Annotated in this window: 80 protein-coding genes and 1 riboswitch; of the genes, 32 read left to right on the top strand and 48 right to left on the bottom strand. The window is 58.5% G+C overall.

Features of this window, described 5'->3' with window-relative positions:
- Nucleotides 1-73: 73 nt before the first annotated feature.
- The 4 genes from FC75_RS08905 to mutY all read right to left on the bottom strand — a co-directional run bounded on the left by FC75_RS08905 (nucleotide 74) and on the right by mutY (nucleotide 2635).
- Nucleotides 74-607, bottom strand: a complete 534-nt coding sequence (locus tag FC75_RS08905) for a DUF308 domain-containing protein (protein WP_054662337.1) — start codon at nucleotides 605-607, stop codon at nucleotides 74-76.
- A 68-nt stretch (nucleotides 608-675) separates the two neighbouring features.
- Nucleotides 676-855, bottom strand: coding sequence for a hypothetical protein (locus FC75_RS08900; protein WP_054662335.1), 180 nt, complete (start codon nucleotides 853-855; stop codon nucleotides 676-678).
- Entirely contained in the window at nucleotides 855-1535 is a 681-nt protein-coding gene (locus tag FC75_RS08895; RefSeq protein WP_054662332.1) for an NAD(P)H-dependent oxidoreductase, read from the bottom strand. Before FC75_RS08895 ends, FC75_RS08900 begins: the two co-directional genes overlap by 1 nt.
- A complete protein-coding gene (mutY, locus tag FC75_RS08890) occupies nucleotides 1532-2635 on the bottom strand; it encodes an A/G-specific adenine glycosylase (protein ID WP_054662329.1) in 1104 nt (367 codons plus the stop codon). The genes FC75_RS08895 and mutY overlap by 4 nt, the downstream gene beginning before the upstream one ends.
- A gap of 94 nt (nucleotides 2636-2729) precedes the next feature.
- On the opposite strand from mutY, the gene FC75_RS08885 reads away from it, so the two are divergent.
- Complete coding sequence (locus tag FC75_RS08885) at nucleotides 2730-3542, top strand: Cof-type HAD-IIB family hydrolase (RefSeq protein ID WP_054662326.1); 813 nt, start codon at nucleotides 2730-2732, stop codon at nucleotides 3540-3542.
- A gap of 28 nt (nucleotides 3543-3570) precedes the next feature.
- Here FC75_RS08885 and FC75_RS08880 read toward each other — a convergent pair whose 3' ends face one another.
- The 5 genes from FC75_RS08880 to FC75_RS08865 form a co-directional block, all read right to left on the bottom strand.
- A complete protein-coding gene (locus FC75_RS08880; protein ID WP_056989687.1) occupies nucleotides 3571-4218 on the bottom strand; it encodes a TetR/AcrR family transcriptional regulator in 648 nt (215 codons plus the stop codon).
- 152 nt (nucleotides 4219-4370) lie between these two features.
- Nucleotides 4371-5027: a DUF4767 domain-containing protein gene (locus FC75_RS08875; RefSeq protein ID WP_056989686.1), complete on the bottom strand. Its 657-nt coding sequence runs from the start codon at nucleotides 5025-5027 to the stop codon at nucleotides 4371-4373.
- A gap of 170 nt (nucleotides 5028-5197) precedes the next feature.
- A complete protein-coding gene (locus FC75_RS12890) occupies nucleotides 5198-5341 on the bottom strand; it encodes a hypothetical protein (protein ID WP_169790464.1) in 144 nt (47 codons plus the stop codon).
- Nucleotides 5342-5447: 106 nt separating this feature from the next.
- Nucleotides 5448-8540, bottom strand: coding sequence for an AAA family ATPase (locus tag FC75_RS08870; protein ID WP_056989685.1), 3093 nt, complete (start codon nucleotides 8538-8540; stop codon nucleotides 5448-5450).
- Complete coding sequence (locus FC75_RS08865) at nucleotides 8540-9652, bottom strand: exonuclease SbcCD subunit D (protein ID WP_056989684.1); 1113 nt, start codon at nucleotides 9650-9652, stop codon at nucleotides 8540-8542. Before FC75_RS08865 ends, FC75_RS08870 begins: the two co-directional genes overlap by 1 nt.
- Before the next feature lie 112 nt (nucleotides 9653-9764).
- Here FC75_RS08865 and FC75_RS08860 point away from each other — a divergent pair, with 112 nt between their 5' ends.
- The gene (locus tag FC75_RS08860) at nucleotides 9765-10391 is read left to right on the top strand and encodes an HAD family hydrolase (RefSeq protein ID WP_054662302.1); all 627 of its coding nucleotides are present in this window, start codon (nucleotides 9765-9767) and stop codon (nucleotides 10389-10391) included.
- 58 nt (nucleotides 10392-10449) lie between these two features.
- Here FC75_RS08860 and FC75_RS08855 read toward each other — a convergent pair whose 3' ends face one another.
- Entirely contained in the window at nucleotides 10450-12072 is a 1623-nt protein-coding gene (locus FC75_RS08855; protein WP_054662299.1) for an ABC-F family ATP-binding cassette domain-containing protein, read from the bottom strand.
- A gap of 492 nt (nucleotides 12073-12564) precedes the next feature.
- Between FC75_RS08855 and FC75_RS08850 the strand changes: the two genes are divergently transcribed.
- The 7 genes from FC75_RS08850 (at nucleotide 12565) to FC75_RS08820 (ending at nucleotide 21504) form a co-directional block, all read left to right on the top strand.
- Nucleotides 12565-13140: an ECF-type riboflavin transporter substrate-binding protein gene (locus FC75_RS08850; protein WP_056989683.1), complete on the top strand. Its 576-nt coding sequence runs from the start codon at nucleotides 12565-12567 to the stop codon at nucleotides 13138-13140.
- Between the two features lie 119 nt (nucleotides 13141-13259).
- Nucleotides 13260-14966 (top strand): ABC transporter ATP-binding protein, encoded by a 1707-nt coding sequence (locus tag FC75_RS08845; RefSeq protein WP_054662296.1) that lies wholly within the window; start codon nucleotides 13260-13262, stop codon nucleotides 14964-14966.
- Nucleotides 14959-15783, top strand: a complete 825-nt coding sequence (locus tag FC75_RS08840; RefSeq protein ID WP_054662293.1) for an energy-coupling factor transporter transmembrane component T family protein — start codon at nucleotides 14959-14961, stop codon at nucleotides 15781-15783. Before FC75_RS08845 ends, FC75_RS08840 begins: the two co-directional genes overlap by 8 nt.
- A 138-nt stretch (nucleotides 15784-15921) precedes the next feature.
- Complete coding sequence (locus FC75_RS08835) at nucleotides 15922-16872, top strand: Dyp-type peroxidase (protein ID WP_054662290.1); 951 nt, start codon at nucleotides 15922-15924, stop codon at nucleotides 16870-16872.
- Between the two features lie 363 nt (nucleotides 16873-17235).
- Entirely contained in the window at nucleotides 17236-18072 is an 837-nt protein-coding gene (gene licT, locus FC75_RS08830) for a BglG family transcription antiterminator LicT (RefSeq protein WP_056989682.1), read from the top strand.
- 86 nt (nucleotides 18073-18158) lie between these two features.
- Nucleotides 18159-20048 (top strand): beta-glucoside-specific PTS transporter subunit IIABC, encoded by a 1890-nt coding sequence (locus tag FC75_RS08825; RefSeq protein WP_056989681.1) that lies wholly within the window; start codon nucleotides 18159-18161, stop codon nucleotides 20046-20048.
- Nucleotides 20032-21504 carry a glycoside hydrolase family 1 protein gene (locus FC75_RS08820; RefSeq protein WP_056989680.1) on the top strand — a complete coding sequence of 491 codons (1473 nt, stop codon included), beginning with the start codon at nucleotides 20032-20034 and terminating at the stop codon, nucleotides 21502-21504. The genes FC75_RS08825 and FC75_RS08820 overlap by 17 nt, the downstream gene beginning before the upstream one ends.
- A gap of 78 nt (nucleotides 21505-21582) precedes the next feature.
- Here FC75_RS08820 and FC75_RS08815 read toward each other — a convergent pair whose 3' ends face one another.
- Nucleotides 21583-22101, bottom strand: a complete 519-nt coding sequence (locus FC75_RS08815; protein WP_235808726.1) for a nitroreductase family protein — start codon at nucleotides 22099-22101, stop codon at nucleotides 21583-21585.
- Between the two features lie 72 nt (nucleotides 22102-22173).
- Nucleotides 22174-22716 carry a GNAT family N-acetyltransferase gene (locus tag FC75_RS08810; RefSeq protein ID WP_054662285.1) on the bottom strand — a complete coding sequence of 181 codons (543 nt, stop codon included), beginning with the start codon at nucleotides 22714-22716 and terminating at the stop codon, nucleotides 22174-22176.
- A 135-nt stretch (nucleotides 22717-22851) separates the two neighbouring features.
- On the opposite strand from FC75_RS08810, the gene FC75_RS08805 reads away from it, so the two are divergent.
- From FC75_RS08805 to FC75_RS08795, 3 genes are read left to right on the top strand one after another with little or no spacing between them, the layout of a single operon-like run.
- Nucleotides 22852-23181, top strand: a complete 330-nt coding sequence (locus FC75_RS08805) for a PadR family transcriptional regulator (RefSeq protein ID WP_056989678.1) — start codon at nucleotides 22852-22854, stop codon at nucleotides 23179-23181.
- Between the two features lie 3 nt (nucleotides 23182-23184).
- On the top strand, nucleotides 23185-23928 hold the full coding sequence (locus tag FC75_RS08800) for a permease prefix domain 1-containing protein (RefSeq protein ID WP_056989677.1): 744 nt from the start codon (nucleotides 23185-23187) through the stop codon (nucleotides 23926-23928).
- A 53-nt stretch (nucleotides 23929-23981) separates the two neighbouring features.
- Nucleotides 23982-24734 carry a hypothetical protein gene (locus FC75_RS08795; RefSeq protein ID WP_054662279.1) on the top strand — a complete coding sequence of 251 codons (753 nt, stop codon included), beginning with the start codon at nucleotides 23982-23984 and terminating at the stop codon, nucleotides 24732-24734.
- A gap of 51 nt (nucleotides 24735-24785) precedes the next feature.
- Here FC75_RS08795 and FC75_RS08790 read toward each other — a convergent pair whose 3' ends face one another.
- Both FC75_RS08790 and FC75_RS08785 read right to left on the bottom strand, forming a co-directional pair.
- Nucleotides 24786-25670 carry an NAD(P)H-dependent flavin oxidoreductase gene (locus tag FC75_RS08790; protein WP_054662275.1) on the bottom strand — a complete coding sequence of 295 codons (885 nt, stop codon included), beginning with the start codon at nucleotides 25668-25670 and terminating at the stop codon, nucleotides 24786-24788.
- A gap of 137 nt (nucleotides 25671-25807) precedes the next feature.
- On the bottom strand, nucleotides 25808-26515 hold the full coding sequence (locus FC75_RS08785) for a TIGR00266 family protein (protein WP_056989676.1): 708 nt from the start codon (nucleotides 26513-26515) through the stop codon (nucleotides 25808-25810).
- A gap of 106 nt (nucleotides 26516-26621) precedes the next feature.
- On the opposite strand from FC75_RS08785, the gene FC75_RS08780 reads away from it, so the two are divergent.
- From FC75_RS08780 to FC75_RS08760, 5 genes are all read left to right on the top strand, one after another.
- Complete coding sequence (locus FC75_RS08780) at nucleotides 26622-27464, top strand: aldo/keto reductase (RefSeq protein WP_056989675.1); 843 nt, start codon at nucleotides 26622-26624, stop codon at nucleotides 27462-27464.
- A 23-nt stretch (nucleotides 27465-27487) separates the two neighbouring features.
- Nucleotides 27488-28111, top strand: coding sequence for an SDR family oxidoreductase (locus FC75_RS08775; RefSeq protein WP_054662272.1), 624 nt, complete (start codon nucleotides 27488-27490; stop codon nucleotides 28109-28111).
- 265 nt (nucleotides 28112-28376) lie between these two features.
- Complete coding sequence (gene abc-f / locus FC75_RS08770) at nucleotides 28377-29876, top strand: ribosomal protection-like ABC-F family protein (protein WP_054662266.1); 1500 nt, start codon at nucleotides 28377-28379, stop codon at nucleotides 29874-29876.
- A gap of 141 nt (nucleotides 29877-30017) precedes the next feature.
- Nucleotides 30018-30494, top strand: a complete 477-nt coding sequence (locus FC75_RS08765) for a DUF2975 domain-containing protein (protein WP_056989674.1) — start codon at nucleotides 30018-30020, stop codon at nucleotides 30492-30494.
- An 11-nt stretch (nucleotides 30495-30505) separates the two neighbouring features.
- The gene (locus tag FC75_RS08760) at nucleotides 30506-30715 is read left to right on the top strand and encodes a helix-turn-helix domain-containing protein (protein WP_056989673.1); all 210 of its coding nucleotides are present in this window, start codon (nucleotides 30506-30508) and stop codon (nucleotides 30713-30715) included.
- Between the two features lie 47 nt (nucleotides 30716-30762).
- On the opposite strand, the gene FC75_RS08755 is transcribed toward FC75_RS08760, so the two are convergent.
- The 4 genes from FC75_RS08755 to FC75_RS08740 form a co-directional block, all read right to left on the bottom strand.
- Nucleotides 30763-31938 (bottom strand): GNAT family N-acetyltransferase, encoded by a 1176-nt coding sequence (locus tag FC75_RS08755; protein WP_056989672.1) that lies wholly within the window; start codon nucleotides 31936-31938, stop codon nucleotides 30763-30765.
- An 86-nt stretch (nucleotides 31939-32024) separates the two neighbouring features.
- The gene (locus tag FC75_RS08750; RefSeq protein ID WP_056989671.1) at nucleotides 32025-33281 is read right to left on the bottom strand and encodes a PTS sugar transporter subunit IIC; all 1257 of its coding nucleotides are present in this window, start codon (nucleotides 33279-33281) and stop codon (nucleotides 32025-32027) included.
- A gap of 341 nt (nucleotides 33282-33622) precedes the next feature.
- Nucleotides 33623-36235 carry an ABC transporter permease gene (locus FC75_RS08745; RefSeq protein WP_056989670.1) on the bottom strand — a complete coding sequence of 871 codons (2613 nt, stop codon included), beginning with the start codon at nucleotides 36233-36235 and terminating at the stop codon, nucleotides 33623-33625.
- An 11-nt stretch (nucleotides 36236-36246) separates the two neighbouring features.
- The gene (locus FC75_RS08740) at nucleotides 36247-36948 is read right to left on the bottom strand and encodes an ABC transporter ATP-binding protein (protein WP_054662254.1); all 702 of its coding nucleotides are present in this window, start codon (nucleotides 36946-36948) and stop codon (nucleotides 36247-36249) included.
- Between the two features lie 122 nt (nucleotides 36949-37070).
- Here FC75_RS08740 and FC75_RS08735 point away from each other — a divergent pair, with 122 nt between their 5' ends.
- Nucleotides 37071-37646: a TetR/AcrR family transcriptional regulator gene (locus tag FC75_RS08735; protein ID WP_162261106.1), complete on the top strand. Its 576-nt coding sequence runs from the start codon at nucleotides 37071-37073 to the stop codon at nucleotides 37644-37646.
- Nucleotides 37647-37822: 176 nt separating this feature from the next.
- Here FC75_RS08735 and FC75_RS08730 read toward each other — a convergent pair whose 3' ends face one another.
- The gene (locus FC75_RS08730) at nucleotides 37823-38023 is read right to left on the bottom strand and encodes a cold-shock protein (RefSeq protein ID WP_054662248.1); all 201 of its coding nucleotides are present in this window, start codon (nucleotides 38021-38023) and stop codon (nucleotides 37823-37825) included.
- A gap of 218 nt (nucleotides 38024-38241) precedes the next feature.
- Here FC75_RS08730 and FC75_RS08725 point away from each other — a divergent pair, with 218 nt between their 5' ends.
- Nucleotides 38242-38772 (top strand): hypothetical protein, encoded by a 531-nt coding sequence (locus FC75_RS08725; RefSeq protein ID WP_054662244.1) that lies wholly within the window; start codon nucleotides 38242-38244, stop codon nucleotides 38770-38772.
- 98 nt (nucleotides 38773-38870) lie between these two features.
- Here FC75_RS08725 and gdhA read toward each other — a convergent pair whose 3' ends face one another.
- Nucleotides 38871-40217, bottom strand: coding sequence for an NADP-specific glutamate dehydrogenase (gene gdhA / locus FC75_RS08720; protein WP_056989668.1), 1347 nt, complete (start codon nucleotides 40215-40217; stop codon nucleotides 38871-38873).
- 142 nt (nucleotides 40218-40359) lie between these two features.
- Nucleotides 40360-41655 carry a serine/threonine transporter SstT gene (gene sstT, locus FC75_RS08715; protein ID WP_054662241.1) on the bottom strand — a complete coding sequence of 432 codons (1296 nt, stop codon included), beginning with the start codon at nucleotides 41653-41655 and terminating at the stop codon, nucleotides 40360-40362.
- Between the two features lie 204 nt (nucleotides 41656-41859).
- Here sstT and FC75_RS08710 point away from each other — a divergent pair, with 204 nt between their 5' ends.
- On the top strand, nucleotides 41860-42723 hold the full coding sequence (locus FC75_RS08710) for an ROK family protein (RefSeq protein ID WP_056989667.1): 864 nt from the start codon (nucleotides 41860-41862) through the stop codon (nucleotides 42721-42723).
- Nucleotides 42724-42769: 46 nt separating this feature from the next.
- Here FC75_RS08710 and FC75_RS08705 read toward each other — a convergent pair whose 3' ends face one another.
- The 9 genes from FC75_RS08705 to dapD form a co-directional block, all read right to left on the bottom strand.
- Nucleotides 42770-43390, bottom strand: coding sequence for a helix-turn-helix transcriptional regulator (locus tag FC75_RS08705; protein WP_056989666.1), 621 nt, complete (start codon nucleotides 43388-43390; stop codon nucleotides 42770-42772).
- Nucleotides 43391-43531: 141 nt separating this feature from the next.
- Nucleotides 43532-45313 (bottom strand): ABC transporter ATP-binding protein, encoded by a 1782-nt coding sequence (locus tag FC75_RS08700; RefSeq protein ID WP_056989665.1) that lies wholly within the window; start codon nucleotides 45311-45313, stop codon nucleotides 43532-43534.
- Nucleotides 45313-47037 carry an ABC transporter ATP-binding protein gene (locus FC75_RS08695; protein ID WP_056989664.1) on the bottom strand — a complete coding sequence of 575 codons (1725 nt, stop codon included), beginning with the start codon at nucleotides 47035-47037 and terminating at the stop codon, nucleotides 45313-45315. The genes FC75_RS08700 and FC75_RS08695 overlap by 1 nt, the downstream gene beginning before the upstream one ends.
- Before the next feature lie 105 nt (nucleotides 47038-47142).
- Nucleotides 47143-48231 carry an aspartate-semialdehyde dehydrogenase gene (locus FC75_RS08690; RefSeq protein WP_056989663.1) on the bottom strand — a complete coding sequence of 363 codons (1089 nt, stop codon included), beginning with the start codon at nucleotides 48229-48231 and terminating at the stop codon, nucleotides 47143-47145.
- Between the two features lie 4 nt (nucleotides 48232-48235).
- A complete protein-coding gene (locus tag FC75_RS08685; protein WP_056989662.1) occupies nucleotides 48236-49417 on the bottom strand; it encodes an aminotransferase class I/II-fold pyridoxal phosphate-dependent enzyme in 1182 nt (393 codons plus the stop codon).
- 27 nt (nucleotides 49418-49444) lie between these two features.
- Nucleotides 49445-50191, bottom strand: a complete 747-nt coding sequence (gene dapB / locus FC75_RS08680) for a 4-hydroxy-tetrahydrodipicolinate reductase (protein WP_054662235.1) — start codon at nucleotides 50189-50191, stop codon at nucleotides 49445-49447.
- Nucleotides 50188-51072: a 4-hydroxy-tetrahydrodipicolinate synthase gene (dapA, locus tag FC75_RS08675; RefSeq protein WP_054662232.1), complete on the bottom strand. Its 885-nt coding sequence runs from the start codon at nucleotides 51070-51072 to the stop codon at nucleotides 50188-50190. Before dapA ends, dapB begins: the two co-directional genes overlap by 4 nt.
- 1 nt (nucleotide 51073) lies before the next feature.
- On the bottom strand, nucleotides 51074-52231 hold the full coding sequence (locus FC75_RS08670; RefSeq protein ID WP_056989661.1) for an N-acetyldiaminopimelate deacetylase: 1158 nt from the start codon (nucleotides 52229-52231) through the stop codon (nucleotides 51074-51076).
- Nucleotides 52232-52243: 12 nt separating this feature from the next.
- Nucleotides 52244-52957 carry a 2,3,4,5-tetrahydropyridine-2,6-dicarboxylate N-acetyltransferase gene (gene dapD / locus FC75_RS08665; protein ID WP_056989660.1) on the bottom strand — a complete coding sequence of 238 codons (714 nt, stop codon included), beginning with the start codon at nucleotides 52955-52957 and terminating at the stop codon, nucleotides 52244-52246.
- A 72-nt stretch (nucleotides 52958-53029) separates the two neighbouring features.
- Nucleotides 53030-53204, bottom strand: a riboswitch (Lysine riboswitch).
- A 111-nt stretch (nucleotides 53205-53315) separates the two neighbouring features.
- Here dapD and FC75_RS08660 point away from each other — a divergent pair.
- Entirely contained in the window at nucleotides 53316-54695 is a 1380-nt protein-coding gene (locus FC75_RS08660; protein WP_056989659.1) for an aspartate kinase, read from the top strand.
- A 172-nt stretch (nucleotides 54696-54867) separates the two neighbouring features.
- Here FC75_RS08660 and FC75_RS08655 read toward each other — a convergent pair whose 3' ends face one another.
- Together FC75_RS08655 and FC75_RS08650 are read right to left on the bottom strand one after the other, a co-directional pair.
- Entirely contained in the window at nucleotides 54868-55782 is a 915-nt protein-coding gene (locus FC75_RS08655; RefSeq protein WP_156314383.1) for a PTS sugar transporter subunit IIB, read from the bottom strand.
- A 97-nt stretch (nucleotides 55783-55879) separates the two neighbouring features.
- A complete protein-coding gene (locus tag FC75_RS08650; protein ID WP_056989658.1) occupies nucleotides 55880-56707 on the bottom strand; it encodes a MetQ/NlpA family ABC transporter substrate-binding protein in 828 nt (275 codons plus the stop codon).
- Nucleotides 56708-57286: 579 nt separating this feature from the next.
- Between FC75_RS08650 and FC75_RS08645 the strand changes: the two genes are divergently transcribed.
- Nucleotides 57287-58423 carry an ArgE/DapE family deacylase gene (locus FC75_RS08645; RefSeq protein ID WP_054664432.1) on the top strand — a complete coding sequence of 379 codons (1137 nt, stop codon included), beginning with the start codon at nucleotides 57287-57289 and terminating at the stop codon, nucleotides 58421-58423.
- Nucleotides 58424-58502: 79 nt separating this feature from the next.
- Here the strand turns inward: FC75_RS08645 and rpiA are convergent, their stop codons facing one another.
- A complete protein-coding gene (rpiA, locus tag FC75_RS08640) occupies nucleotides 58503-59192 on the bottom strand; it encodes a ribose-5-phosphate isomerase RpiA (RefSeq protein ID WP_054664436.1) in 690 nt (229 codons plus the stop codon).
- A gap of 143 nt (nucleotides 59193-59335) precedes the next feature.
- On the opposite strand from rpiA, the gene anmK reads away from it, so the two are divergent.
- Nucleotides 59336-60463 (top strand): anhydro-N-acetylmuramic acid kinase AnmK, encoded by a 1128-nt coding sequence (gene anmK / locus FC75_RS08635; RefSeq protein WP_056989657.1) that lies wholly within the window; start codon nucleotides 59336-59338, stop codon nucleotides 60461-60463.
- 99 nt (nucleotides 60464-60562) lie between these two features.
- Here anmK and FC75_RS08630 read toward each other — a convergent pair whose 3' ends face one another.
- The 5 genes from FC75_RS08630 to FC75_RS08610 all read right to left on the bottom strand — a co-directional run bounded on the left by FC75_RS08630 (nucleotide 60563) and on the right by FC75_RS08610 (nucleotide 64921).
- A complete protein-coding gene (locus FC75_RS08630; protein ID WP_054664439.1) occupies nucleotides 60563-60829 on the bottom strand; it encodes a hypothetical protein in 267 nt (88 codons plus the stop codon).
- A gap of 19 nt (nucleotides 60830-60848) precedes the next feature.
- Nucleotides 60849-62180, bottom strand: coding sequence for a PTS sugar transporter subunit IIC (locus FC75_RS08625; protein ID WP_054664442.1), 1332 nt, complete (start codon nucleotides 62178-62180; stop codon nucleotides 60849-60851).
- A gap of 160 nt (nucleotides 62181-62340) precedes the next feature.
- Complete coding sequence (locus tag FC75_RS08620; protein ID WP_054664446.1) at nucleotides 62341-63198, bottom strand: MurR/RpiR family transcriptional regulator; 858 nt, start codon at nucleotides 63196-63198, stop codon at nucleotides 62341-62343.
- 87 nt (nucleotides 63199-63285) lie between these two features.
- The gene (murQ, locus tag FC75_RS08615; RefSeq protein WP_056989656.1) at nucleotides 63286-64182 is read right to left on the bottom strand and encodes an N-acetylmuramic acid 6-phosphate etherase; all 897 of its coding nucleotides are present in this window, start codon (nucleotides 64180-64182) and stop codon (nucleotides 63286-63288) included.
- Nucleotides 64166-64921 carry an alpha/beta hydrolase gene (locus FC75_RS08610; protein ID WP_054664449.1) on the bottom strand — a complete coding sequence of 252 codons (756 nt, stop codon included), beginning with the start codon at nucleotides 64919-64921 and terminating at the stop codon, nucleotides 64166-64168. The genes murQ and FC75_RS08610 overlap by 17 nt, the downstream gene beginning before the upstream one ends.
- Before the next feature lie 142 nt (nucleotides 64922-65063).
- Between FC75_RS08610 and FC75_RS08605 the strand changes: the two genes are divergently transcribed.
- From FC75_RS08605 to FC75_RS08585, 5 genes are all read left to right on the top strand, one after another.
- Nucleotides 65064-65960, top strand: a complete 897-nt coding sequence (locus FC75_RS08605; protein WP_056989655.1) for an N-acetylglucosamine kinase — start codon at nucleotides 65064-65066, stop codon at nucleotides 65958-65960.
- 86 nt (nucleotides 65961-66046) lie between these two features.
- Complete coding sequence (locus tag FC75_RS08600) at nucleotides 66047-67135, top strand: DUF871 domain-containing protein (RefSeq protein WP_054664457.1); 1089 nt, start codon at nucleotides 66047-66049, stop codon at nucleotides 67133-67135.
- A 373-nt stretch (nucleotides 67136-67508) separates the two neighbouring features.
- Complete coding sequence (brnQ, locus tag FC75_RS08590; RefSeq protein WP_056989654.1) at nucleotides 67509-68888, top strand: branched-chain amino acid transport system II carrier protein; 1380 nt, start codon at nucleotides 67509-67511, stop codon at nucleotides 68886-68888.
- A gap of 157 nt (nucleotides 68889-69045) precedes the next feature.
- Nucleotides 69046-69216 (top strand): YvrJ family protein, encoded by a 171-nt coding sequence (locus FC75_RS13010; protein WP_225350801.1) that lies wholly within the window; start codon nucleotides 69046-69048, stop codon nucleotides 69214-69216.
- Complete coding sequence (locus tag FC75_RS08585; protein WP_056989653.1) at nucleotides 69209-69790, top strand: GH25 family lysozyme; 582 nt, start codon at nucleotides 69209-69211, stop codon at nucleotides 69788-69790. The genes FC75_RS13010 and FC75_RS08585 overlap by 8 nt, the downstream gene beginning before the upstream one ends.
- A gap of 47 nt (nucleotides 69791-69837) precedes the next feature.
- On the opposite strand, the gene FC75_RS08580 is transcribed toward FC75_RS08585, so the two are convergent.
- Nucleotides 69838-70674, bottom strand: a complete 837-nt coding sequence (locus FC75_RS08580; protein ID WP_056989652.1) for a metallophosphoesterase family protein — start codon at nucleotides 70672-70674, stop codon at nucleotides 69838-69840.
- 132 nt (nucleotides 70675-70806) lie between these two features.
- On the opposite strand from FC75_RS08580, the gene FC75_RS08575 reads away from it, so the two are divergent.
- Nucleotides 70807-71580: an alpha/beta hydrolase fold domain-containing protein gene (locus FC75_RS08575; RefSeq protein WP_056989651.1), complete on the top strand. Its 774-nt coding sequence runs from the start codon at nucleotides 70807-70809 to the stop codon at nucleotides 71578-71580.
- Between the two features lie 164 nt (nucleotides 71581-71744).
- The gene (locus FC75_RS08570) at nucleotides 71745-72860 is read left to right on the top strand and encodes a hypothetical protein (RefSeq protein ID WP_056989650.1); all 1116 of its coding nucleotides are present in this window, start codon (nucleotides 71745-71747) and stop codon (nucleotides 72858-72860) included.
- A gap of 65 nt (nucleotides 72861-72925) precedes the next feature.
- Here FC75_RS08570 and FC75_RS08565 read toward each other — a convergent pair whose 3' ends face one another.
- The 6 genes from FC75_RS08565 to FC75_RS08540 form a co-directional block, all read right to left on the bottom strand.
- Nucleotides 72926-74476 (bottom strand): PH domain-containing protein, encoded by a 1551-nt coding sequence (locus FC75_RS08565; protein WP_056989649.1) that lies wholly within the window; start codon nucleotides 74474-74476, stop codon nucleotides 72926-72928.
- Nucleotides 74466-74939, bottom strand: a complete 474-nt coding sequence (locus FC75_RS08560; RefSeq protein ID WP_054665814.1) for a PH domain-containing protein — start codon at nucleotides 74937-74939, stop codon at nucleotides 74466-74468. Before FC75_RS08560 ends, FC75_RS08565 begins: the two co-directional genes overlap by 11 nt.
- Nucleotides 74940-75053: 114 nt before the next feature.
- Nucleotides 75054-75971, bottom strand: coding sequence for a cysteine synthase A (gene cysK, locus FC75_RS08555; RefSeq protein ID WP_056989648.1), 918 nt, complete (start codon nucleotides 75969-75971; stop codon nucleotides 75054-75056).
- Nucleotides 75968-76783, bottom strand: a complete 816-nt coding sequence (locus tag FC75_RS08550; protein ID WP_056989647.1) for a homoserine O-acetyltransferase/O-succinyltransferase family protein — start codon at nucleotides 76781-76783, stop codon at nucleotides 75968-75970. Before FC75_RS08550 ends, cysK begins: the two co-directional genes overlap by 4 nt.
- A gap of 149 nt (nucleotides 76784-76932) precedes the next feature.
- A complete protein-coding gene (locus FC75_RS08545; protein WP_082623132.1) occupies nucleotides 76933-79104 on the bottom strand; it encodes a heavy metal translocating P-type ATPase in 2172 nt (723 codons plus the stop codon).
- Nucleotides 79105-79205: 101 nt separating this feature from the next.
- Nucleotides 79206-79664, bottom strand: coding sequence for a CopY/TcrY family copper transport repressor (locus FC75_RS08540; protein ID WP_056989646.1), 459 nt, complete (start codon nucleotides 79662-79664; stop codon nucleotides 79206-79208).
- A gap of 317 nt (nucleotides 79665-79981) precedes the next feature.
- On the opposite strand from FC75_RS08540, the gene fba reads away from it, so the two are divergent.
- Nucleotides 79982-80866 (top strand): class II fructose-1,6-bisphosphate aldolase, encoded by an 885-nt coding sequence (fba, locus tag FC75_RS08535; RefSeq protein ID WP_054665807.1) that lies wholly within the window; start codon nucleotides 79982-79984, stop codon nucleotides 80864-80866.
- A 175-nt stretch (nucleotides 80867-81041) separates the two neighbouring features.
- Here the strand turns inward: fba and FC75_RS08530 are convergent, their stop codons facing one another.
- From FC75_RS08530 to FC75_RS08520, 3 genes are all read right to left on the bottom strand, one after another.
- A complete protein-coding gene (locus tag FC75_RS08530) occupies nucleotides 81042-81272 on the bottom strand; it encodes a hypothetical protein (protein WP_056989645.1) in 231 nt (76 codons plus the stop codon).
- A 33-nt stretch (nucleotides 81273-81305) separates the two neighbouring features.
- Nucleotides 81306-81521 (bottom strand): DUF1659 domain-containing protein, encoded by a 216-nt coding sequence (locus FC75_RS08525; protein WP_054665804.1) that lies wholly within the window; start codon nucleotides 81519-81521, stop codon nucleotides 81306-81308.
- A 103-nt stretch (nucleotides 81522-81624) separates the two neighbouring features.
- The gene (locus tag FC75_RS08520; protein WP_054665801.1) at nucleotides 81625-82185 is read right to left on the bottom strand and encodes a sigma-70 RNA polymerase sigma factor region 4 domain-containing protein; all 561 of its coding nucleotides are present in this window, start codon (nucleotides 82183-82185) and stop codon (nucleotides 81625-81627) included.
- A gap of 389 nt (nucleotides 82186-82574) precedes the next feature.
- Between FC75_RS08520 and FC75_RS08515 the strand changes: the two genes are divergently transcribed.
- Nucleotides 82575-83378, top strand: a complete 804-nt coding sequence (locus FC75_RS08515; RefSeq protein ID WP_056989644.1) for a competence protein ComK — start codon at nucleotides 82575-82577, stop codon at nucleotides 83376-83378.
- Nucleotides 83379-83609 lie beyond the last annotated feature (231 nt).

Below are 83609 nucleotides of genomic sequence, written 5' to 3'. Positions count from 1 at the left end.
AGAAACAGACAAAACTTTATATTATTTCATTTGTCAACTTGACAGGGCCGAGTGCAGAACCAGGCGAACTTTTTTACTTGCGCCGGCCGCGCAGTGCATCAACTAGTTCCAGGATGCCCATCACGATCAGCATCACGCCGACAACTTGGAGCAGCGCCATGATCGACCGGAACGGATTGAATAACAGCACGAACCCGCAAATGGCCACCACCAAGCCGTAAAGAATCGTTGGAAACGGCGAGACGTTAACGTAAACCTGCCGGTCGCGCGCCGTGATGATTCGAGAAATCCCGTAAACCACCAGCATCAGACCGATCACGACAGGCAGCAGCGCCAGTGCCGGCCGCAGCATCACGGAGACCACCAGGGCCCCGACCAACAGGCCGCCACCGCGCCAAAGCGCACTTTGACTTTCTAGCGTACCGCGCTGTGCCCGCATCGCATCAATGAAGGCGGCCAGTGCGAGCAGGAGCAACCCACCCAGCAGCACATACTTCACCACGTGGTAAACCGACATTGGTGCCAGCAGGAACCACACGCCGACTAGCGCCAACACCAGTGCGTGCAACCAAGCATAACGTGTTAATTTTTCAACCGTATTTCGCATGGCAATCAACCTTCTTTACCTTAAGCCTAACACGTCAAAGCCCCTGACCCATCAGCCCAAGGTTGGATTTACCAGCGGCGGTGGTCCCAGCTTCGCCCGTCCACCTCGCCTTGCGCCTGCTCGAGCCGCGTCGCCTGAGTTTGGATAAACTGTCGCAGCGCCAAGAAAAAGGCGCGGTCTTCGTAAGCCGTCGCCTGCGCCGCCTGGACCTCGGCCTGGTCAAGCAGCCATTTCGTGGTTTCGTCCATCAGTCGTCCTCCCCTTCTCGCAGTTCGGCAATGGTGTGGCGCAGCCCGGCCAGCTGCTCCTGCCGAGCCGCCAGCGTCGTTGCCATCAGCGCCACGTGCTCGTCCTGTGTCCCTTTTTGGTCAAGCTGAGCTAAAAACCACGCCGCCTGGTCCGCAAAGCGGGTGGGCCGTTCGAGCGTCAGGTACTGCTGATACCGCGTCATCAGCTCTGCCCGCTGCTGCTCTGTGAGGTAGCTGAACTGGGCAATTTCCAGCGGGGCCAGCAGCTGCAGGCCGGTTTTATGCGCCAACGCCTGGTATGGACTCAGCAGCGTGGACATCGCGACCCCTTCACTGCCGCCGATTTGGTACGCCTGCTGCGGCTGACTGTATGACACGACCAGCCCTAACGTTTTGCCGGTGAGCTTGCCGCCGGCTTCGGCGTATGCAAACCCACGGGTCCACACAGCTGCCAGCCACTCGTGCAGGCTGGCCGGGGCCTGGTACCAGTACAGCGGAAACTCAAAAATCAGCCGGTCGGCGGCCTGGATCAGCGCCTGCTCAGCTGGAACATCAAGCGTTTTGATTGCGTCCAGGTAGTGCCAAGTGGCGCCTTTGACGCCGGCCGCGCTGGCCTTTAGGAACTGCTGCGTCGGCGAAGCGGCAAGCTGCGGATGACTGACAATGATCAGTGTCTTCATTTGGTTCCTCCCAGGCCTAATGCCTTCAGCAATTTCTTTTGCACCGTCGGCAGCGCGAGGCGCCCAAAATCCGCCGCCTTGACCCACTTGGCCGGCAGCACCGCCAAATCGAAGGCGGGACTGTCAGCCTGGACCAGCGTCAACTGCCACTGCTGATGGGTAAACGTGTGGCGGACCAGTTTGGCGCCAGTGACTTCAAACGTCAGGTGAACGTCGGCGAGCGCCTCAAAGCGGTCCGCGGCTTCCACCAACTGGTCCACCTCCAGCGCCGCGTCCAGCTCACTGCGGTCGACCAAGGGAAACATCCACAGATCCGCCAGCATCCCGGTGCGCGGCCGCCTGACCAGCAGGTACCCCTGGGGCGAGTGAATGACCAGCGCAAAGTAAGGCACCACCTTCTTCGGCTTCTTTTTGCTTTTCACTGGGTAATCCATCACTGTGTCACTCAGGTAGCTTTGATCGAAGGCGGCCAGTGGGGAGTGTGCGGGGTCCGGATCCTTGGCCCGCATGTAGCTGCTGCCCAGGTCCATGATGGCCTGGTTAAAATCACCGGGCCGCTTGGGGTCGATCAACTGCCGAATCAGCTGATCAAACAACTGCCGGGTCTGGGGCTTTGCGATGTCTGCATCGATTTTGAACAGCCGGGAAAACACGCGAAACGCATTCCCGTCAATCGCCGGCTCTGGCTGATTAAAGGCAATGCTGGCGATCGCCCCAGCCGTGTAGGGCCCGATCCCCGAAAGCTGCCGCAGCTCCGCGGCAGTGCGTGGGAACTGACCGCCGTAATCCTGAACGACCTGCTTGGCCGCCTGCTGCAGGTGCCGTGCCCGCGAGTAGTACCCAAGGCCTTCCCAGGCCTTCATCACCTGGTCCTCTGGGGCCTGCGCCAGCGCCTGCACAGTGGGAAAAAGCTGCAGGAAGTGCTCATAGTACGGAATCACCGTTGCCACTTGCGTCTGCTGCAGCATCGTTTCCGAAAGCAGGATGTGATACGGGTCGTGATCCCGCCGCCAGGGCAGGTCCCGTTTTTCCTGATCGTACCAGCCCAACAGCGCCCGGCGAAACGCCGTGACTTTTGCTTTTGACCAATTCGGTGCCATAAGTTCACCCCCAACAAGTTGCTCGTGCAGCCGGTCCTGCAAGCGCTCCCATGCTTTGCTATAATCAAGTTATTCACGAAACGGAGGAACGCTTATGAAGATTCGCATGATCGCGCTCGACATTGACGACACCTTACTGACTTCGACCCGCAAAATCCTGCCCAGCACGAAATCGGCCGTTCAGGACGCAGTGGCCCGGGGCATTAAGGTCGTCCTCTGCACCGGGCGCCCACTGGCCGGGGTGACCCCTTATCTCACCCAGTTGGCGCTGACCGGGGACGACCAGTACGTCATCACTTACAACGGGGCTGTGACCGAATCACTCGCCGGCCGCGTGGTGGCCAAGCATCTGCTTGATAACGCCGCCTACCGCGAAATCACGGCGCTGGGCCAGCGGTTAAACCTGCCAACCAACGTGCTGGACGAGCATTCCAACATTTTCACCGCCGATCGCGATGTCGACTGGTGGATCGTCGAACAGGCCGCCGAAAACCAGGCCGGGCTGTTCATTCGGGACCCGGATGAGCTGCCAGGTGATTTTGCCATTGCCAAAGGGGCGTATGTCGGCAAGGAAAGCTTACTCGACCAGGCGGAACAGGCTGTTCGCCAAGCCCTTGAAGACCGGTTTTACGTCGTGCGCGCTGGCCGCAATTTTATCGAAATCATGGATCCTCACGTGAACAAGGGCCAGGCGCTTCGTGACCTGGCGCGGGTCCTCGACCTGACCCCGGATGAAATCATGGCTGTGGGCGACGAGGGCAACGACATCGCGATGTTCGACGTTGCCGGGCTGCCTGTGGCGATGGGCAACGGCACCGCCGAAGCCAAGGCCCACGCCAAGGTCATCGCCGGCACCAATGATGAAGGCGGCCTCGGAGAAGTCATTCGTCAATACGCGTTACAGTAAGCTAAAAGTCAGCCCCGGCTGACTTTTTTTATTGCTGATAAAGCGCGGTCAGCTGCCCTGCCAGTGCGGTGACCGCGCGCTGCGTGGCCTCCTGGGTCAACAGCTGCTTAGTCGCCGCTTCGTCCAACAGCACCAGTGTCAGGATGCGCAGCAAATGCTTCAGGACCGGCTTGGCTTCTTGTTCAGCCAGGCGCCCCGGCCGGTTCAGCCCGTCCGCGGTGGTGCGGATCATCATTAGAAATAACGAAATGTCGATCGGGTGGAAAATCCCACGCGCCATCCCTTCGTTCAGGTAGGCAGCAAAGCGCTCTTCCCACTGGTGCAAAGCGGTTTCGATCCGGCGCCGCTGGGCTGGGTACGCGTGCCCAAGGTCATCCAAAAATGCCGGACTGTTCGAACCCAGAAGCATCAACTCTGTCAGCAGCCAGTGCGGCAGTGCTTGGACTGTCCAGTCTTGACTCGGCGTGCGGCCTTGCGCACTCGCCAAGGCCACGTACTGATCCACGACGGCCACCACCACTTCATCCCGACTGGAGAAGTAAAGGTAAAGCTTTCCGCGGCTGACGCCCACCGCCTTGGCCAGCGCAGCCATCGACTGGCCGGAAAGCCCGTTGCGCAGAAATATTCGGTTGATTCGCGCCACTAACTCCTGGTGGCGACTTCGCTCATCTGTCATTACGGCCTCCGCTTACTGCATCGATTATACCCCCGAGGCTGAATCTCAACAAATTAGACAGAAGCAATTCAATGTGTTCAGCGCGGGTGCTCAAAGCGTGCAGAAAAGGCCAGCATCAGATGCTGGCTCGGATGATACCCGATGATTCGGAGTTATTGCGCAGGCTTGCCCTCGGCAATGCGCTGAAAGTTGCTGCGCAGGGAAGCATTCTGGGTCTCGCCGGCAGTCGGGGCGCCGTCGCGACTTTGATCCACCAAGACGAACGGCTGCCCCTCATGAAACGTGAAGAAATAGGTGATGCGGCTCGGCAACGGTGGCTCAGTGCCATCATAGTTATAAATGGCCACCACGTTATAACTACTGCTACCTGTGCCATCAGGATGCCACGCAAGCAGATTCGGCGTGTTGTTGACCAGCTCCTGTGAAAAATCCGTGGGATAGGTCGTGCCCACCGAGGTTTTCAGTGGGTGGACGCCGTCATACTTCGCGTATGACTGCCCCATGGTCTTTGCCCAAGCATTGACGAAACTGGTCAAGGCCGCATCCTTACTACTGTCCCATGGTGTGGCCGGCTGTGAGCTCGCTGCTGAAGCCGCGGTGCTAGAGCTGCTGCTTGCCTTGCTAGAACTGCTGGTCGGGCGACTGGACTTAACCTTGACATGTTCCTTGGTGCTGGATTTGACCTTGGCACTTTTGCTCGGTGCCGCAGAATCTGACTTTGCGGCGCGCTGACCGCATCCCGTAAAGATCAGCGCACTCAGTAGTACGGCGGCAAAAATCCCCCAATGCCGCGGTGTTGATCGATTCATCTGTACTCCTCCATTCTCTTGACCTCAGCCATTGCCAAACATTCACCCACTTATACCCGGTCTTTTGCTTCATGTCAAACCTTTTGACCTGTTCGCCTTAGTCAAGGCATTGCCCTTCGCCATAGATAAAAAATAGCCGCCATCACTGGCGACTACAACGTGTTTTAAAATTACTTTTCATCCTCGAGCTTCTCGGCTTCTTTGTCGATTGTGGCAAACCCTGACTCAGTCTTCTTTACTGGATGCTCGGCACGCTTCTTTTCAACTTCTTCGATCATTGCCTTGCGTTCCTGTTTACTAAGCTTTCCTGCCATTATTCTCGCCTCTTTTACAGTGGCATAGAGATGAGAGATTGACCTCTCAACACATCCAGTGTACCACTTTTGGCAAAAATTAGCACACGAACATGGCAGCTGCTAATCACCGGTCGGCATGTGCTTCCCTTAGCGTGCTTTCACCAGTGCCGCTTGCGGTCACCTGCAGCTGATCCGGCACGCTGGCGCGCAGCTCGGCAACGTGGCTGATGATCCCAATCATCCGGGCCTGGCCCTCGATGGTTTCCAAGGCCTCCATAGCGGTGTGCAGGCTGGTGCTGTCAAGCGAGCCAAACCCTTCGTCCACGAACAGGGCATCGATCGATACCCCGCCGGCTTCGCGTTGGATCACCTCGCCTAACGCCAGCGCCAAACTCAGCGCCGCGATGAAACTCTCACCACCCGACAAAGTGTGCACGGACCGAGTCGCCCCGACCTCATCATCGTACACATCGATTTCTAGACCTGAATCGTTGCGGTGGCTGCCAGGCTCCTGGTGCAACTGGAACTGATACCGGCCGGCAGTCAGGTTGCCAAGCCGAGTGTTGGCCACGGTCAGCACTTCTTGCAGGTAGGCGCGCAGAACAAAGCGCTCCAGCGATAGCTTGCGCTCGTTGTTCCCATTCATGACGCTGGCAAGGGCAGACAACGACTCGGCGCGCGTTTGGGCGTCCTGATTTTGCGTGTACGCGGCGTCGATTTGACTCAGCAGGTGCTGGTCCTGTTGCAAGGCACTTTGGGCCGTTGCCATGTCCGCCTGGGCCTGACTCTGTGCTGTGCTGGCCGCCTCGCGCTGGCGGGCCAAAATGGTGAGGTCAGGCGCTTCGGCATCCCCGATTTGGGCCTTTGCCTGCTTCAACAGGGCGGTTTGCGTCGTCGCTGCGGTCTTTGCCGATTCTAGGTCAGCCCTGATCGCCGTGATTTGATCGACCTGATGCCGCAGTTCGGCAAAGTCGGCCACCGTCGCGCCGTCGAGGTTGTCCGCTACCGCCTGTTCAAACGCCGTCTTGGCAGCTGTCAAGGCGGTTTGTGTCTGCGTGTGCTGGCTGTCCTGCGCGGTCTGCGTCGCCTTAGCGCTCGCCACCGCCTGCTTGGCGGTGCTCAGCGCGGTTTCGCTCTTGGCCTGGTCATCCGCAAACGCCTTCAGCTTGGTTTGCAGTCTGGTCAGCTCTGCGTTAAGCGTCGAAAGCGACGGCGCATCCTTTGGCAGTGCCTGCTGTGCGGTCTTCAACGCTGACTCGGCGCCGGTCAGAGCCGCATCCGCACGGTGAAAGGCGTCATCAGCGTGCTTAAGGGTCGCTTCTGCGTCTTCCTGATTCGTCTGCAACTTGGCGGCCTGCTGCTTCAGCTTGGTCAGCTGCCTTTTTTGACTGTCGGCTTCTTGCTGGAGCTTGTCCACATCAGCCGTAAGCTGCTGGAAAGCCTGCTCGGGATCGCCGGTAGCCGCCAATTCAGTTGCAAGCGCCTGCTCCTGGTCTGTGAGCTTGGCCACAGTGGTTTGCGCTTGCGCCAAGTCCGCCTTGCCGCTGGCCAAATCTGCCTGCGCCTTTTGCCGGGCATAATCCGCTTCTTCAACCTGTTCATCGGTCACCACTGCAGTTTCAGTCGCAACCGCCGGATGGGGGTGCTCGGTACTGCCGCAAACCGGGCACGCTGCACCTGGGGTCAGCTGGGCCGCCAGACTCGCGATGCGCGCACGCAGCTGATCATCGTGCAACTGGGTATAGGCTGCCTGGGCCGCTTCTGCCGCAGCGTTTGCGGTTTTGACCCAAGCTTGCGCAGTCGCGACCTGGCCTTGTGCGGCCTTGAGCTCACTTGCGACGTGACGCCACTGGTCATGCACCGGCTTCAGCGAAGCCAGTTGCTGCGCCTTGGTCTGTAGCACTGCCGTCTGATCAGCCTTAGTCAGCGTTTCAAGCGCGTCGGCGTTAGCCTGAAGTGCCGCCTTCGCCTGATCGACCGCGTGTTGGGCAGTCTGTTGCTGTTCTAACGTTTCTTCTTGCTGGTTCTGCGCCTCACCTAGCGCCTGCGCCAGCCTCGCCACGCGTTCCAGCTGTGGTCGAATGCTACTCAGCTGCGTTTCCCGCTTGCTGGCCGCCGTCATCTCATCGGTTTGCGCGGCGAGCGCCTGCTTGGTTTGCTGGGCTTCCGTCAGTGACTGCTCAGCCTGCTTCAGAGCCGCTCTGGTATTGGTCAGAGCCGCCTCAAGCTGCGTTAACTCCGCCTCTTGGCTGATCAGGCGATCCGCATCACCGCTGTGGGTGTCGACCCACTCGAGCTTGGCCAGAAGCGCCGTCTTTTCGGCGCGGGCTGGGCCGTCAGCCGCCAGCCTAGCCAGCGCGGCCTGGGCCGCCTGCTGAGCATCAAATGCCTGTTGCAGCTGCTGCCCGCTTTGGTATGCCGTATTGGCCTGCTCATACTTGGCCGTTGCCTGCTTCAAAGCAGCCTGCTGTGCACTTTGCTGAGCGGTCAACGCCGCCACGGTGGCCTTCATGGCAGCGATTTGGTCGCTGAGCGTCGCGCCATCGGCAGGCCTTCTGTCCGCATCGTAGGCAAACTGACCGGCCAAGGTGACCAAGCGGTCTGTGGCCTGCTTGACCTTGGCCACTGCCTCCTTGGCTTGCTGATTCATCGCGTCCTGCCAGCGGGCGTACAGACCGGTGCCAAACAAGCGCTGAAGAAGCTTCCCCTTATCGTCAGAATTGGCGTCAAGGAACTGACGGAACTGGCCCTGCGGCAGCAAGATGATCTGCCGAAATTGGTCGGCGTCCAAGTGCAGCAGCTGGTTGATTCTCGGGGCAATATCCCGTTTCTTGGTCCACTGACCGCTTTCCTTGCCGTCCGTGTAAACGGTCAGACACGCGTTCATCGGCTTGCTCGTGACCCCGCCCTGCTTTTTGGCCAGCAGTTGGGCCGGCTCGCGCCAGATCTCGTAGTCGTGGCCGTTGTGGTGGAACCGCAGCGTGACGCGGGTCTTTTCCTTGGGGGTCGCAAAGTTCGCACGCAGCTCCTCGCCGGTGCGCTGGTCGCCTGACGTGTCCCCGTACAGGGCAAAAACCAACCCATCAAAAATGGTGGTCTTCCCGCTGCCGGTATTGCCGCTGATCAAAAACAGCGGGGTCTTCGCAAAGCGCTCAAAATTGACCGTCGCGTTGCGGTATGGCCCAAAAAATTCCATTTGCAAAGTCTGCAGCTGCATTAGTCTTCCCCCTTTGCCTTGGTCAACGCGGCTTTAGCCCACGTCAGTTGTTGCTCACTTAACTCCGCACCGGTCACTTGCGAAAAGAACTCGCCTAGCAGCTGCGTCGGCGCCAGCTTGACGTTCGTCTGGACGACCTTCCCGAGGTCCACGTGGCGCTTGCGATCCAGCCCAATCAACCGGGGAAAGACTTGGCGCAGCTTGGCCATCACGTTGGGGATCACCTCGACATCAGTCAACGTCAGCGCCGTGTACGCTTCTTTCTCCGCCTCACTGAAGTTGGTCGGATCCGCAAAATCGGCAAAACTGCCAGTCAGGTGTTGCAGGTCATGCAACGGGGCCAAACTGACAAACCGGCGCTGCATGGTGGCGGTATCGATGATGTAGACGCCTTTTTCCTGCGCCGCCTCGGACACCGAAAACTTCAGCAGCGACCCGGCATACTGCACCTTCGCATCATCGAGCGCGTGGCGGTTGTGCAAATGACCCAGCGCGACGTAATCGAATGGCTGCAGGTCGGACACCGCCACGGCATCCAACCCGCCGACGTTGACCAGGGTCTCAGAATCCGAGTGGGCACTGCCGGCCGCAAAAAAGTGGCCGACCAATATGTGCTTCTTGGTCGGATCGAACTGCTGCACCATTTCCTTGCTGATGCGCTGCATGGCCTTGTTAACGTTTGTCAGGCTGGGGTCGCCCAGCACCTCTCGCGCCTCATAAGGCTCGAAGTACGGCAGCAAGAAGAACTGCGTATCATCGATCACGATTGGTGAAAAGGCGTCCTTCAGTGTCGTGCGCATGTACAGTTGCGTGGCCGCATACCACTCCTGCCCGGTGCCCAGCCGCACGCCGGAATCGTGGTTACCTGACACCACTAAGAGCGGGAACCCTTCCTGCCGGTTGAGGCGAAACAACATCTGATTGACGCGTTTAACGGATTCCTCACTCGGGTTGGCGCGGTCGTAAAGGTCGCCGGCGATAATGATCGCATCGACGTGTTCTTTTTTGGCAGTTGCGACCAGTTCCTCAAACACCGCGTCCTGATCCTCGGCCAGATCAAAGCCTGCCAAATTCCTCCCGATATGCCAATCGGCAGTGTGCATAATACGCATGTGATGACCCCCATTTCTATGCTCAATTCAAACAGTTGTTCGCCCCACTGTCAACGGATTTTTTCCAAACTTGACAGCGCTTTTTCGGTATACTGGTCGCGGGAGGTGCACCATGAAAACTTTCATCTTCGACATTGACGGCACCCTGATCAACTCACCAGCCATGTACCTGCACGGGCTGCAGCAAACCATGCGCCGCCACGGCAAAGATTACGCGCTGGCGGACCTGACTTTCTCAAACGGGGTCTCGTCTGTTGAGACAATGACGCGTTTGGGCTTCACTGATCCTCGCGAAAATGCCGCAGCCATTGAAGAGTGGATCAGCGACTCCATGGCGTTTGCCGATCGGTCGGGCTGGATCCCGGGGTTTCCCGAGGTCTTGACCCAGCTGCGCCAGGCCGGCGCCACGCTGGGCATTGTGACAGCCAAAAGTGCGCACGAATTTGCGCTTGATGATGCGCGCTACCACTATAGTCGCTACATCGACACCTGGGTCACCGCGGGTCAAGCCAAGCGCGACAAACCTGCAGGGGATCCGATTCTCCTGGCAGCCCAGCGACTAAATGCTGACTTAGACGACCTGCTTTACGTCGGCGATACCCTCACCGACGCCCAGGCGGCACACGACGCCCATGTGGCGTTCGGCCTGGCCGCCTGGACGACCCCGAAACCCACGCCGGCGTTTGCGCCCATCGCCCAGCGCTTGACCCAACCTCGCGACTTACTTGCGCTGGTCTAAAAAAAGCGTCTCAGGCGCCCCCGCCAACGGCACTGGGGGCAAACTTGAGACGCTTCTTTTAATAGATGCTGGCGACCTGCGCCTGTGCGACTTCATGCGCCATGAAGTCGTCGTAGGTCGTGTCCGCACGGTCAACAATTCCCTTGGGCCCGACCTCGATGATATGATTGGCGATGGTCTGAATGAACTGATGGTCGTGGCTGGTGAAAATCAGTGAGCCGGAAAAATCGATCAGCGCATCGTTCAGCGCGGTGATGCTTTCCAGGTCCAAGTGGTTGGTGGGATCATCAAACAGCAGGACGTTCGCCTTGCTCAACATCATTTTGGCCAGGTAGGCCCGCACTTTTTCGCCCCCGGACATCACCGGCGTCTGCTTGAGGACATCATCACCGCGGAACAGCATCTGACCGAGAAACCCGCGCAGGAACGTGTTGTCGGACTCCTCCTTGCTGGCGAACTGCCGCAGCCAGTCAAGGATGTTGAGGCGCTCGTCGCTGAATTCGGGATTCAGGTCACGCGGCATCGAGGCGCGGCTGGTGGTCACGCCCCAGGTCACACTGCCCGTGTCTGGCTGCATCGTCCCAGCCAAAATCTGCATCAGCACACTGGCCGTCACGTCGGAGCGGGAGATCAGCGCAGCTTTATCGCCCGGCCGCAGGATGAACGAGACGTTGCTGAGGATCTGCTCACCATCGATGGTCTTGGACACATTGGCCACGCGCACCAGGTCCTTGCCCAAATCGCGCTCTGGAGTGAACTTGATGAACGGGTACTTGCGACTTGAGGGCTTGATGTCATCCAGCGTGATCTTGTCCAACTGCTTCTTCCGTGAGGTGGCCTGCTTGGACTTTGATGCGTTGGCGGAAAACCGTGCAATAAAATCTTGAAGCTGCTTAATCTGCTCTTCCTTTTTGGCATTCTGCTGGGACCGCAGCTGCTGGGCCAACTTGGAACTTTCCAGCCAGAAGTCGTAGTTCCCCACGAACAGCTCAATCTTGCCGAAGTCGACATCGCACATTTCGGTGCAAACCGCGTTCAGAAAGTGCCGGTCATGGCTGACGACCAAGACGGTGTTTTGATAATCGGCCAAGAAGTCCTCCAGCCAAGCAATCGTCTGCGGGTCCAGCCCGTTGGTCGGCTCGTCCAGCAGCAGCACATCCGGCTTGCCGAACAGTGCCTGGGCCAGCAGGACTTTGACCTTCTCGCCTTCGGGCAGTTCGGCCATCAGCATCTGGTGCTGCGCTTCCGCGATCCCCAGGCTTTGCAGCAGCTGACTGGCATCGGATTCTGCATTCCAGCCGTCCATTTCCGCGAACTCGCCTTCCAGCGCCGCGGCCCGGTTCCCATCGGCTTCGGTGAAGTCGGCCTTTTGGTACAAGGCATCTTTTTCCGTCATCACGTCGTAGAGCCGCGTGTAACCCTGCAGCACCGTGTTCATCACGGTTTGGTCGTCAAAGGCAAAGTGATCCTGCTTAAGTGAGCTCATGCGCTCGTTGGGATCGAGCGTGACGCTGCCGGTGGTTGGCGTCAACTGGCCTTCCAGGATCCGCAGGAACGTCGACTTGCCTGCGCCATTAGCGCCAATAATGCCGTAGCAGTTGCCTGGCGTGAACTTCAGATTAACGTCAGAATACAGGGTCCGATCGGAAAAAGTCATCGAAACGTTGGAAACAGTTAGCACTTCGCTACCTCGCTTTTCTTCTATAAATGCACTACGTTCGCACAATCATACCAAATGGCCGGCGGTTTATCAACGCGGCCCGTCAAAATGCGCAAATTGGCCATTTTACTTTTAGGATGCCGAATTAACTGGATGTTAGCGCTCTTATCGTTCGTTTATGGCTTTGACTTTTTAGGGCCGGACTGCTAAGCTATTGACATCGTCAGTCGGTACTGAGAGATAGTACGGCAGTCTCCTTTTCGCTCAGAGAGTGATCCACATGGTGTAAGGATCATCGAAAAGTCTGCAAGAATGGCTCTCAGCAGGGTGGTGCCGCGCGCCTTAAGCGCTTCGAGTGGTCGCTGTGGCGGCAACTTAGGTGGTACCGCGCAACGTCGTCCTAAGCAATTGCTTGGGGCGACGTTTTTTTGATTGAGGATGGAGTTGGCCGTTCACCCGCTCGTCCAGTTTGGGCCGGCGTACATTATTTATTTTTCTAGGGGGAAATGCCTTATGGCAAAAAACAAGCAATCATCTAGTGAGTTGTTCAGTGTGAGGACCGTTGTCGCCATTGGGATCGGTACCGCGCTCATCTTTATCCTGAAGCGTTGGGTGTCCATTCCAACCGGCTTTCCCAACACGAACATCGATACCTCTTACGGCTTTTTGGGCTTCATGAGTGTGCTGTTTGGCCCGGTGGCCGGCTTCATCATGGGCTTTCTCGGCCACGCGCTGAACGATTTCACGCAGTACGGCACGCCGTGGTGGACCTGGGTGGTCACAACCGGTCTCGTCGGCGGGGTCATCGGCCTGTTCTGGAAGCGGCTGGACGTGTCGAAAGGCGACTTTGGCAAGAAGAAACTGATCGGCTATAATGTCGTGTCCGGCCTGACCAACCTCGTCGCGTGGGCGGCCATCGCGCCAACGCTCGATGTGCTGGTGTACTCGGAGCCGGCGAACAAAGTGTACATCCAGGGCCTGATCTCTGCGGTGTCCAACGTCATCTCCGGCGCGGTGATCGGCTCCATTCTCTTGGCCGCCTATGCCGCATCACGCACCCGGTCCGGAAGTCTGAAAAAAGAAGACTAGCACTGCTGACAGGAGGCCGACACCAGGCTCTTCGTCAAAATGCTTCAAGCACGCCAATTACCCACTGCGGCGCCAGGCGATCCCGCTTGGCGCCGCACTTATTGTGAGAAAGGATCATCATGAGTAAACCTGCGATCATTTTCGATCACGTCAACTACCAGTACGACAGCCAGGCCGAGCCGACGCTGCACGACATTAATTTGACCATCAATCAAGGCGAAAAAGTCCTAATTATCGGCCCCAGCGGCTCTGGCAAGTCGACGCTGGGCAGCCTGATCAACGGCCTGATCCCACACGCCATTCCCGGCAAAATCACCGGCAAAGTGACGGTCATGGGCCAAGACGTGGAGAGCGCCAGTCTATTCGATCTGTCACTGCACGTCGGCACTGTGCTTCAGGACCCTGACAGTCAGTTTGTCGGCTTGACGACCGCCGAAGATATCGCTTTTGCGATGGAAAATGACGCAACACCGCAGGCCAAGATGAAGACGCGCGTCCAACAGTGGGCCACGACCCTGGGCATCCAAAACCAGCTCGGCCAATCCCCGCAGGCCTTGTCAGGCGGGCAAAAGCAGCGAACCGCCATGGCCGGCGTGCTCGTCGACGAAGGCGACATCCTGCTGTTCGACGAGCCGCTTGCCGCCCTGGACCCCGCTGCAGGCAAGCAGTCGATCGCGCTGATCGACGACCTGCACCGCCGCCTGGGCGTCACGGTGGTGATTATCGAACACCGCCTGGAAGAAGTGCTGGCCCAGCCGGTCGACCGGGTGATCGTGATGCAGGAAGGCCGGATCATCGCCAACGAGACGCCAGAGGCCTTGCTCAAGACCCCGCTGCTGCGCCAAATCGGTTTGCGGGAGCCGCTGTACCTGGAGGCACTCGACCTGGCAGGCATCGACTTCAACGACACGACTGGCATCACCTCGGTCAACACCATTGAAGCGCCTCACCTAAAACAGCGGCTGGGCGATTGGCTGACAGGCGAACCCGAGCACAAAAAACCGGCGGGCCTCAAACCCCTGTTACAAATCACTGATCTCACGTTTGGTTACCCCAAGGGCCCCAAACTGTTCAATCATTTTGACCTGACAATCAATCGCGGTGACATGCTGGCCTTGGTCGGCGAAAACGGCGTCGGCAAAACGACCCTCAGCCAGCTGATCACCGGTTTCGTCAAACCGGACGCTGGGAAAATGACGTTCGGCGATGTCGATCTGGCCACGCAATCCGTCAAGGAGCGCGCCGACAAAATCGGCTACATCATGCAGGACCCCAACCAGATGATCTCGAAGATCAAAATTTTCGACGAGGTCGCCCTCGGCCTAACGCTGCGCGGCGTGGATGAAGCGACCATCAAAGCCAAGGTCGAAGACGCGCTTAAGATCTGCGGTTTGTACCCGTTCCGCAACTGGCCGATCTCTGCGCTCAGTTTTGGACAAAAAAAGCGCGTGACGATCGCCTCGATTCTGACCCTGTCGCCGCAGCTGCTGATCCTCGACGAGCCGACCGCCGGCCAGGACTGGCGGCATTACACCTCGATGATGCGGTTCTTGGAAAAGCTGAACCGCGACTCTGGCATCACGATGCTGCTGATCACCCACGACATGCACCTGATGCTCGAATACGCCACGCGCACCGTGGTGCTGGGCCACACCGGCATTCTCCTTGACGCCGAACCCGCCAAGGTCCTGACCGAGCCAACCATCATCAAACAAGCGCATTTGGCAGAAACGTCACTATACACTTTGGCCGAGCGCATGGGCCTTGATCCGTTCGAGTTCACCGCGGCTGTGATCGCACACGAAAGGCAGGAACGTCATGTCTAACTTATTCGGTTTCGATGGTGGCGACACCTGGCTGCACCACCTCAGCGGTGCCACCAAAATGCTGGCGTTTGTCGGCATCTCGATCATCGCGATGGCCAGCTATGATATCCGCTTCACTGCAGCAATCATGGTGCTGTCCCTGATCCTCTTTTATCAGGCCAAAATAAAGTGGTCGCAGGTCAGCCTGGTCGTGAAGATCATCACCGCCTTTTCGCTGCTGAACCTGATCACGGTTTACCTGTTTTCCCCTGAGTACGGCGTTCAACTTTACGGCACGCGGCACCTGATTTTCGGCAGCGGCTATTTGACGGTGACGCAGGAGCAGCTGTTTTACGAGCTCAATCTGCTCAGCAAGTACGTCGTCACCGTTCCACTCGCGCTAATTTTTCTGATCACGACTAACCCGTCGGAGTTTGCCGCCAGCCTGAACAAAATTCATTTGTCCTATAAAGTCTCTTACTCAGTTGCGCTCGCGCTGCGCTACATCCCCGACGTCCAAGGCGCCTACCATCAGATTTCTCTGTCCCAGCAGGCCCGCGGCTATGAGTTGTCCAAGAAGGCCAAGTTCTCGCAGCGCCTGAAAGGGTCGGCGCAGATTCTCATGCCGCTGATCTTCTCCTCGCTGGACCGCATCGATACGGTCAGCCAGGCGATGGAGCTGCGCCGCTTCGGCCGCAAGAAGCACCGCACCTGGTACATGGACCATCCCTTTGCGTGGCAAGACTGGCTAACACTTTCCGGTACCGCCGCCATCATTTTGATTGGGGCCTGGCTGTTCAAGGTCAACGGTGGCCGCTTCTACAATCCCTTTCACTAACCGCTAAACCAGCCGCAGCCGGCTGGTTTATTTTTGTCAGTTAAGTTGTGCAAAATTTATGATGTCAAATTGGTGCCGCTTACACCCGTGTCATGCTATTCTGAGGGTTGGTAGAAGACTAATTTGGAGGGGATCACAATGCCTATCGATTTGACGAGAGTCCAAGATGTTTACAAAGATGCTGGCGACAGCATTATCTTCGCTACCCTAAATCTGAACCGGCGGGACCAGGCCAGCGACCTGGCCGCAGTGGAGGACTTGGCCGAGCACCTGCCGGCGTTTATCAACAGCATGAATATCCGCTACCCCGAATCTGGGTTAGCCGTGGCGTTCGGCTTTTCCCGCAACGCGTGGGACTACCTCTTCCCAACTGCCAAGCGGCCGGCGGAACTGGAGGAATTCCAGGCGATTCACGGCCCCAAGTACACCGCAGTTGCCACGCCGACGGACCTGTTTTTCCACCTCCGGGCCCGCAACTCAGCTGTGCCTTACGAGTTGCTGTCCGAGATCATGACGCGCATCAACGCCAATACGACGACGGTGGACGAGACCCACGGCTTCCGCTACTTTGAGGGCCGGGCCATCATCGGCTTTGTCGACGGCACCGAAAACCCCAACGCCTTGCAGACACCGGAATACGCCGTGATTGGCGACGAAGACCCGGACTTCATCAACGGGTCTTACGCGTTTGCGCAGAAGTACCGCCACGACATGGCCGCCTGGGAGCAGCTGAAGGTCGAGCAGCAGGAACAGGCCATTGGCCGCAAGAAGTTCAACGACATCGAGCTGGCTGATCACGAAAAGCTGCCGAATGCGCACAACATCGCTTCGCAGGATAACGAAGGCGGCGTCGAGCACAAAATCGTGCGCATGAACGTCCCGTTTGCCACCGCGGCCAAGGACGTCAAAGGCACTTACTTCATCGGTTACGCCCGCCACTGGACGGTCACCAAACGCATGCTGCAAAACATGTTTGAAAAGTCCGACCGGCTGCTGGACTTTTCCACGCCGGAAACCGGTGAGGTCTTCTTCATTCCGTCCCAGGACACGCTGAATCAAATCGCCGACAGCGAGTTGCCGCAAAAGTGACTTGCGCCCGGCACCCCGCGCCTTGGTCATGGACTCACCAGGCTTTGCCGTGCAGGTGTTGCCTGGCAACGGGTTCCTGTCGAGCAAGGCGCACAATCAAGTTTTTGGCCGTACGCCTCGCACACTACCTCACCCTTTTAAATCACTAACCAAAAAGTGATGATCAGACCTGGTCATCACTTTTTTGCTGCACCCGGCTAACTAACTATCACACGTCAGTTATTGTTTAAATTAATTTTTTCAACCATTTTTCTTGCTTCCTGCGGCGTCAGTTTGCTACGCTTAAGATATTCCATGGGATAACTATTCCGGCTGGCCTTGGCGCGCAAGGCCGACCGACTGCCATCAAGGGGGGCGCCTGCCGTGAAGATTCAAAAGGTACTGAACAACAACGTGGCGATCGTGCTGAATGGCCTAGGCCGTGAACAAATTGTCACCGGCCGCGGGCTTGCGTTCGGCAAGCGCCCCGGCGATGAGATCACCGAAGCTGCTGTCTCGCAAACTTTCACCCTGCAACCCAGCACCACCGCCGAGTTCACCCAGCTGCTGGCCGAGATTCCCTACTCCTGTCTGCAAGTGACAGGCCAAATCATCGAGCGAGCCAAGCACGTTGGCCTCAGCCTGAACCCCACGATTTTGGTGACCCTTGCCGACCATCTCCACACCGCTGTTCAGCGCACCCAAGCCGGCGAAACGGTCACGAACATCATGTTGTGGGACACGCAACGCTTTTACCCACGCGAATTTGCCGTGGGTGAAGCCGCGCTGGCGCTGGTCAAAGCCAAGTACGATGTGGCACTGCCCCCCGACGAGGCCGGGTTCATCGCCTTTCACCTCGTCAACGCGGAAACCACCAACGCCGGCACAGACGCCGCGAAAATCACGCAGCTGATGCAGGAAATGCTCAGCATCGTGCGCTACTATTTTCACTTCGAACCCGACAGCACCACCTCAGACTATAGTCGCTTTATCACCCACCTCAAGTTCTTCGCCCAGCGGCTGCTACGGAATGAGCCGATGGCGACCGTGGATGAGGAGCTACTTCAGCTGATTCTCGCGCGTTACCAGGCCCCTGCGGCCTGCGCCAAGCGGATCAGCGATTTTCTAAAAAGCCGCCATGGCTATGCGGTCACGGCGGCGGAATGCGCCTACCTCACCCTGCACATCGAACGCTTGGTGTACCGGGCTCAGGCGCAGTAGTCACTCTCACATTTTGTCAGATCGTTGGATGGTGACATTAAGTTGGCCAAACCTTCGGAAAGAAAAATCTTTCAGGAGGAAACATCATGACTAAATATGAACAACTCGCAACTGATATCATTGCCAAAGTCGGTGGTCGCGACAATATCATCGGCCTCACCCACTGCGTGACCCGGCTGCGCTTCAAACTCAAGGACGAAGGCATCGCCGACACCGCTGGCCTGAAAAGTATGGACGGCGTGGTCACCGTGATGCAGTCGGCCGGTCAATACCAAGTCGTCATCGGTAACCACGTGCCGGACGTGTTCGCGGAAGTGATGCGCGTCGGTAAACTGGACAGCAGCACGAACGCTGAGCCCGCGAAGAAAATGACCTTTGGCGAGCGCGTGATCGACCTGATCTCCGGGATCATGATGCCGGCGCTGTCCGTGATGTGCGCAGGCGGGATCATCAAGGGGCTCGCCGTGATCCTGATGGTCACCGGCCTGTTGACCGACAAGTCAGGCGCCTACATCCTGCTGGACGCGATTGGGGACGCCTGCTTCTACTTCTTCCCGATCGTGATTGGCTTCAACGCCGCCAAGAAGTTTAACATGACGCCATTTCTGGGCCTCATCATCGGCGCGGCGCTGGTCCACCCGAACATCAACGGCGTCGACCTGAATTTCTGGGGCATGAACTTCAATGCCTCATACAGTTCGACGATCCTGCCGGTCATTGTGATGGTGGCTTTGGCGGCGCCGCTAGAACGCTGGCTCAAAACGGTCATCCCGGATGTGGTCAAGACCTTCCTGGTGCCAATGCTGACGCTGGTGATCATTGTGCCGATTGGCTTTATGCTGATTGGCCCTGCGGCAAACCTGATTTCGCTGGTCCTGACTCAGGGGATCGAGGCGCTGATGGGCTTCAGCCCGATCCTAGCCGGCATTATCCTAGGTGCCACCTGGCAGCTGCTGGTGATGTTCGGCGTGCACATGATGCTCGTGATGATGGCAATGATTCCTTTGGCAGCCGGCAACCCAACGGCAATGCTGACCCCAATCGTCTGGGTGTCCTTTGCCCAAACTGCCGTGGTGGTTGCAATTTGGCTGAAGTCCAAGGATAAAAAACTTAAAGGCATTGCCCTGCCAGCATGGATCTCCGGAATTTTCGGGGTCACCGAACCAGCGATTTATGGTGTTACCCTGCCACGCATGAAGATGTTTGTCATTTCCTGCATCGGCGGCGGTTTAGCAGGTGGCGTCTGTGGCTTGCTCGGCATGCAGACTTACCGCATGGGCGGCATGGGCCTGTTCGCAATTCCTGGCATGCTCAGCACCGATAATGCCGGACGCGACCTGCTGTACGCCGGGATCTGCCTGGCGGTCGCGATCATTCCGAGCTTCATTGCCGCCTACGTCATGTACCAAGATGACCCAATTGTTGACGGCATCGAAGACGCAGCCATTCCCAGTGCCCCACGCCTGGAACGCGACACCGTGCTGATCAGTCCGATGTCCGGCCAGCTTGTGCCGCTGCGCGATGTCGAAGACGGCGCATTTGCCGAAGGCGCGCTTGGTCAAGGGATCGCGCTCGACCCATCAGACGGGCGCGTGGTCGCTCCGGCCGACGCGACGATCATGACCGTGTTCCCGACGAAGCACGCCATCGGCCTCATCACCGACAGCGGCGCCGAGGTCCTGATTCACCTGGGCATGGACACTGTCCAACTGAACGGCGAGCATTTTGACATCAACGTCAAAGCCGAGCAGCACGTCAAGGCCGGCGACCTACTTGCAACAATCGATATTGAGGCGATCCGCAAAGCTGGCTATTCGATGGTGACGCCAATTGTGGTCACCAATACCGCCGACTACCTCGATGTCATCGCCGAGCTGACCGGCGATGCCCAGATCAAAGCAGGCGAGCCACTGCTCACGCTGATCGCAGAAAACCAAGAAGCCACGGAGGTCAATGCCCATGCCGTTTCCGAATAATTTTCTCTGGGGAGCAGCACTTGCTGCCAATCAATGTGAAGGCGCCTGGAACGAGGGCGGTAAGGGCGAAAGCATCGCCGACCACCTGACTTCAGGCAGTCGAACGAAGCCGCGCCGCTTCGTCCAGGACCTGAATCTCGGCGATTACTTTCCTTCGCACACTGGGGTGGACTTCTACCACCGGTTCGAAGAAGACATTGCGCTGTTTGGCCAAATCGGCCTTAAGAGTCTGCGCCTGTCCATCGCCTGGAGCCGGATTTTTCCAAACGGCGATGACGCACAGCCAAACGAGGAAGGCCTGCGCTTTTACGAGCGCGTGTTCACAACCTGCCAGGAAAATAACATCACCCCGATTGTGACGCTCAGCCACTTCGAGATGCCGTACCACCTAATCACCGAATACAACGGCTTTGCAAATAAAAAAGTGATCGACATGTTCGTCCGTTACGCCGAGACCTGCTTCACGCGCTACAAGGGGCTGGTCAAGTACTGGCTGACGTTTAACGAGATCAACTTCGGCACCCTCAGTGCAGGCCGCCTGTTCTGCCTGGGTCTGCGCGATGCCGCGCAGGAGAACTACTTCTTTACTTCCGGCGACGAAACTGAGCAGTACCAGGCGCTACACAACGTCTTTCTGGCCTCGGCCAAGGCCGTAATCAGCGGCCACCAGATCGATCCGCAGAATCAAATTGGCTGCATGATTGCCAACGGCCTGGCCTACCCGCTGACCCCCAAGCCTGAGGACGTGCTGGCCACCCAGCAGCGCGCCGACTGGTTCAACAACTTCTGCGGCGACGTCCAAGTCCGCGGCAGCTACCCGAGCTTTGCCAAACGGCGGTTTGAAAGGCGTGGCATCAAGCTTAACGTGACCGCGGCGGAGGAAGCTGATCTACTGAACGGCAAGGTCGACTTCTACTCCTTCTCTTACTACTCCAGCTCCTGCGTCGCCAAAACCAGTGGTAACGAAGGTCAGGGCAACCTGATCGCCGGCCAGAACAATCCTTACCTGGAGACTTCCGATTGGGGCTGGCAAACTGATCCAAGCGGCCTGCGCCTGACCCTGAACCGGCTGTACCAGCGCTATCAAGTGCCGCTGATGGTCGTCGAAAACGGTCTCGGCGCGATCGATACGCTGGAAAACGGCGCAGTGAACGACCCGTACCGCATCGATTACCTGCGCGCGCACGTCGAGGCGATGCACCAGGCCATCGATGAAGACGGGGTCGACCTGATCGGCTACACCATGTGGACCGCCATGGACGTGATTTCCGCAGGCACCGGTGAAATGGCCAAGCGCTACGGTCTGATCTACGTCGACCGTGATGATCAGGGCGAAGGCTCTCTGACCCGCATTCCGAAAGCATCATCGATTTGGTACCACGACGTCATCGCCAGCAACGGCGACTCCGCACTGAAAGAAAGTGCCGAGCAGACAACTACCCCTGTGCCTGAATAACTTGGGATCAGTAGATAAAATCAAAGCAGGCCTGCCAGGCATCACTTCAGATGTTGGCAGGTCTGCTTTTTGGTGCGATTAATCTAGGATTTCTGTGGCAATGCGGTTGTCTGGGATGTCTCGCTTCGTGTAGGCGTCGGCGCTATCGCCGACGACGAGGCCGCCCACCGGCGTGAAACCTTCAGGGATCTTCAGCGCTTGCTTCAGCGCGTCATCCTCGGCCAACGCCGCGATCGCACCCCAGATGTGGCAGGCGCCAAGGCCAAGCTCGACCGCCGCCAAGTTGAGATTTTCGATCACTGTCGCGGCATTGGAATAGCCTGAATTATCGCTGGCGTCCCCCTTGAGCTTGGTCGCCAAAACGATCAACATCGGCGCACCGTACAGCATTTTTTCGCGGCCAAACTGTTTGGCCGCGGCCGCATCGATTTGGGCGAGCAGCTCAGGCTTTTCCACCACGGTCATCACGATGGAATCGTACTGACCCATTGCGACCGGCGAGGCGTAGGCCGCCTTCAACAGCTGTGCTCGCTGGTCGTCCGTCACCGGCACCCCAGTGTAGGTCCGCACCGACTTGCGCCGCAGCAATGCTTTCATCGTATTCAATGCTATCAGCTCCTTTTCGAGATTATTGTAGCACTGATCGGGAAAACGCCTCCAAGGAGAAGTTCAGCCGACCCACTCGCTTTTGAGCTTTGACCAAACATTTTCATCATGAAAGCCGTCAAGTAGCCGTTCGTCCTGGCGCAGCGTCCCATCAAGGTGAAACGTCGCCTCCTTAGCAACGGCATTACTGGCTTGATTCTCAACGGCGGCGCGGATCACGATCTTGTTTAGCCCGTACTCGCTGAACCCTAGCGCACACATCCCCATAACGGCGCGGTGCATCACACCGCGGCCCCGGAACGGCTGACCCAACCAGTAACCGATATCGGCACTGCGATTGGGGTAAAAGCCGTTGAAGCTGATCATCCCGGCCGGCTGACCCGCAACGACCAACACCAAATTGGCCGAAGTCCCGGCCCCAAAATGCTGGTTGAATAAGGTCAGCGCGGCCTGTTCATCGGCTGGCGTTTGAGTGTCTTTGACCCATGGCAAGTAGCGTTCAAAGGTCGTCCGATCGGCTGCAATCAAGGTGTAAAGCGGACCAGCGTCCAGCGCCGGGCGCGGGATTGTCAGCTGAAGGTCGTCATCCACAACATAACTAAACATACATTTTTCCTCCGTATTGATCATGATTATCACCCTTTCGACCCTGTTTCACAATATCAGCCCTAGGCCCGAGACGGCCACCAGAACAGCTGTGGTAAGATTACTGCATCAGATAAAGTAGTCGGAGGCGAGTGAATGATTTCAAGCGACAGCATGCGCGGCTACAACGACGCCTTAATCCTGGCGGTGCTGGCGGCCGGCGACTCGTACGGCTACCAGCTTGAAAAGGCCATTCGCGATCGAACCGGCGGCGCGTACGTCATTCGTGAAACAACGCTGTATTCGACCCTGACGCGCCTGGTCAAGGCCGGCAGCATTGAGGCTTACGCCGGCGAGATTTCTTACGGCCGCCCGCGCACGTACTACCGGCTGACGGCGGCAGGAAAAAGGGTTCTAGCCGCCAAACGCAAGGAATGGGCCCAGACCCAAGCAGTCGTGTCAAAATTTTTATCCGCGGAGGAATAGCTAATGGAAACCTTGAACACCTATCTGGCCGGACTGTTTGCCGGCGTTCCAGACACAGCGGCGACGCGCAAGGCCAAGGCCGACCTGCTCGATCTCATGACCGATCACTATCACGAGGAGCTGGCTCTGGGCAAAAGCGAGGCCGAAGCGGTCGGTGCGGCCATCACGGCAGTGGGCCCAATTGATGAGGTGCTCGCCGCACTGGACGTCGATCCGGTCGAAACGCAAAAGTCTCGCCAACGTACCGCTGACGACGCCATTGATGAGAAAAGCGCCGAACGCTACTGGCACGCTAATATTCGGTACGCACTATTACTCGGTGCTGGGGTGGCCTTTTGCATCTTGAGTATTGCCCTGGCCGCCGCGTTTGGCCTCCAGGACTCAACCATTGCAGCGGTCATGTTTTTCCTCGCGCTTGGATTTGGGGTGGCTGCCATTATCACCAGCGCAATGGGGATCAAACCTGAACGCCAGCGCATTGCCCACCGGCCCCTATCGCCAGCAACAAAAAAATTGGCAAACGAGAAGCTGGAAAACTATCATCAGGCGTACTCCGTTGGCCTTATGGTGGGCATTCTGTGCTGTCTGTTCTCAGTGATTCCGCCCATCGTGATGAACGCAATCGCAAATGAAGATTTAGGCGCACCGCTAATGATCGGCATGATCGCCCTTGGGGTGTTTTATCTCGTGTATGTCCAGACCATCAGTAACGGCTACAAGCGTCTAGCCAACCGCCCCGTCGCCTAGCAGTTGAAATGTGCTAAGATAACAGCGACATTGTTACGCCGTTGGAGGTACGCATGGACACACTCAAAACTTATTTGGCCGACCTGTATCAGGATCTGCCGGACACACCGGCCAACCGCAAGGCCAAGGCCGAGCTCCTCGACGCCATGACCACGTTCTACAATCGCCAGCTCAAGCAGGGAAAAAGCGAGGACGCGGCGCTTGGTGCCACTATCAAGGCCACTGCCGGCATGAAGACCCGACTGGCTGAAGTCCACGCTGAAACAATCGCCAAACCCTTCGCGCGAGCCGAAGCAGTCACCCACCAGCACAAGTCGGCGCCTGCCGTAACTTTAAAGCAAGCCGAAACGTTCTGGCAGGCTGCTGGCACCCATGCCCTTTATTTGGCCGGTGGCGTCTTTCTCCTCATTGTCGGCAGCGGCTTCACCATCGTGGCTGACACTGAGAACGACTTCTCGATGATGGCTTTCTTCATTCCGGCCCTGCTGGGCATCGCCGCTCTCGTTACGGGCAGCAAAGCCTTCAAGGCTGTGCGCCGGCCGCTGCGGCATTTGCCCGTCACGGCGGCGGTCAATGAGCAGGCCAGCGCTCGGCGGGCCGCCTACCATCGCCGCTACGTCATCGGGCAATGGGTCGGCATCGTGAGCTTAGTCGCCGCCTTTTTCATCGTGTCGATCAATGACAGCGACAATGAAAGCACGTTTTTGATGGCGACGCTGATCGGTTTGGGCGTCTTCTGCTTAGTTTACGTCCACAGTATCGACCATCAGTATCGGCGGTTGGCCAAGCGCCGCGTGGTCGATTAAGCCAAGAAATAGCGGCATCCACTTTCGAGATGTGGGTGCCGCTTTTTTGTGCTACGGAAAAAGCCGATCAACGATTGTTTGCGCCGGGGCGGTGCCGTTGACCATGCCGGCAATTTGCCCTGCCATCAGCGTGCCGTGCGCCACGTCGCCGGCGATGGCCTTGGCCAGGCTACCATCAAGCAGCGCATGCAGCTCGATGTTTGAAGCGCCCAGCGACTCGGCGACAAAGTACTGATCCGTGAGCGGATTTTTCAAGCAGCGCACCGCATCCCCCAGGGCCCGGCCAGTCACGACCGTTGAGGTGTCAGTAGCAGCCACCACCGCGGCCTTGTACGCCGCGCTGATCGGCGTCTCGTGCGCCGCCAGAAAGGCGGTACCGACCTGCACCCCGACTGCGCCCAGCGCCTGGGCCGCTTTGACCCCGGCCGCGTCGATGATGCCACCGGCGGCAAACACTGGCAGGTCGACGGCCGCCGTGACCTGCCGCACTAGGCTCATGGTCGTCTGGGTGCCGATGTGACCGCCAGACTCCATGCCTTCAGCGACCAACGCGTCTACCCCCAGCGCCGCCATTTTTTTCGCCACCTTCACCGATGGAATGACCGCGATGACCTTGGTGCCGACCGCGCGCAGCTCCTTCACGAAGCGCTTGGGCGTGCCAGCACTGGTGGTGACGACCGGTACCGGGTGATCGATCAGGTACGGCACGAGTTCGGCGATGTTGTCCTGCTGCAGCATCAGATTGACGGCAAACGGCTCATCGGTGTAGGTGTGCACACCGTCGATGGCCTTGGCCAGGCTGCTCACGTTCTTGTCGCTGGTCGTGAGCACGCCCAGTCCACCGGCATTGGCGACCGCCCCGACCAAGCATGCCTGGGAGATTCCCGCCAGTGCCCCTTGAATCAGTGGGAGCCGCGTTCCTAAAATCGTCGTCATCAAACCGCCTCCTGCAAGCTGCAACTAGCCGGCCCTAGTGGTAGCGACCGGCCGTTGCTTCTACTTTAGTCGATTTTAAATGAAAGCGCCACCATTTTTAGTAAAAGAAAACCGGACGCACGGCCCGGTTTAATTCTTTAATTCGAGGACTTGTCAGGCAGGTACGGCTTGACCAAATTGGCCAGCGCCTCGACGTTGCGCGTCTGCAGGTACACACGCCCGCGGCCGGTAAAGTGGTTGACCAGCCCTTCGCCGGTCGTGAAGCCAAAAGTGCCGCTGGCAATTTCGATGCTGTAATCGAGGCTGGATTCCCAGGCGACGACATGATTGTTGTCGATCACGTAATCGTGACTCCCGTCCAGATCCACCGGGAGCAGGTCACCGTATGCCGACACCAGCATGGTGCCAGTGCCGGTGGTTTCCATGATGAAGAACCCGCCGGTGCCGCCCAGCAGCGCCCGGCCGGCTTTTTGCCGAATCATCGAATACCCGGCCGTCGTGTCCATCGCCAGAAATGCGCCGGTATTCAGGCGCCACTGGTGCGTGCCATCCAGCGTCAGTTCTTGAATCACCCCTGGGTTGCCCGGGGCGATTGCCAGTTCTGCACCGCTAGCCTGCGCGGTCGCCGTTGTAATAAAAAACGACTCGCCGGATGTCATGCTGCGGCCCAGCGCCGAGAGCATCCCGCCCAGCCCGCTTTTGCCGTTGCTGTTCATATGGCCTTCCAGTGTCACCCCGTCGTTATGGTAAATCATTGACCCAGCCTCGATCTGCGCGCTATCCCCGCGGTCAAGGTGCAGCAGGGCAATGGGAAAAGGCACATTGCCTTTCAGTTCATAATTCATTTTTCTTCACCTCCGTTGAATTGTATTTTACGCCATTGGGCAAGCGCTTTCGACCCAGACGCAGGCGCGTGTTATGATAATCATGCAATCAGTGAGGAGGCGCTGCATGAAGACGACGAAACTCAACGGGAGCACGACCTTGGCCTTGGGCATCGGGACCTGGGAGCTTGGCGAAGGCGACGCTTCGCGAAGTGCGCGCGAGGTGGCCGCGATTCGCGCGGGCCTGGACGCCGGGCTCACGCTGATCGACACGGCCGAAATGTACGGCGAAGGCGCGGCGGAGACCCTGGTGGGCCAGGCCATTGCCCCGTACGACCGCAGCGCGCTGTACTTGGTGTCCAAGTTTTATCCCTGGCACGCGACCGCCGTGCAAATGCGCCAGTCGCTTGAGGCCAGCCTGCAGCGCCTGGGTACCGATTACCTGGATCTGTACCTGCTGCACTGGCCGGGCCAAACCCCGCTGGCCGAAACGCTGGCCGGCCTGGCCGACCTGAAAAAGGCTGGGCTGATCCGTGCATACGGCCTGTCCAATTTTGACCAGCCGGCGCTGAAGGAAGCGCGCGCCCTGCCAGGCGGTCAGGCCATCGCCGCCAACGAGGTCTTGTATAACGTCGAGGCCCGCGGCATCGAGTTTGACCTGATTCCGTACCAGGCGAAAATCGGTATGCCGCTGCTGGGTTACTCGCCGTTCGGGTCCGGCAACGGGCAGCAGATTTCGATCTCCGCCTCAATCAAGCAGCTGGCGCACAGCATGCACCTATCCGTGCACCAAGTGCTGCTGGCCTGGGCGGGGCGCGGGAGCGTGATCCCGCTGGTCAAAACCGGCAGCGCTGCACACATGCAGGCCAACTTGGGCGCGCTGGACGTAACCCTCACTGAAGAGCAGCTGGCAATCATCGACGCGAATTTCCCGGCGCCGACGCGCAAAGTCCCCTTACAATCCATTTAACATTTAAAAAAGGAGTGATCAATATGACCAAAGTATTTGTTGCGGGTGCCAACGGCCAAGTGGGCCGCTTGGTAATTGAAACGCTGCTGACCAATGACTGCGAGGCCGTGGGCGGCTACCGCGACCCGGTTTCGCAGGCACGCGGCGACACAACGCAGTTTCACGCCGTGCATTTTGACTTGACCGACCCGGTCAGCACCCTGGCGCAGGCGATGGCGGGCTGCGACGCGATCATTTTTGCCGCCGGCTCCGGTGGCAAGAACCTGCTGGAAGTCGACTTGGACGGCGCGGCCAAAACCATGATGGCCGCACAGCAGGCCGGCATCACTCGCTTCATTCACCTCAGCGCGCTGAACGTGCAGGACCGCATCTTCTGGCCGAAGTCTGGCATCAACGATTACTACATCGCCAAATATTACGCCGACGAGTGGCTCAAGACCCGCACCAGTTTGGACTGGGTGATCGTCGAGCCGACCGCGCTGACCAATGACGACGGCACCGGCAAAATCACCCTGAAACCGCAGGGCCAGTCGCAGATCTCCCGGCAGGATGTTGCCACCGTCCTGGTCGAGGCCGTTAATTCCGACCTGCACCGGCAGGAACTGGAAATTGCCAGCGGCGATGTACCAATCGCCCAGGCGTTTTAAAAAATAGTTGCGTTCGGCTAATCACCCGCGGTATAGTGAAGCCAACAAATTTACGAAGAAGGTGTCGCCATTGAAGTAAGCCATTGATGAAACGTCGAAGCCCTGAAGCACGGGCGCAGTCTCGACTTTTCGCAATGGCAAACTTCTGGTGACACCAAGTGAGGCGACTCGCTTGGCCAGCCCATTTGGACTGGCTTTTTGCTTGCCCAAAAGGCCATTTACTGCGCGAACTTCAGGCCCGTCCTTTAGAAAGGATGAGCGCCTCATGGCAACTATTACCCTGTCCCATCTCTCGTTTGGCTACGACGGCCAAACCGAATTATTTCACGATGTCTCGTTCGACCTGGATCTGTCCTGGCACCTCGGGCTGGTCGGGCGCAACGGCCGCGGCAAAACGACCCTGCTGGAGCTGATGCAAGGCCAACACGAGCACAAAGGCAAAATCAGCGTGCCCACTTCGCTGCGGTATTTTCCCCAGACCATCAAAGACGAGACTCAACTGACCCTCTACGCGATGCAGGAAGCAAGCGACGCCGAGCAGTGGCAGCTCGAGCGCGAACTGAACCTGATGCACGCCGACCCGGACATTCTCTGGCGGCCGTTCAACCTGCTGTCCGGCGGCGAGCAGACCAAGGTGCGCCTGGCCCTGCTGTTCGCCGAGGACAGCGGCTTCGCCTTGATCGACGAACCCACCAATCATCTCGATGCCGCCAGCCGTACCCTGATTGCCGACTACCTGCGGCACAAGCCTGGCTTCATCGTCATCAGCCATGACCGTACCTTTTTGGATGCGATCACCGACCACACCCTGGCCATCGACAAGCAGGCCATCACTTTGTACGCCGGCAACTACAGCGTGTACGCGGCCGAGCGCGAGCGCCAGAACGCGTTTGAGCGAACTGAAAACGCCAAGCTCAAGCGCGACATCGGCCGCCTCAAGCAGTCCTCGCGCGACAAGCACGACTGGTCGCTCAGCCGCGAAGGCGACATTCACGGCGACCCGCACGTCAAGGGCAGCGGCGGCACCGGCCATGCCGGTTTCGTCACCGCCCGCGCCGCCCGTCTGATGAAAAAGTCCAAGGTGCTCGAACACCGCATGGATAAGGAAATCGAAGGCAAGTCCCAGCTGCTCAAAAACGTCGAGGACGTGCCCGAGCTGACCATCAACACCATCCCCGATCATCATGAGATTTACGTGCACGTGGCGGACTTCACCTTAAGCTATGATGGTCAGCCGCTGTTTGCCCCGCTCACGTTCGACGTGCGCCGCGGCGAGCGCGTGGCGCTGGCCGGCCCCAACGGCATCGGCAAATCCTCGCTGCTTCATGCGCTGCTAGGCACATTTACTGGCACGACGACCGGCACGCTGGCCTACCCGCCCAGCCTGACCTTCAGCCTCAGCCGCCAGCTGTATGCAGATAACACAGGCACTATCGCCGACTTTGCAGCCGCCCACCACCTGAACTACCAGGATCTGCTCAACAATTTGAAAAAACTGGGCCTGGAGCGCTTGGCCTTCACCACGCCGATTGAACGTCTCAGCGCCGGTCAGCAAAAGAAAGTCGAACTCGCCAAGTCGCTGGTCACCCCGGCCAACCTGCTGGTGTGGGACGAACCGCTCAACTATCTGGACCTGTACAATCAGGACCAGCTGGCCACGAGCATTCTCAAGTCGCAGCCCACCATGCTGTTTGTCGAGCACGACCGGGCGTTCATTAACCGGATTGCCACTAAAGTAATCACCCTCACGCCGAGTCAGGCCTAGTCGCCCGCTCGGCATTTTTGCCGGCCAAAAGGTTAAGAATTTATCGATTATCAATAAATGATTATCGATAATCGACAAAGTCATGCTACGCTGAAGCCATCAACTTGACGGGCAAGCCCGTCGCTTTTTGGAGGAAACATGATGAAAATTCGGATTTGGCTTCTTAAGCTCCTACTGATTGCAAGCGTCATCGCAATCGGGGCCTTCGGAATCGGGCTGATTCCGAGCTTTCCGGGCGTAATGGTTCGCGACTACCAGTGGCCGGTGGCGGCCTGGGCCTTCACGCTGGGCGCGGCGGTCGCGGTGGTCAGCTACTGGCTCGCCGCCTTCATCGCTTGGCACCTTTTGGACTGCATCACCGCCAATGCCGCGTTCACCCAGCGCGCCGTGACCCTGATCATCCGCCTGAAGTGGGCCGTTGGGGCAATGGCGCTGGGCCTTTTGGTCTGCCTGCCGCAGTGGTACCGCATGGCCGACCACGATGATGCCCCTGGGGTAATGGTGATTGGGCTCGGCTTTTTTGCCATTCCGGCCATTGTCTGGCTGTTCCTGGCGATCCTGCAGCAGCTGTGGACCACGGCGCTGGCCTACAAAACCGAAAACGACATGACGGTGTGAGGAGGCCAGCGATGATCGAAATCAATTTGGACCTGATGCTCAAAAAACGCGACCTGACCCTGACTGAGCTGGCCGAGCAGGTCGGCATCACCTTAGCTAACCTGTCGATCCTGAAAACCGGCAAGGCCAAGGCAGTCCGTTTTTCGACGCTAGCCAAGCTGTGCGAGGTGCTCGACTGCCAGCCCGGCGACCTGCTGGCTTACCAACCGAATCACCAGTGACAGCAAAAGGGTTCGCGAAAAAATTCGCGAACCCTTTTTTGAACTGATCAGAAATAGTCGTTGAATTCTGGCGTGGCCTGCTGAAGTGCTTGGTCTAAGCGCACGGCAGCGGCCAAACCGCCAGTGCCCTGGCCGCTCATCAGGAGCGCATGCAGTGAGGTGGCGCCCATGAGCGCCTTGGTCAGCTGCTGGATGGTAAAGGTCAGCTCTGGTGCAGCGTTGGCGTCTTTTTCCGCAGTGGTCTGACCCGCCGTGCGGCTCAGCTGCCAGACCCCGGCGTTGACCGGCAGGACCGGATCTTCGACTGCAATGGTCACCGGCGCAAAATCCTGCGTGAACGGATAACGGTTCAGAAAGTCCTGCAGGTCCACGATGCGCGCCATCATGTAAGGGGTGACGACCGCTGACACGGCGTACGGCTCCTGGATCCAATCACCGGCGTACTGGCTATGCGGGGATTCGTAACGCAACTTCTGAAACGTGTTCCCATGCTTGAGCAAAAACGCCATCAGCTGCTCAAAAGCGGCCGGCGTGTTCGCCAGCAGCTTGTGCACGGTCATCTCCGCGCCGCTGCGTTCGTACACCGCGTAGCCCTGCGCCTGGCCATCTTCGCCGAAGTACACGCCGGCATCCCAGCGGTTCTTCAGCGTCAGGTAATCCCACCACCAGTCCTCGCGCATCATGCCGCCGGGCAGGTTCTGGGCCTTTTTGGCATAAAGCGGCTTGATGCTCAGCAGCGCCGCGGCGAACGACATGCGCTCGACGCGGCCGCCTTGGTGCTGCGGGTGGTACGCCGGCACGTGATCATGCGCAATCGTGTACGTGATGTGGTTGAAGACTTGCTCATAGCCGAAGCGACGGTAGTACCGGTAGGAAAACGGCGCCAGGTACGACAGGGTCACGTTGCGGTCGTACATCTCCTGCAGCGCCGCCTTCAGCAGCGTCCCAGCGCCACCGTGGCCAGAGTCCTCCGGCGCAGACATTACGTCGCCGATGCCGTTCATTTTGTAAGCCACCCCGTGAAAATTAACGGTAAATGGCAGACTGTAAAGCCCCGAGGTCAGCTGCTGGCCATTTTTTAGGCCGTAGATCCAGCCGTGGGCGTACCGCGCGTTGAAGAAACGCCGCCGCGCCTCACTGTCCTGGCCGTTGAACGCGTATAGGTAAAGCTGGTAGAACCGCTCGCGGTCCGCCGGGTCGGTCAATCGATACTCAGATGCCATGATGGTCCCTCTTTCAGTTTATGTTTAACTCTATTGTAACCAAGAACGCCCGGTTCGCGAGTATACGCGAGCCGGACGTGTCTGTGTTAAGCCTCAGCTTTCGCCTCATCAGCAGGCTTGTTTTCGGCTGCAATCATCTGTTTCTCCGCAGTCTTGAAGAACGGGTAGTAGCAGGCAGTCGCGATGACCAGCTCGACGGCTGACCACACCGCGGCCCGCCAGTCCCAGTTGGTGGCCATCAGCGGCCCGATGATTGGCGGCATCGTCCATGGCACCATCGCAGACGGTGCAGAGACCCAGCCGATGCTCATCAAAATGAACGTCCCGGTCGCCAGAATTAATGGTACCCCGATGAACGGGATCATCGTGATCGGGTTCATGACCAGCGGGAACCCGAAGATGACAGGTTCGTTGATTTCAAACAGCGCACTTGGAAACGCGACGCGCCCCAGTTCCTTGTACGTCTTGGATTTGGAAAACAGCATCAGGATGACCAGCGTGATCGTGGCGCCGGTGCCGCCGACGTTGACGAACAGGCTGGAAAAGCCCATTGCGGTGTTGAACGGCAGCGGTTGGTGATGCGCCAGCGCTGTGGCGTTAGCGGTCAGGAACTGCAGGAAGATCGGGTCGGAAATGCCCTGCAGGGTCATGTCGCCGTGGATCCCGCAGACCCACAGCAGCGAAACCAGCAGCGTGTAGACCAGGATCCCAGGCAGTGTGTTCATCGCAAACAGCAACGGGTGGAAGATGGCCTGGACGACCTTGTTGATGTCGATCCCAAGCGGCATGCGCACTGTCCAGAACAGCAGCAGGATCACAAACCCAGGCAGCAGTGCGACGAATGAATTGGAAACCGCAGCCGGCACACCGGCGGGCAGCTTGATGACAATGTTGCGACTTTCAAAAAAGTGAAAAATCAAAACAGAGACAAACGCGGTAATAATGGCAGTAAACAAACCGGATGACGAGAAGTTGGCGGTATCAAGCGTGTACTTGTCGTTAAACGACAGCACGATGAACGCCATGGTGCCCAACCCGGCCGCAGAAATGGCGTCAACGTCCAGCGCCTTGGCCAGTTGAAAGCTGATACCGATCACGGCAAGCAGCGAAATGATCCCAAATGACGCGTTTGTTGCCACGCCCATCATGTTGACATAGGGCTTGATGAAACGAGTCCAGGCCGGGATCGGAATGTTGGCCAGGATCATGAAGACAGAACCGGAAATGATCGCCGGCAGGGTCAGCACCAGGCCGTTACGAATCGAGACTAGGTACTTGTTGTTCCCAACCTTGGCCATCGGTGGCATGATCGTGTTTTGCAGCCAGTCCATAAACTTCTGCATAGAAATCTCCTCCTTTTGTGCGCTTTGCGGAGTGGTCTAGGCTGTTAGAAAATTCTCTCCCGGAGGATTTCGTAAAACGCTTTCTCAATACGTTAAATATCATAGCGGTATAGTCCGCATTAGTCAACACTTGTGCCTACCCATTTTTATCGTACCAATCCATTCGATTGTGGCCTATACCTTTCACAAGTTGCAAACTGTCCGGTAAACCAATTACTTCAAAAAGTTTTTAACCGCCCGTCCCCACCAGCGATTATGTCACCTTGACCCCTACCGTGTCATGGATTGGTACCCGAACAAGGGGGACAAAAAAACGAGGCCCTCGCCTCGCTTCTTAACGCTTATTCACTTGACTTCAGTGCCCCTACCATGTCGATGCGCTGCAGTCGCTTGTGGGTGACCAGCATCACGATGCCGGTGAACGCCGCCATCAGCAGCGTCGACCAAACATAGCTCAGCGGGTTGATCACCACTGGGAAGATGACCTGCGTGGTCTCGGCCTGATGCAGGACGTAGGCCAGTAAGCCGTAGCCAACACCGTAGCCGAAGAGAATGCCGACAATGGTCATGACGATGTTTTCCCGCACGATGTACATCGTGACTTCGCGGTCGTAGAAGCCCAGGACCTTGATGGTCGACAGCTCGCGGATCCGCTCAGACACGTTGATGTTCGTCAGGTTGTACAGGACCACGAACGACAGCACCCCGGACAGCAGAATGAAAATCAGGACCACGGGATTCAGCGTTGCACCCATGTTACCGATCGACTTAGTCTCGTCGGCCTTGAAGCTCGTGCCCAGCGCCGCGCCGCGTTTAAGCAGCTGGTGCGCCAGGTCATTGCGCTGGCTGCCGGACATCGGTTTCAGCTTCAGGAGCAGTGCGTTTTTCGCTGGCTTCCGGCCGAAGGTCCTGGCGTACGCCCCCGGGCTCATGTACGCAAACACGCCGATGTAGTTGGTGGTGATACCGCTGACCTTGACCTTCTTGGCCGGCTTGCCGGTGCGAGTGAAGGTGATGGTGTCACCCTTTTTCACGTTCAGCTGGTTGGCGATCTTCTGCGCGATCACGATGCCGTGGGTCGGCAACTTGTAAGTGTCGCCATATTGGCTGAGCGAGATGAACTGGCCGAACTTAGCCGGACGCGCCGGCGTGTACAAGTTGATGTCCGCGATTTGCTGACCATGCGCTTTCGCCTTGCCCGTGTCGGCAGTCACGACCTGGTGCGCCTGGTACTTGCCGGAATCTTTGACGAGGCGCAGCGCCTCGGCCTGTTTGCTGGGACGAGCCAGCGCCACCGTCGCGTCATAGTGGAAGACCTCGTCGTACTGGTGAGCCGCGGTGGTCCCAATCGAATCGCGCAGCCCAAAGCCGGTCAAAAGCAGACCGGTGCCCCCGGCAATACCGACGATGGTCATGATCATGCGACTCTTGTAGCGAAACAGGTTCCGGTAAGAGACCTTCTGGTTGAACGACAGGTGGCGCCACAGCGGTTTAATGCGCTCCAGTAGGATCCGCTTGGCGGACTTAGGGGCAGCCGGCCGCATCAGCTCTGCCGGCCGCTCGCGCAGTTCCCGCCGCGTGACCAGCCACGCCGCCCCGACCGTCGCCAGCAGCGAAAAGCCAATGGCCATTGCAAAACTGCCCCACATCAGGGGAATCGTTGGCGTCAGCGGAATCACCATGTCGTACAGCGACACGATGAACCGTGGCAGGGTCAAATTACCGGCCACGCTGCCGACGATGGTCCCCAGCAGCCCGGCCATCAGGGCGTACATAATGTAGTTGCGCGCGATGGCCCACTTGCCATAACCCAGGGCCTTGAAGGTCCCAATTTGACCGCGCGCCTCTTCGACCATCCGCGTGATGGTCGTGAACGTGATCAACGCGGCAATCAGGAAGAAGAACCACGGGAAGACGTTGGCAATCGCCGCGATGCGATCCGCACTGTCGCCGAAGGACGCAAAACCGGGCAAGTCCGCCCGCGTTTGCCACGTGTAGCTGGTGTTGATGGCCGATGTCGCCTTTTTCTTGGCGGCATCCAGTTTTTGCTGGGCCGCATCAATCTGCTGGGTCTGTGCCGTCAGTTCTGGCGTAGTCGTCATCGCGCCTTGTGAGGCGGCCTTGACCTGCGCGCTGGCCGCAGTCAGCTGCTTTTTCGCGTCATCCAACTTGGCCTGCTCGGTGGCGATGGGTTTCATCGCTGCAGCCAGCAATTCCGCATTGCGGGCCTTGGCGCGCGGCTTGAAGACTCGCTTCAGCGTGGCCACTTTAGCCGCCACGTCATCCTTGTAGGCCTTGCTGTAACTGCTTTCGCCTTGGAGAGTCGCGAACCGCACGGACAGCAGCGTGGCCACGTCCAGATTCATCTGCTTGGGCTGCACGTACGCAAAAAAGCGCACCGTCCCGTCGCCGACATTGGTGGACCCGCGCTCGTTGTTGTCAACGTACCGCGGTGAATCCGCAAAGCCAACAATTTTAAAAGCGCGGCGTGTCAGGTCGGCGTCCTTGCTGAAGCGAAAAGTCTGACCCAGGCGATAGTGGTACTCGGTTTTCGCGCGGGTGTCGAGCAGCACTTCGTCAGCGGCTCTGGGCAGGCGGCCGGCGGTCAGGGTCAGCCGGTCCTGCTTGGCCGCTTTCCTGTAGCCATACAAGGCGATGGCCAGGTCGCCCTTGCCCCCGGTGACGTACTTGAAGCGGGTCAGTTCAGCCTTGGCGCCGCTCACCTGCTCGGCTGTTTTCACGTCCTGCTTGGTGAGCCCAGTGGTCGACAGGAGCTGCACGTCGGCCAGGTGCGCGGTTTTGACAGTGTGGTCCATGGAATCTTCCAGCCCCGGTCCGGCGGCGCGCACACCGACAAAGGTCAGCGTCCCCAGCAGGATGATCAGCACGATGGCGATGAAGCGCCCCTTGTTGGCGCCAATCTCACGCCACATGTTCTTCCGCATTGGCTTCATCATGCCGCCCCCTACCACTCGATGTCCGCGATGGGCAGCGGCTTGTCGTTATCGGTGACCGAGCGCACTTTGGCGTCGTTCAGCCGGATCACGCGGTCGGCCATTTGAGCCAGGGCCGAGTTGTGCGTGATGATCAGGACCGTCGTGCCGTCCTTGCGCGAGGCATCCTGCAAAAGCTGCAGGACCTGCTTGCCGGTTTCGTAATCCAGCGCCCCGGTCGGCTCGTCGCACAGCAAGAGCTTGGGATTCTTCGCCAGCGCGCGGGCAATGGCGACGCGCTGCTGCTCCCCGCCGGACAGCTGGGAGGGAAAATTGTCGATCCGGTCCGCCAGGCCAACCGCCTTGAGCGTCGCCTCGGCATCACGCGCGTCGTCAACAATCGAGTTGGCCAACTCCACGTTTTCCTTGGTGGTGAGGTTCGGGATCAGGTTGTAAAACTGGAAGACAAACCCGACGTTGTGTCGCCGAAACTCGGTCAGCTGCTTGTCGTTGAAGCGGGCAATGTCCACGCCGTCGATAATGACCTGGCCCGAGGTGGGCACGTCCATGCCGCCTAAAATGTTCAGCACGGTCGACTTGCCGGCCCCAGACGGCCCCAGAATCACCGTTAGCTGGCCCTTTTCACAGTTAAAAGAGACGTCGTTGTTGGCGATGATCTCAGTTTCTCCCATTTGATACTTTTTAAATTCGTTGCGGACTTCGATGTATGCCAAAATTGCCCTCCATTAATCCAACAGTGTGTTGATATAATGCTATTATGCAGGTATGCTCGAATCAGTTCAACCGACAACTCCAGCGGATGCTGTCATTAATTAAACAAATCACGCCAAACTGTTTGAAAGAAGGAAACCCAATGGTCGGCACCAAGAATAATCGACGCGCCCAAGCCACCGAACGGCAGCTGAAAGATGCCATGCTGGCGCTGCTGGCTGAAATGCCGCTGCAAAAAATCAGTGTCGCCGCGCTGTGTCGGGAGGCAGACATCAACCGCGGCACCTTTTACACACACTACCAGGACACGCAGGCGTTGTTCAACGCCATTGAACTGGACCTCGTTGACCAAGTTGGCGCCTTGGTCAACCGTCCGCGCACCGACATGGCTGCCTGGCTGACGCCGATCCTCACGCTGGTCCGCGAAAATGCCGCCGCCACCGAGATCATCATCCGCAACCTGACTGCCAGCCCATTGCTGCTTGCCGTGCTCAACCCGCTGCGTGAGGAATCCCTGGCTCGCTATCGCAAGTGGTATCACGAAACCGACCCTGCCCTGCTGGAATACTACTTCACGTTCTATCTGAACGGCGCCGTGCAGGTAATTACTAGCTGGCTAAAAAGTGGTGCGCGCGAATCCCCGGCCGCGATTGCGAAGGTGATCGTGCGCGCGGCGCTGCGCGATGAGCCGTTTGGATAGGTGGATGAGTTGGCTCTGCTTTTCAAGCGACAAGGCTCCAACGCCGCTCTCTAGCAAACCCGCTCCGCGGCTTTGCGTCGAGTGGCAGACTGTAAACGGCAAAGCCGTTAACAGTCTGCGCAAAAAAAAGCACCCACCCGGCAAAAGTCGGATGAGTGCTTTCCCAACGCTGTAGATTACAGCTTTGTAACGTTAGCAGCTTGTGGGCCGCGGTCGCTTTGTTCTACTTCGAAGCTAACAGCTTGGCCTTCGTCAAGCGTCTTGTAGCCGTCGCCTTGGATGGCGGAGAAGTGAACGAATACGTCCTTGCCGTCTTCACCAGTGATGAAGCCGTAACCCTTATCAGCGTTGAACCATTTAACAGTACCCTGTTGCATAATGTGTGAATCTCCTTCATTAATACATAAGTGACAAAACAACTTGGTAATCGCTGAAAGAAATCCATTATGCTAGCACAACTGTTTCAGTTCATCAATTACTTGAACCTAGTATAACACGGACCGCCAAGAAAAACTAATTAAATGTCCACGCAAACGAAAAGATTCGCGTTACAATCAAAAGCAGCGCCATTACTTAGCAGAAAGCAGGTCCTTTTTTGAACGACATTAAACCTCTTACGATCAAGCCAAATCTCTTTCACCTGTTCTTCCAGTTGCTGGTCGGCTTCGCGCTGGTCTTCGCGGCCGGCGTCATTGTGACTCGCCAGGGCGCCGTCATCGGCGGCGCGACCGGCCAAACCGTCATGATCATCGGCTGGGCGATCCTCGCTGTCGGTATCGCGTACTTCATTGTCCAGCTGCTATCCGGCCTCAGCCACCCCAGTCTGATTTTTGACCACCAGGGCATCACCGACAACACCGCCGTCTTCGCGTGGCGCGGCAATTACCTGCCCTGGGAAAATGTTTCTGGCATGGCCGTAATTCACTCGACCCTGATCCTGAAGGTGAAAAATCCGCCCCGTCAGCGCCGCAACGCGTTAATGAAGCAGATGAGCCGTGAGTTCGACGCCAACTACACGATCGACGTCAACCTCATTTCAACGGAAGACCTCGAGGCCATCCGGACCATCGCCAAACAACTGGATAAGAAAACCGGCGTCTGGCAGCACCTGGGTGAAGACGCCTAACTCAACCCCCGACCGTCTGCGATTATGCAGGCGGTTTTTTCAGCCTATTTAAAAGGCGTCTGCACGAGTGCAGACGCCTCTCACCGAGAAAATTAACTCTACCAGCCCTGGGCCAGCATGGCCTCGGCGACCTTGGTGAAGCCGGCAATGTTGGCACCGGCGTCGTAATCTTCACCCAAGTCGTATTCTTTGGCCGCCGCCACGGACTTTTGGAAAATGTTGACCATAATGTCCTTAAGCTCGCCGTCGACCGTGGCAAAGCTGTCGGCCTGGCGCCGCGAATTCTGGCTCATTTCCAGCTCGGACACCGCAACGCCGCCTGCATTAGCCGCCTTGGCCGGGCCGAACAGCAAACCGGCCTTCTGGTACTCGGCGATGGCCTCAGGGGTGCTTGGCATGTTCGCGCCTTCGGCCACTGCAATTGCGCCCGCTTTGACGATCCGGGCGGCCTGCTCGCCGTTGATCTCATTTTGCGTCGCGCACGGCAGCGCAATGTCGTACTGAAGCCCTTCGGCATCCCACAGTGACCCTTCGTGGTACGTCGCACCGGACACCGCGTTGGCGTAGTCGCTCATGCGCCCGCGCTTGACCTCCTTGACCTTCTTCAGGGTTGGCAGGTCGATGCCCGCGTCTTGGATCACGTAGCCAGTGGAATCAGAGGCAGAAATCACGGTCGCCCCGAGTTCCTGGGCCTTTTGAATCGCGTAAATGGCGACGTTGCCGGCACCGGACACCACGATGCGCTTGCCGGCCAGCGTCTGGTCGTTGTGCTTCAGCATTTCGTCGAGGTAGTACAGCAGACCGAACCCGGTCGCCTCAGTGCGGGCCAGCGAGCCGCCGTAGCTCAGCCCCTTACCAGTCAACACGCCGCGGTCGGACTCGCGCAGGCGCTTGTACATCCCGTAAAGGTAGCCGATCTCGCGGCCGCCAACGCCAATGTCACCAGCCGGCACGTCCAAGTCCGGACCGATGTACTTCTGCAGCTCGATCATGAAACTCTGGCAAAAGCGCATGATCTCGGCGTCGGATTTGCCCTTGGGGTCAAAATCCGAACCGCCCTTGGCCCCGCCGATCGGCAAGCCCGTCAGCGAATTCTTGAACACCTGCTCGAACCCGAGAAACTTAATGATGGACAGGTTGACCGACGGGTGCAACCGCAAACCGCCCTTGTACGGCCCGATAGCGGAGTTGAACTGGACCCGAAAGCCGCGATTGACCTGCATGTGCCCTTCGTCGTCCTGCCAGGCGACTTGGAACTGAACCGCCCGCTCGGGCTCGGTCAGGCGTTCCAGAATGCTGGCCGCGATGTACTCCGGGTGTTTTTCGAACACCGGCGTGACCGCGTCGAGAAAACTGAATACCGCCTCTTGGAACTCGGGCTGATTCGGATCACGCTTTTGAATGGTCTGCTTAACTGCTTCAATGTATGCCGTTGCTTGACTCATCGTATCACCTATCCTTTGTTAGATTGCTCAAAGTTTACCATATTCAGCCCGCGATAGTGAAACCGAACCCAAAAATGTTGGGTAAGTCCTAAGCACAGCAAAAAACCGCTGCACACGGTTGTTCAGCGGTTTGATGAAACGATCAGTTTTCCTGCGGGACCGCATCGGTGACTTCCTCGTCCTCGTCGCCCTGGCGATCCGCCGCGTGAACGGCGGCCTTCATATCGACCGGATGCCCACTTTTGCGGGCGTCGGCGTATTCAGCAGTCGCGGTGAACAGAAGATCCGAAGCTGAATTGACCGCCGTCTCGACAGAATCCTGAATGACCCCGATGATAAACCCGATTCCGACCACTTGCATCGCGATGTCATTGTTGATGCCAAACAGCGACGCGGCCATCGGAATGATCAATAACGATCCACCGGCAATGCCGGACGCGCCAGTGGCGGCCAGTGCCGTCAGCAGGCAAAGCAGGAAAGCCAGTGGGAACGAGACGTGAATGCCCAGCGTCGTGCAGGCGGCAAGGGTCATGACTGAGACCGTGATCGCCGCCCCACCACTGTTGGCGGAGCCGCCGAGTGGGATCGACACAGAGTAGGACGCCTTGTTTAACCCTAGGTCCTCGCAGGCCTGCAGGTTAATGGGAATGTTGACGGCTGAACTGCGGGTGAAGAATGCCGGAATACCGGAGCGCTTCAGCGTCCACAGCGTCAGCGGATACGGGTTCTGATGCGTCAGGCCGAACACCATCAGCGGGTAAACGACCAAATAAACAAAGGCCATCGTCCCGACCAGCAAAAGGACCAGCTGGCCGTACCGCGCGACGCCAGCAAAACCGGTTTCGCTGATCGTCGTGTAAATCAGACCGGCGATCCCGAACGGCGCAAATTGGATGACCGTCTGGGCCACGCCGGTGATGGCGCCGGAAATTTCCCTGATCACCGTCTGTGTCTGCTTGGAGGTCAGCCGCAGCGCAAAACCGATCATGAGCGCCCAGAACAAGATCGACAGGTAATTGGCGTTCACGATTGCGGCCAGCGGGTTCCCCACCGCGTTCGTCAGCAGGTCAGACAGGACTTTGCCCAAACTTTTGGGGGCAGCGGCCGCCGCGACGTGCGCTGCTTTGGGCAAAACCAGGTGAACTGGGAACAGGTAGGACGCGCCGACCGCCGCGAATGCCGAAAGCAGGGTCGCACTCAGGTACAAGACGATGACCGTCCCGAAGTGATTCGTGCTGCCGGACTTGTACCCGGACACCGCCGACATGATCAAAAAGAAGACCATGACCGGCGCGATTCCTTTCAAAGCACCGACAAAAAGCTGGCCCAATATGCCAATCGCCGTCCACGAAGGAACCAGCCAGGCCAGCAGCGACCCCACTGCCAACCCAATAATGATACGAATGATCAATGAAACCGATTTGTATTTGGCATACATAAGCCTCGCCCCTAACCGAATTAATAACCTGTATTGTACTCGTACTGTAAACGACTGTCCAGCGATTAGAGACATAAAGTTATTAATTCGGGGATTTAGTACTTGTAAGTAGCGGTGCTGAAGGTTGATTTATCAGCATAGGTAGCGGTTTCTATTCAGGAGCGCTATTCTTAAGGGGAAACTTTTTTGAAAGGCGGGACAAGTATGATTTTAGGTTCAATCGAAGCAGGCGGCACCAAATTTGTCTGTGCGACCGGCACGGCAGATGGCAAGGTAGACAAGCAGGTCCGCATCCCCACGGGCACGCCGGATGAAACCATTCCGGCAGTGATCAAGTTCTTCCAGGATAACCCGGTGGACGCCATTGGGATCGGGACGTTCGGTCCAGCGGACATCGATCCGGCCAGTCCGACATACGGCTACATCACCTCGACGCCCAAGCCCGGCTGGCGCGACTACAATTTTCTCGGCGCGATGAAGGCCGCGATCGATGTTCCTTACGCCTTCACTACCGACGTCAACGAAGCCGGTTACGCAGAGTGGCGGGCTGGCGCCGGCAAGGGCCACAAGAACATGCTGTACTGGACTGTCGGCACCGGCATCGGCGCCGGCTACGTCCACGACGGCAAGCTGCTGCAAGGCTTCTCCAACCCGGAGATGGGCCACATCATGATGCCGCAGCTGCCTGGTGATACCTACAAGGGCCGCTGTCCATATCACGCCAACCACTGCCTGGAAGGCCTGGCTGCCGGTCCCGCAGTTGAGGAACGCGCCGGCAAAAAAGGCACCGAGCTGGCCCCTGACGATCCGGCCTGGGACCTGGAAGCCGACTACCTCTCGATTGCCTGCGTCAACGCTGCTATGATGCTGTCGCCCGACATCATCGTCTTCGGCGGCGGCATCATGCACCAGAAACAACTGCTGCCAAAGATTCGCGCCAAGTTTGCCGAGCACAACAACGGCTATGTCGCGACGCCTGACTTGGACGATTACATCGTCCGCATCGGCCTGAACGACGAGGCCGGCGTGATGGGCGGGTTCTTCCTGGCCGCCGACGCGCTGAAATAGTCAAAAACGAGCGGCTCACGGTGAAATTTCCAGTGAGTCGCTCGTTTTATTTTGCCTGACGGTCTTTCTCATCACGCCACCAAGCCCAGATCACCAACGGCGTGAACAGCCCAGACACAGCCAACTCCATCCAGAAATCACTATTAAGCCCATGCGAGAAGTACTGCCAACCCAGCAAGGCTGACATCACGATGATTATCAGTAAGCTCCGTTTGACCCACCCCGTTTGCTTGTGATGAATCATGTCAAAATATCGTTTTTTGACTGCCGGCAGTACCGTGATATTGGCTAACAACATCACGGCAATCAGCAGACCGCCAAGCGGTGTCGTTTTGACCCCGTTCCAGCCAACCAAACTGGCTGCCAAAAAGAAGGTCAAAATCACGTCGATCAGTAGCGATGCGCGATACACCTTCCGCGCGTTTTTAACAATTCGTTCTTGATGCTTCAGATCCTCAACCATATCGGATCCCTCCTTCAATAAGTCATCGAGGGAAACATGATACAGCCGGCTCAGCGTCAACAGGCTTTGAATATCCGGAAACGAGCGCCCCGTCTCCCAGCTGGACACGGTTTGCCGCGCCACGTGCAGGTCATCTGCGACCTGCTGCTGGGTGAAGTGAAGCTGTTTTCTGGCTTGACTGAGTTGTGTGCCGATTGTGATCATATTTGCCTCCGCAACTCAAATTAAAGGAATCTGTCCAAGCATACTAGCAACCAGCCGTGGCGGCCAGTATTTCTCGGGAAATCTTCTTGCTAAGTATCTTGGCATTGAAAAAAGGCGGCATCTGCCGTCTTTTCTCACTCACTATTCAAACACCATTTGATTCCGGTACAACTCGGCGTAAAAGCCGTGCTGGGCCAACAGCTCCTGGTGGCTGCCCTGCTCGATGATGCGACCGTGCTGCAGCACCACGATGCGGTCCGCGTTCAGAATCGTCTTCAACCGGTGCGCGATGACAAAACTGGTGCGACCCTGGATCACATTGTCCATCGCGGCTTGGATCTTAGCCTCGGTGACGGTGTCGACATTCGACGTCGCCTCGTCGAGAATCAGCAGCCGCGGATCGGTCAAAATCGTGCGGGCGATGCTCATCAGCTGCTTTTGGCCCGCGGAGAAAATGTTCTGCTCGTCGGACACCTTGGTCTCGTAACCCTCAGGCAGGCTTTCGATGAAGTCGTGAATGTTGGCCTGCTTGGCCGCGTCAATCACCCGGTCCATCCCCGCCTCCGGGTCGCCGAAGCGAATGTTATCCGCAATGGTGCCGGTGAACAGCTGGGGATCCTGAAGCACAATGCCGACCGTGTGGCGCAGCTGCGCCAGGTCGAACTCCCGCAGGTCGGTGCCGTCGATGGTGATGCTGCCGGAATCCACATCGTAGAAGCGATTCAGCAGGTTCATCACCGTCGTCTTCCCGGATCCAGTCGGCCCGACCAGCGCCACCATCTGACCCTTTTTGACGTCGATGGTCACGCCATGGAGAATCTCCTTGCCCGGCAGGTAGGAAAAGCGGACGTCATCAATTTTCAGCGCGCGGTCGATGTGGTCGATGGGCTGGCCATTGACCGGTCGCACCTCGTCAGGCTGGCTGCGGACCTCATCAACCCGCCGCGCCCCGGTGATGGCCAGTTGGATCATGCCGTAGAGCGACGTCAGCGTGATGATCGGCTGGTAGTACTGCTGCGCGTAGTTGACGAACACGACAACCCACGCCAGGGCAGCGCCGGTGCTCAAACTGCCGCTCAACGCCAGCCAGGAGCCGGCAAAAATCACGATGGCGGTGTTGAGCAGCGACATCCCAGACAGCAGCGGACTCAAGATCCCGGACCAAATCTGACCCTGGGTCGCGGTTTTGCGCACGCGCTGGTTGTAGGTGTTGAAGCCTTCAACCGAGTCGTGCTGCAGGCCGTTGGTGATGATCACCTTCTGGCCGGTGACCTGCTCATTGATGTAGCCGTTTAAGGCGCCGATGTCGGTTTGTTGCTGATCGACCGCAACGGCGGCTTTTTTCATCACCAAGGCCGCGATCAGCAGGGCGACCGGCGTCGTGCTCATGGTCACCCAGGCCATGGTGGTGCTTTGGTTGAACATCATGATCAGAATGCCAATCATCTGGGCAATTGCCAGCAGAAAATCGATCAGCGCCTGGTTCAGCGCGTTGAAAATGTTATCCAAGTCGCTGGTGTAGCGCGCCAGAATGTCCCCATCGGCGTGCTGGTCGAAGTACTCGACCTTCATCCGCTGCATCTTGCGAAACAGCCCGATGCGCATGGTGCCGGTCGAATACGCGGTGACTTTGGCCAACAGCCAGGACGCGATCAGCAGCGAGGACGCATCCCCGAAGTAGAACAGGACGTAAAACAGCAGCGTGTGGTGGAACGTGGTCAGGCTGGCACCGGCCCGCGTGGCCGGGTTCGTCCACGCCTGCACATAGGTGGTCAGCTCGCTGATGGCGCGGCCCAGGTAAGTCGGCGCAATCACGACGCAGGCCGTGCTGATGCCAATCAAAACCGCGCTCCAGAAAAACGGCCAGCCGTAGGGTTTGAGGTAGTGCCAGTAGTAACGCCCGGCAAGTTTGATGTCTTTCATTACGCCGGCAGCCTCCCTTCCTTAGCCTTTTGCGTTTGGTAAATTTCCTGATAAATGGTGTTGTCGCGGACCAGCTCCTGGTGGGTGCCCTCGCCGACCACGCGGCCGCCGTCCAGCACTAGGATAGAATCGGCGCGGATGATCGACGAAATCTTCTCGGCAATGACCACCGTCGTCGTGTGCTTTAGGTCGCGGTCCAGGGCTTCCTGAACCAGCTTCTCTGACTTGGCATCCAGCGCCGAGGTCGCGTCGTCCAGGATCAAGATCTCCGGATTGGCGATCACGCCGCGCGTGATGGCAAGGCGCTGCTTCTGCCCGCCGGAAAAGTTGGCGGAGCGCTCCTCGACCGGCGCATCGTAGGTCTCAGGCAGGCGCTCGATGAATTCGGCGGCCTGGGCGATTTCCGCAGCGCGGTGCATGCTGGCCGCCGTCGCCTCTTTTTTGACCTGCCGCAGGTTCTGCGCGATGGTGCCGGAAAACAGCGTCGAGCGCTGCAGCACAAAGGCCACGGCGTCGCGCAGGGTCGCTTCCGGCAGCTCCCGCACGTCGACGCCGCCAATCAGCACGCGCCCAGAATCCGGATCAAACAGGCGGGCAATCAGCTGGGCCAGGGTCGTTTTCCCCGACCCGGTCGCGCCGACGATGCCCAGCATCTGGCCGGCCGGCACGGTGAAGGACACGTCCTTCAGGGTCGGCGTCTCATCGCCGGGGTACGTGAAGGTCACGTGGTCGAACGTGATGTCACCTGCGACCTTTTTTTCAGGGCCGTCCACAAAGTGCATGCTCGGCTGGTGATCAAACACCTCGCGCACCCGGCCCATCGAAATGAACGCGCGGGACGCGAAGGTCATGATGAACGAGCCGTTGATCACGGCAAAGAGAATCTGGCCGAGGTACGAGGTAAAGCTGGACACTGCGGCGATGTAAGCCGGGTGCGCCAGGACCTGCGTGCCGACCAGGTACACGGATCCCGCAATCGCCACATTGGCGGTCAGGAAAAAAGCCGGCATCAGCACGGCAAACAGCTCGCCGATGCGGGTGGTCACATCGCGCAGCTCGTCAGACGGCTTGGCGAAGGTCTTGATCTGGTTGTCCTCCTGCACGAAGGACTTCACCACCCGGATGCCCATCAGGTTCTCGCGGGCCACGGTATTGACGTTTTCAATCAGCTGCTGGGTGCGGCCAAACAGGCTGCTCATCTGGCGAAAGGCGACCACGGCGACCAGCACGATGATCACCAACATGGCGAGGATCACCCACCACTGCTGCGGCATCGTGGTCAAAGCCAGCGCCAGCGCCCCGAAGAACAGCAGCGGAATGCGCGTCACCTGCTGAAAGGCGGCCATCACCGCACCTTGGATCTGCTGGACGTCGTTAGTCATTCGCACCACCAAGTTGGACGCGGAAAAGGTCTCAACGTCGGCGTAAGCAAACGACTGGACATGACGGTAGATGTCCGCGCGCAAGTCGGTCGCGACACCCAGCGCCAGGCGCGCCGAGTACACCGTGTTGACGACCCCGCCGACAATGCCGATCGCTGCGAGCACGATCAGCCAAATGCCGTTTTGCCAGACGGCCGCCCGGTCCTTGGCCATGATGGCAGTCATCACCGTTTGCAGCAGCCGCGGCTGCCACAGGGTCGCAAAGACCAGCACCAGCACGGCCAGCGTCGAGATGATGGCGTCCCTGCGGTATTTTTTCAGGTACGGTAAAAGCACTTTCATCTTGTTTCTCCTTAAAATCTCAGTTTGACCAGCTTACTCGAATTTTTAATGACAAGCAAGCAAAAAAATGGTCCGGTGCTGGCAACCGCATCGAACCATGAGACCTTACATAAACTTTTCTGCGGCACCGGCAGGCACGTGCACGAGGTCGCGTGCGACCAGCTCTTCGGCGATCTGCACCGCGTTCCAGGCTGCACCTTTCAGCAGATTGTCGGACACGACCCAGAGGTTGTAAGCACCTGGGGTCTCCTGATCCGGCCGAATGCGGCCGACAAAGGTGTCGCGCGAACCCGCCGCGTTGATGGGCTGCGGGTAAACCTGGTTGGCCGGGTCGTCCTGGACGACCAGGCCCGGAAAGCCACTCATGGCCGCGCGCAGCTCATCGGCGCTCGGCGTGTTGCCCGCGCCGACTTCGAACCACACGGACTCGCCGTGTGCGATCGGCACCGGAACGCGGACGCAGGTCGCGGTGACCTTGATGGCCGGCGAATTCTTGTCACCCAGCATGATTTTCTTGGTTTCGTGGATCATTTTCCACTCTTCATGCGTGTAGCCGTCCTCCTCGAACACGTCGATCTGCGGCAGCAGGTTGAACGCCAGCGGGTAGTGGTGCTCCGCGCCTTTGACGGGCAGCACGGCCGCGTTCATCGGCTTGTCGGCCAGGTAATCGCGGGCCTCGTCTTCCAGTTCATTGATGGCGCTTTGCCCGGCGCCACTGGCGGCCTGGTAGGTCGAGACAATGATGCGGCGCAGGCCGAACGCGCGGCGCACCGGCTCCAGGGCCATCATCATCTGAATGGTCGAGCAGTTGGGGTCGGCGATGATGCCGTTGTGGTGGTTGAGCGCATCGGGATTGACCTCGGGCACGACCAGCGGGACGTTGTCGTCCATGCGAAAATGTGACGTGTTGTCCACGCACACGGCACCGCGTTTGACCGCCTCGGGCAAAAGCTTAGCGGACACCGAACCGCCGGCCGAGGCCAGCACCAAGTCGACGCCGTTAAAGGAATCCGGTGTTGCTTCCTCGACCGTCACCGGCTGGCCCTTGAAGGTCAGCGTTTTGCCGGCAGAGCGCGACGACGCCAACAGGTGGACTTCCTTGACAGGAATCGTCGACTGTTCGAGTTGTTCGATCATGCGCGTGCCGACCGCCCCGGTCGCGCCTAAAATTGCCACCACATATGCTTTTGCCATTGTTCTACTCCTTTTGGGCAACGAAGCGCTGAATGCGCTGGGCCGCCTCAGTCAAATTCTTGGTCGATGCCGCGTACGACAAGCGCACGTGGCCTTCGCCGCCAGGACCAAACACGGAGCCGGGCACCAGCCCAACCTTGGCGTGCTCAGCCAGGTCATACACGAACTGCACGTCATCTTCGCCGAATTTAGCCGGCAGCTTGGCGAAAATGTAAAACGCCCCGGCCGGCTTTGGGGCCGAAAAGCCGACCTGTGTTAGAGCCGCCATCATGAGGTCTCGGCGCTGTTGGTAGACCTTTTTCATCGCTTCGGCATCCCCAGCCCCGGCTGGACTCAACGCCTCTTCGGCCGCCTTCATCATCGGGCTGGCCGCCGTCGTCACCATGAACTGGTGCATTTTGCCTGCCAGTGTCATCAGCGGCGCGGGCCCAGCCAAGTAACCAATGCGATAACCGGTCATCGCGTGGGACTTGGACAGGCCGGAAATCAGCACCGTCTGGCTCGGCAGCAGGTGCGCCAAGCTGATATGCTTTTCCTCGTAGCTGAGTTCGGCGTAGATCTCGTCGGACAGCACCAGTAGATTCGTGTCTGCAATCACCGCCGCCAGCTCGCGTAGCTGCGCGTGGGTGTAGGTCGCCCCGGTCGGGTTGCTCGGGTAGTTCAGGACCAGCCCCTTAGCATCCGGATGCGCCGCCAGCGTGGTTTTTAGCAGCTGCGGCGTCAGCAGGTAAGCCGGCGCCGTGTTGACTAAGACCACGTTCAGGCCGGCCACCGTCGCGACCGCCTCGTACAGCGGGAACGTCGGCGTGGGAATGATGATGGTGTCGCCAGGGTTGAACAGCCCGGCAATGGCGGCGTGAATGCCCTCAGTAGCGCCAACGGTCACGACCACCTCGGTTTGCGGATCGTAATGCGCGTCAAACGTGGTCGCCAGGTAATCGGTGATCTCCTTGCGCAGCTTTGCATAGCCAAAGGACGGCGCGTAGTGGGACCAGTCGGCATCAATGGCGGCATCTGTTGCCTGTTTAATGTGCTCGGGCACCGCAAAATCCGGCTCGCCCAGGGTCAGCTTAATGATCCCGGGAATGGTTGAGATTTTATTGTCCACGGCGCGGATCGCGCTGGGCGGCACTGCCGCCACCTGGCGATTGCCGAGGCCGGTTAGGCTTTTTTTCAGTTCAGGCATAAGACGTCTTCCTTCTATATTAGTCAGTTACAGCAGCGCATCGAGGCCCACGGTCAGGCCAACCGGAAGCGTGTCGACCTGCCGCGCGGCCAAAGCCACGCCGGCCATGAAGCTCGACCGGTCGAACGAGACCTGCTTGATGGACAGGCTTTCGCCGGCCGCGCCGAACACCACTTCCTCCTGAGCCACATAGCCCGGCAGGCGCAAGGCGTGCACCGGCACGTCGTCTAACCACTCACCCCGCGCCGGGGCGCCCTGGTGCGGCGCGACCGGCTTTTTGGTCCGGGCCTCTGAAATCAGTTTGGCCGTGGCCTTAGCGGTCCCAGACGGGGCGTCCAGCTTATCGGAATGGTGCGCCTCGACGACCTCGGCATCCGGGAAGTACTTGGCGGCCTTAGCGGCAAACTGCATCATCAGCACCGCCGAAATGGCAAAGTTCGGGACGATCAGCAGGCTTTGCTCGTTGCCCTGGGCGATCACCCCCAGGGCCTCCTGATCATCTGCGCTCAGTCCACTGGTGCCGATCACGGCGTTCATGCCGTGGTTCAGGGCGTACTCGGCGTTGGCGCGCGCAGCCTGCGGCAAGGTGAAGTCCACCCAAACGTCGGCTGAAACGTTGATGGCCGCCAAGCTGGTGAACACGGGGAACGCGACTTTGTCCTTGGCCTCTGGCGCCAAGCCCCCGACGATGGTCAAATCCTTTTCGCCGGCCATCATGCGCGCGACCTGGCGACCCATTTTGCCGAACACCCCGGCTAAAAAGACAGTTGTCATTGCTCGACCTCCAATTCACCCAGCGAATCCAAGACGACCTGGGTTTCCGTTTCGTTCAGCGGCACCATTGGCAGGCGCAGGCGGTTTTGAATCTCGCCGCGCCGGCTCAGTGCCATTTTGACTGGTTCCGGAGACGGATAGGCGAACAGCGCGTGCATCCGCGGCGTCAGCCAGGCCATCTGCTCATCGGCCGCCGTGATCGCACCGGCGTTCAGGTTATCGATCACCTGTTGCATCTGGTTACCGTACAGGTGCGACGCCACGGAAATCACGCCGCGTGCACCGACCTTCAGCGCGTCCTCGAACTGGTCATCGTCACCGGTGTACACCGCAAAGTCCTTTGGCAGGTGCTGCACCAGCCAGGCCAGGTCCTCGACCGTCGTACACTGCTTGACGCCCTGGATGTTCGGATGCTTGGCCAGCGCCGCCAACGACACGTTGGACAGCTGGACCACCGAGCGGCCCGGAATGTTGTAAATGATCACCGGCTTGGCACTGGCGTCGGCGATGGCCCGGAAGTGTGCGATCATCCCCGCCTGACCGGGTTTGCTGTAGTACGGCACCACGGCCAGCACCGCGGTGATGGCCTGAATCGAGGAGACCTCCTTGGCGAACGCGACGGAATCGCGGGTCGAATTGGTGCCGACGTTGGCGACCAGCGCCGCGCGGCCCTTGAGGACCTCGCCGACGTGTTCGAACAGGCTGACTTTTTCCACGTGGCTGAGCGTCGGTGACTCGCCAGTGGTCGCGCCGACCACCAGCCCGGTGGTGTGCTCGGCCAGGAGGCGCTCGATCAGTTTGTCGAGGGCCGGGTAGTCGATTTCGTCGTGTTCATTGAAGGGCGTGATCAGCGCCGTCAGGATCGGATGATTTTCTAACATATTATGCTTCCTCCATGCGATGGGTCAAAAAGCCAACGAAGGCGTCAACGCCCGGCTTCAGCGCCGCCTCGTCGGGGCTGAGTTCAGCCGAGTGCAGCGAGTGCTCAGGGTCATTCACGCCCAGCCACACCATAGTGCCAGGGAACTGCTGCAGCAAGAACCCGAAGTCCTCACCGGTCATGGCCGGCGCAATGCCGTCAAAGTCGACGCCTGGCGCCTGCTTCATGTAACTGATCAAATCTGCGGTTTGCTTCGGCGCGTTTTCCACCGGCATGTACCCGCCTTGGATCAGCTTCAGGTCGGCCCGAACACCGTACGTCGCGGCGACGCCATCGGCGATCTGCCGCACGCGGCCCTGCATCATTTCAATATCGGTCTGGCGAAAGGCGCGAATGGTGCCATCCAGCCGCGCCGCGCCGGCGATCACATTGCCGATGGTGCCGGCGTGGAACGTGCCCAGCGTGACCACCCCGCCGCGCACCGGATCGACATTGCGTGACACGATGGTTTGCACCTGCATCACGAACGCGGCGGCCGCCACGATCGCGTCATTGGCCTTTTGGGGAAAAGCGGCGTGACCGCTTTTGCCAGTGAACGTCAGGTGGATCTCCGTCGTGCCCGCAAACAGGGTGCCCATGCGCGTGGCGATCTGGCCGGCCGGCAGTGCGGGATTGTCATGCAGTCCGTAAAACTCATCGGGGTGCCATTCCCCGGTAAAAGCGCCGGCATCAAACACGCGCTTGCCGCCGTACTCCGCCTCTTCCGCCGGCTGGAAAAAGAACACCATGTTGTCCCTGGGCTGGTTGGTGGCGAAATACGCCAGGATGCCCATCGCCACGGTCATGTGCACATCGTGGCCACACGCGTGCATCACGCCAGGGTGGTTCGAGGCAAACGGCAGCCCCGTTTTTTCCTCAACCGGCAGCGCATCGATGTCTGTGCGGTAGCCCAGCGTGCGCCGCGGTGCAGTGCCAGCCAGGTGGACAAGCAGGGCGGTCGGCACCGCCTCGACGTGCTTGACGGTCAGCCAAGGGCAGGCCAAGCGCTGAACGAACTCTTCGATGTATGCCTGGGTCTGAAATTCGTTCAGTGCCAGTTCCGGAATGCGGTGCAGCGAGCGCCGGATCGAGATCAAATCGGCTTCTGTTAAAGTGGCCATGTGCATGCCTTCCTATAGTTTGCGCAGCGCATCGATCAGGCCGGTTTCGCCTTCGGTCTTCGCGTCCTTCATCTTGATCACCTTGGCCGGAACGCCGGCAACCACCGCGTTGGCCGGCACGTCATCGATCACAATGGCCCCAGCCGCGACAACGGCGCCTTTGCCAACGTGGACGCCTTCGATGACCACGGCGTTGGCGCCGACCAGCACGCCGTCATCAATGACGACCGGTTTGGCGCTGGCGGGCTCCACGACCCCGGCCAGGACCGCACCGGCGCCGATGTGGCAGTGCTTGCCGACCGTCGCGCGCCCACCGAGCACGGCGCCCATGTCGATCATCGACCCGGCCCCGATCTTGGCGCCGATGTTGATGATGGCGCCCATCATGATCACGGCGTTGTCGTCGATGGTGACGTGCTCGCGAATGATGGCGCCGGGCTCGATGCGGGCGTTTACCTTGCTGATGTCGAGCATCGGCACGCCGGTGTTGCGGCCGAGCGTTTCGACGCGCAGCTGCGAGATGGCACCGCGATTTTCATCGAGCCACGGCGAAAGCCTGGCGGCATCCCCGTACAGCTGGCCAGTTTTGACGTCGAGAAACGCCTGGACGCCGGCCGGCACCGCCGTGAGCTTTTCAATGTTGCCTGCCAAAGTCACGTGCATCGGCGTGGTTTTCGGGGCGCTGGCGATGTAATCGATAATTTGTTCCGCGTTAAATTCAGCCATGTTTTTTCCTCCTAGAAAATGAAAAAGTCCATCCGGCAACGCTCGCCAGATGGACAGCAAATAGTCCAATTAATTGACGATAGCGCCCCGCATTACTGCGACAGTCCGCCGGATCTTCTCCAGCGGCCCAACCGCTCACCGTTCACACGCCGGTGAGGATTTCGGCGGTGTTCCCTTTCGCCTGCCTTCAGCGCATGTGCTTTGCTCGGGCAGGTTACTGATGGCGACCGCAACCTCTATCTTTTTCGTATGTAATTGACATTAGCTTACGATTAAAACTCACCCTCGTCAACCCTTGACACGGACCGACCGCTTTGGTTATGTTGGAGCCAATTGATTAGAGGACGGGGAGACAAACATGAAAGTCATCAAATTTGGGGGGTCATCACTGGCCACCGGCGCACAACTGGCCAAAGTGGTTAAAATCGTGCAGGCCGATGCGACGCGCCAGGTCGTGGTCGTGTCCGCGCCGGGCAAGCGCAGCAAAACCGACGTGAAAGTCACCGACCTGCTGGGCCAGCTGGCCGACCAGGTGCTTGCGGGCAAGAATCCCGAAGCGCTGATCGAAACCATTCTGGCGCGCTACACCGAGATCCAGCAGCACTTTGCCCTGACCGATGACGTGGTGGCCCGGCTGCGACAGCACCTGCAGCGACTCGCCAAGGCCACCTACCCCGGCGTGGACTACCTCCGCTCGGCCTTCATGGCGCAGGGGGAGCACATGAACGCGCAGCTGGTGGCGGCCGTGATGGCGCACCTAGGCATGAACGCACGGTTCGTCAGCCCCAAGGAACTCGGCATCACCCTGACCGGCAAGCCCGGCGCCGCCCTAGTGGACGAGGAAAGCTACGGCCGCCTCGCCCAGTTTGTCTTGCAGCCCGGTGAGATCATTGTCGTGCCCGGCTTTTACGCCTATGACGAGGCTGGCAACATACTGACCTTTGCCCGCGGAGGGTCGGATATCACGGGCTCGATCCTCGCCAAGGGCCTGGCCGCCGACTTGTACGAAAACTTCACCGACGTGTCCTGGGTCTACGCCGCCGATCCCGGCATTGTCGACCACCCGCGCGCCATCAACACCCTGACCTACCGGGAAATGCGGGAACTCGCCTACGCCGGTTTCTCCGTCTTCAACGACGAGGCGCTGATCCCCGTGATCGAGGCGGGCATCCGCGTCAACATCAAAAACACCAACCAGCCGGACGCGCCTGGCACAATCATTGCGCCGACCAAAAACGTCCAGCATCACCACCACATCACCGGCGTGGCGGCCAAAAAAGGCTTCACCGCGCTTTACCTGCACCACTACCTGATCAACCAGGAAGTCGGCTTCACCTTGAAGCTGCTGCAGATCCTCGCCAAGTACGGCGTCTCCTATGAGCACATGCCGTCTGGGATCGACGACCTGACCATCATCATCGACGAAAATCAGCTCACGCCGCAGATCAAGGACCAAATTGCCGCCGAGGTGCGCGCCCAGATTCACCCCGACGAGCTCGAATGGCTGCCCGACTTCGCCATTGTGATGGTGGTCGGCGAAGGTCTGTACGCGCGGCCGGACCTGGTCGCCCGCATCATGGTGGCGCTGGCCGACGCCGGCATCGAGCCTTCTGTCATCAACCAAGGTGCATCGAAAATCGGGCTGATGCTGACGGTGCCAACGGCCAAGGCGGCAGCCGCAGTGTCGGCGATTTACGCGCTCAGCTGCCACAAACAAGAGGCCGCCGCGACCAAGTAACCGAAGTAACAGGAAAACCGACGAGGCTGAGACACAAAGCGGTTTTAGCCCAAAACGCAGGCGTCCCTGCATCACGATTCGCACTTCGAATCGTGATGCAGGGGCGTTTGCGTGTCTGGGCGTTGCTTTGTGGAACGCGACTTCGGGAATTATGTCTCAGCCTGATCGGTTTTTAGTTTGACCAGGTAAAAATCCCCCAGCGTTTCGTGGTCTTCGGCGGCTTCAACGTCTCAAAGCGCTTGACCGCGATGCCTGACGTCGCCTCAGCGCGAAAGTCGACCGCCAGCAGGAAGTCCAGCAGCTGCGCCGTGAGTTCGTCGGTGTGGCCCGGCGATTGCACCAACCGCGCGTCGAGCCAGGCGCTGGGGATTTTATAGTCATCATACCAGCGCCGCACCCCATCGGCCGGTTCGTCATCAAAGCGCAACACGCCGTCGATTTGCCGGGCGACCTTCGCGATGTCAATTGTTCTGACTTGCGGACCGAACAGCCAGCGCACCTCGAAGTCGTGCGCTGGCTCAAAATCGTAAAGCCCCGCCAGCGAGTACTTGTCCTGCAGGCTGCGAATGCCCATTTTCTCGAGGCTAGCGGCTGCGGCCTGCCAGCCCTTGTCCGTTCGTGAGGCGCCGTAGACAAGGATCTCCAGGTCCTTGTCCGCCGCCTTGGTGGCAAAGGCGCCCGCCTGCGAACCGCGCATCAAATCCAGCGTGATCAGAATCCCGGTGAGCATTTTGCCGCCTTGAACCGGATCCATCATGCCAAACAGGCGCATCGGGATGTCCTGCACAATTGTGGGGTAGTTGGCCAGGTAACGCTTCAGGTAAGGGGTACGGAAACGGACCTGCGGCGCCACCAGCACGGCGTCGATGTGCGTCCCAATGTCATAGGCCGTGTCGGGCCGGACCGCATCCACGCTGCCATAGGTGAACACTAGGTCGGTGGAGGAAACCCGCTCATATTGCAGAAAGCTCCTAATGTCGTCCATGCGCGCGGTCAGGCTGGGTTCATTCGCGTTGATGCCCTTGACCATTCGGGCGCAGAACAGGCTGGATGAGCCGCCGCCTGCACAACAGAATAAAATGTTCAACTGGCCGCCTCCCCGTATTCGTTGCCTTCTATTTTATCACAGCAAAAAAGCAGCAGACCGCTTGAATCGGTCCGCTGCTAGGCTTTTGGAAACGGCGTTAGAACTTGTAGTTCCAAGCCGGCACTTCAGTACTCTTGTAAGTCTTCTTGATGACATTGGCCACGGCCTTAGTCTGGTAGGCCTTCACGATTTTCTTGTACGTCTTGTTGTTGCGATCCTGCTTGCGGGCCACAATGATGTTGATCCAAGGCTGAGACTTCTTGGTGATCTTCTCGCGGTAAATCGCCTTTTCCGGATTCAGCTTAGCGTCAACCGCAATGCCGGAGTTGATGACCGACGCGTCAACGTCCGCCAGTGTCCGCGGCAGCTGCGCGGCGTCCAGCGGCTTGACCTTGAGATCCAGCTTGTTGGTCTTGATGTCGGCAGGAGTTGGCAGCTCAGTGTTCTTCAGCGTGATAAAGCCGGCGGTTTCCAGCAGCTCAAGCGCCCGGCCTTCGTTGGTCGGGTCGTTTGGAATCGACACGGTGTCGCCCTTCTTCAAGTCGTTCAGGCTGGAGATTTTCTTGGAGTACACAGCCAGCGGCGCCAGGACGGTTTTGCCGATGCTGACCAGATTGCCCTTGTTGGACTTGTTCCAGTTATCCAGGAAGAACTGGTGCTGGAACGCGTTCAGGTCAATGTCCCCAGCCTCGACCGAGGAGTTGGGCTGGTTGTAGTCGCCAAACTCTTTGATTTTCAAGTTGATGTGCGCATTTTCCTTATCCAGCTGCTTCTGGACGGCCTTCCACACCGTCTTATCCGCGCCGACGATGCCGACCGAGACGTTCTGGGTCTTCGGGGCCGCGGATGCACTCTTGCCACACCCGGCCAGCAGTGTTCCCAATGCAACAGCTGCAACTGCCAAAACCTTAAAGCGTAATTTCATGATTGATCCTCCTCAAATTTTTTCCTGCGGGTGAAACGATGTTCAGTGGGCGATGGTGCGAGGTGGCTGCTCTAGCCAATCGTGCAGGCACGATTGCCATCGAGTGGCAGGCTGTAGACGGCAAAGCGCTAACAGGCGCTGCTTCTCTAGCAGGTCGCGCAAGCGCGACCCGCGTCGAGTGGCAGTCCGTAAGTGGTAAACCACTAACGGACTGCGCAAAAAAGTCCGCCCACTTCTAACTTGGTTAGTTAGAAGTGAGCGGACCCACGGTACCATTCTAATTCGGCTGGCGAACCAGCCCTCAGCAACAGACAATCATCTGTGTGCGAGATAATGGTCGCCGTCCATCACAGCCTTGCTTACGCTCGGTGTGCCTATTCTGTCAAGCCATCTTCGCGCTGCCTCACTACCCCGCTCTCATCAACTCGGGTTTTCTGGTCAGTCCCAGCTGCGCTACTCACTTAACGTCGTTTCAGTAATTTTTAACTTAACGTCAGAATAGCACAGCAAATTTTAATGTCAACCGTTGCATTTTAAAAAGTTTACGCCTATCTTTTGGTGCGAAGGAGTGATCACACCATGGACGAAGCAACAGCATTTTTGCAGCAATTAGTACAAATTGATACCAGCACGAATGCGACCAACGAATCGCAGGTCGCGCACGTGATTCAAAAGAAACTGGCCGATGCCGGAATCGACAGCAAGCTGATTCCTTACGCCAAAAATCGCGACAACCTGGTCGCCGAGTTCGGAACCGGCAAGCCGATTTTTGCCTTCACCGGGCACCAGGACGTCGTCAACACCGGCGACCTCAGCAAGTGGACGTATCCGCCGTTTGAGGGCCACATCGGAGACGGCAAGCTGTACGGCCGCGGCGCCTCGGACATGAAGTCCGGCCTAGCCGCCGAGGTCCTGGCCTTCATCGCGCTCAAGCAAAGCGGCTTTGACCACCACGTCCGCCTGATTCTCACCATCGGCGAGGAGTACGGCGCGATGGGCGCCCAGCAGCTGACCGACGCCGGCTATGCCGACGACATTGACGCGCTGCTGGTCGGCGAGCCGACCGCCGGAAAAATCGAGTTTGGCCACGCCGGTTCATACAACTACAAGGTCAAGAGCTACGGCAAGTCCGCTCACTCCTCACTGCCGGCGCTGGGCACCAACGCCATCGTGAAGCTAACTGACTTCATCGTCGCCGAACGCCACCTGTTCGACGACGTCCCGGTCGATCCGGTCATCGGGCCGCTGGTGCACAGCGTCACCGTGCTGAAGGCCGGCGATCAGGTCAACACCATCCCCGACTACGCCGAACTGGCCGGCAACATCCGGCCGACGCCGAGCTTCATCAACGAAAAAGTCACGGCGCGCCTCAAGGACGCCGTGGCCAAAATCGATGCGGCAGGTGCCGGCTCGCTCAAGTTCGAGCTGACTCACACCTTCTACCCCGTTTTGACGCCGACCGACAGCAAGCTGGTCACCCGCGCCAATGAGGCCATCGAGTCCGTTTCCGGCAAGAAGCTGGCCCTGACGATTTCCCACGGCGCCACCGACGCCTCCGACTTCACCAAGTCCAAGAACAAGTTTGAGACCATCATTTACGGTCCTGGCGACGAGGACAAAAACCTCAGCCACCAGATCAACGAGTACGTCTCCCTGGACCGCTACCACACCGTGATCAAGGAGTACGAGGCCATCGTGCGGCACTACTTCGACTGATCAAAACGAGTGAGTCGTCAAACAGGGCAGGAATCCGTCACAGATTCCTGCCCTGTTTTTTACTGATTTGGTGGGCCGCTCAGCGCCTGGTCCAGTGCTCGATTTTTGATTCGGTGGCGATCAGGACTTCATCGGTCATGCCGAGAAACAGGCCGTGCTCGACCACGCCCACCGTGCTGTCCAGCATGGCCGCCAGCCCGGCCGGAATCGGGAGCGGGTCGACATGCAAGTCGATGATGTAGTTGCCGTAGTGCGTGACGTACCGGCTGCCATCAGCCTTGAGGCGGTAAGCGGGCTGCAGGCCCTGCGCTTCAAAGCGGCGGAAGTTTTGCTCACACGATACCGGCAGGACCTCGACCGGCAGCGGAAAGCCGCCGAGGCGGTCGACCACTTTGCTTTGATCGACGATCCAGACGTTGTGCTTGGCGTTGATCGCGACATTTTTCTCCAGCGTCAGCGCCCCGCCGCCGCCTTTGATGCCGTCGAGGTGGTGATCGACGCGGTCGGCGCCGTCGATGCACAGGTCCACCTGGTCAATGTCCGCAAGCTCGCTGACCGTGAACCCGTTTTGTTCAAGCTGCTCTTTGGAGCGGTTCGACGTCGTGACGATGGCCTTCAAATTCAGCGGGGTCTGCTGGTTGCGCGCCCCTAGCAGGTCGATGAAAAAGGCCACCGTCGAGCCGGTCCCAACGCCGAGCACCGTATTCGGCCGCACCATTGCGACGGCTTGCGCGGCCGCCTGCTTCTTCAGTTCATCCTGAGTTGCCATGATTGCCTCCTGAGCGAATTGTTTTTCCTTTCTCAGTGTATCGAGGCGCCAGGCCCGGCGCAAACTTTTTTGGCTGGGTGCTGAAACAAAATTTCACTGCCAGGCCCGATGCGCTATCATAAGAACAAAAGGAGGCCGCGTTTATGTTAGCAGTCGGATTAATGTCAGGCACTTCCCTGGATGGGGTGGACGCCGCTCTAGTCGAGATCACCGGTGTCAGTGAAGAGACCAAGGTTCAGCTGAAGCAGTTCACGACTGTCCCCTTCAGCGCCGCGCAAAAGGCCCAGATTGCGGCCCAGCTGGCCAACGCCACGTCCAGTGTGGAAGTGCTGTGCAGCCTCGACTTCGCCTTGGGCCACGCGTTCGGCAACGCAGTGCTGGCGGTTTGCCAAGCGGCCGGCGTGCCGAGCGCCAGCCTGGGCTTTGTGGCCAGCCACGGGCAGACATTGTATCACCTGCCGGACCCACCCACAGGCGAAACGCGCAGTACCCTGCAGCTGGGCAATGCGGCCATCATCGCGGAGCTGACGCACACCACCGTGGTCTCCGACTTTCGCTCCCGGGACATGGCCGTCGGCGGTCAAGGGGCGCCCATTGTTCCCTACTCCGAATACGTCCTGTACCGCAGCCCCGCGCACACGCGCATTTTGCAAAACATCGGCGGGATCGGCAACGCGACGATCATCAAGCAAAACGCCCAACTGGAAGACCTGTTTGCCTTCGACACCGGCCCCGGCAACATGGTCATCGACGAGCTCTGCCGCCACTTTTTCCACACGGAGTACGATGACGGCGGCAAGCACGGCGCAGCGGGCACGGTCAACCAGGCGGTGCTGCAGGAACTGCTGAAGCACCCTTACTTCGCCGAGCAGCCGCCCAAAACCACCGGCCGCGAAGTGTTTGGTCAGCAATATACTGAAGGGTTACTTGCTCGGTACCACTTGGCGCCAAACGACTGGATCGCCACGGCCACCGCACTCACTGCCCAGACCATCGCCGATGCGATCAAGCCGTTTGCGCCAGCGGGCACGCAGCTGATCGTCGGTGGCGGCGGCAGTTACAATCCCACCCTGCTTGCCATGCTGGCACAGGCGGCCCCTGGCGTTGAGGTCCTGACCCAGGAACAGTTGGGCTTCCGCTCCGACGCCAAGGAGGCCATTGCCATGACGATTCTCGGCAACCAAACCCTGCATCACTTGCCCAGCAACGTCCCCAGCGCCACCGGAGCCAGCCGACCGGTGATTTTGGGCAGTATCACTTATTACGCATAGCCTTTTGGGTCTACCGCTGCCGTGGTAGGCCCTTTTGCGTGCTCAACAGGCACACAAAAGGGCCGCCGACAACATTGCCGGCGGCCCTTGGTGCCAATTTTACATGTGACCCTTCTTCAGGAAGTAGCTGTGCTCTTCGGTCATGAAGATCACCGCGAAGAGCGCGCAGAACCCGTAAAAGAACGCCGACGCCACACTGTTCATGTGCGGCCAGATCAGATACGGGATGATCATCACCAGAAACGCCGACAGCGCCCAAATCCAGCGGTTAATGTTGATGTTCCGCGCTTTGAGCCCGGCGATCGCCCACTGACTCAGAGCGAGCACAACCAGAAAGCCGGCGAAGACGAGTAACCAGTAAAACATATCAGCACCTCAAATCCTGTTAGTTAGTGGCAGCCTCAGCGTCACGCTTAGCCTGAGATTCAGAATCCTGGCCGTTGCCGCTGATTTCATCAGAGTACATCTTGTTATCGTAGGCCTTAACGAATGGGAAGTAAATCACCGTCGCCACGACCAGGTTGAACAAGATCAGCACAACCATGCGCCAGTCGTTCCCAGCGGACAGGTAACCACCAATTGGGGCTGGCAGCGTCCAAGCAGGGATCGTGGTGAAGCCGTTGACCAAGCCGAACTTAACGGCAAAGTACGAAATCGTCGTCAAGACCAGTGGGACCAGGTTGAACGGAATGAACATGTACGGGTTGAGCATCATTGGCGCGCCGAAGATCATCGGCTCGTTGATGTTGAAAATGGCAGGCACGATGGAGAACCGGCCGACTTCCTTCAAAAACTTAGACTTGCAGATCGTCAGGAACATCATCGCAACGACCAGGGTCGCCCCGGCACCACCAATGGTAACGGTCCACTGGTAGAACTGTTCAGGGGCAATGTATGGCAGTTTGGTTGCCGCGGTGCCCTTCGCCAGCGCATCGGCGTTGGCGTTCAGCATGATCAGCCACATCGGCCGAACAACGGAACCAACAATGGACATCCCGTGGATCCCGAAACTCCAGAGCAGGTGGATCAGGAACATTGGCAGCAAAGCCCCGAGCAGGTTGTTGCCCAGTATGTTAGTCAACGGCTGGAACAGCGCCAGCAGCGCGGCGTTAACGTCAAAGCCGAGCACATCGCGGATCACCCACACGAAGGTGAGAATCACGGCGCCTGGGATCAGCGCTTCAAACGAACGGGCAACCGCTGGTGGCACCTGCTCGGGCATTTTGATCGTCACGTTGTGCGTCTTGAAGAAGCGATAAACCTCAACCGCGAAAATCATGGCCAAGATGCCGCCGAACATGCCGGAAGCACCCAGGTTAGCCATCGGAATGACAAAACCAAGCGGCTTTGCCTTCGGGGTCAGCACGTTAATTGGCTGCTGCAGCATGAAGAACGCACCCAGTGACAAGATCCCACCGGTGACGCCATCCAAGTTGTAGGACTTGGCCAAATCTTGACCCATGACGAACGTGGCGTAAATCGCCATCAGGCCCATGGTCATCCGGTACGGGATCACGATGGTCGCTGAGTACGGTGCCAAGGCATCAGCCCACGCCTTAATTGGCAGGTTGATGAAAACCATGAAGAACGTCCCGATCAAAACCAGGGACAGTGAGGACACAACCCCGTTACGAATGGCTAACAGATGGCGCTGAGTCCCAATCTTCGCCATTGGTGGGACGAGTCTTTTCTCGACCCACTTCATCATCTTATCCAAACTACTCACTCCTAACCTAACTTGAGAATAATTGCATCTGGGCGGTTTTGAAAGCGCCTTCACCCTGAAGTTTACCAGCCTGAAATTAAATTTCAACTGATTTGGCTAAAAAATCTGAAATTCTGTCATTTCATTTTACGGTAAAAATTGGTCTAGGCAATTACAACAACCGCTTCTTGTAATCACGAATGACCTGGTGCGAATCCGCCAAGGCCTTGGAGGTCTGCTTGAAGTTGCGGCTGACAAAATCATAGAAAATAATGTCGACGATCATGAACTGAGCCAGCAGGGAGTTGGTCGCCGCGATGCGGTTGGCCGCCTCCTTGGGCTGCGAGGTGTGCACCGCAATGTCCGACTGCTTGGCCAGGCTGTTGTTGCCAAAGCGGGTCAATGAGACCAGCTTCACGCCAATTTTCTTGGCAAACTGCGCGGCCACCAACACTTCAGGCGTCTCCCCCGAGTTGGAGATTAACCACAGCACATCCCCGGGACGCGCATTGACCAGCTTGGGCAAAAGCGAGTTCAGGTCATTATCAGCGACGGCCGGGGTGCCGATGCGATTCCACTTCTGACAAATGTTTTCGGCGGTCAGATTCGAAGCGCCGATACCAAACACAAACAGTTGCTTGGCCTTGCTCACGGTTTTGACCAACGCCGCGACCTCGTCTTGGTTGACCTGGTCCGTGGTTTCGCGAATCGACTGCAAGGCACTGGACAAAAGCTTACTTTTGATCGATGGCAGCGGCTCATTGGGCGTGATGTCCGCGAAGTTCTGCGGATCATCGGGCGTCTTGGTCAAGTCAGATGACAGCAGGATCTTCAGCGTGGTGAAGCCATCGATGTCCAGACTCTTCGTGAGCCGGATCACCGAGGCGGGAGAAGACCCTGCCGCCTTCGCCAAGCTGGCTGCGGTCATGCCGATCACTTGCTCCGGGTGAGCGAGAATGAATTTCGCCACCTTATCCTCCGCCTCGGACAATTCTGCCCGCGCGTTCAGGATCCATCCCCGTACTGACATTGGTATACCTCCTTCAAAAACAAGAATACGTGCCCACCAATAACCTGACAAGCGATTTTGTCAGTTTTCCTCACATTTCATGAAAAACTATTTCAGGATTTTCAGGGCTTTGGCGATAAACCCGTCGCTTTGCTTCAGGGCCGCCTTCGCGTTGGCTAAATCTGTGTCCGCGTCAATCATGACAATGGCCACTTTCGGCTCGTGCTCAGCCGCTTCGTAGTACTTTGCCGCCGTGGCAAAATCAACGCCCGTGGCCGCCATGATAATGCGCTTGGCCCGGTCGACCAGCTTGATGTTGGTCGGCTTCACGTCGACCATCAAGTTGCCGTAGACCTTGCCCAACTTGATCATGGCAGTCGTGGAGAGCATGTTCAGCAGCAGTTTCTCCACGGTGCCGGCCTTCATGCGCGTGGACCCGGTGACGACTTCCGGGCCGACAACCGCTTCGATCACCAGGTCGGCATGGGCCGAAATGGCGGCGCCGTGGTTGCAGGACAAGGCGGCCGTGCCGGCACCGACACTTTTGGCGTAATCGAGCCCGCCAATCACGTACGGCGTGCGGCCCGAGGCGGCCAGGCCAACAACAAAGTCCTTGGCGCTTAACGCATGCGCCTTGAGGTCGGCCGCGCCGCCTTCTTGACTGTCCTCAGCGCCTTCCACGGCCTCGGTCATGGCCCGCTTGCCGCCGGCGATCAGCCCCTGCACCATCTCGGGGGAAACCCCGAACGTCGGCACACACTCCGCCGCGTCGAGTACCCCCAGCCGGCCGGAAGTCCCGGCCCCGATGTAAAACAGGCGCCCCCCCTGGCGAAAACTGGCCACGACCTGGTCGACGATTTGCGTCAACGGGGTCATCACCTCAGGGGCGGCAATGACCTTGGGCACCTGCTGGTCCTGCTGGTTGATGGTTTTCAAAATGTCTGCCGTGCTCATGACGTCAATGTGCGTGGTCGCGGGATTACGCGCCTCAGTTGTGTTTTCCATTGTTAAGCTCCTTACTCGAATCAAATAGCCAGGTCCAGGCCTGCACCAGTGCCCGGGTCCAGAAGAACCAGTCATGCTCACCCGGCCCAGTCTGGTACGTGACCGGCAGGCTCAGGTCCTGCGTCAAAAAGTCGTTGAAGTCATCGTTGACCTGCTTCATGAAGTCGGCATCCCCGATGGTGTGGTACCACCGCAGCCGCCCAAGCGCTTGCTGATCTGCGGCCTTCAGCGTCTGCCGCAGCAGATCCGTCGGCACCTTTTCGCCAAAGACGCGCCGGTAGTCCGGCATGATGCTCGGCACCACGGCGAGATCGACCACCGGGGAGATCGCGGCCACCGCACTGAACCAGTCCGGGTGCGCTGCGGCCAGCATCATGGCACCGAAACCACCCATGGAATTCCCGGCCACGTAATTGTTAGCGGCGGTGGCGTCCAGCGGCAAGAGCTGCCGCATGGTCGGGATCAGCTCCTTCGTGAGATAATCGAAGTACGGCGCCCCGGCCGCCTCGTTTTGATAGAAGCTGCGGTCCATTTCCGGCATGATAACCGCCACGTTATCGCGCACTGCCAGCGGTTCAATGGCCGTTTTGCGCTGCCAGCCGGAGCCGTCATCGCCCAGGCCGTGAAACAGCCACAGTGTGCGCAGCGGCTGGCTTGGCAACTGATCCGGCAGCACCACGGTGGTCCGCATCTGGTTTTGCAGGCGCTGCGACGCCCGCGTTAATGTGATCAAGGCCATTTTGATCAGGTCCTTTCTTCTTTACTCGTTCCCTTTATAAAACAAAAAACCAAATAATTCAATAAAACCTTGAAAAAATATTTCACGTTGCTAAGATGTAAGGGTAATCAACCCGCACAATTCCAGACAGGGAGGCAGCACCATGACGTATCAAATCGGTATCGACAGCGGCGGCACGCACATTGTCGCCACCGCCTGGGATGACAGTGGCAACCAGCTGGCCCAAACCACCGCCGGGCCTGGCAACATCCTGCTGGACGGTCCAGGCACGATGCGCAACTTGCAGCGCGTGATCAAACACCTGGCCGCAGATCTATCCGACCAGCACTGCACGCAGATCCTGGCAGGAATCGCCGGGGTCGCAACCACAGGCAACGGCGCCAGCGTGGCGGCTCAGCTGGAAAAGGACCTCGGCATCCCCACCGCCGTGATCAACGACGCTGAACTGGCGCTGCTGAATGGGCTGGAAGGCGCTGATGGCACGCTGGTGATTGCCGGCACCGGCTCAATCACGTACGGCCGGCAAAACGGCCAGTTCCTGCGCGTTGGCGGCTGGGGGCAGCTGCTTGGCGACACCGGTTCGGCCTACCAGATCTTCGCTTTGGCGATGAAAAAAGCGCTGGCGGCCCATGACCGCGGCGAGGGCAGTCCCCTGATCACGCTTTGCGAGGCGCTGCTTGAGGCCAACTCGATGCCGTCCGCCGTGCGCCGCTTTTACCAGCTGGATCGCGCGCACCTTGCCGCCTTTGCGGCCAAGGTGGCAGCCGCGGCTGATGATGGTAACGAAGCAGCCCAGCGCGTGATCACGGAATCGGCCCGGGCGCTCGCCCAGGAAGTCTTAGTCCTGCTGAACCGCTACGCTGAGCCGACCCCGCTCAAGCTGGCACTGTCCGGATCGGTGCTGGTTCATAATGAAAGCTTCCGGCACACCCTGATCGAAACCATCCGCGCGCGCTACCCAATTCAAGCCCGGGTGGTCACGACCAACAACTCGCGCGGGGTGCTGTTCTGGCACCGGTGGCAAGAAAAAGAAGCATAGTCACGATCCGGGTCTGCAACGCCTGAGTGCCTTAATCAGGCTAAAAGCGCAGACCCTACGCAGCCTTATATTCGGAGGAATGTATTTTGACAATGCGGCAACTCGGCCTTTCGATTTACCCGGATCACAGTGATTTCGAGAAGAACAAGGCCTATCTGGAACTCGGCAAGAAGTACGGCTTCACCCGCCTGTTCATGAGCATGCTGGAGGCCGGCAATTCAGTAGACGAAACCAAGGCGAAGTATCAAAAAATCGTCGACGTGGCCAAGCAGCTCGGCTACCAAACCATCATCGACGTGTCCCCGCGCATTTTTGACCAGCTGGGGATCTCCTACTCCGACCTCAAGTTCTTCGCCGACCTGCACGTCGACGGCATTCGGCTGGACCAGGGCTTTGACGGCGCGACGGAGGCCCTGCTTTCATACAACCCGTATGGCCTGATCATCGAGCTGAACATGTCCAATAACGTCGACTACCTCAACAACATCATCAGCTACCAGGCCAACACGCCTTACCTTTACGGCTGCCACAACTTCTACCCGCAAGTCGGCACGGCCTTGCCGTACGACTTCTTTGAGGCCTGCTCCAAGCGCTTCCGCCAGTTCAATATTCACTCTGCCGCGTTTGTCGCCAGCCAGGTCGGGAACATGGGCCCGTGGAACGTCAACGACGGCCTGCCGACTTTGGAAGCCGACCGGCGCCTGCCCATCGAAGTTCAGGCCAAGCACCTGTGGGCTTCGGGCCTGATCGATGACGTGCTGATCGGCAACGCCTACGCCAGCGAGGACGAACTGAAACGGCTCAGCCAGATCAACCGCTACCAGGTCCAGTTCCACATTGATTTCGTCAAGGACGTCAATGACATTGAGAAAACCGTGGCGCTGACCCCGCAGCACTTCCGCCGCGGCGACATCAACCCCAACGTGATCCGTTCGACCCAGCCGCGAGTCACCTACAAGGCGGTGCCGAACGCCCCGCACGATAACGAGCAGGAGTTCCAGCGCGGCGACGTGCTGGTCGGCAACGACGGCTTCGGCATTTACAAAAACGAGCTGCAAATCGTCCTCCAGCCACACAAAGAGCCGCGGAAAAATAAAATTGGGACGATTGCGCCGGAAGAGCTGATGCTGCTGGACTTCATCAAGCCGTGGAGCAAGTTCAAGTTCATCAGCTGAAACTTTTCTGGCCGATAAGGCTTGACGGTTCCTCAATCTAACCGTATACTCATTTTCAACAAATCAAATTGCAATGAGAAAGACCAGTAATCAACAGTTGTCATTCAGCGAGCTTCGTGAGGTGCAAGGAAGCATGGCGACAGTTGGTGAATATCCCTTTCGAGCAGGGCCCCGAACCAAGAGTAACGGGTCATGGCTGCCACCCATTACAGTGGCCGTGTATCGCCTTCGGGCCGTACATGTCGAGGCGAAGCTGGCGACAGTTTCGCGTACTCAAGGTGGTAACGTGCAAAAGCACCCTTGATCTCCAGTTGGAGATCGGGGTGCTTTTTCTTTTTCTCATGGCAAGCGCATTAGCGCAGGAGGAATGTTGATGGACTCACTAACTGAACCAAAATTAAAAACGCGCGACTATGTGGTGGTCGCCTCAATGCTGTTCGGCCTGTTCTTCGGCGCCGGCAACCTGATTTTCCCGCTCCACCTCGGCCAGCTCGCCGGGGCCAACTGGCTGCCGGCCGCGCTGGGCTTCTTGGTGACCGCGGTGGTCCTGCCGCTGCTGTCGGTGCTTGCCATTTCCGCCACCCACGCCAAGGGGGTCTATGACGTCGGCCTGCCGCTTGGCAAGTGGTTCGCCCTTGCCTTCATGATCCTGATTCACGCGACCATCGGCCCGCTGTTCGGCACGCCGCGCACCGCGACCGTTGCCTTCACCACCGGCGTTGCGCCGATGCTGCCAAAAGCGGCGGCCCAAGGCGGCCTGCTGGTCTTCTCCGCGCTGTTCTTCGTGGCCGCATTCCTGCTGTCCTACAAGGAAACCAAGATCACCAGCGCCATCGGTAAGGTGCTGAACCCGACTTTTCTGGTCCTGCTGTTCGTCCTGTTCTTCGCCGGCTACCTGAACCGCATGGGCAGCGTTGGCGCGGCGGCCGTGACAGCTGATTACAAGTCCGCCGGCTTCCTGAACGGCTTCCTGCAGGGCTACAACACGATGGACGCGCTGGCAGGGCTGGCCTTTGGCGTCACCGTCGTCACCGCGGTGCGCGGCCTTGGCCTGAAAAAAGACGGCGACGTTGCCAAGTTCACGGCCAAGGCTGGGGTCCTGGCCACCGCCGCCATCGGTTTGGTTTACCTCCTGCTGATCGGCCTGGGCGCGATGTCCGTCAATCACTTCGCCGTCAGCTCCGAAGGCGGCACGGCGTTCAACCAAATTGTCACCTACTACTTTGGCGCCGCCGGCCACGCGCTGCTGGCCGCGATGCTGACGCTGACCTGCCTGACCACCGCGGTGGGGCTGGTCGCAGCCTTCGCACAGGACTTCCACAAGCATTTTCCGAAGGTCAGCTACCGCGCCTGGCTGGCGATGATGAGCTTTGCGTCCTTTTTGACCGCCAACTTCGGCCTCGACACCATCATTCAGTGGTCAACGCCGATGCTGATGTTCCTGTACCCGCTGGCGATGGTGCTCATTGGCCTGTCCGTCGCCTCGCACCTGTTCCACCGCGACCCGGTCGTTTACGGCTTCGTGGTCGCGTTCACCGTGGTGCCGGCCTTGATGGACATGGTTGCCTCGTTCCCTGCCGTGATCTCAAAAAGCGGCTTCGGCCTTGCCATCACGCATTTCCGCGACGCCTACCTGCCGTTTTCCAGCCTCGGTTTGGGCTGGGTCGCGCCTGCGCTGGTTGGCCTGGCGATTGGCCTGACGATCCACTTTGTCCGCCAGCACCAAGCCGCCGCGGCATCGGAGCTGGACTAACGCACGCCCTGCCGCTTTGAAGTTTTTCCCAAAAGCCTGAGCGGCAGCCTTGTGCAAAAAGGTTTATGTCAATTACGTAAATGCCAGCCAAAACGGTTGGCATTTTTTGTTAAACATGAGATACTAACTTTAAGTCAGTGCCACCCAAGGAGAAAAAATGGATGCACAACTCACCAATTACCTAATCAATCAAGCCAGCGGCGTCGTGATCGCGTACCTGCTGATCACCCGCGTGGAGCACCGCCTCGATGTGCTGATCGAAGAGGTCACCAAGCTGACCAAGGAGATCGCCGCCGTCGGCAAGTTGGGAAGTGAACTCAATGGCTGAACTAGTCGCTGATGTCTCCTCCTGGAACCCGGACACCGCCGCCTTTTTCCAATCGCTGAAAAAGGCCGGCGCCAAGGCGGTGATCGTCAAGCTGTCGGAAGGCACAACCTACCGCAACCCCAAGGCCCCAGCGCAGATCAAAAACGCCTGGGCCGCGGGCATGCATGTCCATGGTTACCACTACGCCAGGTTCCAAACCGTCGACCAGGCCAAGGCCGAGGCGCGCCACTTCGCCGCCACCGCCAAGCTGCGCGGCCTCAACCACACCAGCGTGATGGCGCTGGACTTGGAAGACGCCAGCATCAAAGGCGACACGACTGCCCGCGTGGCGGCGTTCATCACCACGCTCAAGCAGGCCGGCTACCCGAAAGTGGACCTGTACACCAGTGCCAGCTGGATCTGGTACCACCGCGTGAACCTGGCCAAGCTGGTGAAGCTCAACCTGTGGATCGCCCGCTACCAGGCCGACCAGCCCGGCGTGGATAGTGTTGGCACCTGGCAGTTCACTTCGAACTTTCACGGGCTGAAAGTCGACATGAGCTACGATTTCTTTGGCTACTACAGCAAGGTTTAGACACTGCAGCGCCCGTCATCCGTAACGGATGGCGAGCGCTGTTTGCGTTATTTGTGGAAAAACTTGGCGACTTGCTCAACGTAACCGTGCTCGGCGTTGACCCGGCGCAGCAGCGGCAGGTCATGCGTCGACGTCTCCCCAGTTTCGCGCAGGTGGCGATACAACTCAGGATACGGCACGTGCTGCTGAATGGCGCGCTGGATCTCCTTTTGGATGTCGTAATCGACCTTGCGGAACGCCACGTCCACGCGGCCCAGGCGGTCGATGTGCAGCAGCGCGTAATGCGCCCGCTGGTCGGCGAAGAACTTGTGCCACGGCGAGTACGGCTGCCCGACCGCACCGGGATTGACCACGAGCTGGCCGGCCGACGTCTGGCGCATCAGCTGCTGGTGCGTGTGCCCGTAGACAGCGAGATCCTGATCCGCCGTCAGGAACTGGTCAAAATGGTCCTGCGGCTGGGTCGGATACAAGTCACGGCCGCCGGGACGCGTGCGCTGATTGTGCGCCACACCGATTTTAAGGCCGTTGACCGTGCGCTCGCCGGCGATCGGGTGGCCTTGAAGCATCCGCCACTGCGCGGCGCTCACGTGCTGGCAGGCGTATTCGACCAGCCGCGCCACGTAGACATCCCCCGGATTATCCAGGTGAAAGCGGCCGGCCATGATTGCGTACATGTCCAGCTCCCAGTTGCCGTTCAGCCACACCTCAGGATGGACGGCCTGGAGCAGTTGGATCAGCCCCACGTCCGCCGGGCCGGGCAAGAACAGATCGCCCAGAAACCAGTACTGCGTGGCGGCGTGCTTGTTCGCATCGGCCAGCACGGCGGCCAGCGCCGTCTGGTTGCCGTGCACGTCCGCCATCACCGCAATCGTTTCGTCTTGCATAACCCCCGCCTCCTTGAGGTTATCATACGAAATGGGATGAGGCTGTCAAGCGGTGGCGATTGTTGAACGCAGCAAGTCAAATCTTTTGAACTTCGCCGCCAACCCGGTTAAGCTGACCCTGGAGGTGGTACCATGCAAATCAAACATGATGTCGTTTACGACGCGGCCAATCACCTGACCCTGGATATTTACGGCCCGGACGGGGTGGCGCGCGGCGGGATCATTCAGATCCACGGCGGGGGCTGGTTCCGCGGCGACAAGGCCAAAGACGAGGACTGGGCCGAGCGCTGGGCGGCGCGCCAGTACGAGGTGCTGGTCCCGAACTACCGCATCGCCCCGGCCTTCCACTACCCGGCCGCTCAAGCTGACATGGAGACGCTGATGACCTGGGTGAAAACCGCGCAGCTGCCGTTTGATAAACATCACTTGGCCGCAGTCGGCAGCTCCGCCGGTGGCAATATGGCCGTCGAGCTTGCCATTAAGTACGGCGTGCCCGCCATTTCCCTTTCCGGCATTCTGGACATTGGCAACTGGCTGAGCCAACACCAGGACGTCGACGCGGCGGAAGGCGACACTAGCGACTTCAACCAGCGGGCCAGCGCGACCATTAATCAGGACGGGCCCAACGACCCCTTTTACAAGTGGTTCATGACGAACTACATCGCGCCGGCCGACTATGCAAAGGCCTCACCGGCACCGCGGGTCACTGCCAAAACCGGCCCGCTGTACCTGGCCAATTCGCTGAACGAGTTCGTCCCGACCAGCGGCCTGTTCCAAATGGGTGAGGCCCTGAGCCGTGCGCAAGTACCGTTCACCCTGCGCACCGTGGTCGGCAGCCGTCACGCCAAGGGTTACCTTGATGATGTGTTCGATGAACTCAACCTATTTTTGAATAAGATGATCTAGCCAACTTGGCGACGCCTCACCCATGCTGCACGCGTGGATGAGGCATTTTTTTAGCCGCCGGCCGCCAAATGATTCACCCGTTGAATATTCTGCTGGTGTGAACCGGGTTCACTGTGATACACTTCACATAATCCATGAAAGCGTTTTTATAGGGAGGACTTTTTATGAAGAAGATCACGATTATCGGTGCCACCATTTTGATGACGCTGAGTCTCGCCGCGTGCGGCAACAGCAGCAGTTCCTCGGATAGCAGCAGCAAGAGCTCCAGTGCCAAGACCGCGCCCAAAGCGGCCAAGGTGAAGATCAGCACCGGCGCCGTTAAAGATGCCACCGTCCCCGGCAAAGGGACGCTGGTCATGCGCCAGCTGTACGCCGCACCGCACGGCAAGCAGTCATTTGCCGCCGTCACCGTGACGCTGAATGGGGACACCATCGTCGACGCGAAAATCGATGAGTTCCAGTACGTCGCCAAAAGTGCGGACTGGACCGCCGTTCCGAACGGGGATTCAGACTTCGGCAAGGGCTTCCCCAAGGGCCAGATCCTGATCGCCAAATACCAAAATAGCAAGCCTTACTCCGCGTTAATGAAAAAGGAAGCCAAGGCGACCCACACCTGGCAGGAAAACGCGAATGCCATCGAATCCTTCGTCAAGGGTAAGACCATTGACGAGGTGAAGACCGCAGTCGGCGACGTGGGCGCTACCAAGAAGGTCAGCGACGTCGTGTCCGGCGCGACCTTTGTGGACACCAAGGGCTACCTGCAGGCGATTTACGACGCCGCGACAACCGGCATGGTCTCCACCGGGATCGAAACGACCGATAACAACGTCACCACCGGCCAGACCCTCGCTGCCCCTCACGGCAAGCAGTCCTTTGCCATCGTGACCGTCGCGATGCAGGGCGACAAGATTGCCGACACCTTCGTCGACGAGTTCCAGTACGTGCCAAGCAGCGACTTCGGCGGCGTGCCGAACTCCGACAGCGACTTTGGTAAGACCACCAAGGCCGGCACCGTCCTCGGCTCCAAGCGCGCCAACGACGACGCCTACTCCAGTCTGATGAAAAAGGAAGCCAAGGCGACCCACACTTGGCAGGAAAACGCCGACGCCATCAACGACTTCGCCAAGGGCAAAACCATCGCGCAGCTCGAAGCCGCAACTAAAGAGTTAGACGGCAAGACCAAGAAGAGTGACATCACCGACGTGGTCTCCGGCGCGACCTTCGCCGACACCGATGGCTACCTGAAGTCGATCATCGACGCCGCTAAGTTGGCCAAGTAACCACCGCCAAACCGCAAAAATAGGCATCCCGGCCCGCGCCGAGATGCCTATTTGCATGTGTCGCTCTAAATCAGGTCGCCACCCTGAAAATCTTCCGGCCGGTACCAGGCGCGCACAGCGTCGGCAACAGACTGTTCCAGGTAGCTGACCTCGATGTTCTCGTTGTCGTCCCCTTCGCGCACGTTGATCACCACGTGGGCGACCTGCTTTTTGGCCAGCCAGTAGCTGGTGTTGACCTCAAGCGACTGAATGTTTTCGCGGCGCACAAAGAACCGCTGCCGGCGCCACCACCCGCCCTTTTGCAGGACCAGCAAGTCCGGCGAGATGATTTTCACGCCGGCGCTGCGGGCGGCGTACGCCCCTTGAAGCGCGGTAAACACGAGCCAGGCCAGGCTCAGTCCTAGCGCGATGGGCAGCCAGCGCGCCCGCCAGAAATAAATGGCGAGCGAAATGCCCACGGCCAGCCCCACACCGGTCAGCACAGCGTTGCGGATGTAGTACCAGTACCGCTTGCGCAAAACCGGCTGAAGCGCCGGCACCGCCGCCGGCAGCCACGTGATGAAGCGGCGCATGGTGGCCAGCGCCTGGTCCTCCTTGACCACCGGCATCAGGACCATTGCGTTACTGGTCTCATCGTCCGAGGCGTTCGAGGCGATCAGCCCCTGCACCGTCGTCAGGTGAAACCACTGGCGCACCACCGTCTGCGAAAAGCGCACCGCCTGCAGTTGGCGCAGCCGCGTGCTGACCTGGGTGCGCTTCAGCAGGCCGCGCGCCGCCGTCAACGTGTCGCCATTTTGCGTCAGGGTGAACTGGTAGTATTTTTGCAGCAGGCGCAGGTAGGAAATCAGAATGCCAATAATCAGCGCAAACACGATGAGCGCCAGCAAGGCCGCGGCGGCCAGCTGCGCCATGTAGCGGTCAAGGTTGTGCTCCCAATCCTTGGGGACGATGTCGTCAAACTTGTCCCAGAGCCACAGCGCCCCGGTCAAAATCGGGATAAACCCCAGAGACGTCAAGGCGTACAGGTTCAGGTCATGAGTGGAAATCGTGTAGCGCGCGGTCGGCGATTCGGCCTCAAATCCGGCAGCCGGCGTCTCCCCAGCTAACTGCGCCTGGGCGACGCTGCTCGCGTCAGCCGCATCAGCTGCCAGCGGTGCGGCCGGCTCGCCACGGCGCGCCATTTTGCGTCGGGCCTCGATTTCCGCACCCACTGCCGGCGCCACGGCGTAAAGCTGCGCCTCGCCTTCCTTGCCGTTTTGACTGGAGGTCTCGATCACCAGGCTTTCGAGGTCGAAGGGCTTGAGAAAAAACCACTGCTGGTGGCGCAGGGTCTGGATCTTCGCGTAGGGAATGTGGCGCGTTTTGCGGACAAACAGACCGGACTTGATCACCACCTGCGAGTCCGCCAGGCGATAGGTGAACCGCAAGTAGCGCACCACGGTGCTGGCGACCACCAGCAGCAACCCACAGCCGACTAAAATCCACACGATCCAGCCGCCATCGTCCCGGTCATTAAACCCGATGACTACCAGCCCAATCACATAAATGAGGCTGCTGTAAAGTCCTTGGCCGGTCATCAGAATCAGTGCGGCCAGCGGCAGGCGTTCATCCTTCATCGCGTGCCTCCTGAGCCAGCTGCATGATCCGGTCCCGCAGCGCGGCCGCCACGTCCTGCGTCACCCCGGCGATTGAATCAGTCGTCGATGCGGTTTGCACCTGGACCTCCTGAAGCCCCTGCCACTGCATAATGGGGCCCGACTCCAGCGTCACGTTTTGGATCCGGCTGATCGGCACCGCCTTTTCCGAACGAAAGATGTACCCGCTGCGCAAATACACCGCAGTCGGCGTGATCAGGTAGCGCCAAAACTGGTACCGGTACGGGATCAGCACCAGGTGGATCCCGGCGTGCAAAATAGCCGCCGCGCCTGTTATGGCAGCCGGCCACCAAGGCCAGTGCCACAATCGCCAAGCGACCAGCAGAAAAATCGTGATTGCCAGCCAAATGGCCCCGTCGATCAACGCTTTCGTGCGCCAGACCGTTTTGATCTGCGCAGGCAGGTGTTCCCCTTTCATCCCCATCACGCTCCTCTTTTCGGTAGTATACCCCGAAAACGATTGCAGAGGGGGTGACATGACATTTTTGTTCGCGGATAAAAAAAGCCAGGCAATCTCGCCTGACTTGACCGTCTCTGATCAGAACTTGAACAAATCCGTCGACAGGTACCGCTCGCCGTTGTCTGGGGCCACGGTGACCACCGTCTTGCCGGTGCCGAGCTTCTTGGCCAGCTCAATGGCGCCAAAGATGTTGGCGCCAGCGGAGATCCCAGGCAGGAACCCTTCCTCGCGGCTGACCTGCTTCGCCATGGCAAAGGCTTGGTCAGAGGTGACCTCCACGACATCCTGGTACAAGTTGGTGTCCAAGACTTTCGGCACAAATCCAGCGGAAATGCCTTGAATCTTGTGCTTGCCGCCGTGACCTTCCTTGAGCACCGGACTTTCGGCCGCCTCCAGCGCGTAGATCTGCACGGCCGGGTTGGCCTTTTTCAGGGCCCGCCCGACTCCGGTCAGCGTCCCGCCGGTGCCAACCCCGGCCACAAACGCATCCGGCGTCTTGCCGCCGAAGTCCGCGATGATCTCCTCACCGGTCGTTTTCTCGTGAATGTCCGGGTTCGCTGGGTTGTCGAACTGGCTCGGCATGAAATAGCCGTGCTCCTGGGCCAGCGCCTTGGCCTTCTTGATCGCCCCTGGCATGCCATCGGCACCCGGGGTCAGGATCAGCTCGGTGCCGTAGCCTTGGATCAGCGCACGGCGCTCAACGCTCATGCTCTCAGGCATCACAATGATCATGTGGTAGCCCTTGGCGGCGGCGACCATCGACAGGCCGATGCCAGTGTTGCCCGACGTCGCCTCGATGAGGGTGCCGCCAAGCTTCAGCGCGCCGCTTTGCTCGGCGGCCTCAATCATGGACAGCCCGATGCGGTCCTTGACGGAGCCGCCGGGGTTGAAGAATTCCAGCTTGACGTAAACGTCCGCGGCGCCGGCGGGCACCACGTGGTTCAGCTTGACCATTGGGGTCTTGCCAATCAATTCCGTAATATTGTTTGCAATCATAAGCTAATCTCCTTTTCTCGTTGTTCATCTGCCACGCGCGCGAGCCACTGATCGAAAAAGATGTGCTGCGTCTCTTCCCACTTGAACTGCGGCCCGCTCATCCTGGCGGGGTCGGTGAAATAATGCTCGGGCTTGCGGTAAAAGCGGTCCGGGTGCGCCGCAATTTCCCGCTGGTACTCGTGCAGCAGGCCTTTTTGCCCGTACTCCAGGTGGGCAAACATGAAGGTCTGCCGGGCCTGCCGGTTGCCGGCCAAAAATAAGGCGCCATCTGTCGTCGTGGCCTCCAAGCGCAGCCGTGGGTCTGCTTCGATCTGTGCGCGATCCATTTCGGCGTACCGCGCGTGCGCCGCGTAAAAGCCCTCGGGGAGCCCCTGCAGCAGGCTCGACGGCGCCAGTATCCGCTGCCGGTAGACGCCGAACAGCTTGTGCGGCAACATGTGCTTTCGAATGCCGTAAAAATGGTCCAGTGCCGCCATGCCGCCCCAACAAAGATACAGCTGGCTGACGCGGTGCGCCGCCAGCACGTCCATCAGTGCCCGCGCTTCGGCGATGTAGGTCACGTCGTCAAAGGCGAACCGCTCGATGGGCGCCCCAGTGATGATGAAACCATCCATCTCCGCGGCCGCCGTCAGGTCCAGCGGCGCCAGAATACGGCTGACGTCAGCCGGCACGCCACCAGGGTAATGCGTGGTCGGATAGTAGAAATGTAGCGCAACTGGCCGGCCCGAATGGGTCAACACGTTCGTAAAGCGCGCGTTCGTCTCAGGCTTGTCGTGCATCACGTTGAGAATCCCAATCTTCAGCGGTTGCATACGCGGCCTCCTTTCGTAGCCTTACAGTCTACCTGAACAAACGGAAAAATCAAGACTTTTTTGAAACCGTTTACTCATATATCTTATCGCATAGAAACACAAAAAATCCGGCGGACCGCTTGGCCGCGCCGGATCTCAACTCGTTCAAATTAAAGTTTCAGGCTCATCGCGTTCAGCGCCACGATCACCGTGGATGCGGACATGATCAGCGCGCCGACGGCTGGGCTCAAAATGATGCCGATTCCAGCCAAGACACCGGCCGCCAGGGGCAGCGCCAAAATGTTGTAACCGGCGCCCCACCAGAGATTCTGAATCATCTTGCGGGTCGTCACGCGGCCCAGGTGCAGGAACGTCAAAATGTCCTGCGGATCGCTCTTGACCAGCACAACATCGGCCGAATCGATGGCGACATCCGTGCCGGCACCAATCGCGATCCCAATCTCCGCGCGGGCCAGCGCTGGCGCATCGTTCACGCCGTCGCCCACCATTGCGACCCGGTGGCCCTGACTCTGATACTGCCGCACGATTTTGGCCTTGTCTTCCGGCTTCAGCTCGGCGTGAACCTGAATGTCCCCCAGGCGGTGCGCCACGACAGCCGCAGCCGCCTGGTTGTCCCCGGTCAGCATCACGGGTTCGATGCCCTGCGCGCGCAGCCCGTCGATCAGCGTCTGCGCATCCGGCTTAATTTCATCCCCCTGCGCGATCAGGCCAAGCACCGTCTGCCCTGCCAGCAAAAATGAAATCGAATTGCCGGCCGAGGCGAGCTTGTCAAACGCAGCCAGGTCGTAGCCGATACCGTGCTCGCTCAAGTAGTTGGCGGTGACGATGGCATATTCGGTGCCGTCGACCGTACCTTGCAGCCCGACGCCTTGCAGCGTCTGCACATCTTCGGCGGCCGGCGCCTTGATGCCGCGCGCCTTGGCTTCAGCCAGGATCCCGGTAGCCAACGGATGGCTGGAACCGGCTTCCAGGGCGGCAAACAGCCCCAGCACCTGGTTTTCGTCAGCACTGCCGGTGAAGGATTGGACCGCGTTGACCTTGAACGTGCCTTCAGTCAGGGTACCGGTCTTGTCCATCAGCATCGTGTCGATTTTACCGGCAGTTTCCAGCGCCTGGCGGTTGCGGACCAACAGGCCCCGGCCAGCGGCCAGACTCGTCGAACGGGCCACGACCAGTGGAATCGCCAGCCCCAGCGCGTGCGGGCAGGCGATGACCAGCACCGTCACCAGCCGGTTGAGCCCAGTGTCCAATCCCGCGATACCAGTCCAGGCGAAGAACGCGATCAGTCCAATCAGCAGCGCCGCGTAAAACAGGTAGCGCGACACGACATCGGCCATGGTTTCGGCGCGCGACTTGTCGGCCTGGGCGTCGGCGACCAGCTTGGCCACCTGCGCCAGGTAGCCGGACTCGCCTGTCCCGGTGATTTGCACCGTCAGCGTCCCGTTGCCGTTGACCGCCCCGCCGATGACCTGGTCGCCGACGTGCTTTTCAATGGCCTTGGCCTCACCGGTGACCAGCGCCTCGTTGACGGCACTGGTCCCGGCCTGGACGACGCCGTCAGCCGGAATTTTTTCCCCAGCTAGAACGATGACAGAGGCGCCTTCCTGCAGCTTGGCCAGCGCGACGTCTTGCGTCGTGCCATCCGCCTGCAGTACGTGCGCGGACCCTGGCAGCAGCGCCGCCATTTTCGACATGACGTCACCGGCGTTCATCACCGCGTTCATTTCGATCCAGTGACCCAGCAGCATGATCACGATCAGGCTGGCCAGCTCCCAGAAAAAGTCCATCGTGTGTCCGCTCGGCGCGATGAAGTGGTTCATCACGAACGCGTACACACTATACAGATAGGCAACCGAAATGCCCATCGCAATCAGCGTCATCATCGCCGGTGCCTTGTCCTTGAGCTCGCCTTTGGCGCCGCTCAGAAACGGCTGGCCGCCGTAGAAGAACAGGAACGTCGACAGTGCGAGCACGAGCCAGTCCGAGCCGGGAAAAGTGAAATGGAACGGCAGGTGCAGACCCATGAACGGCGACAGCACGAACACCGGGATCGCCGCGACCAGCGACAGCCAGAACTTCTGCTTGAAGGCGCCCATGTTCATGTGGCCCATGCCTGGCATGTCCATATCCATGTCACCCATATCACCATCAGACATATCCATTCCTGCCATGGCGTCCTGGTTAGACGGGTCGCCGTGGCCAGACATGGTCATGTTGGTCATCTCGGCATCGGCGCGCATGTTCATGTCAGTATGGTCGGCCATCTTCATCTCAGTGTGGTCAGACATTTGCTTGTTCGCCACGCTGTGGACATCGGTCATAGTCGCTTCAGCCGCGTGTTTGGCGTTGTGGTGTGCTGATGATGCCGCTTGGCGGTTCGCCTTTTCAATATTTCTCAGTGTTTCACTCACGGTGTTCCCTCCTAGCAGTCACAGTCAGCAGCGTCATCGGCGGAAACGGCAGGGTCCGGCGGCAAGCAGTCGCACGGGACAGTTTCCGGTGCCGTCTTCGCCTTTTCCGCCAAAATGCCTTGAAGGCGGCTAATGTCGGCTGCCGTCAGCGGTGTCTTCTGAATCAGGTCAGCGAGCGTTGCGCCTTTTTTCATCGCGCACAGATGGGCAAACAGCTCTGTGACGGTTTCGTCCATCGCCTCGGCCTCCTCGACCGTGGCGTGATAGACAAACTTGCGCCCGTCCTTGGTCGTTGCCAGCAGGCCCTTCTTGACCAGCCGGCCCAGCAGGGTCTTAATGGTGGAATCCGACCAATCGCGCTTGCGCTGCAGCAGTGTGATCAGCTCGCCGGTTTGCACCTTGCCTTTGGTCCAAACGATGCGCATCAAGTCCCACTCGCTCGGCGTGATTTCGTCAATTTTTGTGTCCATCTTGTTTGCTCCTTACGTCTACATTTGTAAACCTTGATTTCAGTATAGCACGTCGTTTACATCTGTCAACGAAAAGATTTCAAAAGCCTCACAGACCTTTCAAGCGACCACGGCAAACGTCCTTGTTAAGCCGTTTAACCCGGCCGTTCGCCATGAAAAGGGTCTCATCTGCGAAACCCTTGTCAGCCGTGAAGTCCGGCGCGCTCCCGTCGATTGCACTGAAAGCTCCGGTAAAACACAATCGTCATGCGTGAAAATCTATGTTACACTTAAGGCGTTAAAAATCTTGTTTTTCAAAAATAGGAGGAATTACACTTATGCCATTTGTACGCGGCACAGAATTGTTCCAAGCTGCTCGTAAAGGTCACTACGCAATTGGTGCGTTCAACACCAACAACCTCGAATGGACCCGTGCCCTTTTGAAGGGTGCTCAGGAGCTCAATGTTCCGATCCTGATCCAAACATCCATGGGGGCTGCTAAGTACATGGGCGGCTACAAGCTTTGCAAGGCTCTGATCGAGCTTGAAGCTGAGTCCATGAACATCACCGTTCCAGTTGTTATTCACTTGGACCACGGTAACTTCGAAGCTGCTAAGGAAGCTATTGCTGCCGGCTACAACTCCGTTATGTTCGACGGCCACGACCTGCCATTCGACGAGAACCTTGAGAAGACCAAGGAAATCGTTAAGCTGGCTCACGCCAAGGGCATTTCCGTTGAGGCCGAAGTTGGTTCAATCGGCGGTGAAGAAGACGGTGTCATCGGCGAAGGCGAATTAGCTTCCGTTGAAGAAGCCAAGACCCTTGCCGCAACTGGCATCGACTTCATGGCTGCCGGCATCGGCAACATTCACGGCAAGTACCCTTCAAACTGGAAGGGCCTGCACTTCGACCGTCTGCAAGAAATCGCTGACGCCGTTGACCTGCCACTGGTTCTTCACGGTGGTTCAGGCATTCCTCAGGACCAGGTTGAAAAGGCCATCTCGATGGGGATCGCTAAGCTCAACATCAACACTGAATGCCAGTTGGCCTTCGCGAAAGCAACTCGCGAATACATCCTCGCCAACAAGGACCAGGAAGGCAAGGGTTACGACCCTCGCAAGCTCCTGGCACCTGGTACTCAGGCGATTACCGACACCTTCAAGGAAATCTCCGGCTGGATGGGTACCCGTCCTGTCAAGATGGTCCCAGAAGAAATCAAGTAATCTCGGCTTTTGCAAGCCAAGCACCCTGCCTTTGCGGCAAGGTGCTTTTTTATGCGCCTACGCAAAAAGGCGACCCGATTGCTCGGGCCGCCCAGTTCATCGAACGACCGTGATTCGTCAGTGCCACGGTTGTTAGATTTCACGGATTCATTCGCTTTGGGAAATGCCTGTCGTTTTACAGAATGTCCGATGCCTTGAACATCACGTCTTCTTGCGTGTAACGGACAGAAGCTTCGATCAAAGTCTCGTACCAAATCGTATCGTTAAGGCCGAACAGATCCAGTCCTGGCAGGGCCTTCGAAATTTCCTCGGCAAACGCCCGGTCCGGAATTGCTGCCAAGTTATTCAGACTAAACGTGTGTTGCCGGTTATCGTTGCCGGTGTAGGTCAGAAGTAACTGATACATGTGCCCTCCTCCTTTCTCTCAGATTGGCCATCACTAACCCTCGTCGACCACTTCACTCGTGGTCACCACCTGCAGTGAGCCTAACTCATCGTCTGGGTTGATCTTGCCGATCAGCTGGGCGAACTTCATCAGGTTCTCGTCGGTGGCTTCCGCGCGAATGTTGCCAAAGGCGCGAGTCGACCGATAGTTCGGATTGTCAGGCTGCACATAAGTCAGCGTGATCCGCTGCCGTACCACTTTCTTTGCCATCTTGTCTGCCTCCTTTCTCTGGGAAATCGTAAGACCGTTTCTTGCGGCTTACATAGAGAGAAAGCCCTTGCCTAAAAAAAGTTCACACTCGGTCGAAAAATGGCTAACGTTCCGACGTTAGTTCCGTGTCCGCCGCCTTCAACTTCTGGTACTTGGCGTGAATCCGCCGCAGCAGATTAGTCAGGTTGGACTGGCTCAGCCTCAGCAGGACAATGGTTTCCGCCCGGGTCAGCGCCTGGTCGTACATGGCCTCGAACACCTCGCGCTCGCGCGGGCTCAGCCGGTTACGCAACTCGCTAATAACCGCCTCGTTTATACTATCGTCCAGTTGCCGGACAATCGCGTCCTGCGGGTCGGTCTCTGCAGGCGGCTCCTTGCGTGCACTCCGTTCGTGCACGGCTGGGCGCCGCTCCTCCCGGTTAATGATCTTAAGCAGCCCGTAGTAGACAAAAAGACCAGCGAGCTTATTGAACTTGACCCGTTCTGCCTTCGTCCGCACCGCATCACGGTAGCGCTGGTAGTAGGCAATATAGATGAGCATCCCCTCCTCCACCAAATCATCGTAGTCAGGGTGGCTAGGCCACACCTGCATTCTCCGCACGGCGGCGTGCACGACCCCCGTGTTGGCCAAATACAGCGTGAAACCTGTTTGCGCGTTCTTCATCATTAGCAGCTCCTTGCGCCTTTGCGCAGCAGATTTCATTAGCGCTAATGATGGAACTAGTATATTGTGTCCAATTAATTTTGAACACGCAGTATCGGTCAAAGGACAAAGGCCGGTGGATCAATGGCGCCGCTTTGTCCCCCAAAACGCCGGACAGTTCCCGGCCGCGAATGGGATACCCCCTATTGCTGCGAAAAAATGGCGTGATTCATCGCGAAATCACGCCATTTTTGTGAACTCTGCCCCCACCACTGGTTTATTAAGATAACGTTCCCCTGATAAGTTCAATTCGTTGACAAAAAGTAAGCAGTACTGATATGATGTGCTCGCCTGGGGGAACGGCGGTTCGAGACGCAGCTTGCAGAGAACTCTTTTTGGGGGTCTTTAGAATGTTGAAAATTGAAAAAGTCGATGGCACTTTGCCCAGCTTCCAGCCTCAAGACCTGGAGGCGGCAGCTGACCAACTACCGGTTCGCGATGACTTGCTACTCATGCCGACGCTTGTTTTCATCATGCCATTCACGCATCAACATATCCGCACCATTGCGATTGACGCCGAGGTCGGTCCATACGCCACGACCCAGTCAACTAAGGCAATCTCCCGAAACTTGGGCGCAAGGATCTCGCTGTTTCGCATCCAGGTGAATGAAACCAGACGCCTGGTGCATGCTCAGATGGGCCTTCATGGCCATCCGCAGCGCATCATTCCATACTTTGCCACCTTTTTCTTTCCGCTGAGTAGCAACAAAAAACGTGACACAATCTGGATCGCCGGCCACTACCTGCAAGATCTCACCATCATCGGGCCACACGTCGTTCGGGCGCAGTTCCAAACCGCGGGCAAGGGCAGTTTCTCGGTGACCTTATCCAGCTCCACTCTGCCGGACGCGCGTCGTCTCAGCCAGCTGCAAGAATACGCCGCTGAGGTCACTCGGCAGATGCAGCCCGTCCTCCGTGAAGTGTATGGACCGGTGTATAACGGTGCTCAATTCTCAAAGCCGCTGCCCAGTAACTATGCGCGTCTGAACTTGAACGGCGACCCGCTTAACACTGCTTCGCCAATCGACCCAGTACATGAGGCGCTGACTCAGATTTGGCCGAAGATTATCGCAAGCTTGAAAGATCAAGGAAGCCTCATCGACTACTCTGATCTGTACACGAACGTGAGTGAAAGACTCAGAGGATACCGATAGGAATGTCCATACTCAATAGGCTTGTCAGCAGAATCATAGTGATTCTCAAGGACAAGCCTCAATTTTTGTTTCAGTCACTTAACCATGGCCGCACTGGCTGCTTATGGCTTCCAAATTAATGTTATTATAATTAGAGCCTCAATTTTCAAGTCAAGTGCAACGATGATAACGAATTCTTGATAGTGGTCTAGGTTATTACGCCATGCGTCGGTAGTAATCGCATGGTCGAAG

The organism is Lacticaseibacillus camelliae DSM 22697 = JCM 13995, from assembly GCF_001436615.1.
In the GTDB taxonomy this organism is placed as follows: Bacteria; Bacillota; Bacilli; order Lactobacillales; family Lactobacillaceae; genus Lacticaseibacillus; species Lacticaseibacillus camelliae.
Note: the sequence above shows the minus strand (reverse complement) of the source record. Positions and strands in the feature narration are given on the sequence as shown.

What these genes read in the sequence shown, in the direction of transcription:
- FC75_RS08860 (WP_054662302.1), top strand. Translation starts at nt 9,765, where the DNA reads ATGAAAACTTTCATCTTCGACATTGACGGCACCCTGATCAACTCACCA.
- FC75_RS08800 (WP_056989677.1), top strand. Translation starts at nt 23,185, where the DNA reads ATGGAAACCTTGAACACCTATCTGGCCGGACTGTTTGCCGGCGTTCCA.
- FC75_RS08520 (WP_054665801.1), bottom strand. Translation starts at nt 82,185, where the DNA reads ATGAAGAACGCGCAAACAGGTTTCACGCTGTATTTGGCCAACACGGGG.
- murQ (WP_056989656.1), bottom strand. Translation starts at nt 64,182, where the DNA reads ATGGAAAACACAACTGAGGCGCGTAATCCCGCGACCACGCACATTGAC.
- FC75_RS08810 (WP_054662285.1), bottom strand. Translation starts at nt 22,716, where the DNA reads ATGTTTAGTTATGTTGTGGATGACGACCTTCAGCTGACAATCCCGCGC.
- FC75_RS08580 (WP_056989652.1), bottom strand. Translation starts at nt 70,674, where the DNA reads ATGCAAGACGAAACGATTGCGGTGATGGCGGACGTGCACGGCAACCAG.
- FC75_RS08850 (WP_056989683.1), top strand. Translation starts at nt 12,565, where the DNA reads ATGGCAAAAAACAAGCAATCATCTAGTGAGTTGTTCAGTGTGAGGACC.
- FC75_RS08730 (WP_054662248.1), bottom strand. Translation starts at nt 38,023, where the DNA reads ATGCAACAGGGTACTGTTAAATGGTTCAACGCTGATAAGGGTTACGGC.
- FC75_RS08545 (WP_082623132.1), bottom strand. Translation starts at nt 79,104, where the DNA reads ATGACCGATGTCCACAGCGTGGCGAACAAGCAAATGTCTGACCACACT.
- FC75_RS08905 (WP_054662337.1), bottom strand. Translation starts at nt 607, where the DNA reads ATGCGAAATACGGTTGAAAAATTAACACGTTATGCTTGGTTGCACGCA.
- FC75_RS08895 (WP_054662332.1), bottom strand. Translation starts at nt 1,535, where the DNA reads ATGAAGACACTGATCATTGTCAGTCATCCGCAGCTTGCCGCTTCGCCG.
- FC75_RS08750 (WP_056989671.1), bottom strand. Translation starts at nt 33,281, where the DNA reads ATGCAGAAGTTTATGGACTGGCTGCAAAACACGATCATGCCACCGATG.
- FC75_RS08865 (WP_056989684.1), bottom strand. Translation starts at nt 9,652, where the DNA reads ATGCGTATTATGCACACTGCCGATTGGCATATCGGGAGGAATTTGGCA.
- FC75_RS08690 (WP_056989663.1), bottom strand. Translation starts at nt 48,231, where the DNA reads ATGGCAAAAGCATATGTGGTGGCAATTTTAGGCGCGACCGGGGCGGTC.
- FC75_RS08780 (WP_056989675.1), top strand. Translation starts at nt 26,622, where the DNA reads ATGAAGACGACGAAACTCAACGGGAGCACGACCTTGGCCTTGGGCATC.
- FC75_RS08885 (WP_054662326.1), top strand. Translation starts at nt 2,730, where the DNA reads ATGAAGATTCGCATGATCGCGCTCGACATTGACGACACCTTACTGACT.
- FC75_RS08815 (WP_235808726.1), bottom strand. Translation starts at nt 22,101, where the DNA reads ATGAAAGCATTGCTGCGGCGCAAGTCGGTGCGGACCTACACTGGGGTG.
- FC75_RS08540 (WP_056989646.1), bottom strand. Translation starts at nt 79,664, where the DNA reads ATGGACACAAAAATTGACGAAATCACGCCGAGCGAGTGGGACTTGATG.
- rpiA (WP_054664436.1), bottom strand. Translation starts at nt 59,192, where the DNA reads ATGGCAACTCAGGATGAACTGAAGAAGCAGGCGGCCGCGCAAGCCGTC.
- FC75_RS08755 (WP_056989672.1), bottom strand. Translation starts at nt 31,938, where the DNA reads ATGGCATCTGAGTATCGATTGACCGACCCGGCGGACCGCGAGCGGTTC.
- FC75_RS08530 (WP_056989645.1), bottom strand. Translation starts at nt 81,272, where the DNA reads ATGTATCAGTTACTTCTGACCTACACCGGCAACGATAACCGGCAACAC.
- FC75_RS08875 (WP_056989686.1), bottom strand. Translation starts at nt 5,027, where the DNA reads ATGAATCGATCAACACCGCGGCATTGGGGGATTTTTGCCGCCGTACTA.
- FC75_RS08710 (WP_056989667.1), top strand. Translation starts at nt 41,860, where the DNA reads ATGATTTTAGGTTCAATCGAAGCAGGCGGCACCAAATTTGTCTGTGCG.
- FC75_RS08620 (WP_054664446.1), bottom strand. Translation starts at nt 63,198, where the DNA reads ATGTCAGTACGGGGATGGATCCTGAACGCGCGGGCAGAATTGTCCGAG.
- FC75_RS08605 (WP_056989655.1), top strand. Translation starts at nt 65,064, where the DNA reads ATGACGTATCAAATCGGTATCGACAGCGGCGGCACGCACATTGTCGCC.
- anmK (WP_056989657.1), top strand. Translation starts at nt 59,336, where the DNA reads ATGTTAGCAGTCGGATTAATGTCAGGCACTTCCCTGGATGGGGTGGAC.
- FC75_RS08775 (WP_054662272.1), top strand. Translation starts at nt 27,488, where the DNA reads ATGACCAAAGTATTTGTTGCGGGTGCCAACGGCCAAGTGGGCCGCTTG.
- FC75_RS08785 (WP_056989676.1), bottom strand. Translation starts at nt 26,515, where the DNA reads ATGAATTATGAACTGAAAGGCAATGTGCCTTTTCCCATTGCCCTGCTG.
- FC75_RS08820 (WP_056989680.1), top strand. Translation starts at nt 20,032, where the DNA reads ATGCCGTTTCCGAATAATTTTCTCTGGGGAGCAGCACTTGCTGCCAAT.
- FC75_RS08795 (WP_054662279.1), top strand. Translation starts at nt 23,982, where the DNA reads ATGGACACACTCAAAACTTATTTGGCCGACCTGTATCAGGATCTGCCG.
- FC75_RS08745 (WP_056989670.1), bottom strand. Translation starts at nt 36,235, where the DNA reads ATGAAGCCAATGCGGAAGAACATGTGGCGTGAGATTGGCGCCAACAAG.
- FC75_RS08685 (WP_056989662.1), bottom strand. Translation starts at nt 49,417, where the DNA reads ATGCCTGAACTGAAAAAAAGCCTAACCGGCCTCGGCAATCGCCAGGTG.
- abc-f (WP_054662266.1), top strand. Translation starts at nt 28,377, where the DNA reads ATGGCAACTATTACCCTGTCCCATCTCTCGTTTGGCTACGACGGCCAA.
- FC75_RS08575 (WP_056989651.1), top strand. Translation starts at nt 70,807, where the DNA reads ATGCAAATCAAACATGATGTCGTTTACGACGCGGCCAATCACCTGACC.
- FC75_RS08705 (WP_056989666.1), bottom strand. Translation starts at nt 43,390, where the DNA reads ATGATCACAATCGGCACACAACTCAGTCAAGCCAGAAAACAGCTTCAC.
- FC75_RS08805 (WP_056989678.1), top strand. Translation starts at nt 22,852, where the DNA reads ATGATTTCAAGCGACAGCATGCGCGGCTACAACGACGCCTTAATCCTG.
- FC75_RS08760 (WP_056989673.1), top strand. Translation starts at nt 30,506, where the DNA reads ATGATCGAAATCAATTTGGACCTGATGCTCAAAAAACGCGACCTGACC.
- FC75_RS08660 (WP_056989659.1), top strand. Translation starts at nt 53,316, where the DNA reads ATGAAAGTCATCAAATTTGGGGGGTCATCACTGGCCACCGGCGCACAA.
- FC75_RS08840 (WP_054662293.1), top strand. Translation starts at nt 14,959, where the DNA reads ATGTCTAACTTATTCGGTTTCGATGGTGGCGACACCTGGCTGCACCAC.
- FC75_RS08845 (WP_054662296.1), top strand. Translation starts at nt 13,260, where the DNA reads ATGAGTAAACCTGCGATCATTTTCGATCACGTCAACTACCAGTACGAC.
- dapD (WP_056989660.1), bottom strand. Translation starts at nt 52,957, where the DNA reads ATGGCTGAATTTAACGCGGAACAAATTATCGATTACATCGCCAGCGCC.
- gdhA (WP_056989668.1), bottom strand. Translation starts at nt 40,217, where the DNA reads ATGAGTCAAGCAACGGCATACATTGAAGCAGTTAAGCAGACCATTCAA.
- FC75_RS08880 (WP_056989687.1), bottom strand. Translation starts at nt 4,218, where the DNA reads ATGACAGATGAGCGAAGTCGCCACCAGGAGTTAGTGGCGCGAATCAAC.
- FC75_RS08835 (WP_054662290.1), top strand. Translation starts at nt 15,922, where the DNA reads ATGCCTATCGATTTGACGAGAGTCCAAGATGTTTACAAAGATGCTGGC.
- FC75_RS08630 (WP_054664439.1), bottom strand. Translation starts at nt 60,829, where the DNA reads ATGTTTTACTGGTTACTCGTCTTCGCCGGCTTTCTGGTTGTGCTCGCT.
- FC75_RS08525 (WP_054665804.1), bottom strand. Translation starts at nt 81,521, where the DNA reads ATGGCAAAGAAAGTGGTACGGCAGCGGATCACGCTGACTTATGTGCAG.
- fba (WP_054665807.1), top strand. Translation starts at nt 79,982, where the DNA reads ATGCCATTTGTACGCGGCACAGAATTGTTCCAAGCTGCTCGTAAAGGT.
- FC75_RS08560 (WP_054665814.1), bottom strand. Translation starts at nt 74,939, where the DNA reads ATGGGGATGAAAGGGGAACACCTGCCTGCGCAGATCAAAACGGTCTGG.
- FC75_RS08565 (WP_056989649.1), bottom strand. Translation starts at nt 74,476, where the DNA reads ATGAAGGATGAACGCCTGCCGCTGGCCGCACTGATTCTGATGACCGGC.
- dapB (WP_054662235.1), bottom strand. Translation starts at nt 50,191, where the DNA reads ATGACAACTGTCTTTTTAGCCGGGGTGTTCGGCAAAATGGGTCGCCAG.
- FC75_RS08585 (WP_056989653.1), top strand. Translation starts at nt 69,209, where the DNA reads ATGGCTGAACTAGTCGCTGATGTCTCCTCCTGGAACCCGGACACCGCC.
- FC75_RS08825 (WP_056989681.1), top strand. Translation starts at nt 18,159, where the DNA reads ATGACTAAATATGAACAACTCGCAACTGATATCATTGCCAAAGTCGGT.
- FC75_RS08550 (WP_056989647.1), bottom strand. Translation starts at nt 76,783, where the DNA reads ATGCAACCGCTGAAGATTGGGATTCTCAACGTGATGCACGACAAGCCT.
- FC75_RS08650 (WP_056989658.1), bottom strand. Translation starts at nt 56,707, where the DNA reads ATGAAATTACGCTTTAAGGTTTTGGCAGTTGCAGCTGTTGCATTGGGA.
- FC75_RS08515 (WP_056989644.1), top strand. Translation starts at nt 82,575, where the DNA reads ATGTTGAAAATTGAAAAAGTCGATGGCACTTTGCCCAGCTTCCAGCCT.
- FC75_RS08790 (WP_054662275.1), bottom strand. Translation starts at nt 25,670, where the DNA reads ATGACGACGATTTTAGGAACGCGGCTCCCACTGATTCAAGGGGCACTG.
- FC75_RS08645 (WP_054664432.1), top strand. Translation starts at nt 57,287, where the DNA reads ATGGACGAAGCAACAGCATTTTTGCAGCAATTAGTACAAATTGATACC.
- sstT (WP_054662241.1), bottom strand. Translation starts at nt 41,655, where the DNA reads ATGTATGCCAAATACAAATCGGTTTCATTGATCATTCGTATCATTATT.
- FC75_RS13010 (WP_225350801.1), top strand. Translation starts at nt 69,046, where the DNA reads ATGGATGCACAACTCACCAATTACCTAATCAATCAAGCCAGCGGCGTC.
- FC75_RS08765 (WP_056989674.1), top strand. Translation starts at nt 30,018, where the DNA reads ATGAAAATTCGGATTTGGCTTCTTAAGCTCCTACTGATTGCAAGCGTC.
- FC75_RS08870 (WP_056989685.1), bottom strand. Translation starts at nt 8,540, where the DNA reads ATGCAGCTGCAGACTTTGCAAATGGAATTTTTTGGGCCATACCGCAAC.
- FC75_RS08700 (WP_056989665.1), bottom strand. Translation starts at nt 45,313, where the DNA reads ATGAAAGACATCAAACTTGCCGGGCGTTACTACTGGCACTACCTCAAA.
- FC75_RS08610 (WP_054664449.1), bottom strand. Translation starts at nt 64,921, where the DNA reads ATGGCCTTGATCACATTAACGCGGGCGTCGCAGCGCCTGCAAAACCAG.
- brnQ (WP_056989654.1), top strand. Translation starts at nt 67,509, where the DNA reads ATGGACTCACTAACTGAACCAAAATTAAAAACGCGCGACTATGTGGTG.
- mutY (WP_054662329.1), bottom strand. Translation starts at nt 2,635, where the DNA reads ATGGCACCGAATTGGTCAAAAGCAAAAGTCACGGCGTTTCGCCGGGCG.
- FC75_RS08900 (WP_054662335.1), bottom strand. Translation starts at nt 855, where the DNA reads ATGGACGAAACCACGAAATGGCTGCTTGACCAGGCCGAGGTCCAGGCG.
- dapA (WP_054662232.1), bottom strand. Translation starts at nt 51,072, where the DNA reads ATGTTAGAAAATCATCCGATCCTGACGGCGCTGATCACGCCCTTCAAT.
- cysK (WP_056989648.1), bottom strand. Translation starts at nt 75,971, where the DNA reads ATGATTGCAAACAATATTACGGAATTGATTGGCAAGACCCCAATGGTC.
- FC75_RS12890 (WP_169790464.1), bottom strand. Translation starts at nt 5,341, where the DNA reads ATGGCAGGAAAGCTTAGTAAACAGGAACGCAAGGCAATGATCGAAGAA.
- FC75_RS08695 (WP_056989664.1), bottom strand. Translation starts at nt 47,037, where the DNA reads ATGAAAGTGCTTTTACCGTACCTGAAAAAATACCGCAGGGACGCCATC.
- FC75_RS08570 (WP_056989650.1), top strand. Translation starts at nt 71,745, where the DNA reads ATGAAGAAGATCACGATTATCGGTGCCACCATTTTGATGACGCTGAGT.
- FC75_RS08670 (WP_056989661.1), bottom strand. Translation starts at nt 52,231, where the DNA reads ATGGCCACTTTAACAGAAGCCGATTTGATCTCGATCCGGCGCTCGCTG.